At 46.8% G+C, this 115,343-nt stretch carries 92 protein-coding genes and 2 tRNA genes (2 of these 94 cut by a window edge); 52 read left to right on the plus strand and 42 right to left on the minus strand.

Features of this window, described 5'->3' with window-relative positions:
• Together B5Z18_RS27805 and B5Z18_RS27810 are read left to right on the plus strand one after the other, a co-directional pair.
• Window positions 1-2,746, plus strand: partial view of an efflux RND transporter permease subunit gene (locus B5Z18_RS27805; RefSeq protein WP_079472823.1) — the 3' portion only. It extends 428 nt beyond the left edge of the window; only the last 2,746 of its 3,174 coding nucleotides appear in the window; the start codon falls outside the window, past its left edge; it ends in the stop codon at window positions 2,744-2,746.
• A 16-nt stretch (window positions 2,747-2,762) separates the two neighbouring features.
• On the plus strand, window positions 2,763-3,515 hold the full coding sequence (locus B5Z18_RS27810; RefSeq protein WP_079472824.1) for a class I SAM-dependent methyltransferase: 753 nt from the start codon (window positions 2,763-2,765) through the stop codon (window positions 3,513-3,515).
• 5 nt (window positions 3,516-3,520) lie between these two features.
• Here the strand turns inward: B5Z18_RS27810 and B5Z18_RS27815 are convergent, their stop codons facing one another.
• Window positions 3,521-6,445, minus strand: a complete 2,925-nt coding sequence (locus tag B5Z18_RS27815) for an FAD-binding and (Fe-S)-binding domain-containing protein (RefSeq protein WP_079473117.1) — start codon at window positions 6,443-6,445, stop codon at window positions 3,521-3,523.
• An 86-nt stretch (window positions 6,446-6,531) separates the two neighbouring features.
• Window positions 6,532-7,425: a DUF72 domain-containing protein gene (locus B5Z18_RS27820; RefSeq protein ID WP_079472825.1), complete on the minus strand. Its 894-nt coding sequence runs from the start codon at window positions 7,423-7,425 to the stop codon at window positions 6,532-6,534.
• A 177-nt stretch (window positions 7,426-7,602) separates the two neighbouring features.
• Between B5Z18_RS27820 and B5Z18_RS27825 the strand changes: the two genes are divergently transcribed.
• Genes B5Z18_RS27825 through B5Z18_RS27835 form a run of 3 tightly spaced genes read left to right on the plus strand, consistent with a single transcriptional unit; the run spans window position 7,603 to window position 11,817 of the window.
• Window positions 7,603-9,018 (plus strand): glycogen synthase, encoded by a 1,416-nt coding sequence (locus tag B5Z18_RS27825; RefSeq protein WP_079472826.1) that lies wholly within the window; start codon window positions 7,603-7,605, stop codon window positions 9,016-9,018.
• Window positions 9,019-9,061: 43 nt separating this feature from the next.
• Window positions 9,062-10,333 carry a glucose-1-phosphate adenylyltransferase gene (locus tag B5Z18_RS27830; protein WP_079472827.1) on the plus strand — a complete coding sequence of 424 codons (1,272 nt, stop codon included), beginning with the start codon at window positions 9,062-9,064 and terminating at the stop codon, window positions 10,331-10,333.
• A gap of 14 nt (window positions 10,334-10,347) precedes the next feature.
• The gene (locus B5Z18_RS27835; RefSeq protein ID WP_079472828.1) at window positions 10,348-11,817 is read left to right on the plus strand and encodes a glycoside hydrolase family 130 protein; all 1,470 of its coding nucleotides are present in this window, start codon (window positions 10,348-10,350) and stop codon (window positions 11,815-11,817) included.
• 9 nt (window positions 11,818-11,826) lie between these two features.
• Here B5Z18_RS27835 and B5Z18_RS27840 read toward each other — a convergent pair whose 3' ends face one another.
• Window positions 11,827-12,828 carry a glycosyltransferase family 4 protein gene (locus B5Z18_RS27840; protein ID WP_079473118.1) on the minus strand — a complete coding sequence of 334 codons (1,002 nt, stop codon included), beginning with the start codon at window positions 12,826-12,828 and terminating at the stop codon, window positions 11,827-11,829.
• A gap of 219 nt (window positions 12,829-13,047) precedes the next feature.
• On the opposite strand from B5Z18_RS27840, the gene bshC reads away from it, so the two are divergent.
• Window positions 13,048-14,631, plus strand: a complete 1,584-nt coding sequence (gene bshC, locus B5Z18_RS27845) for a bacillithiol biosynthesis cysteine-adding enzyme BshC (RefSeq protein ID WP_079472829.1) — start codon at window positions 13,048-13,050, stop codon at window positions 14,629-14,631.
• 227 nt (window positions 14,632-14,858) lie between these two features.
• On the opposite strand, the gene B5Z18_RS27850 is transcribed toward bshC, so the two are convergent.
• Window positions 14,859-17,090 carry an FUSC family protein gene (locus B5Z18_RS27850; RefSeq protein WP_079472830.1) on the minus strand — a complete coding sequence of 744 codons (2,232 nt, stop codon included), beginning with the start codon at window positions 17,088-17,090 and terminating at the stop codon, window positions 14,859-14,861.
• Between the two features lie 396 nt (window positions 17,091-17,486).
• Here B5Z18_RS27850 and smc point away from each other — a divergent pair, with 396 nt between their 5' ends.
• Both smc and B5Z18_RS27865 read left to right on the plus strand, forming a co-directional pair.
• Window positions 17,487-21,017 carry a chromosome segregation protein SMC gene (gene smc, locus B5Z18_RS27860; RefSeq protein ID WP_079472832.1) on the plus strand — a complete coding sequence of 1,177 codons (3,531 nt, stop codon included), beginning with the start codon at window positions 17,487-17,489 and terminating at the stop codon, window positions 21,015-21,017.
• A gap of 77 nt (window positions 21,018-21,094) precedes the next feature.
• Window positions 21,095-21,490, plus strand: a complete 396-nt coding sequence (locus B5Z18_RS27865; protein WP_079472833.1) for a DUF4259 domain-containing protein — start codon at window positions 21,095-21,097, stop codon at window positions 21,488-21,490.
• A gap of 269 nt (window positions 21,491-21,759) precedes the next feature.
• Here the strand turns inward: B5Z18_RS27865 and B5Z18_RS27870 are convergent, their stop codons facing one another.
• On the minus strand, window positions 21,760-23,025 hold the full coding sequence (locus B5Z18_RS27870; protein WP_079473119.1) for a NupC/NupG family nucleoside CNT transporter: 1,266 nt from the start codon (window positions 23,023-23,025) through the stop codon (window positions 21,760-21,762).
• Between the two features lie 153 nt (window positions 23,026-23,178).
• On the opposite strand from B5Z18_RS27870, the gene B5Z18_RS27875 reads away from it, so the two are divergent.
• The 3 genes from B5Z18_RS27875 (at window position 23,179) to B5Z18_RS27885 (ending at window position 27,699) form a co-directional block, all read left to right on the plus strand.
• Window positions 23,179-25,473, plus strand: coding sequence for a DUF7133 domain-containing protein (locus B5Z18_RS27875; protein ID WP_143313726.1), 2,295 nt, complete (start codon window positions 23,179-23,181; stop codon window positions 25,471-25,473).
• A gap of 268 nt (window positions 25,474-25,741) precedes the next feature.
• On the plus strand, window positions 25,742-27,307 hold the full coding sequence (locus B5Z18_RS27880; RefSeq protein ID WP_079472834.1) for an FMN-binding glutamate synthase family protein: 1,566 nt from the start codon (window positions 25,742-25,744) through the stop codon (window positions 27,305-27,307).
• Between the two features lie 17 nt (window positions 27,308-27,324).
• On the plus strand, window positions 27,325-27,699 hold the full coding sequence (locus B5Z18_RS27885; protein WP_079472835.1) for a GreA/GreB family elongation factor: 375 nt from the start codon (window positions 27,325-27,327) through the stop codon (window positions 27,697-27,699).
• Window positions 27,700-27,775: 76 nt separating this feature from the next.
• Here the strand turns inward: B5Z18_RS27885 and B5Z18_RS27890 are convergent, their stop codons facing one another.
• The 5 genes from B5Z18_RS27890 to dnaE all read right to left on the minus strand — a co-directional run bounded on the left by B5Z18_RS27890 (window position 27,776) and on the right by dnaE (window position 36,325).
• Window positions 27,776-28,306 (minus strand): DUF192 domain-containing protein, encoded by a 531-nt coding sequence (locus B5Z18_RS27890; protein WP_079472836.1) that lies wholly within the window; start codon window positions 28,304-28,306, stop codon window positions 27,776-27,778.
• A gap of 12 nt (window positions 28,307-28,318) precedes the next feature.
• Window positions 28,319-29,500 (minus strand): aminofutalosine synthase MqnE, encoded by a 1,182-nt coding sequence (mqnE, locus tag B5Z18_RS27895; RefSeq protein ID WP_079472837.1) that lies wholly within the window; start codon window positions 29,498-29,500, stop codon window positions 28,319-28,321.
• The gene (locus B5Z18_RS27900; protein WP_079472838.1) at window positions 29,497-31,638 is read right to left on the minus strand and encodes a M43 family zinc metalloprotease; all 2,142 of its coding nucleotides are present in this window, start codon (window positions 31,636-31,638) and stop codon (window positions 29,497-29,499) included. The genes mqnE and B5Z18_RS27900 overlap by 4 nt, the downstream gene beginning before the upstream one ends.
• Window positions 31,639-32,249: 611 nt before the next feature.
• Complete coding sequence (gene trxA / locus B5Z18_RS27905; protein WP_079472839.1) at window positions 32,250-32,567, minus strand: thioredoxin; 318 nt, start codon at window positions 32,565-32,567, stop codon at window positions 32,250-32,252.
• A 110-nt stretch (window positions 32,568-32,677) separates the two neighbouring features.
• Entirely contained in the window at window positions 32,678-36,325 is a 3,648-nt protein-coding gene (gene dnaE / locus B5Z18_RS27910) for a DNA polymerase III subunit alpha (protein ID WP_079472840.1), read from the minus strand.
• A gap of 157 nt (window positions 36,326-36,482) precedes the next feature.
• Between dnaE and B5Z18_RS27915 the strand changes: the two genes are divergently transcribed.
• From B5Z18_RS27915 to B5Z18_RS27950, 8 genes are all read left to right on the plus strand, one after another.
• Window positions 36,483-37,157, plus strand: a complete 675-nt coding sequence (locus tag B5Z18_RS27915; protein ID WP_079472841.1) for a C40 family peptidase — start codon at window positions 36,483-36,485, stop codon at window positions 37,155-37,157.
• Window positions 37,158-37,246: 89 nt separating this feature from the next.
• Window positions 37,247-38,185, plus strand: a complete 939-nt coding sequence (locus B5Z18_RS27920; RefSeq protein ID WP_079472842.1) for a glycosyltransferase — start codon at window positions 37,247-37,249, stop codon at window positions 38,183-38,185.
• Complete coding sequence (locus B5Z18_RS27925) at window positions 38,178-38,870, plus strand: methyltransferase domain-containing protein (RefSeq protein WP_079472843.1); 693 nt, start codon at window positions 38,178-38,180, stop codon at window positions 38,868-38,870. Before B5Z18_RS27920 ends, B5Z18_RS27925 begins: the two co-directional genes overlap by 8 nt.
• Before the next feature lie 25 nt (window positions 38,871-38,895).
• On the plus strand, window positions 38,896-39,894 hold the full coding sequence (locus B5Z18_RS27930; RefSeq protein ID WP_079472844.1) for a polysaccharide deacetylase family protein: 999 nt from the start codon (window positions 38,896-38,898) through the stop codon (window positions 39,892-39,894).
• A 3-nt stretch (window positions 39,895-39,897) separates the two neighbouring features.
• The gene (locus tag B5Z18_RS27935; protein WP_079472845.1) at window positions 39,898-41,139 is read left to right on the plus strand and encodes a glycosyltransferase; all 1,242 of its coding nucleotides are present in this window, start codon (window positions 39,898-39,900) and stop codon (window positions 41,137-41,139) included.
• Window positions 41,140-41,147: 8 nt separating this feature from the next.
• Complete coding sequence (locus B5Z18_RS27940; protein WP_079472846.1) at window positions 41,148-41,903, plus strand: glycosyltransferase family 2 protein; 756 nt, start codon at window positions 41,148-41,150, stop codon at window positions 41,901-41,903.
• Between the two features lie 110 nt (window positions 41,904-42,013).
• Entirely contained in the window at window positions 42,014-42,730 is a 717-nt protein-coding gene (locus tag B5Z18_RS27945; protein ID WP_079472847.1) for a class I SAM-dependent methyltransferase, read from the plus strand.
• A 5-nt stretch (window positions 42,731-42,735) separates the two neighbouring features.
• Window positions 42,736-43,608: a glycosyltransferase family 2 protein gene (locus B5Z18_RS27950; protein WP_079472848.1), complete on the plus strand. Its 873-nt coding sequence runs from the start codon at window positions 42,736-42,738 to the stop codon at window positions 43,606-43,608.
• A gap of 67 nt (window positions 43,609-43,675) precedes the next feature.
• On the opposite strand, the gene B5Z18_RS27955 is transcribed toward B5Z18_RS27950, so the two are convergent.
• Entirely contained in the window at window positions 43,676-46,207 is a 2,532-nt protein-coding gene (locus B5Z18_RS27955) for a YfhO family protein (protein ID WP_079472849.1), read from the minus strand.
• 343 nt (window positions 46,208-46,550) lie between these two features.
• On the opposite strand from B5Z18_RS27955, the gene B5Z18_RS27965 reads away from it, so the two are divergent.
• A complete protein-coding gene (locus B5Z18_RS27965; RefSeq protein ID WP_079472851.1) occupies window positions 46,551-47,357 on the plus strand; it encodes a queuosine precursor transporter in 807 nt (268 codons plus the stop codon).
• Between the two features lie 42 nt (window positions 47,358-47,399).
• Here B5Z18_RS27965 and B5Z18_RS27970 read toward each other — a convergent pair whose 3' ends face one another.
• Together B5Z18_RS27970 and B5Z18_RS27975 are read right to left on the minus strand one after the other, a co-directional pair.
• The gene (locus tag B5Z18_RS27970) at window positions 47,400-47,852 is read right to left on the minus strand and encodes an NUDIX domain-containing protein (RefSeq protein WP_079472852.1); all 453 of its coding nucleotides are present in this window, start codon (window positions 47,850-47,852) and stop codon (window positions 47,400-47,402) included.
• Between the two features lie 18 nt (window positions 47,853-47,870).
• A complete protein-coding gene (locus B5Z18_RS27975) occupies window positions 47,871-48,809 on the minus strand; it encodes a magnesium transporter CorA family protein (RefSeq protein ID WP_079472853.1) in 939 nt (312 codons plus the stop codon).
• Between the two features lie 89 nt (window positions 48,810-48,898).
• Between B5Z18_RS27975 and B5Z18_RS27980 the strand changes: the two genes are divergently transcribed.
• Window positions 48,899-50,398 (plus strand): polysaccharide biosynthesis C-terminal domain-containing protein, encoded by a 1,500-nt coding sequence (locus B5Z18_RS27980; protein WP_079472854.1) that lies wholly within the window; start codon window positions 48,899-48,901, stop codon window positions 50,396-50,398.
• Window positions 50,399-50,462: 64 nt separating this feature from the next.
• Here the strand turns inward: B5Z18_RS27980 and dapF are convergent, their stop codons facing one another.
• Both dapF and B5Z18_RS27990 read right to left on the minus strand, forming a co-directional pair.
• The gene (gene dapF / locus B5Z18_RS27985) at window positions 50,463-51,245 is read right to left on the minus strand and encodes a diaminopimelate epimerase (protein WP_079472855.1); all 783 of its coding nucleotides are present in this window, start codon (window positions 51,243-51,245) and stop codon (window positions 50,463-50,465) included.
• 30 nt (window positions 51,246-51,275) lie between these two features.
• Window positions 51,276-52,154 carry a nucleoside phosphorylase gene (locus B5Z18_RS27990; RefSeq protein WP_079472856.1) on the minus strand — a complete coding sequence of 293 codons (879 nt, stop codon included), beginning with the start codon at window positions 52,152-52,154 and terminating at the stop codon, window positions 51,276-51,278.
• Between the two features lie 205 nt (window positions 52,155-52,359).
• Between B5Z18_RS27990 and B5Z18_RS27995 the strand changes: the two genes are divergently transcribed.
• A tRNA-Cys gene (locus B5Z18_RS27995) sits at window positions 52,360-52,430 on the plus strand.
• A gap of 472 nt (window positions 52,431-52,902) precedes the next feature.
• Window positions 52,903-53,397 (plus strand): GNAT family N-acetyltransferase, encoded by a 495-nt coding sequence (locus B5Z18_RS28000; RefSeq protein ID WP_079472857.1) that lies wholly within the window; start codon window positions 52,903-52,905, stop codon window positions 53,395-53,397.
• 54 nt (window positions 53,398-53,451) lie between these two features.
• Here the strand turns inward: B5Z18_RS28000 and B5Z18_RS28005 are convergent, their stop codons facing one another.
• From B5Z18_RS28005 to B5Z18_RS28020, 4 genes are all read right to left on the minus strand, one after another.
• The gene (locus B5Z18_RS28005; RefSeq protein ID WP_079472858.1) at window positions 53,452-54,189 is read right to left on the minus strand and encodes a 3-keto-disaccharide hydrolase; all 738 of its coding nucleotides are present in this window, start codon (window positions 54,187-54,189) and stop codon (window positions 53,452-53,454) included.
• Window positions 54,190-54,238: 49 nt separating this feature from the next.
• On the minus strand, window positions 54,239-55,561 hold the full coding sequence (locus tag B5Z18_RS28010) for a Gfo/Idh/MocA family protein (protein WP_079472859.1): 1,323 nt from the start codon (window positions 55,559-55,561) through the stop codon (window positions 54,239-54,241).
• A gap of 305 nt (window positions 55,562-55,866) precedes the next feature.
• Complete coding sequence (locus B5Z18_RS28015; protein ID WP_079473121.1) at window positions 55,867-57,372, minus strand: sigma 54-interacting transcriptional regulator; 1,506 nt, start codon at window positions 57,370-57,372, stop codon at window positions 55,867-55,869.
• An 81-nt stretch (window positions 57,373-57,453) separates the two neighbouring features.
• A complete protein-coding gene (locus B5Z18_RS28020) occupies window positions 57,454-58,548 on the minus strand; it encodes a vWA domain-containing protein (RefSeq protein WP_079472860.1) in 1,095 nt (364 codons plus the stop codon).
• Window positions 58,549-58,713: 165 nt separating this feature from the next.
• Here B5Z18_RS28020 and B5Z18_RS28025 point away from each other — a divergent pair, with 165 nt between their 5' ends.
• Complete coding sequence (locus B5Z18_RS28025) at window positions 58,714-59,559, plus strand: sugar phosphate isomerase/epimerase family protein (RefSeq protein ID WP_079472861.1); 846 nt, start codon at window positions 58,714-58,716, stop codon at window positions 59,557-59,559.
• 213 nt (window positions 59,560-59,772) lie between these two features.
• Here B5Z18_RS28025 and B5Z18_RS28030 read toward each other — a convergent pair whose 3' ends face one another.
• From B5Z18_RS28030 to B5Z18_RS28045, 4 genes are all read right to left on the minus strand, one after another.
• A complete protein-coding gene (locus tag B5Z18_RS28030; protein WP_079472862.1) occupies window positions 59,773-63,009 on the minus strand; it encodes a glycosyltransferase family 117 protein in 3,237 nt (1,078 codons plus the stop codon).
• A 184-nt stretch (window positions 63,010-63,193) separates the two neighbouring features.
• Window positions 63,194-63,487 carry a putative quinol monooxygenase gene (locus B5Z18_RS28035; protein WP_079472863.1) on the minus strand — a complete coding sequence of 98 codons (294 nt, stop codon included), beginning with the start codon at window positions 63,485-63,487 and terminating at the stop codon, window positions 63,194-63,196.
• The gene (locus tag B5Z18_RS28040) at window positions 63,484-64,311 is read right to left on the minus strand and encodes an SAM hydrolase/SAM-dependent halogenase family protein (RefSeq protein ID WP_079472864.1); all 828 of its coding nucleotides are present in this window, start codon (window positions 64,309-64,311) and stop codon (window positions 63,484-63,486) included. The genes B5Z18_RS28035 and B5Z18_RS28040 overlap by 4 nt, the downstream gene beginning before the upstream one ends.
• A gap of 247 nt (window positions 64,312-64,558) precedes the next feature.
• A complete protein-coding gene (locus B5Z18_RS28045; protein ID WP_079472865.1) occupies window positions 64,559-65,371 on the minus strand; it encodes an SDR family oxidoreductase in 813 nt (270 codons plus the stop codon).
• A 191-nt stretch (window positions 65,372-65,562) separates the two neighbouring features.
• Between B5Z18_RS28045 and B5Z18_RS28050 the strand changes: the two genes are divergently transcribed.
• Window positions 65,563-65,635, plus strand: a tRNA-Lys gene (locus B5Z18_RS28050).
• Between the two features lie 142 nt (window positions 65,636-65,777).
• Here B5Z18_RS28050 and B5Z18_RS32965 read toward each other — a convergent pair.
• The gene (locus B5Z18_RS32965) at window positions 65,778-65,927 is read right to left on the minus strand and encodes a LuxR C-terminal-related transcriptional regulator (RefSeq protein WP_143313740.1); all 150 of its coding nucleotides are present in this window, start codon (window positions 65,925-65,927) and stop codon (window positions 65,778-65,780) included.
• A 61-nt stretch (window positions 65,928-65,988) separates the two neighbouring features.
• On the opposite strand from B5Z18_RS32965, the gene B5Z18_RS28055 reads away from it, so the two are divergent.
• The 4 genes from B5Z18_RS28055 (at window position 65,989) to B5Z18_RS28070 (ending at window position 69,419) form a co-directional block, all read left to right on the plus strand.
• On the plus strand, window positions 65,989-66,231 hold the full coding sequence (locus tag B5Z18_RS28055; protein ID WP_143313727.1) for a hypothetical protein: 243 nt from the start codon (window positions 65,989-65,991) through the stop codon (window positions 66,229-66,231).
• Between the two features lie 9 nt (window positions 66,232-66,240).
• A complete protein-coding gene (locus B5Z18_RS28060) occupies window positions 66,241-66,954 on the plus strand; it encodes a DUF3667 domain-containing protein (protein WP_079472867.1) in 714 nt (237 codons plus the stop codon).
• Window positions 66,955-67,312: 358 nt separating this feature from the next.
• Window positions 67,313-68,245: a GlxA family transcriptional regulator gene (locus B5Z18_RS28065; RefSeq protein WP_079472868.1), complete on the plus strand. Its 933-nt coding sequence runs from the start codon at window positions 67,313-67,315 to the stop codon at window positions 68,243-68,245.
• Complete coding sequence (locus B5Z18_RS28070) at window positions 68,235-69,419, plus strand: DJ-1/PfpI family protein (RefSeq protein ID WP_235016044.1); 1,185 nt, start codon at window positions 68,235-68,237, stop codon at window positions 69,417-69,419. Before B5Z18_RS28065 ends, B5Z18_RS28070 begins: the two co-directional genes overlap by 11 nt.
• Before the next feature lie 312 nt (window positions 69,420-69,731).
• Here the strand turns inward: B5Z18_RS28070 and B5Z18_RS28075 are convergent, their stop codons facing one another.
• Both B5Z18_RS28075 and B5Z18_RS28080 read right to left on the minus strand, forming a co-directional pair.
• On the minus strand, window positions 69,732-70,748 hold the full coding sequence (locus tag B5Z18_RS28075) for a terpene synthase family protein (RefSeq protein WP_079472870.1): 1,017 nt from the start codon (window positions 70,746-70,748) through the stop codon (window positions 69,732-69,734).
• Window positions 70,749-70,855: 107 nt separating this feature from the next.
• Window positions 70,856-71,854, minus strand: coding sequence for a terpene synthase family protein (locus B5Z18_RS28080; protein WP_079472871.1), 999 nt, complete (start codon window positions 71,852-71,854; stop codon window positions 70,856-70,858).
• 499 nt (window positions 71,855-72,353) lie between these two features.
• Between B5Z18_RS28080 and B5Z18_RS28085 the strand changes: the two genes are divergently transcribed.
• Entirely contained in the window at window positions 72,354-72,614 is a 261-nt protein-coding gene (locus B5Z18_RS28085) for a hypothetical protein (RefSeq protein WP_079472872.1), read from the plus strand.
• A gap of 13 nt (window positions 72,615-72,627) precedes the next feature.
• Here B5Z18_RS28085 and B5Z18_RS28090 read toward each other — a convergent pair whose 3' ends face one another.
• The 4 genes from B5Z18_RS28090 to B5Z18_RS28105 all read right to left on the minus strand — a co-directional run bounded on the left by B5Z18_RS28090 (window position 72,628) and on the right by B5Z18_RS28105 (window position 76,048).
• Window positions 72,628-73,686 (minus strand): alpha/beta hydrolase, encoded by a 1,059-nt coding sequence (locus B5Z18_RS28090; RefSeq protein ID WP_079472873.1) that lies wholly within the window; start codon window positions 73,684-73,686, stop codon window positions 72,628-72,630.
• An 18-nt stretch (window positions 73,687-73,704) separates the two neighbouring features.
• Window positions 73,705-74,262: a DapH/DapD/GlmU-related protein gene (locus B5Z18_RS28095; RefSeq protein WP_079472874.1), complete on the minus strand. Its 558-nt coding sequence runs from the start codon at window positions 74,260-74,262 to the stop codon at window positions 73,705-73,707.
• 64 nt (window positions 74,263-74,326) lie between these two features.
• Window positions 74,327-75,205, minus strand: coding sequence for a helix-turn-helix domain-containing protein (locus B5Z18_RS28100; RefSeq protein WP_079472875.1), 879 nt, complete (start codon window positions 75,203-75,205; stop codon window positions 74,327-74,329).
• Window positions 75,206-75,265: 60 nt separating this feature from the next.
• The gene (locus B5Z18_RS28105; protein ID WP_079472876.1) at window positions 75,266-76,048 is read right to left on the minus strand and encodes an NIPSNAP family protein; all 783 of its coding nucleotides are present in this window, start codon (window positions 76,046-76,048) and stop codon (window positions 75,266-75,268) included.
• A gap of 270 nt (window positions 76,049-76,318) precedes the next feature.
• Here B5Z18_RS28105 and B5Z18_RS28110 point away from each other — a divergent pair, with 270 nt between their 5' ends.
• Window positions 76,319-77,623 carry a DUF3108 domain-containing protein gene (locus B5Z18_RS28110; protein WP_143313728.1) on the plus strand — a complete coding sequence of 435 codons (1,305 nt, stop codon included), beginning with the start codon at window positions 76,319-76,321 and terminating at the stop codon, window positions 77,621-77,623.
• A gap of 52 nt (window positions 77,624-77,675) precedes the next feature.
• Here B5Z18_RS28110 and B5Z18_RS28115 read toward each other — a convergent pair whose 3' ends face one another.
• A complete protein-coding gene (locus tag B5Z18_RS28115; protein ID WP_079472878.1) occupies window positions 77,676-78,119 on the minus strand; it encodes a YciI family protein in 444 nt (147 codons plus the stop codon).
• A gap of 219 nt (window positions 78,120-78,338) precedes the next feature.
• Here B5Z18_RS28115 and B5Z18_RS28120 point away from each other — a divergent pair, with 219 nt between their 5' ends.
• The gene (locus B5Z18_RS28120; RefSeq protein WP_079472879.1) at window positions 78,339-78,860 is read left to right on the plus strand and encodes a dihydrofolate reductase family protein; all 522 of its coding nucleotides are present in this window, start codon (window positions 78,339-78,341) and stop codon (window positions 78,858-78,860) included.
• Window positions 78,861-78,923: 63 nt separating this feature from the next.
• On the opposite strand, the gene B5Z18_RS28125 is transcribed toward B5Z18_RS28120, so the two are convergent.
• Window positions 78,924-79,934, minus strand: a complete 1,011-nt coding sequence (locus B5Z18_RS28125; protein WP_143313729.1) for an OmpA family protein — start codon at window positions 79,932-79,934, stop codon at window positions 78,924-78,926.
• Window positions 79,935-80,201: 267 nt separating this feature from the next.
• On the minus strand, window positions 80,202-81,824 hold the full coding sequence (locus B5Z18_RS28130; protein WP_079472880.1) for an NADP-dependent glyceraldehyde-3-phosphate dehydrogenase: 1,623 nt from the start codon (window positions 81,822-81,824) through the stop codon (window positions 80,202-80,204).
• A gap of 327 nt (window positions 81,825-82,151) precedes the next feature.
• Here B5Z18_RS28130 and B5Z18_RS28140 point away from each other — a divergent pair, with 327 nt between their 5' ends.
• The gene (locus tag B5Z18_RS28140; protein WP_079472882.1) at window positions 82,152-82,988 is read left to right on the plus strand and encodes a hypothetical protein; all 837 of its coding nucleotides are present in this window, start codon (window positions 82,152-82,154) and stop codon (window positions 82,986-82,988) included.
• Between the two features lie 83 nt (window positions 82,989-83,071).
• Window positions 83,072-85,357, plus strand: coding sequence for a glycoside hydrolase (locus B5Z18_RS28145; protein ID WP_079472883.1), 2,286 nt, complete (start codon window positions 83,072-83,074; stop codon window positions 85,355-85,357).
• 143 nt (window positions 85,358-85,500) lie between these two features.
• On the opposite strand, the gene katG is transcribed toward B5Z18_RS28145, so the two are convergent.
• The 5 genes from katG to B5Z18_RS28170 form a co-directional block, all read right to left on the minus strand.
• Window positions 85,501-87,777, minus strand: a complete 2,277-nt coding sequence (katG, locus tag B5Z18_RS28150; RefSeq protein ID WP_079472884.1) for a catalase/peroxidase HPI — start codon at window positions 87,775-87,777, stop codon at window positions 85,501-85,503.
• A gap of 328 nt (window positions 87,778-88,105) precedes the next feature.
• Window positions 88,106-88,840 carry an NADPH-dependent F420 reductase gene (locus B5Z18_RS28155; RefSeq protein ID WP_079472885.1) on the minus strand — a complete coding sequence of 245 codons (735 nt, stop codon included), beginning with the start codon at window positions 88,838-88,840 and terminating at the stop codon, window positions 88,106-88,108.
• Between the two features lie 11 nt (window positions 88,841-88,851).
• Entirely contained in the window at window positions 88,852-89,310 is a 459-nt protein-coding gene (locus B5Z18_RS28160; RefSeq protein WP_079472886.1) for an SRPBCC family protein, read from the minus strand.
• Window positions 89,311-89,321: 11 nt separating this feature from the next.
• Window positions 89,322-89,645, minus strand: a complete 324-nt coding sequence (locus B5Z18_RS28165; RefSeq protein ID WP_079472887.1) for an ArsR/SmtB family transcription factor — start codon at window positions 89,643-89,645, stop codon at window positions 89,322-89,324.
• Window positions 89,626-90,078, minus strand: a complete 453-nt coding sequence (locus B5Z18_RS28170) for an SRPBCC family protein (RefSeq protein ID WP_079472888.1) — start codon at window positions 90,076-90,078, stop codon at window positions 89,626-89,628. Before B5Z18_RS28170 ends, B5Z18_RS28165 begins: the two co-directional genes overlap by 20 nt.
• A gap of 231 nt (window positions 90,079-90,309) precedes the next feature.
• Here B5Z18_RS28170 and B5Z18_RS28175 point away from each other — a divergent pair, with 231 nt between their 5' ends.
• The 15 genes from B5Z18_RS28175 (at window position 90,310) to B5Z18_RS28245 (ending at window position 110,758) form a co-directional block, all read left to right on the plus strand.
• On the plus strand, window positions 90,310-91,131 hold the full coding sequence (locus tag B5Z18_RS28175; RefSeq protein ID WP_079472889.1) for an alpha/beta fold hydrolase: 822 nt from the start codon (window positions 90,310-90,312) through the stop codon (window positions 91,129-91,131).
• 157 nt (window positions 91,132-91,288) lie between these two features.
• Window positions 91,289-91,891 (plus strand): RNA polymerase sigma factor, encoded by a 603-nt coding sequence (locus tag B5Z18_RS28180; RefSeq protein WP_159454456.1) that lies wholly within the window; start codon window positions 91,289-91,291, stop codon window positions 91,889-91,891.
• A gap of 120 nt (window positions 91,892-92,011) precedes the next feature.
• Window positions 92,012-93,208, plus strand: a complete 1,197-nt coding sequence (locus B5Z18_RS28185) for a FecR family protein (protein ID WP_079472891.1) — start codon at window positions 92,012-92,014, stop codon at window positions 93,206-93,208.
• A gap of 210 nt (window positions 93,209-93,418) precedes the next feature.
• On the plus strand, window positions 93,419-97,645 hold the full coding sequence (locus tag B5Z18_RS28190; protein WP_159454457.1) for a SusC/RagA family TonB-linked outer membrane protein: 4,227 nt from the start codon (window positions 93,419-93,421) through the stop codon (window positions 97,643-97,645).
• Window positions 97,646-97,661: 16 nt separating this feature from the next.
• Window positions 97,662-99,080, plus strand: a complete 1,419-nt coding sequence (locus B5Z18_RS28195; RefSeq protein WP_079472893.1) for a RagB/SusD family nutrient uptake outer membrane protein — start codon at window positions 97,662-97,664, stop codon at window positions 99,078-99,080.
• 10 nt (window positions 99,081-99,090) lie between these two features.
• Entirely contained in the window at window positions 99,091-99,822 is a 732-nt protein-coding gene (locus B5Z18_RS28200) for an RNA polymerase sigma factor (RefSeq protein ID WP_079472894.1), read from the plus strand.
• Window positions 99,823-99,928: 106 nt separating this feature from the next.
• Window positions 99,929-100,396, plus strand: coding sequence for a DUF2059 domain-containing protein (locus B5Z18_RS28205; protein ID WP_079472895.1), 468 nt, complete (start codon window positions 99,929-99,931; stop codon window positions 100,394-100,396).
• A gap of 65 nt (window positions 100,397-100,461) precedes the next feature.
• The gene (locus B5Z18_RS28210) at window positions 100,462-101,391 is read left to right on the plus strand and encodes an ABC transporter ATP-binding protein (RefSeq protein WP_079472896.1); all 930 of its coding nucleotides are present in this window, start codon (window positions 100,462-100,464) and stop codon (window positions 101,389-101,391) included.
• 10 nt (window positions 101,392-101,401) lie between these two features.
• A complete protein-coding gene (locus B5Z18_RS28215; RefSeq protein WP_159454458.1) occupies window positions 101,402-103,744 on the plus strand; it encodes an ABC transporter permease subunit in 2,343 nt (780 codons plus the stop codon).
• 12 nt (window positions 103,745-103,756) lie between these two features.
• Entirely contained in the window at window positions 103,757-106,105 is a 2,349-nt protein-coding gene (locus B5Z18_RS28220; protein WP_079472898.1) for a Gldg family protein, read from the plus strand.
• Between the two features lie 26 nt (window positions 106,106-106,131).
• The gene (locus tag B5Z18_RS28225) at window positions 106,132-107,463 is read left to right on the plus strand and encodes a MutS-related protein (RefSeq protein ID WP_079472899.1); all 1,332 of its coding nucleotides are present in this window, start codon (window positions 106,132-106,134) and stop codon (window positions 107,461-107,463) included.
• 95 nt (window positions 107,464-107,558) lie between these two features.
• Window positions 107,559-108,896, plus strand: coding sequence for a MutS-related protein (locus B5Z18_RS28230; protein WP_079472900.1), 1,338 nt, complete (start codon window positions 107,559-107,561; stop codon window positions 108,894-108,896).
• On the plus strand, window positions 108,893-109,834 hold the full coding sequence (locus tag B5Z18_RS28235; RefSeq protein WP_079472901.1) for a S1 family peptidase: 942 nt from the start codon (window positions 108,893-108,895) through the stop codon (window positions 109,832-109,834). Before B5Z18_RS28230 ends, B5Z18_RS28235 begins: the two co-directional genes overlap by 4 nt.
• A 128-nt stretch (window positions 109,835-109,962) precedes the next feature.
• Window positions 109,963-110,313, plus strand: coding sequence for a VOC family protein (locus B5Z18_RS28240; RefSeq protein WP_079472902.1), 351 nt, complete (start codon window positions 109,963-109,965; stop codon window positions 110,311-110,313).
• A gap of 55 nt (window positions 110,314-110,368) precedes the next feature.
• Window positions 110,369-110,758, plus strand: coding sequence for a DUF1801 domain-containing protein (locus B5Z18_RS28245; RefSeq protein WP_079472903.1), 390 nt, complete (start codon window positions 110,369-110,371; stop codon window positions 110,756-110,758).
• A 6-nt stretch (window positions 110,759-110,764) separates the two neighbouring features.
• Here B5Z18_RS28245 and B5Z18_RS28250 read toward each other — a convergent pair whose 3' ends face one another.
• The 3 genes from B5Z18_RS28250 to B5Z18_RS28260 all read right to left on the minus strand — a co-directional run bounded on the left by B5Z18_RS28250 (window position 110,765) and on the right by B5Z18_RS28260 (window position 113,116).
• Window positions 110,765-111,094: a hypothetical protein gene (locus B5Z18_RS28250; RefSeq protein ID WP_200817378.1), complete on the minus strand. Its 330-nt coding sequence runs from the start codon at window positions 111,092-111,094 to the stop codon at window positions 110,765-110,767.
• Window positions 111,095-111,212: 118 nt separating this feature from the next.
• Complete coding sequence (locus B5Z18_RS28255) at window positions 111,213-112,022, minus strand: AraC family transcriptional regulator (RefSeq protein WP_079472904.1); 810 nt, start codon at window positions 112,020-112,022, stop codon at window positions 111,213-111,215.
• Window positions 112,023-112,093: 71 nt separating this feature from the next.
• A complete protein-coding gene (locus tag B5Z18_RS28260) occupies window positions 112,094-113,116 on the minus strand; it encodes an SDR family NAD(P)-dependent oxidoreductase (protein WP_079472905.1) in 1,023 nt (340 codons plus the stop codon).
• 280 nt (window positions 113,117-113,396) lie between these two features.
• Between B5Z18_RS28260 and B5Z18_RS28265 the strand changes: the two genes are divergently transcribed.
• Genes B5Z18_RS28265 through B5Z18_RS28275 form a run of 3 tightly spaced genes read left to right on the plus strand, consistent with a single transcriptional unit; the run spans window position 113,397 to window position 115,044 of the window.
• Complete coding sequence (locus B5Z18_RS28265) at window positions 113,397-113,588, plus strand: hypothetical protein (RefSeq protein ID WP_079472906.1); 192 nt, start codon at window positions 113,397-113,399, stop codon at window positions 113,586-113,588.
• 49 nt (window positions 113,589-113,637) lie between these two features.
• Window positions 113,638-114,393, plus strand: a complete 756-nt coding sequence (locus B5Z18_RS28270) for a DUF2314 domain-containing protein (RefSeq protein WP_079472907.1) — start codon at window positions 113,638-113,640, stop codon at window positions 114,391-114,393.
• Between the two features lie 18 nt (window positions 114,394-114,411).
• Complete coding sequence (locus tag B5Z18_RS28275) at window positions 114,412-115,044, plus strand: ankyrin repeat domain-containing protein (protein WP_079472908.1); 633 nt, start codon at window positions 114,412-114,414, stop codon at window positions 115,042-115,044.
• A 7-nt stretch (window positions 115,045-115,051) separates the two neighbouring features.
• Here the strand turns inward: B5Z18_RS28275 and B5Z18_RS28280 are convergent, their stop codons facing one another.
• Window positions 115,052-115,343, minus strand: the end of a protein-coding gene (locus B5Z18_RS28280) for a class I SAM-dependent methyltransferase (protein WP_079472909.1). Its footprint extends 518 nt past the window's final position; the window shows 292 of its 810 coding nt (coding positions 519-810); the start codon falls outside the window, past its right edge; the stop codon is at window positions 115,052-115,054.

Raw genomic sequence — 115,343 nt, forward strand, 5'->3', positions numbered from 1 at the left:
GAACTCTCCCAAAGGAAAACACTCGCGCGAATTCCTCGATAACTACATGAACATTTACCTGAAACCGGAGCTGGCCCGTGTGTCCGGCGTGGGCGACGTAAATGCGTTTTCACAGGATTATAGTATGCGTATCTGGCTGAACCCGGATAAAATGGCCGCCCTCGGATTAACCGCCGGCGACATTGCCCGGGCCATCACGGAACAGAACCAGCAGGTACCGGCCGGTAGTGTGGGCGCGGCGCCTATGCGCAGTACACAGGCTTTTGAATATACCGTAAGCGTAAAAGGCCGTTTGGCTACCACCGAAGAATTTGGTAACGTAGTAGTGGCCACCAGCCAGAATGGAAGCCTCGTTCGCCTCCGCGATGTGGCCCGGATAGACCTCGGCTCCTTTACCTACGCCATCGAAGCAAAAGCAGATGGTAAAACCGGTAGCGGTATGGCCATTTACCTGGCGCCCGGCGCCAACGCACTGGATGTAAACGACCTGGTAATAGCCAAACTGGAGGAGATGTCGAAACGCTTCCCGGAAGATGTGAAATGGCTGGTGCCGTTTGAATCTACCTCTTTCGTAAAAATATCTATCGAAGAAGTAATAGAAACCTTTGTGGAAGCCCTGATACTGGTGGTGATCGTGGTATTTGTATTCCTTCAGAACTGGCGGGCAACCATTATCCCCATCCTGGTAATCCCGATTTCACTGATAGGAACCTTTATATTTTTCCAGCTGCTGGGATTTTCCATCAATACCCTCACCCTGTTTGGCTTCGTACTGGCCATCGGTATTGTGGTGGATGATGCCATTGTGGTGGTGGAAGCCGTGCAGCATCACATTGATGCGAACCTGATGACGCCGCGGGAAGCCACTTTCAAAGCCATGTCGGAAGTACAGGGGCCGGTAATTGCCATCGCCCTCATCCTGGCAGCGGTGTTTGTACCAGTAGCCTTTATTCCCGGTGTAAGCGGACGGTTGTACCAGCAGTTTGCCTTAACCATTGCCTTTTCAGTATTGTTGTCGGCGTTCCTGGCACTAACGTTAACGCCTGCACTCACTGCGATCCTTTTAAGGCCCGCGCACCTTACCCAGAAATCAACAGGGCTGAATAAGATCTTCTTCAAATTCAATGAATGGTTTGCAAGAGTTACCAACCGCTATGGTAAAGGCGTGATGTTCAGTATCCGTAAAACGCCGGCAGTACTGGTGATTATGGCGGTACTGTTTGTGGCCGCATTCTATCTCTTTAAGAAAACACCCACCACCTTTGTCCCCCAGGAAGATATGGGCGCCATGTTCATAGCACTGGAACTACCGGAAGCATCTTCTTCCCAGCGGACAAAGGAAGTAGTGGCGCAGATCAGTGATATTCTGCTGAAAGACAGTGCAGTACTGCACTTCTTTGGTATAACAGGGATCAACTTCGTGGCAAATGCCACCAAGCCCAACTCCGGCACCTTTTTCGTGAGCCTCCGGCCCTGGGATGAGCGGTATAAACACGGAGATAATATGGGGACTGTTTTAGGAAGAATTCAAATGGCGACCAGTCGTATCGTTGGCGCCAATATCATCTGTATTCCTTCACCCACGCTCCGTGGATTAGGTAATACCGGTGGGTTCTCCTTTATGCTGGAGCAACGGAGTAATCCTGATATCAACCAGTTCCTCCAGGTAATGGGTCAGTTCCTGATGGCCGCCAACCAGCGGCCGGAAATAGCGCGGGCATACGCTTTCTTCAGCGCCAATACCCCGCAATTCAACGTGGAGGTAGACCGCGATAAATGTAAGCAACTCGGTGTAGCCGTCAGCGATGTATTCAACGCATTGCAAACTTTCCTCGGAGGGTTGTATGTAAACGATTTCACCAAATTCAGCCGGAGCTTCCGCGTGGTACTGCAGGCAGATTCTACTTACCGTACCAGCATCAATAATCTGAACACTTATTATGTCCGCAATGCTACCGGGCAGATGGTGCCGCTCAGCGCACTGATCACCACCAAAAAAGCCTCCGGCGCCCCGGTAATCAACCACTTTAACCTGTACCGCTCTGTTGAAATCAACGGCGACAGTAAACCCGGCTACAGTAGTGGAGACGCCATCAATGCACTGAAAGAAGTGGCCGCACAGGTGCTGCCGGAGAACTTCTCCTTCGAATGGGCCAACGTATCCCTGCAGGAAATTGAAGCCGGTAATAGTAGTACACTCATCTTTGGATTATCGATCCTGTTTGTATTCCTGCTGCTCACAGCCCTGTATGAGAGCTGGTCTGTTCCGTTCTCTGTATTGCTGGCCGTACCCATCGCATTGTTCGGGTCCATCCTGGCGCTGTCGTTAACGAAACAATCCAATAGCGTTTATTCCCAGATTGGTTTGATCACCCTGATCGGTTTGGCGGCGAAAAATGCCATCCTGATCGTGGAGTTCTGTAAAGAGCGTGTAGACAGGGGGATGCCGTTGCTGGATGCCACACTGGAGGCCGTAAAACTACGTTTGCGTCCTATCCTCATGACTTCCTTCGCCTTCATATTAGGGGTGATGCCATTGTGCCTGGCAAAGGGCGCCGGCGCCGCTTCCCGCGTTAATATAGGCTTTACCGTAGTGGGAGGGATGCTTGCCGCTACTTTATTGGGAATCTTTACCGTACCGGTTTTGTATGTACTCATCACTAAACTGTCTTACGGTAAAAAGAAACTGGCCGACCTCGAAGCACACGGTAATGAAGAGAAAAAGCCAAAAGGATTAGGAGAATAACCCTAACTTCATTACGATGAAAAATACAGAACGCTTCAGCACCCGCGTAGATAACTATATCAAGTACCGGCCACATTATCCTGTGGCCGTTATTCCTTATCTCGAAGCCGAAACCGGCCTGACACGCCACACCATTGTGGCAGATATAGGAGCAGGCACCGGTATTTCCGCCCAGCCATTCCTTGACAACGGCAACAAAGTATATGCAGTGGAACCCAATAAGGATATGAGAGAGGCCGCCGAAAAGCTGCTGAACCGGTATCCGAACTTCATTGCGGTTAACGGCAGCGCTGAACATACCACCCTCCCGGATGCCTCCGTGGACCTGATAGTGGCCGGCACCGCCTTTCACTGGTTTGATCAGCAGGCTACTGCCGCAGAGTTCCGCCGCATAGGCCGCGAAAACGCAAAAGTAGTGCTGATGTGGAATGTACGCCAGTCGGAACTGCCATTTGAAAAAGGCTACGAAAAACTTCTGCACCAATACGGCACGGATTATAAAGATATGCAGCACAGAAACGTTGGGGCGTCACAGTTAGCTGGCTTTTTCCAGCCCGGTACTATGCAGGAAAAGGTATTTCAGAATGCGCAGCTATTCGATTTTGCTGCGCTTAAAGGAAGATTGCTCTCCTCTTCCTATGTCCCCGAACAGGGCCACCCGTCGTATACACCCATGATGCGCGCGCTGGAAGACCTGTTCGGGAAATACAAGGAGCAGGGCATGGTGAAGTTTCATTATGAAACAAAGCTCTACCTGGGAACGGTATAGATTCCCTATGCTAAACTGTTATACAATATCTCCACCGGGTGCAACGCTTTCACGCCGGTACCATCCTTCACCTGGTGGCGGCAACTGGTGCCCGGCGCGGCTATAATTGTTCCCTGCGCCGCATTACGCACTGCGGGGAATAATACCATTTCACCAATTTGCATACTCAGGTCGTAGTGTTCTTTTTCGTAACCAAAGGAACCGGCCATACCGCAGCAACCGGAAGGAATTACTTCTACGGAATAATTCTGCGGCAGGGAAAGCATTTTTTTGCTGTGCAGGGCAGATGATAATGCCTTCTGCTGGCAATGTCCATGGAGTTTGATATGTTGTTTGTCGGCAGTAAACTGTTGAGCGGTGATATGTCCTTTGTCTGCTTCCGCGGCAATAAATTCATCTATCAGGAATACATTTTTTGCCAGCGCTTTTGCCTGTGTGCGAAGCCCTTCACTCACAAGGTCGGGGTATTCATCGCGAAAACTCAATATGGCAGAAGGTTCTACGCCGAGTAAAGGCACATTCTCGTTAATAACGTTGCTGAATATACGAACATTGCGGTCGGCATATTCGCGTGCTTTGCGCAATAATCCTTTCGACATATAGGCGCGGGCACTTTCCGGGTGTTCAATCATTTGTACGTCGTAACCCAGTCGGTGCAGGAGTTGTACTGCTTTGATACCGATAGTGGTGTCGTTATAGTTGGTGAACTCGTCACAGAAAAGATATACTTTTTTATTACCGGCAGCGCCCTGTTTTTCCTTCGGCCATTTTTCGTAGAACCATTTCCGTAAGGTAATGTTATGCAGGCCGGGTAGGGAGCGTTTGGCGGCAAAGCCGGCGAATTGACGGATGATCCCACCGGTGAAGGAGTTATTGATCATCGCATTATAAATGCCGGGCGCAATAGCTGCCAGTCTGGATAGTTTGGAGAAGTTGCCGATCATATTGGCACGCAGCGGCACGCCGTTGGCATCATGGTAATGCTGCAGGAACTCCATTTTCAGCTTGGCCATATCCACGTTGGAAGGGCATTCGGACTTGCAGCCTTTACAGGCCAGGCAAAGATCCAGCACGTCATAAATTTCTTTATGGTCGAAGCGGTTTTCTTTGGTGCTGTTGGTGAGGAACTCGCGGAGGATGTTGGCCCTGGCGCGGGTAGTATCCTTTTCATTGCGGGTAGCCATGTAGCTGGGGCACATGGTGCCGCCGCTGAGTTGCGTTTTGCGGCAGTCGCCGGAGCCATTGCATTGCTCTGCGTGTTGCAGCATGGTTTGATCCGGGAAATGAAAAATGGTTTTCAGTTCCGGTGCTTTTTGTCCGGGTTCGTAGCGCAGCATCGTGTTCATGGATGGTGTGTCTACGATCTTGTTGGGGTTGAAAATATTTTCAGGGTCCCAGGTATATTTGATCTGGCGGAGCAGTTCATAGTTTTTGTCGCCCACCATCTGTTTAATAAACTCGCCTCTGAGCCTGCCGTCGCCATGTTCCCCACTGAGGGAGCCGTGGTATTTTTTTACGAGGGTGGCAATTTCTTCTGCGATTTTACGGAACAGTAAATTTCCTTCTTCCGTTTTCAGGTTGATGATAGGACGGAGGTGGATTTCACCACTACCGGCATGTGCATAGTGCACGGCGTATAATTTGTATTTCGCCAGTATATCGTTGAAGTCCCGGATAAAGTCGGGGAGGTCTTCCACGGCAACAGCGGTATCTTCAATCACAGGTACAGCCTTTTCATCGCCGGGGAGGTTGCTGAGCAAACCCAGACCTGCTTTACGCAGCGCCCAGATCTTTTTACTGTCGTCGCCGAATAACAGGGGGAAATGGTATCCCAGTCCAGCCGCCCGCAGCGTGGCTTCCAGCCGCCCGGTAATTTCAATGATCTCTTCCCGTGTATTGCGGCAAAACTCCACCACCAGGATAGCGCCGGGATCGCCTTGCACAAAGAAGCGGTTCTTGCTTTGTTCGATGTTATCCTTTGTACATTCCAGGATGTAGTGGTCGATGAGTTCACTGGCGCTGGGTTTGTATTCCATCACGAGGATGTTGGCCCGCAGGGATTCATCTATATTATTAAAATGTATGCAGAGCAAACCTGTTTCCTTTGGAGGAAGCGGGTCTACATGCAGTTTTATTTCTGTGAGAAAAGCCAGGGTACCTTCAGAACCGGCAATGAGTTTACAGAAGTTAAAGTCTTCCGTACCGGCCGTGAAGGGATTTGTTTCCAGCAGCATATCTACCGCGTAGCCGGTATTGCGGCGGGGGATGCTTTTTTTGGGGAATTCCTTCCGGATTTCTTCCTGGTAGCTGTAGTTACTAAGGCTGGTACGGATTTGTTTATAGATCCGGGTTTCCAGTGTATCAGGGCCTTCGCATTTCTGGTGGAAGCTTTCTGCGTCCATGCTGCCAAAGGTTACTTCTTCTCCGTTGCTCAGGAGGGCTTTTACTTCCAGCAGGTGTTCGCGGGTGCTGCCGTATACTACGGAATTGGAGCCGCAGGAGTTATTGCCCACCATACCGCCTATCATGGCGCGGTTGGCGGTGGAGGTTTCCGGGCCAAAATAAAACCCATGCGGTTTGAGGAACATGTTCAGCTCATCGCGGATAACGCCCGGCTGTACGCGTACCCATCCTTCTTCTTTATTAAATTCCAGTATGTTGGTGAAAGTGCGGGAAACATCGGTAATGATCCCGTTGCCCACAACCTGGCCTGCCAGCGAAGTGCCGGCTGTACGTGGTATGAGGGATGTTTTATTTTCACGCGCAAAACTGATCAGTGTCTTAAGATCGTCGATATGCTGCGGAATAGCTACTGCCAGCGGCATTTCACGGTATGCCGACGCATCGGTGGCATAAAGTGTCCGCATGGTATCATCTGTATAAAGCGTGCCTTCCAGTTTCCCGGCTAATTGCTCTAGCTTGTCGCGCATCATGGTAAAAACCTGTTTTGAGAGGGCGAAATTAATATTTCAGTCCGTCTTTTTCATCCCTTGTAATGTATTCGTAAAAAAAACCGCTATTCTTTTACAAATTGGGGCTTTTTTACGTCTATCCCGCAAACGGCTTCCAGCTTGTCTACCAGGTATACGGCCAGCTCCGGGGAGGTGGCTTCATCGTGCATATGCATAAAAAAATAAACCTCTTTCAAACCGTTGTCCAGCCAGTATTTGATGCGGTTGGCCCAGTCGTCGATCCGGGTATAATCTGTTGGATGCAGGCTGTTGCCCACAAACCGGATAAACACTTTTGGGATGGTGAGGTGCATATGCGCTACATCCCTTCTGCCGGCAGTGTCGGTAATAATGAGGCCCACATTGAGTTTGTTGAGCTTTTCGTACAATTCCAGCCGCACGGCTTCATCTTCAAACCATTCTTTATGGCGTAGTTCCACAAAAAACTGCAGGTCGGTGGGCAGGGAGGCGAGGTATTCGTATAGGTATTCCCGTTTGGCGGGACCATATTTATCACTCAATTGTAAAAAGATGGGACCCAGGTGTTTGCCAAAGGCCAGCACTCCTTCCAGGAAGGCGGTGGTTTTAGGCCCGGAGCTTACCAGGTTGCTGAAATGACTGATCGCCTGTGGTACTTTGGGGCAGAACTTAAAGTCCATTCCCTGTGCGTTGGCGTCCCATTTGGAAATGGTTTCGGGGCCATAGATCTGGTAGTGGGTGGCATTCAGCTCAATGCTGTTGAAGTGTTTTACATATTCGCCGAGGAAATTGGCCTCTTTCGTGCCTTTGGGATATATTTTCCCGATCCATTCCTTTCGTCCCCATTTGGCGCATCCCAGCCAGGCCTGCGGCTTTTTCACGGGTTTGCCTTTCAATACCTTCTTATTAAAAACAGGTTCTGCGGGCAACTTAAAATCAATGTCCATCAGCATATCAGTAGGAACGCGACCAAAATCCATGAGCATTCAGCATTTAGAGGTGAGACACATAACAATTTGCTGTTACAAATATAAACTATCGTAACGGCTCCTATCCCCGCCGGCGGGGATATTCATAATAATCATAAAAAATCGTGGGGAAGTCTTTGTTTTCTTATTTTTCCAGTTTAACTTAATAAGGATTATCAACTAACCAGCATGGAGATTTTACACATCAGCGCGGAATGTTACCCGGTAGCCAAAGTAGGTGGACTAGGTGATGTGGTGGGGGCATTGCCCAAATACCAGCACCAGCTTGGCAACTTTGCCAAAGTAGTGATACCCGCCTACAGGAATAAATATTACCACACCCACGAATTCGACGTGGTACACCAGGCCGGCATGTGGCTGGGACACAACTGGTACCACTTTAACGTTATAAAGGAACGCAGCAATGAGCTGGGTTTCGACCTGTACCTGGTAGATATCCCCGGTTTGCTCGATACCCCCGGCGTTTATGGCTATCCTAACGATACAGAACGGTTCCTGGCCTTCCAGGTGGCCGTGCTGGACTGGATCAACGAATGGCAGCATCAGCCGGACGTGATTCATTGTCATGATCATCATACCGGGTTAATCCCTTTCCTGCTGAACTACGGGTATAAATATGAGCGGCTGAAAAGTATTCCCACAGCGCTCACCATTCATAATGCACAGTACCAGGGCCAGTTTGGCTGGGACAAACTATACCTCATCCCGTCTTTCGATTTGTGGAAGTCCGGTATGCTGGACTGGGGCGGGGCTATTAACCCACTGGCTTCTGCTATCAAGTGCGCCTGGCGGGTAACTACGGTTTCGCCGGGTTACCTGGAGGAGTTATATTATAATGCCAATGGCCTGGAAGCGCTCATCAACCAGGAGAGAGCGAAAATGGTGGGTATCCTGAATGGGATCGACAATGTAGTATGGGACCCGGCCACCGACCGGATGTTGCCGCTTAATTATGATGAGGATACCATCACAGCAGGCAAACAAACCAACAAGCAGCACCTGTGCGAACGCTTTGGACTGGATGCCTCCCTGCCGCTGATATCCTTCATTGGCCGCCTGGTGGGCGATAAAGGCGCCGACCTGCTGCCGGAAATAATAGGCAGATCCCTGCATGAATTAGCCGGAGAGGTGAATTTCCTCGTACTGGGGAGCGGCGACCCACATATTGAATGGTCATTGCAGCAAACCCGTGCAGTAGTGAGTTACGGCTTCAATGTACACATTGGCTACGACGAATCATTATCACATCAGATATATGCCGGCAGCGATTTTCTGCTGATGCCGTCCCGGGTGGAACCCTGCGGCCTCAACCAGATGTACGCATTACGTTATGGAACAGTTCCCGTGGTACGCAGTACCGGCGGACTGAAAGACACGGTCATTGACTTCGGAGACAAGGATGGCGTAGGCATCCGCTTTAACCAGGCCAGCGTTTGGGATGTTTGTTACTCCGTAAAACGGGCCATCGAATTGTACCGCGATTCCAAACACCTGGACGAAGTACGATTAAGAGGCATGAACATTGATAATTCCTGGGACAGTTCGGCGCAACGGTACCTGGAAATGTACAAGAGTATGAAATAGTAAAGAATAATTGAGTGATGACCTTCTAAAACCAATTCCCATTATGACTAACGATGTAATATCCATTATTCTCGGAGGAGGGGCCGGCACCCGCCTGTATCCGCTTACCCGTCGCCGCTCAAAACCAGCGGTGCCCCTGGCAGGTAAATACAGACTGGTGGATATTCCTATCTCCAATTGTTTGAATGCAGAACTGAACCGCATCTTTGTATTAACGCAGTTCAATTCCGCCTCCCTGAACAAGCATATTAAAAACACTTATCACTTCAGCAATTTTGATAAGGGTTTCGTAGATATCCTGGCAGCGGAGCAAACCCCCGATAATCCCACCTGGTACCAGGGAACGGCCGATGCCGTGAGGCAATGCCTTCATCACATGGAGAATTTTGAGTTTGAGTATATTCTCATCTTATCCGGTGACCAGTTGTACCAGATGGATTTTAAAAAGATGATCAAACATCATATCGACACGGGTGCGGAAATATCTATTGCAACTATTCCCGTAAGCGCCAGGGATGCTTCTGATTTTGGTATTTTAAAGGAAGATGAAAACGGCGCTATTGTGTCTTTTACAGAAAAGCCATCCCAGGCCGTTCTTCCACCATGGGCGTCGGAAGTAAGCGAGGAAATGCAGCGGGAAGGCCGCATATACCTCGCCAGCATGGGCATTTATATTTTCAGCCGTCAGGTACTGTTCGATATGCTCAATGCACAACCGGAAGCCGCTGATTTTGGTAAGCAGCTCATCCCGCAGGCCATCGAAAACAAACGCAGGATCTTCAGTTATCAATATGAAGGCTACTGGACTGATATCGGAAATATCCAGTCTTTCTTTGAAGCCAATATCGGTCTCACCGATGAAATCCCATTATTTAATCTCTTTGATGAATCCCAAACCATCTTCTCCCGCGCCCGCATGTTGCCGCCTACAAAAATTTCCGGCCACATGGAGAAAACAATGATAGCCGACGGTTGTATTATTATGGCAGACAAGCTGGAAAGGGTAGTGGTAGGCATCCGTACCCGCATCGGTAAAGGCAGCGAAATCAGCAATGCCTATATCATGGGGAGCGACTACTACCAGACGCTGGATGAAATAGAAAAATCACGCGCAGAAGGACGGCCGTTAATGGGAATCGGGGAGAACTGTGTGATCAGTAATGCTATCATCGATAAGAACTGCCGCATCGGAAACGGCGTACATATAAATGGCGGAAAACACTTAGCTGATGGGGACTTTGAGAAATATACGGTAAAAGACGGCATTGTTGTTGTTAAAAAGGGAGTGGTCCTGGAAGACGGATTCAGTATTTAACAAACAAGATAACCATGCGATTGTCCATAGAGCGGAAGAGTACAAAAATTTATCCTGACCTGAAGAGGGTAGTAGCCAGGTTTTTTTTCAACGGAGAGGCCCGGGCCAAGTCTATCATTCAACTGGTAGCAGCAATGAACGACGCTGAGGTGGAACTAACGGTCATGCCTATACTAAGAGAGTTTTCCCGGCGTCACCGGAACATCACAAGGATATTTGAACGACATGCAGACCGGCTGAGACATTTGTTTCCCGGTTTGCAGATCGACTACGAAGGACTCTCGCTCAAACGTAAATTGCTCACCGGTTCTTATTTCACCAACGAATACTCCATCGAATCAGCCGCGTTCTTCAATCCTTCCCTCGTGGAAGATGTGGACCAGAGCGGGCTGGAAGAAGGACAAAAGCGCGTGATCATGAGCTTCCGCGCAGTAGGGGAGGGACACGTATCTTCTATTGCCTTCAGATCCGGTATCATTGATAAGAACAATGAAATTTCCCTGATAGCACCCGGTAATTATGTAGATGAAGCGGAGATTATCCGCAATTCTATGTACCATAAACAAACGTTTTTTCAGAATGCGGCATCCATCCGGCTGCCGGATTCTGTAATGCGCGAAATACAAAACTCCCTGCCGGACCAGTTTGAATACCTCGTGCTTAAAAAGGTGATCCGGGAAATGCAACAACGGTTCCAGGTGGATCATCTCCTTAAAAAAGGATTGGAAAGGGTACTATGGCTGGCAGACTCGTACTATGAGCTGAACTTCTCACTGGATACCGACCTGTCCGACCGGGTAGTTTTTCCTTATTCAGATGCAGAAAGCAGGGGCATTGAAGATGCCCGTTTTGTAAAATATACCAGCGAAAACGGGAATGTTACCTATTATGCCACTTACACGGCCTATGATGGGATTACGATCCAGCCCAAGCTGCTGCAAACAAAAGACTTCTATAATTTCAAGATCATGCCGCTCTACGGAGAAGGCGCACAGAATAAAAACCTGGCGCTTTTCCCCCGTAAGATCAACGGCAAATATGCGATGATCTCCCGCATTGATGGCATCAACGGGTATATTATGTACTCCGATAAAATCAATATATGGGAAAACCCGCAGATCCTTCATGTGCCCAAGTATGCCTGGGAATTTGTACAGGTGGGCAACTGCGGCTCGCCCATTGAAACGCCGGACGGTTGGCTGGTGATCACCCATGGCGTAGGTCCTATGCGTACCTATTGCATCGGCGCCAGCCTGCTGGACCTGGAAAATCCTGAAAAGGAAATAGGCCGCTTACGCGAGCCCCTGCTCATGCCCAACAAGGACGAAAGGGAAGGATATGTGCCTAATGTATTGTACTCCTGCGGATCTATTATCCATAACGATGAACTGATTATTCCTTATGGCCTGTCGGATTATGCCTCCGGCTTCGCCACCGTCAACCTGGAAAAACTGCTGACGCAGATCAAGGAAGACGGCGTATAGCCCGGCCTATTACAATTGGTTATATACTGCGATATACTTCTCCGTCATTGTTTCCGCGCTGAAATTATTTTTTGCGTGCAGGTGGCAATCCTGCCGGTTAATCAGCGAAAGATCTTCCACACAGGCTGCGGCTTCGTGTAAATTATTTACAAGGAAACCCGTTTTACGGTCATTGATCAGCTCCGGCATGGAGCCGCGGTTGTAAGCGATAACGGGCGTGCCGCAAAGCATGGCCTCCGCCACACTCAGGCCAAAAGGTTCTTCAAAATAGATAGGATGCAGCAGTGCGCTGGCTTCGCCCAGCAGCATGCTACGTTCCTCTCCGCCTACCGCGCCAATGTAAATGATTTGTTCATCATCTATATAAGGCTTTACTTTCTCATTAAAATAGGCTTCATCCTGTATGATCCCGGCTATAATCAGCTTGCGGCGGGAGTGCAGGGCTATCTGCACCGCATCATGGGTACCTTTGTCAGGATGGATCCGGCCATAATATAAGAGGTAGTTTTCAGGCGTGGGCTCAAAGGCAAAATCTTCCGTGCGGATACCATTATACACAGTAGCCGCGTAATTCAGCGACGCATGGCGGTCGGAATTACTGATAGACACATATCTCCCTATATCATTATACCGCTGGTACACCGGTATTATTTTGTGAGAAGAAAACCCGTGAATAGTTGTTACCACAGGCGTTTTGATCAGCCGGGAGTAGGTGAGGGGAAGGAAATCGAAGTGGTTATGGATGATATCAAAATCCCTGGCCTGCTCCATCAGGTAACTAATATGCATACACTCGTTTACTTTGGCGTCTGCCTCCCGGTCTTCTTCATACCCTTTGGCGCAAATGGCCGCCAGGATACCTGAAGTGAGCGAATCGGCCGTAGCAAAAAGGGTTACGTCCATTCCTTTGGCTACCAGTCCTTCTGCCAGATTGGAAGCCATCTGTTCCCAGGGGCCATAGTGCCTTGGAGGTGTACGCCAGGCTATTGGTGCCAGTATTGCAATCTTCATAATGGTATATTTTTCCAACAGCACCGCTGTAAGGCGTCTGTTGTTTGCAACATAGCTGTCAAAACAAGCGCCAAAGAAACCGGTGTACCGGAATGATTGCCGGTCAACCAATAATCTGATCAACCAATTGACTAATTACCTAACTTCGTACATTCAAAAATTTCGATGTGTTGGCACTGCATCGTTTTGTAATTGGTAATTTGTAATTCGAAACTCAATATGCCCGAATATATTCCTTATGGGAAAACTGGTTATTTTAACCAGCTGGTAACAGATTTTTTAGCAGAACGTCCGCAGATCAGACCATTTTACACCTATTCTCCTGTACATCCGGATTTTGCCGCCGCGATAGCCGCCCGTCAACATTTTGATACACCAAGAACCGCACTGGTAGCCGCACTGGAACAGCAATACACTACCCTGGAACCCGTAAAGGCAGTACAGGACAATATTACGGCCCTGTTGCAGCCCAATACCTTTACGGTGTGCACCGCGCATCAGCCGAACATTTTCACCGGCTACCTCTACTTCGCTTATAAGATCCTGCAAACCATTAAGCTTTGTCATGAACTGAAACAGCAATACCCGCAACATAATTTTGTACCGGTTTATTATATGGGCAGTGAAGATGCCGACCTCGAAGAACTGGGCAGCATCTACCTGGAAGGGAAAACCCTCACCTGGAACACGGATCAGCAGGGCGCTGTAGGACGTATGAAGCCGGAAGGACTGGAAGCGCTGATCGGTGAAGTGAAGAAAGGACTGGGTTATGCGCCTCACAGCGACGAACTGATAGATCTACTGCAAAAGGCTTACCTGGAACACGCGAATATCCAGGAAGCCACGCTGTACCTGGTACATGCGTTATTCGGCCGTTTCGGACTGGTAGTACTGGTACCGGACAACGCCGCATTAAAACGTTTATACCTTCCCGTTATAAAGGATGAATTGTTTAACCAGGCGTCGCATACTATTGTAAGTGATACATTGGAGCAGCTGGGCGAACATTATAAAGTACAGGCCAATCCACGGGAAATAAATCTTTTTTATTTACAGGATGGCTCGCGCGAGCGTATTGTTCAGGACGGCGATCAGTGGAAAGTATTACACACGTCGTTGACTTTCAACGCCGCTTCCCTGGAAGCAGCATTGGAAGCACATCCTGAAAATTTCAGTCCCAATGTTATTTTACGGGGAATGTTCCAGGAAACCATCCTGCCGAATATCGCATTTATTGGCGGTGGCGGTGAAATTGCCTACTGGCTGGAATTGAAAGGACTTTTCGCACATTACAAAGTGCCTTTCCCTGTTTTGCTGCTGCGTAATTCCCTGTTGCTGACTGATGAACTTTCGCAACAGCGGATCCATAAGCTGGGACTCACTACCACTGATCTTTTCAAAGGAACAGAAGATATTGTAAACGATTATGTGAAGCGGCATACCAATGCGTCACTGGTATTGAAAGATGAATATGCTGCCATTGAGCAGTTGTTTGATGCGCTGGAAGAAAAAGCCCGCAGCATTGATGTAACATTGATTGCTACCACAGCCTCTGAAAGAAAGAAAGCGCTGAAGTCGATTGGTAAGCTGGAACATAAGTTCCTGCGTGCCGAGAAGAAAAAATTCGCGTGGCAAACAGATCAGATCCGTCAGATTAAAAATAAATTATTCCCTGCGGGTTCTTTACAGGAACGTAAGGAGAACTTCATGCCCTGGTATGCCCAGGAAGGTCCTGCCTTCTTTGACAGGGTGCTGGCTGCGCTCACGCCGGTTACCGACCAGTTTACCATTTTAGGGGAGTGATCACCTTCGGCGATGGGGAAATTGTCTTGGAGCAGGATTACGCTGATTATACTGATTAGCTGGATTTTAACTTTTTGATTTTAAATAATAATTAAGGGAGATAAAAGCAGATATCTGCTTTTATCTCCCTTAATCCTTTATAAAAAACCTAAAAAAACAAAATCAAATTAATCAGTATAATCAGCGTAATCCTGCTCCAAGACAATTTCATCGCCGAAGGCGATCTCCTACGCGCTCTGCGCTAACGCTTTACTCATATCTTTTACGAGCGACAGGATCGCCACGAGCTGATCGTGCACCTGCTTGGTTTCCAGCATTTCATCGCGGGTAGCCGTAGGTCCTTTGCCTTCATTGATTTCCTGCTGACGCAGATGCACCAGGCTTTCCAGGTGGGCATCCAGCCGTTCAAAGGCGTGTACCTGCGGAGAAGGCTGGGCGTTGCCGCTGGTGGCCGTATCTGTGAGCAGGGTGAGCTGGTCCATATAATGGAGGAGATAATCCGTGATTTCGCGGTATTCCGGGCGTGGAAACTGCACCCCGTGATGCATGTTGTAAGCCGCCAGGGTGGCGGTGTGCGAGGTGAGCGTATGATTCAGCACCACGAAATGATACACTTCGGATGCGTTTTTCTGTTTGCTTTTTGGCTCCGACAACATGCGCTGGAAGGCCGACATCATATTAGCGGCGGCCACATAAGTATCTTTCCTGGCCAGTTTGAAATCCGTAACGGATACCTTTTCATTGGAATAGGGGCGCATTACCAGTTCAAAATATTTCCGGTTGGCTTCCATCATCTTTTTCATGTAATCCGGGAGGAAGTTATGCTCCCAGGTAGGCCACAGCAGCATGTTGGCAAAGAAGGCGATGCCTCCGCCGATAAAGGTATCCAGCACCCGCTGCGCTACATTGTAGAGGTCTGAAGGATGAAGGAAGTGCAGCAGGAAGATGATAAACGGCGTTACAAAAAATACGCTGACGGTATACTGGAAGCTCATAAAGCTATAGGCGCCCAGGATGCAGATCAGCATCACAATAAAGATCACTGTATCGTTATGCGTAAGGTACAGCAGGCCGGCGGCAAATAAGGCGCCGGTAACGGTACCGATTAAACGTTGTATGCTGCGCGATTTTGTGAGCCCGAAGCCCGGTTTCAGGATCACTACTATGGTTAAGAGGATCCAGTATACCCGGTCGAGGTGAAGTGCGATGCCCAGCCCGTAACCCAATACGGTAGCCAGGCTCACGCGGATGGCGTGCCGGAAGATATGTGATTTGAAAGTGAGGTTGTCCCGGAACGTTTCAAAGTCATATTTCTGGCGGGTAGTGAACTTCGACAGCTCCAGTTTTGGATCTATGGATTCGTCTTTCAGTCTTTCCAGGCGGGTGAGCCGGTGCAGGTTATAAATGCGCTGGGCCATGTCCTGCAGGTTTTGCAGGATGTTGCTCAGTGGGATGGTGCGGGTTCTTTCTTTGAGGGTAGGCAGTTTCATGGTAATGTCGGCAATGGCCTGTTTTACCTTTTCCATCTCAAACTTCAGGTTTGTTTTTGGCAGGGAGCGCTGACCCGCTGCCACGGCCATTCCTATGTTCTTCAGCTCCTGGGTGAATTCAAGGATGAGGGCATGGAATTTCTCCAGGATCGCCAGGTCTTTAAAATCGGCCTGCAGGGCGTTGTAGTCGGTTTGAGAGGCCATGATCTGTTCCTGGAGGTCTACCATATCCAGGAAAATGAGTACCATGCTTTTATTGAGACTGGTGGTGCCCTGTTGAGCCGACCGTCTTTTCAGCAGCAGTTCGCGTACATTTTCCTGTTTTTCGTTGACGATCACCTGCTGGTCCAGCACGGCTTTATAGTTCTCGCTTACATTTACGCCGGGCGTATAGAAGTTGGCCCTTACTTCGAGGTAGCGGGCGGTTTGCAGGATACAGTCGCCCAGTGCCTGCTGTACGTTGAGGTAGGGGCGGATCTGCCAGAGGATGAGCGCCAGCACGGCGTACCAGATGCTGCCCAGCAGCACCATAGAGGAGTGCAGGAGCGTGAGCTTCGGGGTAAGCTGGGTTTCCCCGAGGATAGACACCACTACCAGCAGGCAGCCGGTACCAATGTTACCGCCGCGGTTACCATATACCAGCAGCATGGCAAACATAAAACAGCATACCGCTATCCAGATCGCCATCGGGATTACGTAAGGGATCAGCAAACCCGTGCCCAGTGCAGAAAAAAAGATCAGGATGGTGCTGATGATCAGGCCGTTCCGCTTATGTACAATGGTGCCGGGTACGTCGCTGAGGGCGGTACACAGGGCGCCCATCGACATGGCGATGCCCAGGTCCAGCATACCAAAGTATGCGCACACCAGTGAAGGTACTACCACACTGATGGTGGTACGCATACCGTTGCTGAAATGATAACTGTAAAGGAAATTTTTTATGTTATTGATCTGCTGTTCTGTACGCAAGCGTAAATGGGTTTTTGATGGCGCAAAGATAAGCGGATTTTGTCTTATTCAGGATTACGCGGATGATACTGATTACCCGATTTTCTATTTTTCTGAAGATGAATATATTACTTTTGACTTTAATTTAATGCCTGGCCCGGAAAATATCATCACCATCCGTATAATCGGGGGAAAGACAAAATCCGGGTAATTTTCTAACAGCGAATTAAATTCTAATTGTTCTTTTTACTATATTTATAACCAGTCTTTTAGACTTTAGTTGCGTGCTGCGGACAGAGGCAAATGACCGGTAATTGTGTATAAATAATTACTGTATATTATTGCATCTCACTTAAATTACTTTTTGATTCGGGTAAAATTATATCTTTGACGCCTTAAAAAACCTCGGAGTACGACGTGCGCTTAAAAACACTAGAAATTAAAGGCTTTAAAAGTTTTGCAGATAAAACCGTTTTGCAGTTTGATGAGGGCATCACTGGTGTGATTGGGCCAAACGGTTGCGGCAAAAGTAATATCATCGACTCCATCCGCTGGGTAATCGGCGAGCACAAGATCAGTAACCTCCGGTCTGATAACCAGGCTGGACTTGTGTTTAACGGTTCTAAAAGCCGCTCTGCAAGCGGTATGGCGGAGGTTAGTCTCACTTTTGAAAACACCAAGAACGTACTACCCACCGAGTTCACTACGGTGACGATTACACGCAAATTTTATAAAAACGGCGACAGCGAGTACCGCCTTAACGATGTGGCCTGCCGCCTGAAAGATATCCATAACCTGTTCATGGACACGGGCGTAAGTACCGATTCCTATGCCATCATCGAACTGGGAATGGTGGACGATATCATCAAAGACAAGGAAAACAGCCGTCGCCGTATGCTGGAACAGGCGGCAGGCATCTCCATATATAAAACCCGCAAAAAAGAAGCTAAGTCCAAACTGGACGCCACAGAAGGAGACCTGAACCGTATTGAGGACCTGTTGTTTGAAATCAATAACAACCTCAAAACACTGGAAAGCCAGGCCCGTAAGGCAGAACGCTTCTACGAAGTAAAAAAAGAATACCGCGAAATCAGTATAGAACTCGCTAAAGCCGCACTGGAAGGCTTTAACGTGACCTTTAAGGAACTGTCGGACACCCAGCAAAATGAAAGCGACCGCAAACTGGCGCTGGAAACGGAGATCCTCACCGCAGAAGCGGCCGTGGAACAGGATAAGCTACATTTTGTAGCAAAAGAAAGGGAACTGCAAACCATGCAGAAATCCTTTAATGAGCTGGTATCCACTATCCGCACCAAAGAAAATGATAAGAACCTCGCCACGCAGCAACTGACGTATCTGCGCGAGCGGGAAAAAAATATCAGCGACTTCCTCAACAATGCGGAAGGACAACTGCAGGGACTTACCACTTCTATTGAATTTACCGAGAAACAAGTGGAAGAAGAAGGGGAAGTGTTTGAAACAATGGCAGACGAACTGGATACCCTCCGCGATATGGTAGAGGAAAAGAAAGAACGCTTCCATCAGAAGAAACAAGCCCTCGAAACCCTGCGTAACGACCAGCAACGCTGGCAACGTCAGCAATTTGAGGCCGAAAAGAAAGTAGCCGTTGCCGATACTTCCGTCATGAACCTGCAACGCAGCATGCAGCAGCTCCAGGAAGAAAAGACCAGCCGTCAGCAGCAGATCGCCCAACTGGAAACAGAAAAGGAAGCGCTGCAGCAAACACTGACCGGCAGCAAAACAGAACTGGAAAACATGGTTCGTTTCCAGGAAGAAACCAAAAGTAAAATACTCGCCACCCAGTCTGATATAGAAGGACTGCGTGATAAACTGGTAGATGAGAATCGTACCCTCGATTCCAAAAAGAACGAATTCGACCTGCTCAAATCACTGGTCGACAGCCTGGAAGGTTACCCGGAGAGTATCAAATTCCTCAAAAAGAATCCCGACTGGAACAATAACGCCCCCATCCTGAGTGATATTTTTTTCTGTAAAGAAGAATACCGCACCTGCGTGGAAAACCTGCTGGAGCCTTACCTGAGCTACTATGTAGTGAACAACGTACAGGAAGCGGTACAGGCCATCCAGCTGCTCGATAACAACAAAAAAGGGAAAGCCAATTTCTTTATCCTCGATCAGTTCCGCACTGATTACAGTTCGCTGCTGGCGCCGGCAGGCACCATTCCTGCGCTGGAAGTAGTGGAAATTGAGGAGAAGTACAGGGGCCTGGGACAACACCTGTTGGGTAAAGTATTTATCGGGGAAGACCTTACCCGCCTGGAATTCAGCCAGGTGGCCGATGAAAGGATGCTGCTGGTAGAAAAATCCGGCCGCATGCATCGCGGTAAATACAATATCAGCGGAGGTTCTGTAGGATTGTTTGAAGGTAAGAAGCTGGGAAGGGCCAAGAACCTGGAAAAGCTGGAAACCGAGATCAAAGACCTCGAAGGAGTAGTGGGCCGCCTGAAAGTAGCGCTGCAAAGCAAACACGACGAAGTATTAGGCTACAACAGCCAGTTAAATGAAAATAATATCAATGCTGCGCGGGAAAGGGTAAACCAGTTGAGCAATCAGCTGTTTGGCTTACAGAACAGGATTGAAAACTTCCACCACCTCATTGAAGCCGGCGATAAACGCCTCGAGGAAATGCAGCAATCCCTGGAAACCAACCAGGAAAGCATTTCCGGCGTGAAAGACGAACTGGAAAGCCTGAACGAAAGGGTCACCGAATTGCAGGACAGCATCGCGGACGCCGACAGGATGGCCCAGGAAGCAGAGCAGCAGTTCAATATGGCTACGGTGCAGTTCAATAACCAAAACCTGCAACATACCCGTCAGCAAAGTAAAGTACAGGCCCTCAAACAGGAACTGGAATTTAAACGCAAACAACTGGCAGACCTGCATGTGCAGATCACCAGCAACAAATCGCAACTGGAAGACGCCGTGGCCAACATTGCCGGCGCCGTGGATAAACTGAGCCACGCGGACGACGGACTCGTGGAACTGTTCCGCCAGCGCGAAGAAGAAGAAAAAGCACTCAACGAAAAAGACCAGGAATACTATAACTTCCGTAACCACCTCCAGGAACTGGAAACCACGCTGAGAACAAAACAGCGCGCCAAACAGGAACTGGAACAGCAACTGAATACCATCAAGGATAAAGTAAATGAACTGCGACTGCAACTGGCTTCCATGAAGGAAAGGCTCAGCGTGGAGTTTAAAGTGAACCTCGATGAAATTATAGATGAGCAACGCAGCTCAGAGTTGTCGGTGGATGAATTAACAGGTAGTGCAGAGCGACTGAAAAAGCGCATGGAGAACATGGGGGAAATTAACCCTACCGCCATTGAAGCCTACCAGGAAATGAAGAAACGGTACGAGTTTATCCTGGAACAGAAAACGGACCTGGTAAATGCGAAAGATTCCCTGCTGGCTACTATCCAGGAGGTGGAGTCTACCGCCAACCAGAAATTCCTGGATACCTTTAACCAGGTGAAGGAAAACTTTATCCGCGTATTTAAGGCTTTGTTTACGGAAGAAGATCAGTGCGATATGATCCTGAGCGACCCCGAAAACCTGGCGGACACCGGTATTGAAATCATTGCAAAGCCAAAAGGGAAGCGCCCGGCAGCGATTACGCAGTTATCCGGTGGTGAGAAAACACTGACGGCTACCGCATTGCTGTTTGCCATTTACCTGATTAAGCCGGCGCCATTCTGTATCCTGGATGAGGTGGATGCGCCATTGGATGATGCCAATGTGGGTAAGTTTACCAACATGATCCGCAAATTTTCGGATAATTCACAATTTATTATTGTAACACATAACAAGCAAACGATGGCTGCTGTAGACGTGATCTACGGCGTAACCATGCAGGAACCGGGTGTAAGCAAGCTAGTTCCGGTTGATTTCAGGAGTTTGAACTAGCCGGTTGGTTTGGTTGTTGTAAAGAGAGTTCATTACTTTTATTCTTGATTCTAAAAAAATAAAAAAACGTAAACACTATGGGCGCATGGGGCACCAGGAATTTTGAAAATGATGGATCACAGGATTGGATTTTTGACCTGATTGATAATAAAGACGGTGGTTTGGTGGCTGACACGTTAGCGCGTGTTATCAACAACATCGAAACACTGGAAATTTCGGATTGCGAAGAGGCGTTGGCCGCTGCGGAACTGGTGGCAGCATTGGTGGCACGCCCAAGCGAAGATTTCCCGGAAGATCCGTTGGATCAGCTGGATGTGCTGAACCTTATTGGTACACGCGCACTCAGAAACCAGGCAATCGCTGCTGTAAATAAAATTGTAGCAGCTTCCGAAATGAAGAATTATTGGGAAGATGCAGGTCAGGGCGAAGCGTGGGCCGCTGTACAGGCAGGTCTCATCAAACGTTTGGAATAACTAACAGCAGGCATACCGGAACCTTTGTTTTCCGGGAGAACTGTTTTCCACTATATTATTGAAGCAGCGGATTGCAAAGCAGGTGTTACCCCTGATTGCTGTCCGCTGTTTTGTTATGGGCGTAAACTAACAGGTTCGCGGCAATTATTTATTGTTGCAGGCCCCTGCCCGTTGTAGCGAAGGGCCTGCGTAAAAATGTAAAGAGGCTGCGCAAAAAAAAGGCCGATCCGCAGATCAGCCCTTTGAAATATCTTTCGTTATTTATCTCCCTAAATTAAAATACCCGCAATAGAGGCCGACATGTAAGACGCCAGCGTTCCACACAACAGCGCTTTCAGGCCCAATTTAGCCAGATCCGCCCTTCTGTCGGGTGCCAGTTCACCGATACCGCCGATCTGCATGCCTACGCTGCTGAAATTGGCAAAACCCGCAATGGCAATCGTAACAATGGCAATCCCTTTGGCACTTAGCACTGGAACTGTTTTATCAGTAAGACTTTTGAACGCCACAAATTCGTTGATGGTAAGTTTTTGGCCGAGCAGGGTAGCTACGTTCTGTACGTCTCCCTGTGGCACGCCCATTGCCCAGGCCATTGGCATAAACACCTTTCCAAAGATCCAGTCGAGGCTGAGATCAAACTTAGGGTTGAAGATATGACCGATATGAATGAGGCCCCAGTCGATCAGCGCAATGAAAGCAATAAACCCAATCAGCATGGCTATCACGTTCATGGCTATCTTAAAACCATCGCCGGCGCCATGTGAAATGGCGTCGATCACGTTGGTATAATTACTCTTTACTTCCATTTTAACGCGGCCCATCGTTACGCTTTCCTCTGTTTCCGGGAAAACGATCTTGGATATTACGAGTGCGCCGGGTGCGGCCATCAGGCTGGCGGTGATCAGGAAGGGCGCAATATGCAAACCTGCCTGTAATCCCATGTTCACATACACCACCAGGATACCGCCGGCAATACAAGCCAGGCTTCCACTCATAGAGGCGAGGATTTCACTTTTGGTCATGCTTGATAAGTAAGGACGGATCATCACCTGCGCTTCTACCTGTCCTACGAAGGCGCTGGCCACATTGCTCAATGCTTCTGCGCCGCTTACACGCATCACATAATTCATGGCGCGGGCAATCACCGCTACCACACGCTGCATGATGCCATAATGATATAAAACCGCTACCAGCACACACACCAGGATGATGGTGGCCGTAACGTTAAAAGCAAATACAAAACCACCGGCAGCATAATCCTTGATCCCGGTGCCATCGGGCTGCGATACGCCAATACCGCCATACACAAAGGCTGCACCTTTGCGGGCAAAGGCTTCCAGCTTTCCCATTGCATCACCTACCCGCTGGAAGAACCAGGTAATAGGGGGCACCTTAAATACCAGAAAGCCGATTAGTACCTGTAAGCCAATACCACTGAACACCAGCCTGTAGTTGATCTTACTTCTGTTGTTGGAGAATAGAAAGGCGATACCCAAAATAAGTACAATGCCTATGATGCCCTGAAAGCGTTCCATAAATGCAAATAAATCGTAAAATGTATGCAATGAAGCGACGAAGATAAGTTTTTTTGCCGTCGCTCACATAGTAAACTGTTATCTCATATAATTTTTCAGAAAAAATATATTTAGAAATGTATTTTTATCGCTTTCGCAATCGAATAATAACAAATGCAGCGTATTCATTATCGTTTAATCACCACGTTATCCCTGGCTTTATTTGCCTGTGGACAAGGGAACCAGCAGAAAAACGGGAACAAGCACGAAAAAGATTCTATTGCCATGCGGGAGCAGTTTGCTACTTCACCCGTACTGGATGGCAAAACCGCCATCGGGCACATGCAGGTTGATGAAGGACTGGAAGTACAGCTGGTGGCCGCAGAACCAATGGTAGTGGCGCCTGTAGCCATGACCTTTGACGAACGCGGACGCATGTGGGTAGTGGAAATGACCGGCTTCATGCCCGATACTGCCGGTACCGGGGAAGATAAACCCGATGGTAAAATTGTGATCCTGGAAGACACCAACCGCGATGGCGTAATGGATAAACGCACCGTATTCCTCGACTCACTGGTACTGCCACGGGCCATATGCCTGATAGAAAACGGGGTACTGGTAGCCACACCGCCGCAATTGTGGTTTATTGAAAACAACAGCGACAAACCCGGTAAGAGAACACTGGTGGATGACCAATACGCTGCCGGCGGAAATGTGGAACACCAGCCAAACGGATTGTTGCGCGCAATGGATAACTGGATCTATAACGCAAAATCGGATAGGCGTTACCGTAAGGTGGGAGATAAGTGGCTGAAGGAACCCACGCATTTCCGCGGACAATGGGGCATTACGCAGGATGATCACGGTCGTCTTTACTATAATAACAACTCCGAAAACCTGCTGGGTGATTATTTTTCCCCGGGACTTGGTGGCACCAATCCGCAACAGAACAATGCCGCTGGTTTCGACCAGAAAATAGTACCCGATAACCGCACGTATCCCGCGCGTCCTACGCCCGGCGTAAACCGCGGTTACCAGAAAGGTTCGCTGGACGATAGTCTCCGCCTGGTGAAATTCACCGCCGCCTGTGGTCCGGTGATTTACCGCGCTAACCTGCTGCCGGCTACCTATGCCGGAAATGCCTTTGTAGCCGAGCCTTCGGCCAACCTGATCAAAAGAAATATTTTATCAGACAGCAGCTACATCGTAAAAGGTGTACAGGCGTATCAGCGGAAAGAATTCCTCGCCAGCACCGATGAACGTTTCAGACCGGTGGACCTGCGTACCGGCCCGGATGGCGCTTTGTATATCGCCGATATGTATCGCGGTATCCTGCAACACAAAACCTACCTCACCGAATACCTGAAGAACGAAATAAAGATGCGTAACCTTACGCAGCCACTGAACTGCGGACGTATTTACCGCGTTATTCCTGCCGGCAGTAAACCACAACCGGTAACGTTTGAACTTACGCCCGCCTTCCTCGGTAAAATGCTTGGTAATGAAAATGGTATTTTGAGAGATAAAGCGCAACAGCTCATCATTGATCAGCACTTAACCACGATGGCGCCGGAACTAAGGACCATGCTGAAAGACGCGGCGCATCCGCTGACGCAGATCCACGCCCTCTGGACGCTGGAAGGGCTGCACAGTCTTACCGCAGAAGATATCAGCGGTATCTGGCAACAGCAGGATCCTGTGTTGAAGATGCAGGCGCTGGCAGCATTGCCGGCTGTATTAAACAGCAGCAGTATCAAAGCAACAATAGCGGCACTGGACTCCCTGTCGGATAACCCATACCTGGCGCCGGTTGTAGCCTATGTATTGCCTGTGGTAGGAAAACTGGATAAAGCCGCCTCCACCCGCCTGGAAGATAAAATGATAAAAACGTATGCCCCTGACCGTTATGTGGCAGCAGCACTGGTAAATAACGCCGCAAACCGCGAAGCGGCGTTGCTGAAACAGGTAATTGCCTGGAACCCTGATACCACGCTGGTGTTGCGCCGGCAGCTGGAAACAGTGCTGAAGAACATGGACAGCAAAGCCAATGCGAAAAAAATGGAGGCATTGCGGAAAGAACTGCCACGGGGATATAAGATTTTCAATACCGTATGTCAAACCTGTCATGGTAAAAGCGGGGAAGGCATTGCTTCTATGGCGCCGCCGCTGAATGAAAGCAATTGGGTAAACGGCAACAAGAAAGCATTTATATCTATTGTATTATACGGCCTTACCGGCCCGGTGGAAGTACACGGCAAAGTGTACAAAGCACCGGAAATAAATGGCGATATGCCGGGCATCGGCGCCAGTGATGAATTCAGTGATGCAGATATTGCACAACTACTGACGTTCCTGCGCAGTGCCTGGAATAATAAAGCCGATAAAGTTTCTGCTGCAGATATCCAGCAGGTGCGGAAGCTGAACAATGGCCGCCAGAAGCCTTTCACAGCGGGAGAATTAACGAATTGACCGTTTGTTGTAAATAAAAGCCTTATCTTTGCCGGATACAATTATTTATTAATTGAATCCGGCAACTAACATATTAGTCTTACTCAATACACCCCGTGCATCCAAATGCACGTGCGGGTTCCTGTTGCCGTTCTTATCCTGCCCCAAAGACTTCAACAATTAAGCCCGGGCAACTTTTAGTACATAAAGTGTTGTACCCGGGGGGATAACTACCTGCGTAGTTTTATTCCGCTAGTATTTTCCAAAACAATCTTATAAAATCAGTTTTATGAATCATCGGATAGCACGATGGGCAGTTTATTTTTTATGCCTGTTGCTGGATGTGAGCGTGGCTGCCAGCCTTTATCGCGGTTATTTAAGCGGATGGATCCTGTTACCGGTAGCGGTAGGACTTACCCTGCTGACGATCTACGACCGGCTGCAGGGTAAGCATGCGTTGTTGCGTAACTACCCGTTACTTGGCCGGTTGCGTTACCTGTTGGAGCAGATCAGACCCGAAATGCGCCAGTACTTTTTTGAATCGGATACAGACGGGCGGCCTTTCAGCCGCCGTCAGCGTGCAGTAGTGTACCAGCGCGCAAAAGACGTAAAACAAACCGTTGCTTTCGGCGCACTGGATAACATGTATGAACCCGGCTATGAATGGGCCGCCCATACTGCCTTTCCAACGAAGGTAAAACCGGAGTCGTTAAGGGTAAATATCGGAAATGAACAATGCGATAAGCCATATAATGCCAGCCTGCTGAACATCAGCGCCATGAGTTATGGCGCATTGAGTAAAACGGCCATCGCTTCCCTGAACGGAGGCGCGCAGATAGGAGGGTTTGCCCATAACACAGGAGAAGGCGGGATTAGTCCTTATCACCTGCAGCATGGCGGCCACCTGATCTGGCAGATCGGCACCGGCTATTTCGGTTGCCGCGATGAAAAGGGAGATTTCTCTCCCGAAGTATTTACCGCTGCGGCAGCAGCACCAGCTGTAAAAATGATTGAAGTGAAACTGAGCCAGGGCGCCAAACCCGGCAAGGGCGGGGTATTACCGGCAGCGAAGAACACACCGGAAATTGCAGGTATCCGTAAAGTAAAGCCGGGTGTGAGCGTGTTATCGCCCGCCGGTCATACGGCCTTTAGCAATGAGTATGAGATGCTGGCCTTTTTACAGCAGCTACGTAAACTTTCCGGCGGTAAGCCTGTGGGGTTTAAGCTGTGCGTAGGCCGTGCGGAAGAGTTTGAGCGTATTTGTATTGCGATGATCAACACGGGTGTTTACCCCGACTTTATCACCGTAGATGGTGCAGAAGGTGGCACCGGCGCGGCTCCGCTGGAATTTACCGATTCCATCGGGATGCCTTTGTATGATGCACTGGCTGTAGTGGTAAACCTGCTGAGGCATCACCAGCTGAAGCAACATGTGCGCATCATTGCCAGCGGTAAGATCATTACCGGCTTTGATATTATGAAAGTACTGGCAATGGGAGCGGATGCGTGTTACAGTGCGCGGGGAATGATGCTGGCGCTGGGATGTATCCAGGCGTTGCAGTGCGACAGCGGCAGCTGTCCCGTAGGCGTGGCTACGCAGGATCCGCATTTGTACCATGGCGTAAATGTGGCCGACAAAAAGGTGCGTGTGGCTAATTATCACCGCAATACTATTGCCGCATTGGCAGAGCTGATGGGCGCCTGCGGATTTGCTGATGCAGAGAAGGTAGACCCTGCAGCCATGTACAGGCGTGTAACAAGAACGGATATACGATCTTATGAAGAAATATATGCGCCGGATCACAACAGCAAAGCGGGAGCATCGCTGTATCCGGGGCCATCTGTAAACAACTGACATAAAACCCGGTTATCATGAAAAAGAAACAGATTATTGTGTCCCTACATGATTACGAAATCCTTAAAACCCTGTGCTATCATGCACCGGGCACCGATAAGCTGAGAGAAGAGCTCGACAGGGCCACTGTCAGGAAAGGTAAGGTGCCAGCCGATGTGGTACAGGTAAACTCCACCCTTAAATTCAGGGATGAGCGTAGTGGGGCTATCAGAAGTGTACAGCTGGTATTGCCGGCTGCCAGCAATTTACAGCTGGGTAAGTTATCGATCCTTTCTCCCATAGGCACGGCCTTACTGGGATATAGCACGGGGGATGTTATTGACTGGGAAGTACCTGCGGGAAAAACGCAGCTGCATATCCTGGATGTAACAAATCCGGAGGGGAGCGTATAAAAGAGGCTATTAGTGTTAGCGATCAAATATGTATCATAGGAGCGAAAAAAGCCCTGGCGTCTGCCAGGGCTTCTTTTTATTGATAAGTTATTTTGTCGCCGTATTTGATGTGATACTTGTCGCAGAATCCACCGTTTACTTCCAGCACGTATTTAGCCTTTTTGAAAGAAGGAAGACTTTCTTCCGACAGGGGTGTCGCGTATTTCTGAATGGACACAATTTCCAGTTTATCATCTATGTAGATAATATCAAGGGAGATGTAGGTGTTTTTCATCCAGAAGGCGCGTTCTTCCATGTCAGGGAAAATGAAAAGCATGCCCTGATCATCTGTTATGGATTTGCGGTACATCAGCCCATCGGCGCGCTGTTCATCTGTTTGGGCCAGCTGGATATCTATTTTCCGCAGGGTATCTGCGCCTGATTTGGAAACGAATGCCAGGGCGCCTTGTTTTTTGAACGCGATGCCGTTGGAAGTTTCACCGGCAGTTTCCGTAGTGGCGGCCGTGTTGGTGCCGGCAGCTGCGGAACTGTTGGTGTTACTGTTGTTCTGATGACAGCCAGCGATATATAAACTGGCTATCAGGATACATTTCAGGTGTAATTGCATAAAACAGCGATACTATTTGGTCAGTAGTTCTTCGTCTGAAAAAACTACATCTGTGTAATCTCTTATTTCGTTGTACACGGTATCTCTTTCCACGGGTCTTCTGCCGGCCTGTTTGATGAGCATGGTGAGCTGGGCGGTATTCATGGAAGGGTTTTGCTCCTCCGAACCGGCCATAGAGTAAATTTTGGTGGTATCATCTATGGTGCCGTCCAGGTCATTCACACCGAAAGACAGGGTAAGCTGTGCGGTGTTTCTTCCCAGCATAGGCCAGTAGGCTTTCAGGTGGGGGAAGTTATCCATGTATAAACGTGCGATGGCGTACAGCCTGAGATCTTCCACGATGGAGGATTCCGGGATATGCGACATATCGTTGCCTTTATTACGGAACTTCAGCGGAATGAAGGTATTGAAGCCACCGGTTTCGTCCTGCAGGGAACGTAAGCGTTCCATGTGGTCGATGCGGTCGGCAAAAGATTCAACATGACCGTACAGCATGGTGGCGTTGGTGTGCATGCCGCGGTTGTGGGCAGCTTTATGAATGGCGAGCCATCCGTCGGCATCAACTTTATCGTGACATATTTTAGCGCGCACTTCGGGTGCAAATATTTCAGCGCCGCCGCCTGGCATGGATTGCAGGCCGGCCTCGTTGAGAATACGCATACCTTCCTCTATGCTTACTTTGGCTTTGCGGAACATGTAATCCAGTTCCACAGCAGTAAATCCTTTGATGTGCAGGTCCGGACGGTGTGCCCTGATCTTCTGGATCAGTTCCACGAAGAAGTTGAGCTGCATTTTTGGATGTACACCGCCAACAATATGTACTTCTGTAACGGGTTGGTTATCGTATTTTTTAACGATGTCCATCATCTGGTCGATACTCAGTTCCCATCCATCTTCCCTGTTTTTATACAACCGGGAATAGGAGCAGAAGTGGCAGGTGAATACACAAACGTTGGTAGGTTCGATATGGAAGTTACGGTTGAAGTAAGTCTTGTCACCGTGCATTCGCTCGCGTACCAGGTTGGCTAACGCACCCAAAAAGCCGATATCGCCTTTTTCAAATAAGATCAGCCCTTCTGCGGGTGTAATTCTTTCCTGTTGGAGGATCTTTTCTGCAATGCCCTTCAATGCTGCGTCCAGGTTGGGTTGCTGAAGGAGCGTTTGAACAGCCGGATAATCTTGTCTCATCGTCATCTTACTTTCATTAATTTGATGGTGTTGGCCCTGTTCCTGTAAATTAATTTTACAAAATAAACACCATTTGGCTCATTTACCAAATTAAAGGTCAGCCGGTTGCCGGCGCCGATAGCTGCGGCCGGGCGGCTCATAATAAACTGTCCCTGTACATTGTAAATGGATACCTGCAGCAGGTCTTCCGGTATTTCCAGGAATGTTACCCAAACAATACCGTCTGTAGGGTTGGGATTCACCAATACTCCTTTTTCACGGAGGGTTTGATTCACTGATTTGGTGACAATATTAATATTATCAATATAAATGTTATTCTCTGAGTTTGAGATGTTTCTGAAGGCTACCTGGAACTTTCCTTTATGACTTACAGCGGTCAGATCCACAGAATCCCGGCGCCATTCGGTGGCGGTAGGGATGTATTCTGTTTGAACAGCTGTGGGGCGTGTAATAAGATTCGGCCCCCATTTGGAATACAGGACCTGGCCGGTTTCGCGGCAGTCGTTGGTAACCAGCACCTGCAGGGTATCCCATGCGTTTCCGGTGGCAGCGGGGTCGGTAAATACGGCTGCGGCTACATCGAAAAAGAGGAATACGGAGTCAGCGCCCTTTGGATCAATGACCGGTGTAATGAGGTCATCAGTCTGGTCGTTGGTATTGTATCCGAGGTTGCGTATGAGGGCGGAAGCGCTGCTGCCTTTGCCCACATTCCGCACGCGTTCCCAGGTAAAGCTGTGGTCAGGATTATAGAGGTCCCAGCCCGGGGGCGGGAAGCTGTCGTTTTCAAAGCCCTGTTCAAAAGGCAGGGTGGCTTCCGCATCATAACGGAAACGGATATCCGCTGTATCGTTGGTAACGTTTCCATCCGGCTGGCCGTTGGGCGATTGCGTATATGCTTTCAGGTTATAGCTGCCGATTGCCACATTGGAAGAAGGAAGTGTTACGGTGGTTTGCTGCAAACTGGCCAGGTTGCCTGCCCACTGGTAAGAAGTAAGGGCGCCGTTGTTTACCTGGTACCAGATCCTCACGGCAGTGAGGGCATTGGCGCCGCGGTTACGCAGGGTTACTACCGGTGTAATATTGTTGTTGCATATCTTGCCATCCGGGGCGTTGATGCTTACCAGCGAGGCGTCGTTATTCACCATAACAGGAGGTACGCAACCGTTGGACGTTATCAGGCTGGCGGTTGTATTTTCCAGTACAAAGCGCATGCGATCCACCTGTCCGGCGGTAAAGAGGTGCATACAGGCGTCATCGGTATAGTCCATGTAGTTCATGAACATTATGCCCGGCGAGGTGGTAGTGCAGTTGTCGAGCCGCGGAAAGGAGGGGCATCCATACGTGTTGTCGCCTTGCACAGGTGTATCGGTGATACCATCATCAACGGTACATCCTCCGTTATCATCTCCCCAAATATGTTTTAACCCGAAATAATGCCCTATTTCATGCGTGGCGGTTCTGCCGAGGTTGTAGGTACTGCCTACGCTGCCGGTAGTGCCAAAAGCGGTGTATTGCACCACTATGCCTTCCTGTTCAACAGGGTAGCCGGTACCCGGAGGGGCGGCCACGCCGAGGTAATTGCCGGAAAGGCGGGCAACCCAGATATTGAGGTATTTGCTGTGATCCCAGGCGTCGGAGCCGCCGGTATTGTTGTACTTGGCGTCTGCCGCTGCATTGCTGATAGAAAAGCTTTGGCCGGCAGCTGTTTGTACCCTTACAATGCCATTGGTAGGTTCATCGTCGGGGGTTCTTTGGGCGAGGCAGAAATTGATGCGGCTGTTGCCGATCCGCGCCTGCCATACTGCGGGCACCTGGCTGATATCGGGATTGGCGGCGTTGTAATCCCGGTTCAGGGCATCGATCTGTGAGGCGATCTGCGCATCGGTTACCAGCGCAGGATTATCCAGCACTACGTGGACCACCACGGGAACAGATACTGTTTGCGGAATGGCTTCCACCATTGCCCGCAGCTGTTGCCGTTGCTGGCCCAGCATCATTTTATTTTCGTTATTCTGTATAATATTTTGAAGAGAAGGAATTTCTTTTACCCGCTGTTGCAGTGCTTCGGCGGTGCCGCATTTACGTTGACCGTTGGCCGTAGCGCAATAAAAAAAGGTAACCAGGGCGAGGATATAGTGACGCAAAAAAATAGATTTTGGCTTTGAAGATACGCGAAAAATCGCCTTCGGCGATGAAATTGTCCTGGAGCAGGATTAAATTGATTATACTGATTTAGCTGATTTGATTATGTGTTGATTTTTATGGATTTTATAAAAGATAGAAGTGGATTTTGTCTTTCCCGCTGATTACGCTGATCAGGAGGATTTTTTTCTTTGGGAGATGGGGTATTTATGGATGATATGAACAGTAGATAGCACATACTTTGCATATACTTTTGAGATGCTTTACACATGCCTTTGACGTGCTTTATACCTGCCTTTGATGTGGAGATGACGTGGACTTGATCGGTAATGTGTTGTGTATCAATACGCTATAAGGGGTTTCAAGACATTCGTTAGATAGGTTTCATCAGAGAAAGAAACTGGATATCAATGCTTTAGACACATTATAAAGATAAACAAAATCCGCTTCTATCTTTTATAAAATCCATAAAAATCAACACATAATCAAATCAGCTAAATCAGTGTAATCAATTTAATCCTGCTCCAGGACAATTTCAGGTGATAGATACCTGCAAAAAAAAAAGCGCTCCGGATCAAACCGGAACGCTTTCAAAACTCAGTTTTTATAAAAATTACATATTGGCCTGTATTTTTTTATCCAGTACGGATTTAGGCACAGCACCTACCTGTTTGTCTACAACCTGACCACCTTTTACGAAAAGGATAGCAGGGATACTGGTGATACCGTAGTTTACAGACAACTGAGGATTCTGATCCACGTTAACCTTTCCGATATTTACTTTACCTGCGTAATCTTTAGACAGTTCTTCGATTACCGGACCGATAGCGCGACAAGGGCCACACCATTCTGCCCAGAAGTCAATAACAGTTAATTTATCGGAATTCAGAACTTCCGTTTCAAAGTTCGCATCAGTGATTTCTAAAGCCATATTCTTTGATTTTAAAATGTTTTTATTTTAACGATTGTTTTGATTTTTATGATTATGTTATACTATGATCAAATCTTGATCCGAGTGCAAATTACTGCATTTTTGACATCTTACTTATTGATTATCTCTATATACACATCGATATCCGGCTGTTTGTGAAGGAAACCCGCCAACTCGTCATTCATCTCTATATTCCGGTTAAAAGTATGCAGTTTTGCCTGGGTTTGATCGTCGCGGTCGGTCAGGTGTACATGCAGTACGCTGTTGCCCGGGAAGCGGTTTACATTGTCTACCAGGAAGTCTACCATCTCCTTTTTGATGAACTTGGGCATCGTGTTCAGGTATACCTGCTTGGTGTGGGTTTTCTTTACTTCCTGTAACAGCTGGATGCTGCTTACTTTGAACTCATATTCATTGTCATTAAACCGTTTGGATTTGAAGCCGCCGTTGATAAACAGGCAAAGGCCCGGTTTCAGGTAGGGGGCAAAGCGGATGAAATCTTCACTCCACAGGGCAAATTCAAACTTACCGGTGTAATCTTCTATGGTCATCACGCCAAACTGGCGGTTATTGCGGGAAATCCTCTCCTGGGCGTTGGTGATATATACCGCCAGGCGGAAATTGCGTTCCCGGGAGCGGCCACCGTTGCCGCCCGGCTGGGCTATTTCGGTCTGATATTCCACCAGTTCCTGCACGGAATTCATGTGGTAATGCTTCATTTCAAAGCGGTAGTCATCCAGGGGATGGCCGGAAATGTAGATACCGGTGATATCCCTTTCGTTGTTGAGCTTCATGATCAGCGGCCAGGCGTCGCAGGCCGGGATCTTTGGCGGCTCCACATCGGGGAGGTCGTCGGCGCCGAAGAGGCTGCCCATGTTGGAAGAGCCTGCTGTTACCTGCTGCCCGAATTTCACAATCTTATCCAGGCCGGTGAGCTGTTCGCCTTCCGGTTTGTGGAAATACTGCGCACGGTGCAGTTCAGGGAAGCTGTCGAAAGCGCCCGACATTACCAGGGCTTCCAGTGATTTTTTATTTACAGCGCGTTGATTAACGCGTTTGATAAAGTCGAAGATATTTTTGAAAGGACCATCCTTTTTACGTTCTTCCAGCAGGTTTTCGATGGCGGCTTCACCTACGCCTTTCAGGCCACCAAGACCGAAGCGTACCTGGCCCTGTTTATTTACAGCGAAACCTTTGAAAGATTCATTCACATCGGGCGGCAATACGTCGATGCCCATGCGTTTGGATTCTTCCATGAAGAAGGTGATCTTTTCAATATTGCTGGCGCAGTTCAGTACGGCGGCCATGTATTCGGAAGGGTAGTGGGCTTTCAGGTAGGCCGTTTGATAGGCCACGAAAGCATAGCAGGTGGAGTGGGATTTGTTGAACGCGTAGGAGGCAAACGCTTCCCAGTCGGTCCATACTTTTTCGCAAACCTTTGGATCGTGGCCATTTTTGGCGCAACCTTCCATAAACTGCGCCTTCATTTTATTCAGTACCGCGATCTGCTTTTTACCCATTGCTTTACGCAGTACGTCCGCGTCACCTTTGGAGAAGCCTGCCAGTTTCTGGCTCAGCAACATCACCTGTTCCTGGTATACCGTGATACCGTAGGTATCGTTGAGGTATTCCTCCATTTCGGCGATATCGTATTGCACCGGTTCCAGTCCGTGTTTACGGCGGATAAAGGAAGGAATGTACTCCAGTGGTCCCGGGCGGTACAGGGCGTTCATGGCGATGAGGTCATCGAACCTATCGGGTTTCAGCTCGCGCAGGTATTTCTGCATACCGGGCGACTCGAACTGGAACGTAGCGTTGGTTTCACCTTTCTGGTAGAGGTCATATGTTTTGGCGTCGTCCAGCGGGATATTATCTATTTCGATGGAGATGCCGTGGTTCTGGCGGATCAGTTCCAGCGCACCTTTGATGATGGTAAGGGTTTTCAGCCCCAGGAAGTCCATCTTGATTACGCCGGCAGATTCAATGATGCTTCCTTCAAACTGGGTTACCAGCAGGTCGGAATCTTTTGCAGTAGATACGGGGATCAGGTCGTACAGGTCCTGCGGGGCAATGATGATACCTGCCGCATGGATACCGGTGTTACGCACGGAGCCTTCGAGTACACAGGCTTCGCGGAGTACTTCTGCCTGGAGGTCGGTGCCTTTGATGAGTTCCCGCAGCTTTTTCACGTTCTCAATGTCTTCACCGGCAAGACCTTCCTTATCGGCGAGGCTCTTTTCACCTTCGAGGGGAGCGTTGAAGATACGATCCAGCTGGATACCGGGTTTATCCGGAACCATTTTAGCGAGGATATTGGATTCTATCAGGGGGAGGTCCATTACGCGGGCCACGTCCTTGATACTCATTTTGGCGGCCATTGTACCGTAGGTAATGATCTGTGCTACCTGGTTGCGGCCATATTTCTGTACAACGTAATCAATTACTTTCTGACGGCCTTCATCATCGAAGTCCGTATCAATATCGGGCATGCTCTTACGTTCCGGGTTAAGGAAACGCTCAAACAGGAGGTTGTACTTGATGGGGTCTATATTGGTGATACCAATACAGTAGGCTACGGCCGATCCGGCGGCCGATCCACGACCCGGACCAATAAATACGCCCAGTTCACGGCCCGCCTTGATGAAGTCGGCCACAATGAGGAAGTAACCGGCAAAACCCATGTTTTCGATTACCTGCAGTTCAAAGTTGATACGTTCTTCAATATCGGCGGTCATTTCCATATACCGGGTACGGGCGCCTTCATAGGTGATATGGCGCAGGTACTGGTCCTGGGTAATAAATTCTTTCGGAATAGGGAAGTTGGGCAGCAGGATATCTCTTTTAAGATCCAGCAGCTGTACTTTATCTACAATTTCGTTGGTATTATCGATGGCCTGCGGAAGATCATGAAACAGTTTGCTCATTTCTTCCGTTGTCTTGAAATAGAACTGGTCGTTATAAAAAGCGAAACGCCTGTTCTTTCCGCCACCACCACTATCGTCGTCAGAAAAATCTTTATTGGTAGGGGTGCTTTTCTTTTCACCGGTGTTAATACAAAGAAGGATGTCGTGCGCGTTGGCATCGGCCTGGTCTACATAGTGGGAGTCGTTGGATGCGATCACCTTTACATTATACTTCTCTGCAAAGCGGAGCAGTACTGCGTTTACCTGTTCCTGTTCCGGAATACCGTGGCGTTGTAATTCTACATAAAAATCTTCTCCGAAAATATCCAGCCACCAGCGGAATTCTTTTTCACCTTCTTCTTCGCCTTTGCGCAGGATGATCCTGGGTACAGAGGCGCCGAGGCAGCAGGTGGTGGCGATGAGCCCTTTGTGATATTGTAATACGAGTTCTTTATCGATACGGGGATACTTACCGTACAGTCCTTCCATATAGCCCAGGGAGCAAAGTTTGATGAGGTTGCGGTAACCTTCATCATCTTTTGCCAGTAACACCTGGTGATAACGTACATCTTTTTCTTCCCTTGTAAAAGCTCTCTTGTGGCGGTTTTCCACTACATAGAATTCGCATCCTACGATGGGCTTTACTTTTAGTCTTTTATCTTTCGGATCGCCCGGATTTAATTTATTGTTGTATGCTTCTGCCACAAACTGAAATGCGCCAAACATATTACCATGATCTGTAATCGCCAGTGCGGGCTGATTGGAAGCCATCGCCTTTTTATACAGCGATTTAATGTCGGCTGCCCCATCCAGTAAAGAGTATTGGGTGTGAACGTGTAAGTGGGAAAAATTCATCTGCTAATCTGTTTCGTCAAGCGACAAAAGTAGGGATAAAAAATCAACTGTGATTAATGATTTAGTTGATTGTATTTCTGTCTGTCATATAAATCATATTAATCGCAGTTGTAAATCCCTATATATTTGTATTTTAGCGAAAATTTAGCCAGAGCTTATGATCAGAGTAAAGGGACATCTACTTGTGAAGTTATCGATATGTGCATTATCGCTCAGTTCCTGCGCTTCATTAAAGAAAGGTACCGCTAATAAGAAACCTGCCACCACACCAGCCACTGCCAACAACAACCGTATTGAATTTATAGATGGTATCGCTACCAGCCGTACCTCCCGTAATAGTACTTCTCACTATAACAGCAAAGATGTAAGCATCAGTAAAAACATTACCAGGGGCAGTGCCAATCTGGAAAATGCACAGAGCTGGCAATTTAAATATGCACAGTTACTGGATGTGGCTGTGGAAGAAGTACTGAACCAGAAGCTCTACAGTTTTATTGACGACTGGTACGGCACACCTTACCGGCTTGGCGGCAAAACGAGAGACGGCATCGATTGTTCGGGGTTTGTGAATACCCTGATGAACACGGTGTTTCAGCTGGGCCTTTCCGGGAACTCCACCGACCTGTATTCACAGGTGAAAAGATTAAAGCCGCATGACCTCCATGAAGGCGACCTGGTATTTTTCAGGATCCATCATAAACGTATTTCCCATGTAGGTATCTACCTGGAGAATGATAAATTCGTACATGCATCTACCAGTGCCGGCGTCATGATCAGTGATCTGAAAGAGCCTTACTGGAAGCGTTATTTTGCCGGCGGAGGAAGACTATAGCCACTTCTACACATTTGTTTTATTGTTAATTTTATACGATTTTTACCGTTTTAACCTAACAACTGCGCTGCGCAGTACTTTTTCATATCATGGAATTTGCTCCCATCGTATTATTTGTATACAACCGGCCAGAGCTGACCCTGAGCACTTTACAGCATCTGAGTGAAAACAGGGAAGCAGGGGAGAGCACCTTGTATGTTTATTGCGATGGCGCAAAAGAAGGCGCTTCCGAAGAACAACGGCAGCTGATCAAACAGGTGCGCGACATCGTGCATAGCCGGCAGTGGTGTAAGGAAGTGATTATTTTAGAAGCGACAAAGAACAAAGGACTGGCTACCTCCGTGATCGACGGGGTAACAGAGGTGATTGGCAGGCATGGGAAAATAATTGTATTGGAAGATGATCTTACGGTATCTCCCTTCTTCCTGAAATATATGAACGATGGGCTCACAAAATATGAGCACAACGAAAAGGTAATGTCGGTGCATGGATATCTGTATCCGTTTAAGATGCCGGCAGATTACAACGCCTCTACTTTCCTGGTGCATGATCCGGGTAGTTTGGGTTGGGGTACCTGGCAGCGGGCATGGAATAAGTTTGAGCGGGACACCGATGTGGTAATTGCCAAAATAAAAGAACAGGGTTTGAAAGCAGCGTTTGATTTCTGGGGAGCTTATCCTTTCTTCCGGATGCTGCACCAGCATAAGCACGGGAAAGTAAGCTCGTGGGCTATCCGATGGAGAGCCACCGCCTACCTGCACGACATGCTTACGTTATACCCGGTAAAATCACTGGTAAGGCATGATGGCAACGTGGCCTCGGCTACGCATCACTACAAGGAAGAGGATTGGCTGTATACAGACATTTATCAGCATCCCATCGCGGTAGATGACATTCCCGTAAAGAATAATTTGCCGATGGAAAAAGTGTTTGCAAAATTCCTGCGGGCGAATGCCGGTATGACGATACCTGCGAAAATTAAAAACAGGCTTAAAAAATACTGGAGAAAAATAACCGGCCATGCTTAAAGTAATCAGGAAGATATTCAAAAAGATGAAACGGGAAGTAATATCTCCTGTTTCCTGGGATAATTTAAGAAGATTGCAACCGCTTGCCACCGGCTTTGGCTACAATCGTGGTACCCCGGTAGACCGGCACTACATTACCTCTTTTCTCAGCGCCCACCGTGCCGATATTCACGGGCAGGTACTGGAAATAGCCGAAAGCAGTTATTCAAAGCAGTTTGGTACCAATGTGAGCAGCTATGAAGTACTGCATGTGCAGCCAGGTAAAGACGTGACCATCATCGGCGACCTGACCAACAAAGCATCGCTGCCGGCCAACTATATCGACTGCTTCATTTGTACGCAAACATTTAATTTCATCTACGATTTTAAAACCGCTATTGAAGGAGCGCATCACCTGCTGAAGCCGGGAGGCGTATTACTGGCCACACTGGCGGGCGCTACACAGATCTCCGTATACGACGAACAACGCTGGGGCGACTACTGGCGGTTCACCATACAATCGGCCGCGAAAGTTTTCGGCGAAATTTTTGGTAAAGACAATATCGAAATCATTTCTTACGGCAATGTACTCACCTGTACGGCTATCCTCCAGGGAATTACCGCAGAAGAATTATTACCGGAAGAACTGGACTACCGCGATCCGGTATATCCTATTATCATTGCGGTGAGGGCAAAGAAAGCGTAACGATTAAAAACTGTACTATTATCTGATGGGAGACCTGAGTAAAAAAATATTTTCAGTGATGCACTATGTGGCCAACAAAGTGCAACAGCCGGCGGTTATTTTATTGTACCACCGGGTCACCACCCTGCAGCAGGACCCACAGGACCTCTCTGTTACGCCGGAACACTTCAGCTCACACCTGGCGCACCTGGCCACCGATTACAATATGCTGGATGCCGAACGGTTCCTCTATCATGTTAAAAACAAAAAAGCCTTCCCGGAACGTTCCGTATTTGTGACGTTCGACGATGGCTATGCAGACAACTACCTGGAGGCATTGCCTTTACTGACGAAGCACCAGGTGCCTGCCCTGTTTTATATCACTACCTCTAAAATCAATACTGCCTACGAATTGTGGTGGGACGATCTCGAAAGAGTGCTGCTCACACCCGGTAACCTGCCGCCTGTTTTACAGATCACCATCAACGGGCAGCCGGCGCAATACACCACAGATACGCTTGCGGCTATACGCGAAACATACTACGCGCTGCAACAGGTGCTACGTTTCTGTAAGCCTGCGGAAATTGAATTGGCCATGCAGCAGTTGTATGAATGGTCCGGCAAAACCGCTACCGGTCGCCCTTCCCACAGGCTAATGACCTGGGAAGAAGTAAAAGCGATGGGCGATGCCTCCTATGCTGCCATTGGCTGCCATACCCACCGTCACCCGGCAGTGGGCATGCTGAGCTATGAAGAACAGTATACCGAAATAGGGATGTCCAAAGAAATCCTGGAAGGCGTACTGGGCACTCCACAGGTACATTTTTCCTATCCTTTTGGCGGCAGGAAGTTCCTGGGCACCAAACGCTATTACAACGCAGACAGTATCAAAGCCTGTAAGGCTTTGGGTTTGCAGATGGTATGCGCCAACTATCACGGACAGGTACACAGCTGGAGCAATCCGTATGCACTGCCCCGCATCCTGGTGCGCAACTGGCCACCGGATGTATTCCGTAAACAAATGCAACAGTTCTTTAAATACTAGCCGGTGAAAGTACTTTTTATCAATAAATATGAGAACAGCGGCGGCGCTGCCATAGCGGCGCAAAGGATCGCAGCCGGGCTGGCGGAGTATTATCATACCGTCAATGATTTCCTGGTAGGCACCCACACCGCTTCTTCCCGTGCTACTGCTACCCGTCCGGGTGCGGTGCGGAATGTTATTGAAAGAGGGCTCAATGTACTGAGTAACCGGGCAGGACTACAATATTTATATTTTCCTTTTTCCACTTCTGCCATCATGCGGCATGCACAGGCTTATCAGCCTGATGTGATCAGCCTGCATAATATTCACGGCGGATATTTTGACGCCACCCTGTTACCGCGCTTATCCGCTATAGCGCCTATTGTGTGGACCCTGCATGATATGTGGGCCATCACGGGCAACGCGGCGCATACCTTCGGCGACACTTCCTGGAAAAGCGGCCTGGCCGGCAAAGGGGAACACAAACGTGCCCCTGCTATGGGATTGCCTACCGGCAATTATCTCATAAAGAGAAAACAAAAGCTGTATGCAGGCAGTGATCTGCATATTGTTTCGCCTTCGCGGTGGTTGTACGATATGACCGCTGAAAGTCCGCTTACCAGGAACAAACCGTTGTATCATATTCCCAATCCTATCGATACTGATTATTTCCGGCCGCAGGATAGAGCTGCTTCCCGCCAGGCACTGGGCCTTCCGGCAGATGCATCTGTGATCACTTTTGTGTCCGAGCGGTTGTTTAACAGCGAGTTTAAAGGCGGCGCAGAACTGCTGCATATTTTACACCTGCTGGATGCACAGCTGGACCGGAAAGTATACCTGCTGATGATAGGTAAAGATCAGTTGCCCGGAACATTTAAACACCTGGAATGTGTGTATACCGGTTATGTGAAGGAAACCGGGAAAATGATGCAATGCTACAGTGCCAGCGATATTTTTTTCTATCCCACCAAGGCGGATAACCTGCCCAATGTGCTGATAGAAGCCGGTAGTTGCGAAACGGCCTGTATTACCTTTGATGTAGGCGGATGCCGGGAAATAGTGCAGGACGGCGTAACGGGGTATGTGGTTGCACCCGGCAACCAGCAGGAGTTTGCCGCAAAAACGCTGCACTTGCTGAATCATCCGGATACCTGCCGGCAGTTTGGCAAAGCGGCCAGAACATTTACAGAACAGCATTTTGGAATGAAAGTAGTAGCCGGACAGTACTATCACCTGTTTCAATCAGTGGTCAGGAACCCGCAATAATCAGATACATGAACAAAGCATCTTCGCCGGTATTAAGCATTATTACGGTATGTTTTAATGCCGAGAAATTTATTGAGAATACCATCCAGAGTGTGCTGGCGCAAACTTACCCGCACATTGAATACATCATTGTGGACGGCGCTTCACGCGATAATACAATGGGAGTGATCGAAAAATACCGCTCCCGTATTGCCACGGTGATCTCTGAAAAAGACAATGGTTTGTACGATGCCATGAATAAAGGCATGCAACTTGCTACAGGCGGATACCTGTTGTTTCTCAATGCAGATGATGTACTGGCATCGCCCGATGTGGTCAGCAACATGTTCGCCACCTGTGAAGATGCCGATGTGTATTACGGAGAAGCCATGTTTATGGATGAGAACGGGCAGGACATTGGGTTGAGATCTGAACAAACACCGCACCAGGTACCGGAGCAGCTGACCTGGAAAAGCCTGAAACACGGCATGGTGGTATCGCACCAGGCATATGTGATCCGCCGCAGTTTGAGTCCGTTATACGATTTGCAGTACCGGGTTTGCGCAGATATTGACTGGATGATCCGTACATTGAAGGCATCGCGGAAGATATGTAACACGCACCTGGTAGTGGCGAGGTTCAGGGTGGGAGGCACGTCCAAGCAGCACCAGCAGCTGGCGTGGAAGGAGCGTTACCGGATATTGAACCACTATTACGGTAAGCTGGCCAACCTGGTAAATCACCTGTTTATTGCAGGCAGGTACCTGGTTCGCAAAAAGTACTGATTGTTCCGTAAAATGAACCGCAACGGATATCGTATATTGAAAATGATGTCTATCTTGTGACGGTCGTCTTTCTGCGGAAAGTGAATGATTTAAAAAATTAAACCATTATAATGAATCGCATTGCTGTCATTAAATCTTTGTTGCAGAGAACAAAGGCCAAAGTTTACGTTGAAATAGGAGTAGATACCGGGTATGTGTTCTTTTCACTGAATGCGCCGGTAAAAGCAAAAATTGCTGTAGATCCTGAATTCAGGTTTTCCTTCAGGGCCTGGTTACGCACAAAGCTGAGACCGGGCAACGCCAAATACTTCCAGGTAACCAGCGACCAGTTTTTTGCAGATCAGAAAGAGATGCTTCGCCGGGATGGTATTGATGTAGCATTTGTAGATGGTTTACATACTTACAAGCAATGTTACCAGGATATCGTTAACTGCCTGGAATACCTGAACGACGGTGGTTTTATTGTGGTACATGATGTGAATCCTCCCAATGCAGCCTGCGAATCGCCGGTAGGCGCTTCACAACAGGAAGTGCTGGCAAAGGCTGAAAGAGGGGAAATTCCCGACTGGACCGGCGCCTGGACCGGAGATGTGTGGAAGTCGATTGCCATGCTGCGCACCCGTAAGGATTTGCAGGTGTTTACCATCGACAGCGACTGGGGCATCGGCGTTATTACCAAAGGCACTCCGGAAAGTGTACTGGATGTAAGCATACCGGCCATTGAAGCCATGAGTTATGCCGATCTTGAAAAGAACCGGTATGAACTGATTAACTTAAAACCTTCCCATTACTTCTTTGAATTCCTGCAGGAGAAATACAGAAAATAGCCGGAATGAAAAAGGTATTTGTTGTTATTGTCACCTATAACGGAGCGAAGTGGATACATCAATGCTTTGGCAGTTTACGGTCGGGCAGTTATCCGGTGCAAACGATCGTAGTGGATAATGGCTCAACGGATGCCACCATTCCTATGCTGGAAGCGGATTACCCGGAAGTAACATTGATCCGTTCAGGCAGGAACCTGGGATTTGGACAGGCCAATAATATGGCTATTAAACAGGCGTTGCAGCAGGGGGCGGATTATGTTTTCCTGCTGAACCAGGATGCCTGGACAGAAGAGAACACCATTGCCGTGTTGATCAATGTAATGGAGCAACACCCCGAGTATGGGATTGTAAGCCCGGTGCATCTGAGTGGCGACTATAGTGGTATGGATGCAGGGTTTGCACAGTACTACAGTGCAAGTCAACCTGCACCCGGAGAACCGGTAAAGGACATATACCCCGTGGAATTTGTAAATGCCGCCGCCTGGATGATGAGTAAAGCCTGTCTGGAAAAAGCAGGATTGTTTCACCCGGTATTTTTTCATTATGGAGAAGATAATAATTTGGCGCAGCGGGTACTTTACTACGGGTTCAGGATAGGTGTTTGCCCGGCAGTAACCATTTGCCACGACCGCCACGCCCGTAAGGAAACTGAGGAGATGATCATTAAACATTACAAGGTGTACGGCTTGGTTACCTTAATGGATATACGAAGAAGAAACCTCTTTATCGCTTATCTGAAAGCGCTGAAAGACCTGGGAAAGCCGTTCCTGCTGGCATTGGCGAAGCTGAAATGGGGCAATGCGTGGAAAATCATCCGCACTTATACCGGTTTGATATCCCTTTACCCGGTAGTAAAAAAAGGCAGAAGCGAACAATAACAAAATATTATATAAAAGAAGAAGGGCGGAGATGATTCTCCGCCCTTCTTCTTTTATATTATAATGCTTATTTTTTAGCGGCAGGTTTTTGCGGAGCCGCCGGTTCCGGAGCAACACCTGTTTTGCTTTGCCTGATCACCTCGAACACGAGGGAAGCTGCTACCAGCAAGAGCAGGAGTACAGAAGTGATATTGGCTATTTTCAGTCCTTTCAGGAATGTTTGCGGCTCAAATTTCATTTCTATCTTATGTTCTCCGGCGGGTATTTTCAGTCCGCGCAGTGCATAGTCGGTACGGATAATATCAGTGGGTTTGCCATCGATAAATGCGTTCCAGCCGGCAGGGTAATATATTTCAGAGAATACGCCGAAACCTTCCTGGCTGTTGCGGGAAGTGTATTCCAGTTTATTCAGGCCGTATTTGGTGAGTTTGATGGCGGCGGTACTATCGGCGCCTGGCTTGAAGCTGCCCAGTTGTTTTTCAAACCGTTTGTCGATCACGGCGGAGTCGCGGGTATTCAGCGCATCCAGTGTTTTCATCTCTGTATTGGCATCGGGCGCCCATACGATGTCACGTACAAACCATGCATTACCATAGGCATCCGGGTTGCGTTGCGCCACCGGCTGCCCTGTTTTCTGATCGGGTACGATAAAGTATTTCGTGTTGAGCATGTTCAGCACATGCATATTGTTTTTGGCGATCTGATGGGAGATGAGATCCTGGTAGATCCACAATTTAGCGGGGCTGTAACCACCGATATTTTTGTGGAAGTAAGAAGGAGAGGCATCATCAAACGGAGAGGTGGTAAGATTGAATACACGATAGTATGGGTCCGGGTCCTGTTTGATCTGTTGATCAGCGGCAGAGGGCTGCAGGTCTTGCATGTAGCTCATATCATCTACGAAGCTTTCGCTGCCGAGGTAGTTCTTATCTACCTGCCACAGATCGATGGTAACGGCTGCGGTGATGATGATAGCCGATACCTGCCATTTCATTTTGTTTACCAGGAAAGCCCAGATAGCGCCGGCAGCCACGAGGACGAAGAATGCAGAGCGGAAAGCATCTGTCAGCAACAGGCTGGCGCGGTCTTTCTCGAGGGCGCGGATAAGCAGTTTTCCGTTTTCCTCGCCACCCATCATTTGGGCGAAATATTGCAGCATGTTATCGTCGCTGGCGGATTTAAAGCCTACAAAGAAGTAGCTGATGAGGATAAAGCCGAGAAGGCATGCGCCGGTGATCAGCGCCGATTCTTTCAGTTTTTTCAGCAGTTCTTTGGTGGTATGTTTGCCATTGGCAATTTCCTGTAAGCCCCAGCAGGCCAGCACCACAAAGGTGAGTGACGGCAATACCAGCGCCTGCGCCGGTGCGCGGAATTTATTATACAGTGGCAAATAGTAGAATAGCGGATCATTGATGAACGCCAGGTTTTTACCCCATGCGAGGATAAAGCCGATCACCGTTATGGCGATCAGCCACCACTTATGCCAGCTCTTCACTAACAGTAACGACAATACGAAAAGGAAGCAGATGATAGCGCCTACATATACAGGGCCGGAAGTACCTTTCGACTGGGCGCCGTAATAGAGTGGTAATTTCTGCTGGCTCAGGAACTGTTCTACCTGTGGTTCAGCCGCACCAAGACTGATCATTTGCTGACCAAAGTTGGAACTTACCTTCAACTTCTGGCCGGAGGAGTTCCCCACGTAGCCAGGGATGAGGAGCGTACCCGATTCTGCTTTACCATAGCTCCAGTCGTATGCGTAATCGATATCCAGGCCGGTAGACTTCTTCTGGTTTACGTCGTCTTTATCCAGGGTGAGCTCCGATTTGCTGCCACGCATGGTGTAATCAGTGTATTCACGCAGGATCATGAGACTGTCCATAGAAGTGAGTACGGCCAAAACGCCGGCCACGGCCAGTAAGGCCGAAGCTTTGAAAAACTGGAGCAGTTGTTTCTCCCGGAAAAAATGTATAAATGCACACACGGCCAGGCAAAGCACCATGATCAGTGTGTAGTAGATAATTTGCAGGTGGTTATTGTAGATCAGCATGGCAGTGGCCAGGGCTGTTAACGCCGCGCCGGTGATCAGGCGGCCGCGGTAGGTGAGCACAATACCTGCGAGTACAGCGGGCATCAGGGCGATGTCGTACATCTTGGTAACGTGCCCCACATCGATGAGGATCACATTATAGGAGCAGAAAGCAAAAGCGATGGCTCCCATTACCCTGATCCAGTATTTAAAATCCAGTATACAGAGGAGCAGGTACATGGATATCATGGCCAGGAACAGCATATTAACAGGATCCGGCGTATACAGCGTCACAATTCTATTCATGTACGCTATTTTATTGGCACCCGGACCTGTATATATCACGTAGGAGGGCATCCCTGCAAACATACTGTTGGTCCATAACGGACGTTCGCCGGTTGCTTCATAAAAGTCCTTTGCCTCTTTCGCCATTCCTTTTACATTCTTCATGTCGCTCTGATTCACCACCTTGCCTTCAAGGACAGGAGCGCAATACACAAATGCCAGCAGGAGGAAAAGCCCTATTGCTGCAACATGTGGAAGAATGGCTTTTAGCCAGTTTTGCTTCATCGGATATTTTGGATTTAGTTTTAAAGAAACAAAAATAACTGTAATTTATCCGAAATTTCAATATGCGCTGGATCCGGTTTCTCTTAAAATTTGCATTTATATGCAATCTGTGCTTTATAATCAGTGAAATCCTGCGCATTACAGCTTATGACCATTCTTTTGATAACGTGGTGAATCATATACTGGTATTGGGTGTAGGCATTGCTTTTCCGTTGAATGCCCTTTTATGTGTGCTGACGGGTGTGTTATTATTGTTAAAAAAAATACAATGGAAAACATTACCGCCCTGGTTATATTTGTTCAATATTGCTATCCTTATATTTCAACTTATAGTTAATTACTAATGCTCAGAAATCTGTTAAACGATAAGCCCACCAAACTGTTCGTGATATTTACCAGCTTCTTTGTGGCGAATGCGCTGATTGCAGAATGTATTGGCGGTAAACTATTTTCCCTGGAGAAGTTACTGGGATTGCCTGTGCACACCTTCACCCTGTTCGGCGAAAGTGGATTGGCGTATACCTTAACGGCAGGGGTGTTGCTATGGCCGCTGGAATTTGTGATGACGGATATTGTGAATGAATACTTTGGCCCGAAGGCGGTGCGCCGTATTTCTTATATCGCCGTGGGGTTGATCTCCTATGCGTTTATTATGTTTTGGGTAGCCATGAGCGTGCCCGCCGACGGCTGGTGGAAGGGCAGCCGTGCCGATGCCGGTATCCCCGATATGCAGAATGCCTTTACCAGCATTTTTGGTCAGGGTATGTGGATCATCCTGGGTAGCTTAACCGCTTTCCTGGTGAGCCAGATCGTGGATGTGACCGTGTTCCATAAAATTAAAAAGCGTACCGGCGAAAAGCATGTATGGCTGAGGGCAACCGGTTCCACCATTGTATCGCAGCTGGTAGACAGCTTTATTGTATTGTACATTGCCTTTAAGCTGGGGAACGACTGGAGTTGGCAGCGGGTACTGGCTATATGCCTGGTGAACTACAGCTATAAGTTTGTGGTGGCGGTGGCGCTTACACCGCTGATCTATTTTATAGAGCACCGGATAGAGCGTTACCTGGGGCATGACACCGCCAGGCAGATGAAGGCGGCGGCAATGGGGAAGGAGCAACCGTTTGAAGAACCTGTTACCAACAACTGATAAAAAGAAAGGGGCTGTTTGATTAAACAGCCCCTTTCTTTTTTAATATTTTGCTTTTACCATGTCTGCCACTACTTTATCGATGGGCAGGGTTACGGCGCTTGATGAAAACTCGTCCCAGCTGATCCAGCGGGCGCGTTCCACTTCTTCCACGCCTTCCGGTATGGTAAAGTCGAATGGTGTAGTGCTTACCGATGCCGTGAACGGCGACAGCGGCGTTACGAGGTAATAAATAGAAATGATCTGTGTAACGTTATCGAAAGCCGAGATCTGGAAGAAGTCGGTGGTATAGATATGTTCTACCACTTTTACATCCTGGCCCAGTTCTTCCTGCCATTCGCGGACGATGCACTCCAGGGTGCCTTCCCCGAACTCCAGGCCGCCGCCGGGGAATTTGGTATAATAACCCCCACGGATATACTCATCGCTTACCAGCACCTGCTTCTGATCGTTGATCATGATGCCGTATACTCTTACGTTAAATCCTGTTTGCATATGCTTATTTAAAAAGGGCTAAAACCACTTCTTCTTCATAAAATACCAGCTGATGACTACCGAAATAGCGATCGACAAAATAACCGGTATATAGAAGGCGTGAAGGGTATGCTGGTAGGGGATATCCACGTTCATGCCATAGATACTGGCCACCAGCATGGGAAATGTAAGGATAATGGTAATGGAGGTAAGCCGCTTCATCACCACGTTGAGGTTGTTGGAGATGATGCTGGCAAAGGCATCCATTGTACTGCTGAGGATGTTCGTATATACGTTGGCCATTTCCAGCGCCTGGGAAGTATCTACAATCAGATCCTGCAGGAATTCTTTTTCATCTTCATTCAGTCCCAGGAAATTGGTCCGTTCCAGCTTCATGAGCAGCAGCTCATTACTGCGCAGGGCGGTTACAAAATACACCAGGCTTTTCTGGATACGCATAATACCCAGCAGTTCCTCGTTCCGGTTGGAATCGTATAATTTAGCCTCCAGCATGTTCCTGCGCTGGTTAATTTCCTTCAGGTAATCGAGGAAATTGATGACCACTTTCTCAAATATTTTCAGGACCATCATGTTCCTTTTTTCGGGAGACCGGTTATGAAAAGTATTCAGGAACTTTTTGATGGCGGTATTGTCGAAGGAGTTCACCGTAATGATCTGGTGGTGGGTCAGGATAATTACGATGGGGATGGTGATGTAATAGGCTTCGCTTTCGTTGATCGAATTATTTTCGGTCGGCGTTTTCAGAACAATGAGCTTTACATTGTCTTCCAGCTCAAACCTGGCTTTTTCGTCAATATCGAGGGAATCCGTGAGGAAGTCCAGGGGAATATCGAGTTCCTCGGATAACTGTTCAAATTCGGCCTGTTTAAGCGGGGGGGTAATATTTACCCAGGCACCGTTTTCCGGCTGGTGTATTTCTACAGTTTTGGAATCTATATTTGTAAAATACTGGATCATCGGGCGCAAAGGTAGTTAAAATGTTGAATCCTGTTTTCATTTGATGTAATATTGTGCAACAGGAAACAGTTAAAATATTTTATATATAAATGGGAGTTGTAAAACATCAGAGTCTGCGGTCGTCGGTGTTGATTTATTTGGGCTTTGCGATAGGCGGGATCAATACGTTATTACTGTTTCCGGTATTTTTCAGCGGGGATCAATTCGGGTTAACCCGGATCATAGGGGATATAGGGGTGATTGTAGTACCGTTTTGCACGTTCAGCACGGGTTTGATGATCAACCGGTTTTATCCTTACTATGCCTATCATTTGCCGGAGAAGAAAAATGACCTGATGGGTTGGGTGGTAATTGCCACCCTGATAGGGCTGGCGTTGTTTTTTGTGGGGACGGTGGTGTTTAAGGATCTGATTGTCAGGAAATATGTAACGAAATCGCCCCTGCTTATAGAATACTTCTATTTCCTGTATCCTTTTGTGACGGGGATTGTATTGTTTTCGGTATTTGAAAGCTATAGCTGGTCGCGGCATGAAACGGTGGCGCCCAACTTTCTGAAGGAGCTGCTGATCAGGATTATGACTTCGGCTATTATTGGCCTGTATGTATTCAAGCTGATCAGTTTCATTGTTTTCATGTGGCTTTTCAGCCTCCTGTATATCATTGCGCTGGTGCTGTTGCTCTTTTATCTCTGGCGCAAGGACCTGTTGTATTTCTCCATAAGGGTGAGCAGTGTTACATCCCGGCTGTATAAGCGGATGATGATCTATGCGTTTTCCCTTACGTCGGCTACTATTTTTAACCTCCTGTCGCAGAACATAGGGGCGTTGATTATTGCGAGCATCAGCGGATTGGATGAGGCGGCGTATATGACCATTGCCACTTACATGGCCCAGCTGATACAGGTGCCGCAAAGGAGTATTTCTTCTATTGCCACACCTATTATTGCCCAGTCGTGGAAGGATAAGAACATGGCTAAGATTGATGAAATTTATAAGAAGTCGTCGATTTTACAGCTGGTAGCTGCGCTTTTTATTTTCTGGGAGATATGGCTCAACATTGATGATATATACCGGATCATGCCGCATGCGTATTCTTCGGCTAAGTACCTGGTATTTTTTATGGGTGTTGCCAAGATCATTGACATGGGCACCGGGGTGAATCAGCAGTTACTGGCTACTTCCCGTTTCTGGCGGTTTGATCTTACTTCGGCCACGGTGCTGGTGATATTGTCTATTCCACTGAATTATTTCCTGATAAAGAAGTATGGTATGGTGGGATCGGGTTATTCCATGATGATCTCGCAGTTTGTGTTTAACGGTATCCGCTTATTGTTTATCCGGAAGCGTTTCGGACTGCAGCCGTTTTCTATTAATACGCTGAAGGCAGTAGTGGCCAGTGTGGCGATTTACTATATCAGCAGCCTGCTTCCGCCCCTGGGTAATCCTTTTATCAGTATTGTAGTACACGGACTGTTGTTCCTCGTGTTGTTTGGTGGCGCCATATTGCTGATGCAGGTATCGGAAGATATTAATCATACTGTTGCGGCTACGTTACGTAAGGCGGGCAACAAGGTGTTCAGAAGAAAATAAGGTTACGGATATAAATAAGAAAGCCGCCCAAGTAATTGAGCGGCTTTCTTATTTATAGTTTTAATTATTTAGCAATCTCGCCTTCAAACACCAGCGTAGCCGGACCACAGAGCCAGATATTTTCAAAGGTCCGTTCACCGGTTTTGGTGAAGCGTACTTCCAGTTGTCCGCCTAAAGTTTGTACCGGCACTATGTATTCCTTTTCTTCGGCGCCTGCGAAAGTGAGTGCAGCGGCGGTTACGCCGGTGCCACAGGAGTAGGTTTCATCTTCCACACCTCTTTCGTAGGTCCGTACAAATATGCCGCTTTCAAATTTCTGTACAAAGTTCACGTTGGTGCCTTCCGCTGCGAAGCGGTCGTTGTAGCGGATGCCACGGCCTTCGTTAAACACATCTACTGCCTGTACATCTTCCACAAATTTTACAAAATGCGGGGAGCCGGTATTGAGGTAGTAGTAGAGGGGGCCATGTTCCACATCATCCACATTCTGCATTTTCAGGTTTACCCAGTTGCTGCCATCAATGGTAGCTTCATGTTCTCCGTCGACAGCAATGAAGTAGAGGTTGCCGTCGCCAACGCCCATTTTATTGGCAAAGGCCACGAGGCATCTGCCGCCGTTACCGCACATGGTGCCTTCGCGGCCATCTGCGTTGTAATATTTCATGGCAAAGTCGTAGTCTTCACTTTTGTTGAGCAGCATTAAGCCATCGGCGCCGATGCCGAAGCGGCGGTCGCAGAGTTCATTCACCTGTTCGTCTGTAAGCCAGTCGTATTGCCCTTCCCGGTTGTCCATGATGATAAAATCATTGCCGGTTCCCTGATATTTATAGAAATGAATATTATGCATGGGTACAAAGATAAAAAATTAATGCCGTTGTTAAATAGCGGCGATGATCCCCAGTCCTTTTTCAATCATTGCTGCCACTGCTGCGCCGCCGTCTTTGCTGAATTCCTGGCGGATACGGTTGGCAACGATGGCGCTTATGGAAAGGCATTCGTGCCCCAGTACGCGGCCCATGCCGTAGATGCCGGAAGTTTCCATTTCAAAGTTGGTGATGCGGTGGTGTTCGTAGTTGAAGCTGGTGAGCTTATCGATCAGGTCTGGATTAGACAGGGCTCCCCGGAGTACGCGGCCCTGCGGTGCATAAAAACCCGGGCAGGTAACGGTGATGCCTGTATGAAAACCATCCGTGAAATGTTCCTGTAGTTTTGCGGATGCTTCAAAGAGACAAGGATTGGCGCCGCCGGGCTGGAGGAATACCTGTCCGCGGAACGACTCTAACAATTGCTTCTCTGCGCTGGTATTTTCAAACACATAATAGTTCATGAGGTTGTCGAGGCCAAGCCCGTGCGACGATACCACGAAACTATCCACCGGTATGTTTTCCTGCAGCGCGCCGGAAGTGCCGAGGCGGATGATTTGCAGGGAAGTGAGTGTTGGTTTTACCTGGCGTGTTTCAAAATCTATATTTACGAGTGCATCCAGTTCATTGAGTACGATATCGATATTATCGGTGCCGATGCCGGTAGAAACTACGGAGAGTCGTTTGTTGCCGATATAGCCGGTATGCGTTACAAATTCACGGTGCTGATATTTACCTTCTATTTTATCAAAGTGTTTGCTTACTTCACCGACACGGTCAGGATCGCCTACGGTGATGATGGTATGAGCCAGTTCATCCGGTCTTACGTCGAGATGATATATGGCTCCGCGGTTGTTGATGATCAGTTCTGATGCTGCAATACGATTATCCATTGTACTAATTTTTATTTTTCACAAATCAACATTTCCTGTTTTCCTGCCTCAATATTCCTTTGTTCTGCTATATTATCAAAATATTTTTTCAGATATTTTTTAAATAATATTTGGTGGTTGTTAGAAATTCACTACTTTTGCAATCCCACAAAACGAATGAGATGTACGCCAGTGGGGGACTTACGGCGAACATTTTGAAACTGATGGTTCCGTGGCCGAGTGGCTAGGCAGAGGTCTGCAAAACCTCGTACAGCGGTTCGAATCCGCTCGGAACCTCTACATATCTTCTTCTTAAAGCCGCGTAAACCGCGGCTTTTTCATTTCCGGTAAGACTTTAATGGATTTTAGCAATAACAGAGAGGCATATTTATGTGCTATTGCTGGGATATGGTATACCCGGCGTATTCCCGGGGTATCTATGAAGCATCCACGGCGTATAGGTGGACTTGATGCGGAGATGCCCGCTGCTGGCTGGCTTCAGGGGTAAAAAAGAAATAATGCAAAGTATGCTGAAATATCAACTCAAAAGATTATATTGCATACCCCGCAAGAGGCAGGTGAGGTTATCAGAAGGCAAGAGATTTATCAATAATTTACTATAGCTATCTAAACACAGCGTGTGTAATTGATAATAAAGATATCGGCGGCATTTTCTATTAAAATATGGAGCTGCCATCATTTTCCGGTCAACAAGCCTTCTGCATGCAGAAGGCTTGTTGCGTTTTATATACATTAAAAAGAAGTGGTTATGACAGAGATTATTAAAGTAACCGCCGAAGATTCCAAGCACCTGAACCAGGTGAAGCTGCTTTTTCGCGAATATGCCAATTGGCTAAATGTAGATCTTAGTTTTCAGCAATTTGAAGATGAGCTGGCAAACCTGCCGGGTGTGTATGTGCCTCCAACAGGTGCATTGTTCCTGGCATTGGTAGATGGACAGCTGGCCGGATGTGTAGCTATCCGGTCGTTTGACGACAGTACAGCTACTGCAGAAATGAAGCGTCTTTTTGTAAAGGATGCCTTTAAAGGACATGGTGTTGGGAAAGCCCTTGCCAGTGCAGCTATTGCAGAGAGCCGCGAGCTTGGATACAAGCGGATCCTGCTGGATACATTAGCGCATATGCGTCCTGCAATTGATTTGTACACTTCACTCGGATTTCAGCCGATAGCTGCGTATTATGATAATCCGATCAGCGACGCGGTGTATTTGTCGTTGAATATTGAAGAAGACAGTTTAACTTAAAAAAAATGCAGCGGAGGATTTCCTCCGCTGCATAACATATAAAAGGATGATGGCTTACAGGGGTCTTATCCAGATGTTCCTGAAGCTTACCGGATTTCCGTGGTCCTGCAGTGCGATGGATTTAGCACCGTGTTTTACATAGGTTGGTTTGCCGATATATTCTGTTTTACCTTCCAACTCCACATTATTCTGCACCAGTACGCCATTTTGCAGTACAGTGGCTCTTGCAGGAGATTTCAGGGAACCGTCGCTATTAAAGCGGGGAGCGGTCCAGATCACATCATAGGTTTGCCATTCGCCTGGTTTTTTGCAGGCATTTACCAATGGAATTTTTTGTTTGTAGAAGCTGCCGGCCTGCCCGTTGGAGTAGGTACGGTTATTATAGTTGTCCAATACCTGCAGTTCGTATTGTTCCTGCATAAAGATACCGCTGTTGCCGCGGCCCTGGCTTTCGCCTTTTACTTCAGCAGGAGTGCGCCATTCGATGTGCAGCTGGAAGTCTTCAAACTGTTCCTTTGTTTTGATAACGCCACCTCCTTTTACAACGGTCATAGCATCGTCTTTCACTTCCCATTTGGCCGGGCCTCCTTTTTCTGATTCCCAGCTGTCGAGGTTCTTTCCATTAAACAGTACGATGGCATCTGACGGCGCCGTAAGGGTTTCTGTGCCGGGTGTAATTACTTTTGGTACCGGCTCCCATACTTCCGTGGCTTCAGGCTTCATCTGCTCTTTGTTTTGTGCTGCTGCGCTAACGGCGAGCAGGGTACAGGCAGATAACAGTAACGTACGCATGTGTCTTTTATTTTTTTTCGGGTAGATGATATTTAAATTATGTTTTCGTTCAGGCGGTAACGTTAGGCAGATGGTACCCGTTATGGTATTCTGCTGCTAACAGTTTGTTGGCATCGCTGTCGGTGAACTTACCTGTTTGCTGATCCCAGTACACTTTTTTACCGGTGCGATAGGCGATATTACCCATTTGTGCGGTAGTGGCCACGAGAGAGCCCACCTGTACGGAAGCATGGAGGTCGTCCAGTTTCCTGGATTTTATTACTTCCACAAAGTTGGTAGTATGGAGGTCGAGGCCGTTATCAACGGATTTTTGGCGTGGTACGGCTTCCATTTTTCCTTTTTCGGGGATTACTTCCCAACCGCCGCGGTCCAGCACCAGCGTACCGTTGTTGCCAATGAAGGCAATACCGTGATCGCGTCCGTAAGGGCCACCATCAATACCTATGGCCTGTTCCCACTGAATGTTATAGTCTTCAAATTCATAAACGGTAGTGAGTGTATCCGGTGTTTCGGCTGCATCATCGGGGTAGGCGAATTTACCGCCTGCGGCCATGATGGATTTGGGTGCACCGGATTTCATGCCCAGCAGGGCGTAGTCGAGGAGATGCACGCCCCAGTCGGTCATTAAGCCGCCTGCATAATCCCAATACCAGCGGAAGTTGAAGTGGAAGCGGTTGGGGTTAAAAGGCCGTGTGGTGGCGGGCCCCAGCCAGGCTTTGTAATCCACGCCTGCAGGTGGAGTGCCGTCTGGTTTTACGGGAATGGATTTCATCCAGCCCATATAGGCCCAGGCTTTTACCAGGCGAACCTTACCCAGTTTGCCGGAATGCACAAATTCGATGGCATCTTTGAAGTGTTTTTGGCTGCGTTGCCATTGACCTACCTGTACGGCGCGGTTATATTTCTGTTGTGCGCCTACCATTGAGCGGCATTCTATGATAGAGTTGCCCATTGGTTTTTCTACGTATACATCTTTACCGGCGGCGCAGGCATCTGTCATTTGCAGACAATGCCAGTGGTCGGGTGTACCGATAACAACGGCATCGATGTTTTTATCTTCCAGGAGCTTGCGGTAGTCGCTGTAGGCTTTTACTTTGATGCCTTTCTGCGCGAGTTCGGCCACCCGTTTGTCCAGCACGTTTTTGTCCACGTCGCAGAGGGCAACGCATTGTGCAGCGGGGTTTTTCAGCATGGAGGTGAGGTCTGCCCATCCCATGCCGTTAATGCCGATGGCGGCTACATTGAGCCGGTCGCTGGCGGCTACTGTTCGCAATGGAAATGCCTGCAGCCCGGCGGGCAGTGCAGACACCAGACCTGCTCCGGCCATCAACGTGGAGGCAGATTTGATAAAGTTTCTTCGGGAATTATTCATGTAATAAAACGTTTTGTGGAATTGTTAAAATGACAATTAAAAATACAAAATAGGGAAAAAAGCGGATTTATTTGTGCGGATTTTATGAGCGGTGGGGATCGCCTCCGGCGATGAAAATTGTCTTGGAGCAGGATTGAACTGATTACATGGATTACGCTGATTTTATTTTTTTCTTTGGGAACTGGAATATTTTAGATGGGAGCTTTTGGGAGCAAGGTATCCATCTTGCTATTTAAATATTATTTTAAAATAGTATCGGCGTAATCACTGAATGATTACGCCGATATTAAACAAGAGCATTGATGCTATTCCTCCTCCGGTTCTTCGCTTTCCCCACCAAGACTGAAGTTCATCATAGTGCCCAGCAGATCGCTGAAGCGTGTTTCGTTTTCCACTACTTTTTTGCTGATGAGCGAGTAGGACGAGAGGCCATGCAGCACGAACTCCATGAGCAGCAGGGCTTCTTTGCTGTTGGCTTTCGGGAAGCGGGCTTTGATGAGATCTTTCAGACCTTCTACTTTACTGAGGGTAGCATCGTATTGTTTGTCGCTGATATCCTGCAGGAGTTGAACGGAGTTACCTTTATCGAACCACTGAATCACGCTACGGTAGGGGTTTTCAGCGGGTGCGCCGGCTTTCTTTTTCTTAAAGGAGTCCGGGTTGGGGAAGTAGATGGCAAAGAGCGTGCGGATGGCTTTGTCGAGCAGGTTATGGGCTACCTGGAGCGGGCCTTCCTGTTCGCCTTCGTATACCAGTTCTATTTTCCCGGTGATGGCAGGAATGATGGCCTGCAGATCGGCGATGCGTACCTGTGTTTCCTTTTCCTTGTTGATGATGGCGCGTCGTTCGCCGGCGCTCACCGCGTTTTCGTAGGCGGCGATGGTTAAGCGGGCAGATACACCGCTTTTCTTATCAACGTATTCACTGGAGCGGGCTTCAAAGGACACCTGTTCGATAAGGCGTTTCACCATATCGGCGATTTGTACTTTGGCCTGTTGCTCTTCGTGGATATCGGCTTCCTGTTCTGTGATGAGCAGGGAGTTTTCTATTGTTTTCGGGTAGTGGGTAATGATCTGGCTTTCGATCCTGTCTTTCAGCGGTGTTACAATAGAACCGCGGTTCGTATAGTCTTCCGGGTTAGCCGTGAAGATAAACAGTATATCCAGCGGCATTCTCACTTTGAAGCCCCTGATCTGTATATCGCCTTCCTGGAGGATGTTAAACAGGGATACCTGTATGCGTGCCTGGAGGTCGGGGAGTTCGTTGATCACAAAGATGCCGCGGTTTGACCGTGGAATGATACCGAAGTGGATCACTCTTTCATCTGCGTAGCTGAGTTTCAGGTTGGCGGCTTTGATAGGATCGATATCGCCCACGAGGTCGGCTACGGAAACGTCCGGAGTGGCGAGTTTTTCGCCATACCGTGCGCTGCTGTGGAGCCACGTGATGGGTGTCTGGTCGCCTTTTTCGGCGATCAGGTCTTTCGCGTAGCGGGAGAGCGGGTGAAAGGGATCATCATTTACTTCAGATCCTTCCACTACGGGAATATATTCATCCAGCAGGTCGGTCATCTGGCGGGCCATGCGTGTTTTCGCCTGACCACGTAACCCGAGGAAGAGGATATTATGTCTTGAGAGCAGGGCTCTTTCTGTATCGGGGATCACGGTATCTTCATAGCCGATGATGCCAGGGAAAGTGCTTTCTTTTTCTTTTAGTTTTTTGATCAGGTTACGCCTGATCTCTTCTTTTACGGAAACTGGTTTATAGCCGCTTTTTTTGAGTTCGCCTAGTGTTTTTATGTTTGTGTTCATCATTGATAATTACGCATTACAAATTGGCAGTAGTTTCTGGCGGATGCGGAGATCCGTTTTTCACTATGCTGCTGTTTACTATTAATAAAACTTTCTTTTACCGCTTTCGAAATCGCGGAAAAGAAACTGTCCCAGTTTATCGGTGCCGGAAAAGAAGGCTTTACCGCTGTTGGTTTCGGTAAATTCTGTTACGAACTTCTGGAGCCACGGATCTGTAGCCACCATGAAAGTGGTGATAGGTATTTTCAGTTTTTTGCATTGGGCGGCCAGGTTGAGGGTACGGTTGAGTATTTTCCTGTCGAGGCCAAAGCTGTTTTTATAATACTGTGATCCAATTTTCAGGCAGGTGGGCTTTCCATCTGTGATCATAAAGATCTGTTTGTTCGGATTGCGCCTGCGGCGGAGCAGATCCATCGCCAGTTCCAGTCCTGCTACGGTATTGGTATGGAAGGGGCCAACCTGCAGATAGGGAAGGTCTTTGATTTCTATCTGCCAGGCGTCATTTCCAAACACAATGATGTCGAGGGTATCCTTCGGATACCGCGTGGTGATCAGTTCTGCCAGCGCCATTGCCACTTTTTTTGCAGGCGTGATCCTGTCTTCCCCGTAAAGGATCATGGAATGGGAGATATCGATCATCAGGGCGGTAGACGTTTGTGTTTTGAAGTCGGTTTCTTTTACTTCCAGGTCGTCCTGGCTGATGGAGAAACTGTCTATACCGTGATTGATCTGCGCGTTACGGATGGAGGCGGTAATGTCCAGCTGATCTACGCCATCGCCAAATTCAAAGGGGCGGGTTTCGGCATTGAGTTCATCGCCCATGCCGGATTTGCGGACATTATGATTGCCGGTAGCTGATTTTTTCAGTTTACCGAAGATTTCTTCCAATGCGTTTTTACGGATGGTTTGTTCTCCTTTGGAAGTAATTTCTATGGCGCCGCTTTCCTCGTTTTCACGGATGTATCCTTTATCTTTCAACTCCTGAATAAAATCGCCGATACCGTATTCCTGGCTGGTGAGATTATATTCGTTGTCCAGCTCGGTGAGCCATTGCAGGGCTTCTGACACGTCTCCGCTGGTGTAGGTGAGGAGTTGGGTGAAAAGGTCCAGTAGTTTCTGGAAAGGTGGTTTTTTGTTTTCGTCCGGGTTGAACCTGGTAAATTGTATTCCTCTCATAGCTTAGCTCATCTTCTGAATTAAATTTACCACTTTTCGCGGAGAAAGTGCAACCTCCGGGGAGGGGATCGCCTCCGGCGGAAGTAATCTACCGTGATTTTCTTCTCCTAAAACTTGCATTTTAGATTGAAAGCAACTACTTTCAATCATCAAAAAAATAGCTATATGAAAAAACTGAGAAATGCATTGATGCTGGCAGGTGGCCTGGCGGTTGCATTATTTGCAAAATCGGCAGCTGCCCAGAGCAGGGCAGATGCATTGGGATGGAAGCTGGGAGCGCAGGCGTGGACATTCAATCATTTTACCTTGGCGGAAGCGCTGGATAAAATGGACAGCTGCGGTATCCAGTACGTGGAAGCATATCCCGGCCAGGTGATTGGTGGTGGTATTGAAGGTAAATTTGATTACCATATGCCGCCTTCCAAACAGGAAGAGGTAAAAGCGCTGTTTAAGAAGAAGCACAAAGTGCTGCAGGCTTTTGGCGTGGTAGTACCTGAATCGGCTGCTGAATGGCGTATGTTGTTTGATTTTGCCAACAGGATGGGCATCCAGAGCATTACTTCTGAGCCTAAGCCGGAAGACCTGGACCTGATTTCTTCCCTGTGTGATCAATACCAGATTAAGCTGGCGATACATGATCACCCGAAACCAAGCCGTTACTGGAGCCCTGAAACGGTGCTGGAAGCGATCAAAGGCAGAAGCAAATTAATGGGCGCCTGTGCGGATATTGGTCACTGGGTACGCTCAGGACTGGATCCGGTAGAATGTATCAAAAAACTGGATGGTCATATTGTAAGCCTGCATTTCAAGGATCTGAACGACAAATCTCGTGATTCCCACGACGTAGTTTGGGGTAATGGTGTTTGCCAGATGCCGAAAGTGCTGGAAACACTGAAAAATCAGAAGTTCAAAGGTTTGTTTTCTGCAGAATACGAATACCACTGGGATTACAATGTTCCTGAAGTGAAGGCCAGCGCTGCTTTCTGGAGAACTATTGTAAGTAACCTGTAATAGCATATCATCCTTGTTGGATGAGGGATCCGAAGATAACGGCCTGGCCGGGATCTTCGGATTTTTTTGTGGATGTCCCATACCGGACATGACCCAGGCAGCGCTGGTTAACCCGGTTAAGAGTTTAAGCGCAGCATAATTCCCTTTATTATAAAAAGGAAAGCCCATACCAACCGGTATGGGCTTTCCTTTTTATATCGGGTATGTTGACGGTTACTTTGCGGAATCCGCAGCGCCTTGCGGTACTGCATTGGAATCGCCGGTATTCACCTGTACAGCGCCGTCTTTATTTTTTCTTGTGCCGTTAGGACCAAATTCACCTTTCATCTGGTTTAACCAGGTAATGAACTGTTGTGCATTCTGACCATCGCGTTGTAAGTCGTTGGTCATCCTGTTTGGCGGCAGGGAGCTGTAGTAGCGCAGCTGCTGTTCACAGTCCTTGATCACCTGGTTCGACAGTTCTTCTGCCCTTTTCGCATCGCCGGCCATGTAATAGGCATAGATGGTTTGGATAGAAGTATAGTTGTGCATGTTACCAGGTGTGGTGAGTGCATACGGGAAGTTGGTTTCCATGATGTTTTTGTCCATGTAGCGGAGCACGTTGAGGGCGCTGTCTTTAGAGGCGCCTTCCTGTGTCATGGCTACCGACAGTTTGGTAAATGCCTGACGGAGGTACATGATCATTTTCCTGTTTGGCTCATCGAAGTAGGTACCGCGTGTTTGAGCGCCACCGAATTCAAATTTGTGCATCAGGTTATCGTACATCACACCTACGTTCGCATTGATGTCCATGCCCAGCGGATCAGTAGATGTAGCTTTTGGCAAAGGCACCAGGTGGTAGGTAAGACCATCGGTTTGCATGTATTCATTCAGGCCAAGATCGGTAGGGCTGGTAAAATAGATAGGCCGTTTCCAGTCGTTGGCAGCGATGATATCATATACTGCGAGGTCATTTTTCAGCAGGTAGTTTTTGGTGATTTTGAAAGGCATGGAAGCTAAGATCTTCGCACTGTCTTTCGCCGCTACCACTCCATTGGCGAGGATCGCCTGCTTGTCTACCGGGATAAACAGCTGACGGGTAGGCAGGAAGTTTTCTGCGCCGCCATCCTGCGTGGTTACTTTACTGTTTACATCATCGCTTCCCATGAAGTTCATGATTTCTTTCAGGTTAAAGTATTTGTCGGCAGGAATATTTCCCGGATCGAAGAAGCGGATATAGTTGCGGTTTTCACCTTTATATTTATCGGCAGACCAGGTCATTGGAATAGCAGGGCTTTCGTTTACGGCTCTGCGCATCTGATCGATGTACCAGTCCACCCCGAGGAGGCTGAGGTTGATCACCCTGATATCCGGGCGGATGCCTTCCACTTCCTGTGCGTACCAGAGAGGGTAAGTATCGTTATCTCCAACGGTGAACAGGATAGCATTTTTCTGGCAGGACTCCAGATAATCTTTGGCCACGTCCCTGGCTACGTATTTGGTAGAGCGGTCGTGGTCGTCCCATTCCTGGAAGGCCATCAGTACCGGTACGGCGAGCAGGCAGATAGCAGTAGCCAGTACGGGGGTAACAGCGCTTTTGATCCTCTTTTTCAGGAAGCTGTATACCGACAGTACGCCCAAACCGATCCAGATAGCAAATGCGTAGAAGGAGCCTACGTAGGCGTAGTCACGTTCACGCGGCTGGTTACCTGCCTGGTTGAGGTAGATGACGATCGCGAAACCTGTAAAGAAGAACAGGAGGGATACGATGAGGGTATCTTTACGGTGATTATTATATTGGTAGAAGAACCCGATGACACCGAGAATGAATGGCAGGAAGAACAGGGTGTTGTGTGCCTTGTTATCTTTCAGACTGTCTGGTATCATGGACTGGTCGCCATATAAGAAGTTATCGATGAACGGAATACCTGAGATCCAGTTACCGTCACGTACGTTACCGTAGCCTTGTGTATCGTTTTGTTTACCGGCGAAGTTCCAGAGGAAATAGCGGGCATACATGAAGTTCACCTGGTATTGGAAGAAGAATTTCATGTTATCGATAAAGCCTGGTTTTTCGCCTTGCTGGAGGCCCAGCCAGGTGCGGTAGTAATCGGCGTGGCCCTGATCGTTGCTGGCGTCCCAAACGCGTGGGAAGAGCATCATATCAGCCGGATCGTATTCCGGTTCCATTTTCTTGCCGGCGATTTCATATTTTTTCGCGCCGCGTGCGTAGATGTTGCCGCCTTCTTTATACCCGGTTGGGCGGGCAGTGAACACCTGGCCGTATACCAGCGGGAAGTCGCCGTATTGTTCACGACCGAGGTAACCTACCAGGGAGATGGGGTTATCTACGTTGTACATATCTACTGAAGGATTGGCAGTAGAGCGTACCATTGTGGTAATATAAGTAGAGTAGCCTACCAGCATGAACAGGACGAAGGAGATCGTCAGCCGGCTGAAGTGTGCTGTTTTGGATACATCCATTTTCACGCCTACGGTTTTCAGCAGGTATGGGATGGCTATAAAGAAACCAGCCAGTAAGAATTTGAAGGCGATGGTGGCGCCGCTTGCCTCGTTAAATGCAGGTACCAGGATGATGGTAGCGATAACGATGAAGGGAGCGTAGATACCGAATTTTGGTTTACGGTAGCCGATAACCAGCAGGGCTATGATGAGTACGAAATAGAAGATAAATCCGGAGAAGTATCCCATTCCGAGGCTATTTACGAAGAATACGTCCATATATCCGGATGCCTTAACGGTATCCTGGATGAGATATTTCTGTACGAGGCCGGTGATGCCGCAACCGATAACGAAGGCCCAGAAGGTTCCCCAGCCGGTTACCTTAAAGCGTCTGAAGTAGTACACCATTACCATAGCGGGGATGGTGAGGAGGTTGAGCAGATGGACGCCGATAGAGAGGCCGAGGAGGTATCCGATGAGGACGATCCAGCGGTCTGCATAGGGTTCATCGGCTTCATGTTCCCATTTCAGGATGGCCCAGAAAACGATGGCGGTAAAGAAAGAGGACATACCATATACTTCACCTTCCACGGCGGAAAACCAGAATGAGTCGGAGAAGGTGTAGGCCAGGGCACCTACGGCGCCTGCGCCCATGATAGCGATCATTTTTTCACGGGAGATCTCTTCACCGGCTTTCACCATGAGTCTGCGTGCGAAGTGGGTAATGGTCCAGAACAGGAACAGGATGGTGAAACCACTGGCCAGGGCTGTCATGGTATTTACGCCCAGGGCGGCCTGAGATGGTTTCAGGAACATACTAAACAATCTTCCAAGCAACACGAACAATGGCGCTCCGGGCGGATGGGGAATCTGTACTTTGTAAGCACTTGAAATAAACTCGCCGCAGTCCCACAAGCTGCCTGTAGCTTCCATCGTTTTAATGTAAACAAAGCAGGCAATGATGCAGATGACCCAGCCGACCATGTTGTTGGTCCTTTTAAAATTCATAAGGTTGTTTTAAGGTCCGACAAAAATATAAAAAACAGCAAATTATGCTAATCTGGCGAACAGTTTTAACTTTTTGTAAATATCTTTTTAGCTGTTAGCCTTTGGCTAGCAGCATCCGGGCGCCGGATGGGAGTTTTCCGGGAGATTAAAAAAGCATTATAATTCAATGATTAAGTGCTGAAGGTTACAGGCTCGCGGCTGTTTGGACGGTCCATGCGGCGGGTTTCGCATTGAAAAGCGCTTTGGTGGCGGCCCATGTTTCCCGGAAGAGGGGGGACTGGCGGTACTTTTCGAGTGCGGTTTCAGATTCCCATTGGCTGAAGGTGAACCAGGTGTTTCCGGAGGCGGCATGTTCCCATAGTTCCAGGTGGAGGCATCCGGGGAAATTCCGGATGAGTTCCTGTTGTTTGGCAAAGAGTTCCCGGAAGGTGTTTACTTTTTCCGGGTCAAATTCCATTTTAACGATACGGTTAATCATTGAAAAATTATTCTGACAGTTTGGTAGTATGACAGTTGCTGGTATCCGGCCGGCTGTGTGAGCTGGTCGCGGCGGAAGCCCTGCAGGCCGAACAGGCCGGCTGCATTTCCTTTATTGATGGCTATTTCCAGGTAACCGGCGGCGTTGAAGAGGGCGAGTTTGGTGCCTTCCGGAACGTCTGCATAGGTTTCGCTGATCTGGCTGATGACTTCATCGCGGCGGAAGAAGATGCGGAACTTCCGGTTTTTACATTGCATATCGAACTGTTGGCGGGTAATATTTACTACTACGTTTTCGAAGCTGTCGATATGAATGATCTGTCCTTCTATAAAGTCGTCGCCTACAAGTGGCTGCAGGTTGTGTTTTACGTGGATCTGCTGGGTGAGCGGGCCCAGTTCACCGAGGGCTTTGCCGCGGCTTAGTTCCCGGGCGGCAGAGGCCATGAGCTGGATAATGGTAAATGTGTTCCTGGGTGCATCCGGCGGAAGGGGCAGTTTAATGACCTTCTCCGGCATACCTCCGGCAATCATGGTGAGCAGGCCATTGTCGGCGCAGCCAATGTATTGCCCGTTGTGTTCAGCTACCAGTACGTGATCCGGTCGTTTATCGAATAAATTGATCAGTACAAAGTGGAAGGTTCCCAGCGGGAAATAGGCAAAGGCGCTTTTGCAGATATAAGTAGCCTGTGGTAAATTAAAAGGGCTGATATGGTGTGTGACGTCCGTAACATGACATTCCGGGCAGTATTGCCAGAGCTGCCCTTTAATGGCACCTACCAGGTAATCCTGCATTCCTATGTCTGATGTTAAAGTTATAATGGACATGCCCGAAAATCTAAATCCAAATCCCAGTGTTCAAAACCCACAAATCAATTCCCGTCCTCACTCGTCTATCCGTTTTTCATTTATCCGGAATGGCAAATTAAAAGTGCGCTTTCCTTCCAAAAAAGATGCCATTGGGGGTTAAGTGAAATAAACTTAGTGCAAATAAAGACAAAAAAGCCGAGGCGATCGTATTTTCAGCGGAATTTTTTGCACTAACGTTAACGGCTACAGTGAAAAGATTGGTTACTTACTGAAGAGGAGAACCGGGTTCTTTTTTAAAGTGATTGTAAACCATTTTGTCGAGGAAGCCGGGGAGGAGTTTACTTAACAGCACGGTAAGCTTGCCCTGGCCGGTGAGTACCAGCGTACGTTTTCGTTTGGCGATGGCGGTGGCAATAGCTGCTGCCACTGCTTCTGCGCTCATCAGCTTACCTTCATCCAGCGGAGTTTCGCTCTGTGCCTGTCCCTGTGGATTGAGAGCGGTATTACGTATATTCGACGCCGTGAATCCGGGACATACCCACATCACGTTAACGCCTGTATGTAAATTTTCGGTGCGCAGCGCTTCCAGGAAACCCTGCATGGCGAACTTGGAGGCAGAGTAGCCGGTACGCGCCGGTAAGCCCCTGTACCCGGCAATGGAAGATACCCCTACAATGGTTCCTTTGTTAGCCTGAATAGAAGGATATGCAAATTTGGTACAGTATACAGTTCCCCAGAAATTGATATCCATCAGCGATTTCAATACGCTTACATCCAGGTCACGGAACAGGGCGCGCATGGAAATGCCCGCATTATTGATCAGGATATCTATTTTTCCGAACTTACTGATGGTACTTTCAATAAAGGCTTTGCATTCGGCCTCTATACTGACATCCGCAACGAAAGTAAACAGCCGGGTGTTATTGACTTCCTGTTGCAGGTCAGTGAGGGCAGCCTGCTTTCTGCCGCAAACAGCCACATTAGCGCCATGTGCCAGTAATTCTGTTACAAGGGCTTTACCAATTCCTGACGATCCGCCGGTGATGACAACCGTTTTATTCTGAAAGTACGTTTTCATGGGTATAATTTAGCCCCACAAAAATAGGTGAGTAACATCAAATTATTACAAGGCATTTACAGAAATGTAATGAACTATTTTTGGGCATGAGGTGTTATAATACTTTGTGGGAGTGGGTTTGGGAATATTTTTGAATAAAAGTTTGGCGGAAATAAAAATATTCCTATTTTTGCAACCGCTTAACAGCAAAGGATCTCCTAGCTCAGTTGGTAGAGCAATACACTTTTAATGTATGGGTCTTGGGTTCGAGTCCCAAGGGGATCACAGAAGTTTTAGAAACCTCGCGCTATGCGCGGGGTTTTGTTTTTTAGTTGAGCGTTTAGTCGAGTTTCTTTTGTATAACCCCGATCTCTTTCCCGTACTTTATACAGGTTAATCAGCTTTTACTAATGTATGAAAAACCCCATTACATCATCCTATTATTCACCGCCTGCGCCAACGCATCCGCAATACTCCCCACTTCTAACCGCTCAAATATCTTCCGTCGATAATATTTCACCGTATCCGGCACTACAAATATCTTTTCCGCAACATAAGCATTAAAATCGTCATGAATTTACACTCAAGTGTAGGGTTTTACAAGAAAAAAGTCGGGATTTTTGGCGGAAATCCAGATTATGAACCTATCAAGTACTGACACTAATGATCTACTGAAAAGAAAAAGCCGTATTCAGGGAATGCTGGCAGGATTCCTGGTACTGTGTATGATAATGATCGTATGTGTTCTGATGATTAAAGAAAAGAAGGTGGTGTATATCGCCCCGATGTTTTCATTGTCGCTGGTCTTTTTCCCTTTATTTCAACAGCTGAAAGCTATTAAAAAAGAGCTGCAATCCCGTGCAGCTGCTTCCGCTAAATAGTTTTTTACTATGAATTGCAAGTCATGTAATGCGGCTGTTGCTGATAAGTTTTGCGGACACTGCGGCAATCCGATAGCATTGAAGCGAGTGGATAGCCATTATATCATTCATGAGGTGCAGCACGTGCTGCATTTTGAGAAGGGAATATTGTATACGATCAAAGAGCTGTTGATACGCCCCGGAGTAAATATCAGGAGGTTCCTTACAGAAGACAGGAGCCGACTGGTGAAACCGGTAATTTTCCTTGTCATATGTTCGCTGCTGTATACGCTGATTACCCATTTTTTTCATATCGAGAATGACCATTACGTAAGCGAGTCCATACGGTACGAAACCTTTGCAGCCCTCACCACATGGATAGAAGGGCATTACGGCTATGCCAATATCATCATGGGCCTTTTTATCGGCGCCTGGTTGAAATTGTTTATGCGCAAAAGTGCGTACAATTATTATGAGGTACTAATCATGTTATGTTTCGTGATTGGTACGGGGATGTTGATATATACGTTGTTTGCACTGGTGCAGGGAATCAGCGGGAAAAATATGAAGCTGACATCGGAAGTGGTATCGCTGTTATACAGTATGTGGGCCATTGGTCAGATATTGGGTGGGAAGAAGATAAAGGGATATGTTTTGTCACTGGTGGGTTATATATTAGGCATGGGATCGTTCTGGATGGCAGTAGAATTGTTGGCCTGGATAATAGATCGGTTCAATGATTAAGTATTGCGCAGTCATCCCGGCCAGGATCGCGGGCTTTGTTGTTTTGGTCTATTTGTTAGTCTACCAAAGTGTGATTGCGCTGTTCTTGTTTACTTAGTTTTATAAATGGTTGGGGTTTGTACCGAAAGGTTCACCACCAAGTGTAAAAAGAGATACTCTTATGTAATTAAAGCCTTGTAGAATCTGATTCTATAAGGCTTTTTTGTTTTTAGTGGTGAAGTTGTGAAAAGATAAATAAAGATAGGCCCGCTTCTAACATTGTTTTTGTTTCACTCATGATAAAGCTTTGTTTGAAGTGGCTGGATATGACGCGTCTTTGTCCTTTCTGAAAAATGTAATAAGGACTACTTTTGCCAAGATGCCAAGAAAAATTGCCTTTATCATACCTCCCCTTGTGGAGCTGCTGGACCTGGCGGGGCCTACTCAAGTGTTTTGGGAAGCAATCCAACAGGGAATTGACGTTGATATAAAATTCTATGCTATTGATCAGCAAGCTACCAGCGCTGTGGGGTTGCCTTTAGGGAAAATCAGAAGTTACCGGAAAGCGGTATTGCACGAAAACGATTTCCTTTTTATTCCTGGATTCTATTTTGAAGGCCTGAAAGGACGCCCCGGTATTGCAATCAACTTCTTAAGTTGGTTGAGTGATTGTGCAGCCAGGAAAGTCAATATCTGTTCAGTATGTAATGCCGCCTTCATCTTGGGTAGCGCGGGACTGCTGGACAACCGGGAATGTACTACCCACTGGAGAAGTACGGACCTCCTGCAAAGCATGTTCCCCACTGCCCGTGTACTTGCCAATGTACTGTTTGTAAAGAGCGGGAATATTTATACCAGCGCAGGTATCAGCTCCGGGATCGATATGGCATTATCTATTCTGGAAGAATGGCAAGGTCCATTATTTGCGAACCAGGTTGCCAGGGGGCTGGTAATATATTATCGCAGGGGAGGCAAACATAGTCAACAAAACATCTACCTGGATTACAGGAACCACATCAATCCTAAAATTCACGAGTTACAGGACTATGTAATTACTCATCTGGATCAGTCTGTGACGATAGAGACGCTGTCAGATCTTTTTAATAGCAGTACAAGAAATCTGACAAGGATTTTTAAAGAAGCTACGGGCATAACGATCAATGAATACATTACCCGTCTTAGGGTAGAAAAAGCAGGATTACTGCGTAATAATCCCGAATATACGATCACTAAAATAGCTTCAGAATGCGGATTCAAATCCGCCCGGCAATTACAAAGAATACTAAAAAGGTATAACAAGAATGAGAAATAACAAACTGACCTACAGCGTCCTCCTGGTTATAGGTATTACAATGATCTGGCTTTTTTATGCTTGCGCTCCTGTCCGGGAGTTTACGCGATGGAAAACATTTAATGGCACAGCCACCTTCCCCAACCAACGTCCGTACTTTGATTCTGCTAAAAAGACAGTGATGATTATCGCAGATAATGACGGTACTGAGATTTTTGACCTGATGGCACCGTATTATTTGTTCAGCGCTACCGAAAAGACAAATGTGTATGTGGTCGCCGGGAAAAAAGCGCCTGTTATCATGCGAAAGGGGCTTTTCCTGTTGCCACATTTTTCCTTCGAAGAATTCGACTCTGCTGGCATCAATGCCGACGTGATCGTTATTCCTAACTTGTCTGCGATGGATGCCCGCCACCAAAATCCAATGATTGTCGATTGGATTAAAAAACATTATCATGATTCCACGGTTATACTTTCTGTTTGTGACGGTGCATTGACGGCAGCCGCAACTGGTATTTACGACGGCAAGTTGCTTACTGCCCATGCATCTGATTATGCCGATATGCGGAAACAATACAGCAAACCATTATGGGTTAACAATCTTCGTGTAACCTGTAGCGGTAACCTGTACAGCACAGCGGGCGTTTCCAATGCCACAGACGGGGCGCTTGCCGTCATTGATACACTTTTTGGGCGCCAAACGATGTTGCGGGTGAGTAAGTTGATTCATTATAAATCTTCTCCGGAACAAACTGCACATAAAAGTATTCCAGTTGGTTTCAGTGATAAAATGTCCATCGGCAAAAAAGTGCTGTTTGGAAAAAACAGGCAGATCGGTGTGTTATTGGAGAATGGTGCAAATGAGCTGGAGTTAGCTGCAGTGCTTGACACGTATAACCGGACCTTCCCCAAATCGCTGGAAAGCGTAACGTTGACAGATAGCAGCATTATCACAGGATACGGACTCACCTTGTTACCTACCTCCAAACTGCATGAATTTTATCCGGACGAACTTCACGTTTTGCAACCAGACAAGCTTCCGTCAAGAATTAAATCCTTAGTCGATTCTTCAGTAATAGTTAGATATGATCGACAACTGCCCCAGTATATAATTGACGCTTGCCTGAACCGGATCCAGCTACAATATGGCCCAAAATACACCGAGGTGGTAAAGCTGCTACTCGATTACCACTAAATATGCTGTCCCTAAAAAGGTAGACACTGTTGGGAAACTGGTTTTGTTGTAAGTCAGCATATTTCAGCTAATTTTCGCAAATCAAACATAAAAAGGTTCGAGTTTTGTACCATAAGGTTCACTGGATGGGACAAGTCTAAAGTTGATAGACTTGTCCCATTTTATTTTCCTCGAAAAGCCTTGTCCATAGCGTATATTACACAGGCTGTTTCATTCAGTCTTGCAGTTCCACCCCTTAAGACTGGACATGTTTAATTTCCGTTCCATAATTTTTTGATTTTAAGATAGTAGCATTGTAAGCTTCTGCCAGCTCTAGAAATACTTAATTTCTACTCTGTCTATTGTCTCACCCTTTCCATTGGGTGGCACCGCAAATCCACCAGGTTCATACCGTTTCGTTCCGCTTTTATAATACCAATTATTTAAGCCACTGATCATTTGTTTTATGTAATAAATAAATTCCTCTGTCTCTTTTTGGTATGGACTGAAATCCGGCAGATGATTTGATAATGTTACAAATTCATTTACAAGCTCATCATGAATCCTCATTCCTTCCTTGCAGGCTTCATCAAAAGGTATTTTATTATGATGCTGTAGTAATTTGATGATATTGAAAATTTCTGATTCTATTGCAAGCTCTTTGCCGATAGTTGCAAAATCGTTCTGAAGCGCAACAATGATTGATTGCAGCATAATAATACGCTGGATAACGGTATGTTTATAGATTTCATCAGGTAAAGCAAAACCAGTTGAGGGACAAATCAAATCAACAAATGGAATCATTCCTATGGAATTGGCGCGGATTAAATGAAAGAGAGGAATAGGAGGAATGCCTTTACTGATTTTGTATGGCGATTCTTCCATAATTCCATCAGTAACAAAACGATATTTATAATTCTTAGCTATCCGCTCAAGCCAGAAGTCTGGCATGCCAAGCGCAATCCACTCTTTTCTGTTTATTTGCATTTGACGAAATATTCCCTTTTCCTCCGGTCGGGGATCGTCCCCCATCATTACATCAAAAATCCGGTCTCTGAAAGCGGCTATTTCCTTTATTGGTAAAAGTTCTGCATAATCATCAGTTACAGTCATATAAATGGCAAAACGTGTTGCATGGAGAACCCTGTCCTTTTCGGTAGCAGCAGGTACCATATAGGGACCTACATCGACTAACCGCATCTTTCTGTACCTTGCCATCGCCTCTTTTGATAAGAATTGATAGTCCTGGTCATACCAATTGTTTTCTTCTTCATAGAAGGCCCCAGCAAAGGGGCTTTGAAGGGTTTCCCAGGGATATATTGGCTTGGGCACACTAAATTGCTTGTTCATAATATGACTTTTAGTTTAAAATGATGAGAAGTTCGTGTTCATGTTCAATAAGTCGTTTACCAAGTCACTGCGATAAGTAAATTGGAAAAGCCTGTTCATTGATAATATTATGTTGGATTTAGTTTTTCTTTTAGTTCTTTCGCCCCTGGAAATTCCATAGCATTGTAACGGTCGAGCTTAGTGGATATATTTTTCCAGCCGCTCAGTACCATGCTCATATAATGTACCCAGTTGACCACAGCTTCGTGCCAGATTCCGAAATCGGGGAGTGAAGCTTGCAATGTTATAAATTCCCTGAGATCCTCATTATGAAGCCGCAGGTCTTCCAGGTAAGCCTCTTCCAATGAGATCTGGCGTTCGTTCTGGATTACCTTCACGATATTATAATAAATACTTCCTGTAGCTTCGTCTTTCATGACGGATTGCACTTCATTGAAAAAAGTCACCAGATGACACGCTAATGCCTGCAGGCGGCGAATTACAGGATGCTCATGGATTTCAGGAGGCAGAATAATTCCGGTTTCTATTTCTGTGAGCTGAAGGAAAGGGTACAGGCAGATGGAATCTTCTCTTAAGGTAATACATTCCGCTATTGTTGGGAACATTTTATTTTGTTTATACCTTAGTTCGGCTTCCAGTCCGAGAAAATACCTGCTGATCATCTTAGTAAAACGGGAAATCGATTCCTGTGGGATGAACTGTAACAGTTCCTGCCTTAATGAGGTAAGCATAGCTCCCAAAGGTATTGTTGCCTCTGCATTGCTTATTTCCCCATTCAGTATGGCAATAGATTGGGTACGTACATTTTCAATGTCATTGGGTTCACTTTCCTCATAAAGATCATCATTATATAATGTCCAGAGCATTAGTCTGCAGATGGGTTTGAAACGTTCTACCGGTGCCGTGGGAAACCATTGGGCAGCAATATGTGCAGTTTTAGTTTTTTTGTACTTTTTCCGCAGATCAGGATTATTTTCATAAAGCCATAGGTATTCTCCGTCAATCCATTGATTTTCTGTAATTTCCTGCAGCTGATCTGCATTAGGATTCTTTAATGTTGGGAAGGGATACTTAAATTGGGTATTAAGTAGTTCAAGTGGGTTCATGGATTATTGTTTTTTAATTTTACATAAGCGTAATATTGATCCTGTAAAATAGGGGCGAGGCTGGACACAGAGAAGCGATGCCAGTTATGACCTATAAAAGATGTATTAGAAATTTAAGCACACATTCTTTAATAGAGCATATATCTCTACGAATGCAGCTCAATCTTTAATTTTATCCCCTTAAAGTATCCTATAGGGGCGTAGTAATGGTTGTTGGAACTAAAGGGGTTTTACTTTCCGATTCCGGAGGGGAACAAAATTTTCATAAGTTGTAATTTTGAGGGTTTATGTATTTAGCGTTGCTATACTAATTTAAATAATTTATTTAAAATAAGCTGTTTTTATTTAACACAAAACAGATGTCTAATGTAAAAATTTTTCAATGTGATTATGAGAAAGGTTGCATCTGTTGACTCCGGAATATCCTGCTAAGCCTGCGCGCATACGCATTCCTCTTCTATCCATAATCTAACAATGGCTGCTTATTGCCAATTGAGAGATGATGGAGTTGGTTGGCCTGATCTGGCTGGTGTTTGAGGTGATGCTGAGTTTTGATAATGTTTCGAATTTTAGGATCGATTTTGCTGCCAATGGATTGCAACAAATTTTAGGCTTTGATATTCTTGATGCTTCAGAGGATGGCATGGAGAGTATAAATTTTCAAATTGAAGATTATGAGGATGGCATAATTGGCTTTAATTGTGAAACAATAGAGATAGTGGAGGTTGGCGCGCCGGGTAGGATTTTTGTAAAACTATAGAAGTTGTTAATTCTTATTTCAAATACTCTTTAAAAAATCCCTCCAGCTTATCGAAAGGTATTAACTCCGTCTTATCGTATAGATCAACGTGTCCTGCGCCTTTAACGTAATACAATTCTTTGGGTTCGGCTGCACGTTTATAAGCATCTTCGCTGAATTCTTTTGAATGGGCCTGATCGCCTGTAATAAAAAGCATGGGCCGGGGAGAAATTGTTTCAATATCATTGAACGGATAGAAATTCATGAATTTAACATTGCTGCTCAATGTCGGGTGTGTAGTAAGCAGGGGTGAGCTGCCTTTGGGGGTATATTCGCCACGTGGTGTACGGTAAAATTCATAGAACTCCCGTTGTACAGGATCGGTGTTTTGATCCAGTTTATGAACGCTCCCACTTGTGTATTTAGTTTCACCACCAGTAAATTCCACATAACGCTGCCGGGCGGCTTCGGCTATAATTTGTTTCCGTTGTTCAGGCGTCAGCGAGTGATGCAGTGCATTGCGGTTGGCAGCTCCCATATCGTACATACTTACCGTTGCAATGGCTTTCATGCGTGGGTCAATTTTCGCAGCGCTGATTACAAAGCTTCCGCTGCCACAAACGCCGATTACACCGATCCTGCTGCTGTCAACAAATGGACGGGTGCCCAGGAAGTCAACTGCTGCACTGAAATCTTCTGCATAGATATCAGGAGAAACAGCGTTGCGGGGTTGGCCTTCACTTTCGCCCCAGAAAGAGAGGTCAATAGCCAATGTGATGAAGCCCCTGCCGGCCATATTGGCGGCGTAAACATCCGCGCTTTGTTCTTTTACGGCGCCCATCGGGTGTCCGATAATAATTGCAGGATTTTTCTTATACTGATCCAGGTTTTTAGGAATAAAAAGATGACCTGCGACATCCATTTTGTATTGGTTTTTGAAAGTAACCGCGTACAGCGTAATGTTATCGCTCACCTTGAAGGTGGTATACGTCTCCGGGGATATTTGTTTCATATCGTTAGTTTGTGATTGTTGGGCATATGCCTGTCCCAGCGCCAGCAGGAACCAGGCTGCAATACTTGCTATCTTTTTCATGTTTATGGTATCTTCTTATTAAAAAATTGTCCGGATGACCTTTGCCGGAATCCCGCCAACCACCGTATTGTCCGGAACATTTCTGCTGACGACTGCACCAGCCGCCACCACTGCATTTTCGCCGATGGTCACACCGGGTAGAATGGTGGCACCCGCACCAATCCAGGCATTCCGTTTTACCAGAATAGGTTTGCACAGCATTCCCCGCCGGTCTACCGGGTTAAGCGGATGATTCTCTGTAATGAGATTCACTTTAGGACCAATCAGTACATGATCTTCCAGGGTAATGCCGCCCATATCCAGGAAGGAACAGGCATGATTGATAAATACATGTTTGCCGATTTTAATAAAACGGCCAAAATTGGTGTAAAAGGGCGCAAACACCGTAGTACTCTCGTCGAGTATAGTGCCAATAATCCCGCTGAGCTTTGCTCTTATCTCATCTACGCTGGTTGCCGCATTGAGTGCTGGTGATAGGGCCAGCGTGCGGCTGACTACTTCATCCACCTTGAAAAATTCGGCGTCATCCAGCCCAACGGGTTCTCCAGCCTTCAGTCTTTCGAAAATATCTTTCATAATGCAAAGGTAGGATAGCCCACCCCTTTGCTGTTTATGACAATCAAACCAATGATTAAGGATTTCAAACTTCCAGGGTCCGAAGTGACGATGGGTTGGTGCCGGTCATCCGCTTGAAGTAATTGTTGAAGTAACTGGGGTACTCGAAGCCGAGGGCATAGGCAATATCCGCAATATTCCAGTCTGTATGCTGTAACAGAGCTTTGGCTTCGCCGATAATCCGCTCGGCAATATGGGCGGTGGTGGGCTTGCCAGTCACCGCTTTTACCATACGATTGAGGTAGTTGGTATGGAGGGACAGACTTCGTGCATAATCCTGTGCCGTTTTCAATTGTAGTGGTTTGTCCGGGTTTTCGATGGGAAATTGTCTTTCCAGTAATTCAAGGAAAACCGCGGCGATCCGGTTAGCTGCATTCTTCTGTTGATCAAAGTTCTCAGAAGGCTGCAACTTCATGGCTTCGTGCAGGATAAGGTTAATATAATTACGAATCAGGTCATCCTTAAAGGTATAACTGCTTTGCTGTTCCTCGATCATCTTCTGAAAAATACTATTCAGAAAAATCCTTTGCTGGTCGGTGATCTTTAAAATAGGTGTACCACCTATTTTGAAGAAAGGCGACTGCTGTAAGATATCTGCACGTTCAGAAACATTGAGAAATTCCTCCGAAAAAAGGCAAGTGTAGCCGACGTAGGTGGTCGATAGTGTTTCCCAGGAGTACGGGATATGAGGGTTGCCAAAGAACAATACCGTACCCTCGGCCTCAAAGCTCCGGTTTGCATAATGGATAATACTTTTGCCCGTGGTCAGGCATATCTTGTAAAAATCTTTCCGGCTATAAAAGCGCGTGGCCTGGCCGTCCTCTTCAATCTTAAAGACGTTAAAGCCTTTTAGTTTAAGCTCATTGTTGAATTCGGAAACGGAACGGGCCTGGCTCTTTTTCATGATTTAAAGTTAAGAAAATCAACTCAACTTTACAGGGAAAATGCCACTATGTCCCCGCCGCTATACCTGCGAATATGATGTCGGAACCAGGAAGGTGTTACTGATTTTCGAAATGGTATTTGCATACTGGGGATCCGCTAATAATTTTTTCCATTCAGGATCAGCTACAAAAGCCGACCATCCTTTGTCGCGTTCTTCCATGTTGTTGCACGTGAGCATATAAGTGAGACGAGGCAGCTTGTCGCCGGCAATTACTTCACCAAAGAATACGGGGTTCAGTTTCGCCCTGGTAAAAATGGGGAATTCGCCGTCATTGAACATTTTAATTTTTCTTCTTACAGCATCTTCACTATAGCCCTCATAGGTTCTTAATTCAAATATCCGGGATTCACCTGAGGGTACAGCCATTGCAGGGAAACCATCAAAAGCAATCATCAAAGAAGAGGTAAAGCGGTTGTATATGGATTTATCAACGGGAATGCTGTTATATAAGGCACTGTTTTTAATATACTCAGCATCTGCTTTTACTTTTATATTTACCGACAGGTAGTTATCCAGGGAAGCATAAGGTGTTAATAAATAAAACTTAGCCGGTTCCGATGGCCTCCACTCCTTGAAAACGCCAACTGTTTTTACGCCGTACTTATTCAATGCAGGAATAAGCGCTGTCCTGAAATAATTTTCCAGTTGCTCCTTGTCGGCACCAAAGCGCATTTCATACTCACGCCATTCGTATACTTCTTTTTGTATTGCATATTTATCACCCGCTATGGCAGGACTGAGATTTGCTGCTATACCTGCGGTAACCGCAAGCGAAGATTGGAGGAATTTCCTGCGTTGCATATTGGTTGTTTTAAAGTATAAATTAGTTTGTGTGATAATCCTTCTGTCATCGCCGGTATTCCCTCAATCACGGAATTCAAGTTAAGGAAAGTTAGCAACAGAAGTTACTGAAAAGAATAATATTTTTCAAACCGGGCATTATCTTATTTGGAAAAGAGGGAAGCAATAGTATCTACCCGGAAACAGGTATATCGGCATCCTATTATTCAGGTATATTCTGAGCCTGCCGGATTATCTATTTTTGTATCGTCAGATAAATCTATCAGAACCATGCTTTCTCAATTTCGTAAATCGATCCTGATCTCCTCTGCTTCGTTTCTGCTGACAGTCATTGTTGGCAAGAGCCAGGCGCAGGATAAATTCGACAGTAAACTGCTGAAGAACGGTAAGTATACCCTCGCCTGTTATACTGTAAATAGCGGCAGCGAATCAGCAATCGGCACTTTTACCGTCGGTATCAATGCCTCCGGCGATAAGCTGGCCCTAACTACCACCACTGCTCTTGCCGGATTGGAAGAGTGGAGAGATACCGCCGTATCTAACCTGAACAACTTCAAACCTATTTACGTCGCGTCGCATAGCACCCTGAAAGATATGGTGCTGCACTTCGGGAATAATGTTACCGGCTATTATGTTGATAAGAAAACCGGGAAGAAGACCCAGATCCAGGAAGCAGGCAACCAGTATTTCGTAGATAGTTATACCTATCCGTTTATCCTGTCGTTGCTGCCACTGACTTCCGGCTACAGCACTGATTTATCTGTGTATGAATACAAGCCCACAAATAACGGTAACCTGAAAAAAGCGGTGGTGGATGAAGTAAAGAACAGCACCTGGGTCAGTAAATACACCGGCAAACACGATGTATGGGAAGTAACCGTGGTGGAACCTACTACCGATGAAAGATCTGTTTCCTATATCGATAAGAAAACCCGCCGGTTGTGGCAGATAGACATGTGGAGCAATGGCCAGCAGATCAGGATGGTGGATATGGAAACAGATTTCAACTCCATCAAGGCTCCTTTTGATAAAGCAGCAACCATGAAGATGGTGAAAGGCGGTAACTCCATCATCAACGGACAAGTGTTTGCCCGCGATTTTGACGACAACGGTACTATCTGGGCCAAAATGAAGGTGGTGAACATCCAGGCCAAGCAGGTAGCGCCCCGTGGTACACAGGTAATCCTGATCCCTTACAATGATTACTTCAAAGAATGGATCAAGGTAAACGAATCGCAACGTAAAAAGGGCCGGGAAGGTATTGGCCTGTTGGACGAAGCGGCCCAGTGTATCAAAACTACGAGCGTTTACGATGATGAAGGGCATTTTGAATTTGTAAACCTCATGCCCGGCGAATACCTGTTATATACCGAGTTTGGATACGACCATTCGTATAGCCAGTCGGAAGTGGTGGGTTATACCGACCACTACATCAACGGTATGTTCCAGAGTACAACTGCCAATACGGTCAGCAGGAACTATAGTACCAACGCCGGCGCCGTAGTGAAAAAGGTGGTAACGGTAAGCAAACCCGGTGAAAAAGTGGAAGTGAAACTGAAGAAAACACGTGCCTGAGTGCAGGCAAAGATTATAAGCAAGAAAGGCCGGGTTCCCGGCCTTTCTTGCTTTATTGTATTGGCTTAACTGGCTTAGGAATTTCCCGTACTTCCACTGTGCCGTCATATAAAAGAATAGGGCAGGATTTCGCCAGTTCTAACGCCTGTTCCATCGTTTCCGCCTGAAGAACAATATTACTTACAACTTTAAGCTTACCGGAAAGAACGGTTTCTTTTTTTACCGATTTCCCGCTTCCTGACACCGTGTAGCTCTCTCCCGGAAAAGCGAAACTCAAAACATACACGCTGTCGGCTTTCCATTGTGCGAGCAGCAGCTCCCATTTGGGGCCTGCTATTTTTGCCTGTTCTGAACCATAAGTTTCGGGGACTCTTACCAATAAACTGTACTGTTTCATTGCATTATTTTTTGATGGTGACGCAGTAGTATTTGCCTGTGCATAAGTTTTACTTATGAATGCGAAGCAAATAATAACTGCTAATAAACCTGGTTTCATTTGTTTTATATTTTGATACAAATGTCGGTCGGGAGGGGTCCCCATCATTGTAAAAAATCATTGATTTACTCATGGCGTGAGTGCCGGCGTTTTGGGTGTAAATGGAATCGCCTGTCGCAAATACACCCTCAAAATGTCGCGTCTACGGGCTGTGTGATCTATTTAGCCAGCGTATTTTTGTAATGATAAAACAACAATCATTATTATAAAATTTAAGAGATGAAAATCATTATTTACCTCGCTGCATCTGCGAATGGATTGATCAGTAATAACAGGAATGTACCGGATTGGTTGTCGCCGGAATACGGAGCGGGTTTTATGGCCATAAGCCAGCGCACGCAAGCCGTGATCATGGGTAAAACAACTTATAATATTCTATCGCCGGATTACCTGCCGCTAAAAGAAGGTTCGCTGGTGGTATTAACGCATGATACAAACGCAACGCCATCGCAATCCAATGTGTTGTTTACCAGCGATAGCCCGGAGAAAATCGTGGCGGCACTCGCCTCTAAAGGGCACACCGAAGCGGTAATCATCGGCGGCACGCAAACAGTAAGCGCATTTATGAAGGCAGGATTGGTAAATGAAATAATCCTGGTGGTGGAACCGGTGTTATTTGGGAGCGGATTGCTGTTTGTTGACGATGCGGACTTTGAATATCAGTTGGCATTACTGGATGTTAAAAAATTAAACAACAACACCATTCAATTGCATTACGAGGTAAAGGGTAAGCGGATTTAATTTAGCTACCACCCGGTGGCAAACAGCTTTCTTGCCGCTTTGTTATTTGAGGTAGTTAACTGCCTACTTCTTTACAAGCTCCACCCGTCTGTTCTTCGCTTTGCCTTCCTCTGAGCTATTGTCTGCAATTGGCTGCAGGGAACCAAATCCTTCAGAACTAAGGCGGGACTTATCAATACCGGATGAAACCAATGCATCCAATACTGCTTTCGCCCTGTCTTTGGACAACTGGAGATTATGTGCATCGTTGCCGGTGTTGTCTGTATAACCGTTAACCGCAACCTTTAAACCGGGGCTTGCTTTCAACGCCTTTGTAATTTCTGCCACAGCATCTTTGCCGTCCGGCTTCAGCGTGGATTTGTCTGTGTCGAAGTTGATATATAGTATTGCTTTGCCTTTCTGATTGAGTTCTTTACTTATTTCATCGGCTTTCAGCATAGTAATGGTTTGTTTAAATCCTTCCTGCTGTAAGATATCGAGCTTGCCTTGTGCGGAATTGCCCGTCAGCTGGATATAGATATCACCTCCATTGGCCCGGCGGATGATATAAGTTTTGATATTCTCTTCTGTATAGCCGATAGAACCATCTTCTCCCAGGTAAGAAGCTCCCTGGCTGTAACGGTCGTATTCTTCCTGGGTAATTGACCCGTCAAATATCTTTACTCCACCGGCAGCTTTGATTGCTTCATCATAACTTTTCTCAAAGAATGGAAGAGACCAATCATTCTGTTTTATTTCGACAACATTACTTTTCCATATACGACCCTCTAACGGAGTCATTTTACCATCTATGGCGAAGAAAAGACGGTCAAACTTGCGTTCAACCGGTTTATTCATTGTGGTTAGTCCTTCCGGTAAAGTAAAAAAGGGGAAAGGGCCCAGTTCTTTCTCTGATACCGGAACGTCATTAATGTTAAAAGCGGTTGTTCCTTTTTCTTGCTTTTCTTCAGTGGGAGTAACAACATCCGTCTTCGGTGTAGAATCTGCAGTGGCCGCCTGTTGCTTTCCTTCATTATTGCAGGCGTATGCAAAGATCAAAGCGGAAATGCCGAAGAGTAATGATCGAATATTCATAATAGATACTTTTTAAAGATTGTATATGATGCAGGTTAATGATTCATTTTTAACGAAGCCCATCATCATTTTTTGACACCGGTAAATTTTTCATCATGGAGGTCGTTGCCTATCGGATTATCCGCAAAGCTATTGGATGTATCCCCGAAAATATATACCCTTATCTGGTGTTTTTTTTCTCCCGGTTTCCAGGTATTTTTTGTGTGCATTTTTGCGATATGCCTTGTAGCGGGCGGCCGCAAGGCATATCGCAAAAATACAGGTGTTTTAGAAAATGAAATTGGTGCTGAGGAAGTCGGAGCTGTGTTCATTCACAATATCTTCCAGCAGTTTTTTATTGGTGTCGTTCATCTTTGTAGCTACCAGTGAGCGGATGGAGAATGAACGAAGGGCATCATGCACAGAGAGCGTACCTTCTGCGCTGTCTTTCCGGCCGGTGAAAGGGAACACATCTGGTCCGCGCTGGCACTGGCTGTTGATATTCACCCTGCTTACCTGGTTTACCAACGGATCAATCAACATAGCCACTTCATCAGGATTGTTGCTGAAGATGCTTACCTGCTGTCCATGTGGCGACTCGATCAGGTAGTTGATCGTTTCTTCTATATCATCATAAGGCACTACAGGAATTACCGGTCCGAATTGTTCCTCGCGGTAGAGTGTCATCTTATCATTCACCGGGTATACCACTGCCGGGAATACAAAGGATTCGTTGGTAGCGCCACCGTTTTCATTAACAACGGCCGCACCGTGGGCGATGGCGTCGTCCAGTACTTCACGGATATAGGCAGGTTTGCCGGGTTCCGCTACCGGTGTAAGTTGTACGCCTTTCTCCCAGGGCATACCGAATTTCATTTTGCTGATGGACTCACCGAGGCGGGCATTGAATTCGTCAGCAATAGAACGGTGTACAAATAATATTTTGATGGCGGTACAACGTTGACCATTATACGATAACGCACCGAGGATACATTCATTCACGGCTACCTGTATATCCGCGTGTGGTGTAATGATGGCGGCATTTTTGGCATCCAGGCTCAGCACGGCGCGCAGCCGGTTCAGCTTGGGATGGTGCTTGCGCAGATCGTTGGCTACTTTACTGGAACCGATAAAGGCCAGTACATTGATTTTACCGGTAGCCATGATACCGGGTATCACGGCGGCGCCGCGGCCATATATGGTGTTTACCACTCCTTTCGGGAAAGACTCCATGAATGCGCGTAACAATGGGTAGTGCACCAGCGTACCGTGTTTTGGCGGTTTGAAAAGGATGGTGTTGCCCATGAGCAACGCAGGAATCAGCGTGGTAAAGGTTTCATTCAGCGGGTAGTTGAACGGGCCCATGCAGAGTACGACCCCTAATGGTGAACGGCGGATCTGTGCGATGGTGCCTTCCTTGATTTCGAAACGGGAAGAGCTGCGGTCTATTTCTTTGAGCGCATCTATAGTGGCGTTGATGTATTCTATGGTGCGGTCAAATTCCTTGATGGAGTCAGCAAAAGATTTCCCGATTTCCCACATGATCAGTTTTACGATCAGGGTGCGTTGCTCCGTCATTTTGCGGGCAAATACAGAAAGACAGTTGATGCGCTCATCCAGCCGCATCGTAGGCCATTCGCCGCGACCGTTATCATACGCCGAGAGAGCGGCATTCAGCGCTTCAAACGCCTCCTTTTCGGTGGTTAACGGGTAAGTGCCTATCAGTTTGCGTTTCAGGCCATCTGCCGTTGGAATGTTGATAGGGGAGTACACTTCACTCACCGGCCCATCCCATTGTTTCATTTCCCCGTTTACCAGGTATTCTCTCTGATGAATTTCAGAAATACGGAACTCTTCGGGTATTTCATTTTCTTCAACAAAAAGTTTCTTCAGCTCATCTTGAAAACTCATGTGTTAAAATTTTATGCGTACAAATTACACAAAACAGACCAGATAATAAACATAGAATGTTTCGATCGGGGTGTGGGGAAAATCTATAAGATAGATTTTTGGGAGATGAAAAATATTGACTGTACCGGTGCTAACTTTTTTATTTTCAACGATTCACCTAATTTCGCCGGATGTTTTACAGGAGAAAATTAATACAGCGCATCATGGAAACAGGTCACCGCAAATCGTTTTATTATCCATTATTCACAGGAAAAGAAAAACATTTATAGTAGCTCCATCACCAGCTACCGGCGAAACCATTTGCATATTTTATAAAACATCTTGCGCATGCCCTTGACAAAAGTTTTGATCACCGTTAAAAGTTACCCCACCGTATCTTCCCATTATGATGAACAGGTTAGCATCGCCGGTTTCAGGGAAGATGGTGTTTTTATCAGGATATATCCCATCCCTTTTTCAAAGAAAACCTATGAAGAACAATATCAGCTCTACGACTGGGTGGAGCTGGGCCTGGTGCGGAACACCAGGGATTTCCGCCTGGAAAGTTTCAGACCGGTAACAATGGATGCACCGGTAAAAAAGATGGGGCATCTGGGCACGGAAGAGCATTGGCAGGAACGGAAGGCCATTGTGCTGAAGAATGTATACCGCGACTTTTCCACGGTGATCATGGAAGCGAAACACGAAGCGTTTTATACTTCGCTGGCTGTATTCAAACCTACGCGGATACTGGATTTTGTGGTAGAAGAAACGGAACGGGAATGGAACAGCGACCGGTTGAAGATTCTACAGGAAGAGATGTACCGGGGCCAGGTATTTGAACAACCGGAAGATCCTTTTACCTTGATGGAAAAGCTACCCTACAAATTTTCCTTCCGTTTTACCGACAACAGAAATGAAGAAATTACCCTGCCGGTGGAAGACTGGGAGCTGGCATCACTGTATTGGAAAAGCCTGAAAAAGCAGCGTGGTGCTGATAAGGAGCAGAAAGCCATTCATGAGGTCAGGAAGAAATACCTGCAGGAATACGCCAGGAATACCGATTTGTATTTCTTCCTGGGTACTACGCAAAATGCACACGCCGGTTCCAGGCAGCCGTTTACCATTGTTGGGTTGTTTCATCCTACTATGCCACCGGCGGTGATACAGGGGAGTTTGTTTTAGCGGTTGCTCATCTTATCAGCCCGTAATTCTCCGCCGGAATTAGCCCGATAATAATTTATATTTGAGCAAATAGCTTAAATATCATGAAACAAGTACGGGGATTGCTTTTACCTGCAAGGATCATAATCAGTGTTCACCTGCTTGTTTGCATGTTATCCTGCGGACAACTATTTGCATCCCCCCAGGTAAAGCCCGGGGATTTTACATTCGACGTAATCCCTGAAACTTTTGAGCTGAATCTCTATTACGGGGGAATACCTGAGAAGGCAGGCAATCCGCTGGCGCCAATGCGGGTGGCCAATTTAAAAAAGACCACCGACTTGGTATCATGGCTGTATCCTGATCTTCTTGTTTCAGTAAGCATTGTAAAGAAAGAAAACTACCTGGATATTAATATCCGGTCAGAAGGAGCCGGTAAATTTGTATGGCCGCGTGTGCATGCGGAAAGCTATATGCTGCCTTTATGGGAAGGGAAATATATTCCCGCAAAGGACAACTATTGGAAGTCTTTTTTGAAGAATCAGTCATTGGATTATCCCGGAAGCTTTTCAATGGGATTTTTTGCTTTGAACAAAGCTAAGTATTCGATCGTGTATGTGTTGAAAAATGTTTTCAACAGTGATTTACATTTCGATGTGAGCCCGGACATCAGTTTTTCGTTCTCCCATCAATTCCCTTCTATTAACCCGGACAAAACCTATGGCTTCAGGATTTATGTTACCCCAACTGATCCGTTAGCAGTAAGTACTGTGTATAAAAATTATATCCGGGAAAAAAACAGGTTTGAAACATTGGAAGAAAAAGCTGCTAAAAATCCTAATGTCCGGAAATTATACGGTGCGCCACATATCTATTTCTGGCCACACGGACTCATTTCTGAGAAAAATATTCACTGGAAGCAGCTACAGGCGTCCTCGCCTGCAAAAGAAAAGTTCTTTTCCTGGCTGATTCAATCGCTAAAAGATAATGAAGAAAACGATGCCGCAAATGCCTTTAGCCAGGTATGGGTGGAATGCAAAAAACAAACTCCCATTAATGATTATCAGAAAAGGATCATCCTGGAGGCCTTAAATAAGGCACTCCGTACGAAAGAGTTATATAATCCTGATGTATTTGGTCCCCTGCCAGGAACTGCGCCGGCAAACCATTTGAGCGAACAGCAACTGTACGTCCGTAATAAACTATTACTAAAGAAGGGGCTGGGAGAAATCATCGATAATCCTGTCGATTGGGGAAAAGAAAGTGTGAGCCTGATGCACGATATGTACCAGTCGGGAATAAAGAAAGCCTGGATAGGTTTATCTGATTGGGCAGATGGATTAAAGAATCCACTCCTGGTGGAAGAAGCTAATAAACTGGGCTATCTTATTGGTCCTTATGACAGCTATCATTCTATTCATCAAAAAGAAGACAGGGAATGGCGCACCTGCTGGTTTCCTGATTCGTCGCTGTACGATAATGCTTCTGTGACCAACGCTTCCGGGAAGAAAACCGGTGGTTTTATAGGGGTAGGGAGGCAGTTGAATCCCACGTTGGCTTTCCCATCTGTAAAACAGCGGGTAGCAGCCATCCTGAGCGATAGTATTCCATATAACTCGTGGTTTGTGGATTGCGATGCTACCGGTGAGGTATTTGATGATTACTCGCCGGATCATATCACCACAAAAGAGGAGGACTTTAAAGCCCGTCTTCAGCGGATGGAATACATCGGCAATGAGGTAGCGATGGTAGTAGGATCTGAAGGTGGAAATGATTTTGCGGGTAAATCATTGGCGTTTGCGCAGGGGTTGGAAATGCCGGTACTATTCTGGGGAGATCCCGACCTGAGGCAAAATAAAAATAGCCCCTACTATGTTGGCAGCTACTGGGGACAAGCCGGTAAAATTCCATCTATCTATACGAAAGTAATACCCATAAAAGAACTTTATGAAAAGATATATGTTGATCCAGCTTATTCACTGCCGTTGTTCCGTCTTGTTTATAATGATGCCGTTATAACAACAGCGCACTGGGAAAATGGCTCCCTTAAATTAAAGGATGAAGTGGGAACACGGATGCTGTCGGAAATTTTATACAATACGCCACCTTTATACCATATTGACCAGGCGGAATGGAAGCTCAACAAAACACAGATCATTCGTCATATAAAAGTATGGAGCCCGTTGCATGAAAAAGCAGTAACCCTGCCAATGAGCGCCTTTAATATTCTTTCAGATGACCGTCAGGTACAGCAAACAGTATTCGGTAACAAGATAAAAGTGACGGTAAATTTTTCCCACCAGGATGCGCTGTCCGGTACGGACCTGATCCGGGCGCGGTCTGCGGTTATTGATGATGGATTTAAAAAAGTAAATTACACAGTGAAGTAAAAACAGCAATTATAATAACATGAACCCGCCCAACAACATTCAACTTATTGAGGGAGAAATAGCTGCAGCAGTATCTTTAGAAAATATGTTTGCATAAAAAAAGAGCCCCCGGTGACGGAGGCTCCTGTTATTCTTCTGATTAATTAAGCAAGATCAAACCTGTCGAGGTTCATTACTTTATTCCAGGCTGCTACAAAGTCTTTCACAAACTTTTCCTGACCATCTGCACTTCCGTATACTTCTGCATTAGCTCTGAGTTCTGCGTTAGCGCCCAACACGAGATCTGCACGGGTACCGGTCCATTTTACTTCGCCGGTGGCGCGGTTGCTGCCTTCATAAAGTTCCCTGTCTTCAGAAACTGCTTTCCATGCAATGCCCATGTCGAGCAGGTTTACAAAGAAGTCGTTGGTAAGCTGGCCCGGGCGTGTTGTGAAAACGCCATGTTTAGAACCATCAAAGTTAGTGTTCAGCACGCGCATGCCACCCAGCAATACGGTTAATTCCGGCGCAGTAAGCGTGAGCAGTTGCGCCTTATCTATCAGCAATTCTTCTGTAGATACGGGGAATTTTGATTTGCGGTAGTTGCGGAAGCCGTCTGCAACAGGTTCCAGGAAGCCTACGGATTCAACATCGGTTTGTTCCTGGGAAGCATCCATACGACCGGGGGTGAAAGGAACTGTGATGGTATGTCCAGCATCTTTCGCTGCTTTTTCAACCGCAGCGGCGCCGGCCAGTACGATGAGGTCTGCCAGTGAAACCTTTTTACCGCCGGACTGGGCACTATTAAATTCTTTCTGAATGCTTTCCAGTGTATCCAGTACTTTTTGCAGCTGTGTTGGATTGTTCACTTTCCAGTATTTCTGGGGAGCCAGGCGAATGCGGGCGCCATTGGCGCCACCGCGTTTGTCGGAGCCACGGAAGGTAGAGGCAGACGCCCACGCTGTAGAAACCAGTTCTGATACGCTCAATCCTGATGCCAGTACTTTTGCTTTTAAGGCTGCAATATCTTTTTCATCTATCAATGCATGGTCAACTGCGGGAATAGGATCCTGCCAGATCAGTTCTTCCTGTGGCACATCGGGGCCCAGGTAACGGGCGCGGGGGCCCATATCGCGGTGCGTTAATTTAAACCATGCACGGGCAAAAGCATCTGCAAATTCATCGGGATTTTCCAGGAAGCGCCTGGATATTTTTTCATAAACCGGATCAAATCTTAAAGATAGATCGGTGGTGAGCATGGTGGGTAAATGTTTTTTAGCGCTGTCGTATGCATCAGGAATAATGCTGTCTGCATCTTTAGCTACCCATTGGTGCGCGCCGGCGGGGCTTTTAGAAAGCTGCCATTCAAAACCAAAGAGGTTTTCGAAGAAGTTATTGCTCCATTTAGTGGGTGTTTTCGTCCATATTACTTCAAGTCCGCTGGTAATTGTATCGGCGCCTTTACCGGAGCCATAGCTGTTTTTCCAGCCGAGGCCCTGCATTTCGAGGTCGGCGGCTTCCGGTTCCTTGCCTACATGGGTAGCAGGTGCAGCGCCGTGGGTTTTACCAAAGCTGTGGCCGCCTGCGATGAGGGCAACGGTTTCTTCGTCGTTCATGGCCATGCGGCCAAAAGTATCACGGATGTCTTTAGCAGCCGCAATTGGGTCGGGGTTGCCATCGGGGCCTTCCGGGTTTACATAGATCAGTCCCATTTGTACGGCCGCGAGTGGTTTTTCCAGGTTGCGGGAGTGGATATTGCCATCTGCATTATCATCTGATGCTACCACGCCGTGATGTTCTTCCACACCGGCGGAGCCATGTGCATAGCGTATGTCGCCACCGAGCCAGGTGGTTTCGGAGCCCCAGTATACATCTTCATCCGGCTCCCATACGTCTTTACGTCCGCCGGCGAAACCAAATGTTTTGAAGCCCATTGATTCCAGCGCTATATTGCCGGTGAGGATCATTAAATCCGCCCATGAAATTTTGTTGCCATATTTTTGTTTGATGGGCCAAAGCAGCCTGCGGGCTTTGTCGAGGCTCACGTTATCGGGCCAGCTGTTAAGCGGGGCGAAACGTTGCTGTCCTGAGCCTGCGCCGCCACGGCCATCACCTACACGGTAGGTGCCTGCACTGTGCCATGCCATGCGGATGAACAGGGGGCCATAATGCCCGAAGTCGGCCGGCCACCAATCCTGTGAGTCGGTCATAAGTGCATGAAGGTCTTTCTTCACTGCTTCCAGGTCGAGGCTTTTAAAGGCTTCGGCATAGTTAAAATCTTCACCCAACGGGTTTGATTTGGAGGAATGCTGGCGCAGGATACTCAGCTTTAACTGGTTAGGCCACCAGTCCCGGTTCCTGGTGCCACCACCGCCAACATTGTGCTTCATACTGCCATTATGAAACGGACATTTACTGATGTCGTTTGATTCTGTTCCCATTTTTAGAAGTTTTTATGGTATTGAAAGAACACTTACCTGCACCTTTTAGTTGTGCATAATGATAAAGTTATGATATAGAAAGAATAATCACAATCAATTAATTTCTATATTTCAATAGTTAAAATCTATTTGTGGGTGGGTGACTTATTAACGGGGTGGGGGGCTATCTATTACTTCTCGGATACTTCTCCGGTGCGTCGGACATGGGTAGCGCATGGACTATCCATGCACTATCTATACTGTTCGCATGCACTCCTCATGCACTCCTCATGCACTGTTAATGCACTATCAATGCACTCAGGCAGGCAGAGGTCGCTAAAAATTACGTTTAATCCTGCAGGCTTTTCAGGTAAGCCGGATAGTCTGTTTTCATCAGTAGTTCGTCGGTGTTCCGTTTGGTGATGATCACATTACGCATATCGGACCATGCGGTTCCCAGAGCGTCCACTCTTTTCTTTAATTCTTCAAACGTGATGTCCCTGCAATAAATAGTTGAACCGGGCTGCTGCTTCCATGATTGGGCAATAGTACCGATGTCGAAAGAATCGAAGCCTATTTCGTTGACCAGTTTAAATACTACTTCCTTTGCAGCGGTATCGTCGCCTGAAACCGCCAGTGCGATGCGGTTTTTAGCGCCTTTGGGCTGGCCTTTGCTTTCCAGGCTTTCTATCACGATGGAATTAAATATTTTAACAATGGGAATGCCCAGTTGCTCCTGTACCCACAGGCTATCGATGCCGCCTTGAATAAGCGCCGGTATGATTCCGTCGCGCAGGGTGGGATAATAATTTCCCGTGTCAATAACCACCACGTCATCGGGTAGATTTTTAAAAATGTTTTTGGGGAGATCGGGGATACTTTTTTGAGGGATGGCAACGATGATCACCTTTTTATTTTGGGTGACTTCTTCTACCGTAGCTGGGGTTGCCCCAATGTTTTCAGCCAGTTGTTTTAACGATGCGGGGCCGCGGGAGTTGGCGATGGAAACGGTATGTCCCAATGCAACGAGTTTGGACGCCAGCCAGCTTCCGATAGCGCCCGCGCCGATAATTCCTATATTCATAAGGTTGTATTTTATGCGGGGATATTTTCTTTGGGATTCGGCTGACCTTTGCCCGTAGTGATCAGGTTGCGCAAACTATCGTTGATATAGTGGGTCCATGCATCAAAGCAAATATTATAACATTCATAGGCCGGTACCAGTCCCCGGTGCGTGAAATGAAGTTGTGTTTTGTTTTCTTTTTCAGAGATCTCAAATTCAATTTTTGTACCGGTCCATTCTGTTTTATCTTCCGTGAAATTGAAGTAGTTGTCCAGTACCAGCCAAACGACTTTTTTATCCGGGATCACTTCTATTAACTTCATGGTACACTTGTGAACGTCTTTGAACTGATAAGTAAATTCATCATTGAGCCGGGTGGTACCGTCTTCAATATTTTCGGACCACCATCCGCGAACATTGTTGATGGCATTGAATACTTCTGCCGGCGTCTCATCTACCAGAAGTATCGTGTTAAAATCTGATGCAGTCATTTTGTTGATTTTTAATTGGATAACTTGTTATTTAATAAAGTCTCTAATTTTTTCAGTTTCGTAGTCCAGAACTTATCGAAGTAGGAGATCCAGTGCTGCAACTCCTTAAACCCATCCTGTTTCAGCGTGCAATACCGTTCCCGGCCAATATCCTGGATAGAGATAAAGCCTGCGTTGTACAATATTTTAATGTGCTTTGAAACGGCGGGACGGCTCATGTCAAAATTGTCTGCCAGGCTGTTGATGGTCAGACTATCTTCCGAGAGCAGCATCAGCATCTTCCGCCTGCTCGGATCGCCGATTACCTGGAATACGTCAAGCGTTGGTGTTGTCATGTTGTGCCTTGTTTATACGTTCCGCGATTTTGTGAATATTCTTAAGCCAGCCATCAGTCAGTGCGTTGAGCATACTCAGGTTTTCTTCTTTCGTGAAACCGCTGTGCTCCAGGAAAAGCTCCGTGCCGTTGTCCTTTGCTTCCAGTTTCCATAGTACTACGGAATCCAGTGTGATTTTGCCATCGCCGGGGCCGCACTTCCACGAATAGGAGAGCCTTTTAAAAGGAACAACCTCTAATACCTTACAGTAAAAGATTCCGTCGAAATCGAGGCTGGGTACCGGGTTTGTTCTGAACTGAAAGTCGAGTCCCACGATGGGCTGAAAATCATTCTTCATCAACCATTGCTCCATCAGCTCCGGTTGGGTAAGGTAGTTCCAAACCGTTTCAGCCGGATGCGGGAAGAAGAACTGGTGTTTAATTGTCTTCATCATAATAAGTAACTTTAAGGTTACATAAAAGTATGTGTAACTTTTGAGTTACGCAAATATATTTTTAGAGATGGCAGAAGAGCGTGATAAACACCAGCTGTATGGCTGATATTTTTTTGGGTGTCGCACGAACAACATTTATTAAATCTTTGTTAGCAGGTAAGAATTCCAGCTAAACTGGCTTAAATTGATAACAGCTGAAAATTTATCACCAAATAAATAAAGCCAAACAAAATGAGTAAGATCACAGTAAAAGACGGTACCGAAATTTATTACAAAGACTGGGGAACAGGCCAGCCTATTGTTTTTCATCATGGCTGGCCTTTGTCCGGTGACGACTGGGACGGGCAAATGATGTTTTTCCTGGAGCAAGGCTACCGGGTTATTGCTCATGACCGGAGAGGTCATGGAAGATCCAGTCAAACCGCCAATGGCCATGATATGGATACCTATGCGGCCGATGTAGCGGAGCTTACAAAGGCGCTTGATTTAAAAGACGCCATTCACGTTGGGCATTCTACAGGCGGCGGGGAAGTAATCCGTTATGCTGCAAAATATGGTAAAGGCCGTGTGGCTAAAGCGGTGCTCATCAGCGCAGTTACTCCGCTGATGGTGCAAACAGCCAGCAACCCCGACGGCGTACCATTATCGGTATTTGATGAAATCAGAAAAAATACCGCCACACAACGTACCCAATACTTCCAGGATTTTACGCTGCCATTTTATGGGTACAATCGTGAAGGAGCAAAGATATCGCAGGGTGTGAGAGACAATTGGTGGCGCCAGGGCATGATGGGAGGCATCAAAGCACATTACGACTGTATTAAGGCATTCTCTGAAACAGATTTTACGGAAGATCTTAAAAGTGTGGATATTCCCGTGCTGGTACTGCATGGTGAAGATGACCAGATCGTTCCGTTCCCGATTTCCGGAGCAAAAGCGGTGGGCCTGTTAAAAAATGGCAAACTCATTTCCTATCCGGGATTCCCGCACGGTATGCCCACTACTGAAGCTGCCACGATCAACAAGGATCTCCTGGCATTTATCAAATCATAACATAGTAAGATATCAGCACCATACAGGTCAAAAAGCGTGATACATTCTTTCGGATTGTATCACGCTTTTTTGTTTGCAGGTTTGCCGGAGCCGGTAAAATTAGTTTGATATTTTTCCCGCAAAGGATTATCTTGTTATCTTAACATCTAAAGCCACTTTGCTGCCGGGTACTTTTTCATATGATGAGGAGAAGCTAGTTATAGAGATCTCGGAGGGAGATGAAGAAGCCTTTACCCGTCTGTTTTACCATTACGGTGCTATTATTCATCCCATTGTACTTAAAATAGTAAAAGATGAAGCCGCTGCTGAAGATGTGGTAGCCGAAGTATTTCTAAAGCTCTGGATAAATAGAAAAGGGCTGACCGCTGTTACCAACCTTTCCGGCTACATCTACCGCATGGCAACTAATTTCTCTATCAATCACCTGAAACGTAATAAAACGGAGGCGCATGTATTACAGGATATGTACCTGGATGTACCGAGCCATGAAGCCACCGCTGAAGAACAGTTTACTGTACAGGAACTGAGAAAGTCGATCCACAAAGCGGTAGACGGGCTACCCGAACAACGCCGCAGGATCTACGAGTTAAGCAGGGAAAAGGGGTTGTCGCGAAAAGAGATTGCCGACCTGCTCCAGATTTCAGAGAATACCGTAAAAAACCAGCTGCGTATTGCATTGCGGCATATACAGGAGTCTATACTAAAAGATCAGGGAACTTTAATAGCAGGCATCTTCTTTATGGAGATCATCATGCATTAACGCCATATTCCCAACGCCTATCTATCTGCCTGTTTTTAGCACGGCGCCTGCAACAAACACTTCCTATGTATTATTCTTAAAAAAAAATGTAACCCGGAGGAGTACCGGTATTCATTTTTTGTGTCTATTACTAAGAACGACCTGGCCCGCCGGGATAAAACGTACACTGTGATACAGGACGACCATATAAAACAGTTGTTAGAACGATATATAAATGATCTGTCCACGGAAGAGGAGAGGCTACAGCTATTGGATATCATCGACTCCCGCCCTGAGGTGGACTGGTATGCCCTGCTGGCGCCTGCGTTTACAGAAGCCGGTGCTGATAAAGGGTTTACACCTGAAAAGTGGCAGCCGGTACTGGATACTATTCTGAAATATCCGCCAGTGGAGAAAACGACGCGGGTGGTACCCCTTTTCAGAAGATGGTGGTCTGTGGCAGCTATGCTTGCCATACTGCTGGGGGCAGGGTGGTGGTTTTATCGCTCCGGCAATACCAAAGTTGCTCCCCCGGTGCTAGCCATGGCTGATATACCTCCGGGCAGCAATCGCGCCGTACTGACGCTGGCCAACGGGCAGGAGATCACCCTGGATAGTGCCCACGGTAATATTGTTCAGCATGGGAATTTTAAAGTGAACAACGACAGTGGTATGCTGAATTACGAGGGAAAAGCGAATGTGGCGGAATATCATACGTTGTCAACACCACGGGGAGGGCAATACAAGCTGCAGCTTCCGGATGGCACCAATGTGTGGCTGAACGCGGCTTCTTCCATTAGCTACCCCACTGCTTTCACAGGCAGGAAGCGGGATGTTGCCATTACGGGTGAAGTATATTTTGAAGTAGCAAAAGATCCCGGCAAACCTTTTAATGTACAAGTGAACCAAATGAATATAACAGTATTGGGTACGCATTTTAACATCAATGCTTACAGCGATGAACCCGATGCTAAAACAACATTACTGGAAGGCGCAGTAAAAGTAAGCGCCGGCAACCAAATGAAAATACTTGCGCCGGGCCAACAGGCGCAGTTAGAAAAAAATAATACGCTCAGCGTCATTGAAAATGTAAACGTAGAGGATATAATTGCCTGGAAAAACGGGTATACTGTTTTTGAAAATGCCGATATCCGGACTATCATGCGGCAGGTATCCCGCTGGTATAATGTAGATGTTGTTTTTGAAGGGAATATTCCTCAAAGGCAGTTCGCAGGGGGCATCTCCCGGAAATCCAGCCTGGCAGAACTTTTAAAGGTACTGGAATTTGCCAACGTAAACTTTGTAGTGGAAGGGAAAAAGATTGTCGTAAAACCGTAGCATATATTTCGCTGCCGTTCCCTTCTCCGGTAACACGAATATTTTAAGGAAGTATTTTTTAAGTCATGTGAATAACTAATATCAACCAAAAGGCTTGCAAAAAAAAGCCGGAAGCGTTCGCGGCGCATCCGGCAAGGCTTTGGGCAACCCTTTTTCCAACAAGGCGTTTGAAAAAGTAAATTAATTATGAACCCAAAACAGTTCAAAACTATGAATTTTTATTCATTACAGGTCCCTGTATTTTTTAAACATAACAAAAAGCTGACTAAGATTTTTCTCTTAAAGACAATTACGGTATCAGTATTGTTATTTGCGGGCATTTTCGCAGGTACTGCAGCAACGGCGCAACAAATTACGCTGAATGAGAAGAACGCGCCCTTGAAAAAGATATTCAATCTTATCAAAAAACAAGGCGACTATATCTTTTTTTATGAGAAAGGTGTGTTGGATAAAACAGCTCCGGTAACCATCAATGTGAGCAATGCCGGTATCCGTGACGTACTTGAAATTTGCCTGAAAAACCAACCATTATCTTACATTATCTCCGGTAATAACATCGGCATTAAAAGAAAAACTGCCGGAGCAGAGGGCGCCAGTGGTGAAACTGCGGCGCCGGCAGCATTGCCCGACGAAGACATCCTTATATGGGGGGTGGTGGTTGATTCAGTTAGCAATCCTAAACAAGGTGTAACTGTTACCAGCATATCCGGCGGGTCGCACCAGAAAACATTTGCGGTTACCAATGCAGACGGAACTTTTGAAGTATATGGGCAAAAGGGCGATAAGCTGGTATTCAGCGCCATTGGGCACAGGAATGTGGAAGTAAAATACAATGGGGAAGTGAGCCTGAAAGTAACGATGAAAGTGGCGCCCATAGAGATGAATGCCGTAGTGATCGATGACATTGACATGAGCCGGAAAAGAATACCCTTTACAGACACCATCGACATGACGCACCGGACGCACCTGAACCTGGGGCAGTTATTACAGGGCAGCATCCCCGGTCTCACTTTGCAAAATTCTTCTCAAAGCCAGCAGACATTGCAATCCATCGATTTTACCGGGAGGGGGGTGCCTGTAACAGGTACCTACAAGCCAACCATAGCCGCTTTGCGGGCACACTATAACCAATATCAAAGTGTCTATTCGTCAACCGGTTATCCAACCTTTGATTCGTGGATCAATTCTATGAAAGGTATAGATGGCGTTCGTTTTAATTACAGCACTTCCGTTGGTAATAACGGCCTGATTCCTCAATTAAGAGGAGTAAGCGGATTTAGTGGTAATACGTCGGGTATGCTGATCATCATTGATGGTTTTGCGCAGGATGGATTTCCCGCGAACTACCCGATGACCAATATAGAATCTGTTAAAGTGATCAAAGATCCGGAAGAACTGACCAAATGGGGACCCAGGGCCACAGGAGGCATTATTATGATCACCAGCAAGCGCGCTGTGAAGGGAAAATTACAGCTCAGCTATAGTTCCAACTTAAATTATGCAGCGGCGCCCCGGTTTAACCGCAGTAAGCTACGTCTTGCTTCTTCCGCCGATATCGTGGACTATTTAAGGTCCGCATCCGATTCGGGTTTTATGATGCTGGCAAATAAAAACGATCCGCGTGTGCCTTTTAGTCTCAATCCTGCTGAGCGTATATTTTATGACTGGCAGGCAGGCATCCTGTCGGCGCACGACTATAATACCCAACTGGATTCGCTGGGCAGGCTATCCAATGAAAGCCAGTTAAGGCAGCTGCAACAAAACTCCTTTAATCAAAACCAGATGCTCACCCTTTCAGGAGGCAGTAATGCATGGCGCTTCAGGGCGGCCGGCATCTACAATACCACCCGTTCTACCGCCCTGGGCAACTACAGCCGGATGTTCAGCCTGAATATGAACAATGACTTCTTATTATTTAAAAACAAACTGCGCGCGCAATGGTATATAAATGTTTCCCAAAACACAGCCAGGACCGGTGCTAACTCCGACTTTCGCAGTTTGCAACCTTACCAGTTGCTCGTTGATCCGGTAAGCGGAAAGTATGTATACGATTATTCCACCTTTAACCCGGATGCCAATACCGCCCTTAAGAAATACGGGTATGAAGACTATGGCGCCAATGTGCTGGAGGATGCACGGATAAACAGCCAGATCAGCAAAAACCTCCAGGTGCAGTCAAGGCTGAATACCGACTGGGATATCCTGCCATCTCTCCGGTGGTCCACTTCACTGCAATATGATCTGCTGAATGGCAGAACAGAAAACCTGCTGGATGCTGTTTCCAGCCCGGCCCGGCAGCTGGTAAATGAATACGGAAGCCCTGTATTCGACGACTATGGCGCCGTTACGGGCATAGATTTTTATGTGCCCCGCGGTGGCATTATGAAAAAATCATCTTTAAAAAACAAGGATTGGAACCTGCGATCGGCTTTGCTGTTTAACAAGAATTTCGGGAAGCATTACTTTTCTGCATCAATTGGCGGCGGCGGTTTTGGTAATGCGTCACGTAGTCCTTCTTATGCCACCATCTATGGCTATAATAAACAAACCCGTCAGGGCCAGGCGGTGCTGTTGCCCTCTCCGGACCCCACAGCAGGTGTTCTTAACTTGTTTAGCCTGCCCGACAGGTATTGGGAAGGTACCTATGGCAGGATGGTTTATCCCAATACATTACTGACTCCGGCAGCGGGCGACACCATCATCTCACGGGGGCTCAACTGGAACGGCAGCTTTTCTTATTCCTATAACGATACCTATATACTAAATGGCAAGTACAATACAACGTTAAGTCCTAACTATGGCAATCCCCGTCCCTATACCAACCTTACCAACTACTCCGCGGATGCCACCTGGCGTTTAAGCAGGCAGCCTTTTTTCCAGGTTCCTTCCTGGATCACCAATGTGGCCCTGACTGCCGGCGTGGATGGAATCAGCCTTCCCGGTTTACCCACGCAAATTACTGCCCAACGGGATCTTCAAAGCAACTGGAATAACTACGGGGTTTGGGTTGTCAATTTCACACAAGCCCAGCAAAGCGGGCAAAGTTCATACAACGTGTATGAGAAACTGGGGATAGGCCTGTTGGAGGATCGTTATACTTTTGATATCAGCTATAATAGTTTACGCATCAATAATAACAATAGCGGAGACAAAACGACCAGCGGCTACGAAATAAAAAATTATGTGGGCGCAAACGCACGGGTGAGGCTAAGGCAGGGGCTCCTGCATTTATACGCAGGTTATGGCTATTCGCTGGACGGGAATCCCCAAACAAATATGAGGGTTGCTTATGACATTGCCAGGGAATCCTATTTTCATGCCGGCGCCATCAGCAAATTGCTGGTGGATTTTACCCTGCAAAATATCAGTGCCTACCAGGGTATGGAAATAATGGCAGGTACCAACGCTCCTTTATCTGGTGGCGGATTCACCATGGCGGTAAATAACAGCTTCGGGCAGCTTCCGCCAACGGTAAAAAACATGGAAGTGCATTCAACGTTGGGATTAGCCAATGACCGTTATCTTTTCGATATCCGTTATTACCAGACAAACACGGCCGGGCTCAATAATTTTATTCCTGTTCCTACCGATCCTTCTACAGGGTTGGGAACAAAAATCAGTTATAGTGAGATCGTCAAAAAAGGAGTGGAGATGTACCTGCAAATAAAAGTACTGCAGCAGAAAGATTTTAAGTATGTGATTACCCTTAATGGCGCCTATAATAAGAATATTGCGAAAGATGTACCCCTGGTAAATTTCTCACAAACCTCACGCTACCTCACAGGCTATCGTAATGGTTACAGCACAGAGAATCTCTGGAGCTATCGCTGGGCCGGACTGGATGCTACCGGGAGTCCTAGGATATATGACGCCAAAGGGCAAAGTACTGCCAGTCCTGACAGCGCCACACTGGCTTCTTCACTGGTCTACAGCGGTGTTACCCGTCCGCCTTTTACAGGTGGCCTCATACAGGAATGGGACTATAAAGGTTTTTTTCTGAGGGCAACACTGCTGCTCAATTTTGGTCATGTGATGCGGGAATACCTGCCGTCTCCGTCGAGAACGCAGGATAACAGCCTCCTGATCCGGGATCGCTGGCGGAAGCCGGGAGACGAGGCATTTACAGATATCGCAGCGATGTCGGGTAATGGAGATGAAGGCAGTACCCGGAAATTCATCATTCAAAATTCTACCAACAGTATTATGTCTGCAGATAACATCCGTTTGCAGGAAGTGCAGATAGGCTGGCAGGCGCTATCCGGTAAAATGCTGCAGCGTTATTTTATCAAGGATCTCACCGTATCCCTGCAAATGTTGAATGCTGCTTTATGGACCAGCAACAGGCTGCATGTAGATCCTGAAACCGTGGCCAATACAGGGGAGATAGAACTACCTAATACCCGGCAATATATGTTCACTGTTAATATGAAATTTTAAACAAGCGACAACAAATATGAAAAGAAAATTTCTCCGGCATAGTAACCTGTCAGATTTCCTGCTGCGAAGCATGGATGTAAGAGGAGTGATGATGGCTGCGCTTTGCGTACTCCTGTTCCTGTTGCCTGGTTGCAAAAAATTCTTTGATGTGCGTCCCAACACCACCAGCATCAATCCTACCACCATCAGGGATTTTGAAGAGATGCTGAACAGTGATTCCCTGGCGCTATGCAATTATCTGTTGGCGGACTTTATGAGTGATGATGTGCGGCTGGAAGATGTACACCTGTCTGCCGACGCCGTTTCATCCTATACCCGGTCTTATTTATGGGAACAAACCATCTGGAAACCAGGTGAGTCCGACTTTATGTACAACGCTTCATATACCCGTATTCTGCAAATGAATATTGTATTGGAGCGGATCGGCCGGGCAACGGGGAGTGAAGAACAGAAAAGTGTGATCCGCGCGCAGGCGCAAATTAACCGCGCATGGTATTATCTGCAATTAGCCAGTTTGTATGGATCAGATTACCAGGCGGCAACAGCCGCCACTGATCTGGCTGTTCCTTTGGTATTGCTTCCTGATGCCAGTGACCAGCCGGTAAGGGCCACTGTACAACAGGTATACGACCAGATCATCGCGGATCTGACAGCTGCAGTAGCTACACCCGGTTTACCCGGTATGGGGCAGAATGTGGTGCATCCCGGTAAAGCAGCAGGGTATGCATTACTGGCAAGAATTTATCTGAATATGGCTAAATACCCCGACGCACTCAACGCCGCGCAATCAGCATTAACGATTAACAGCCAGCTGCTGAAATACAACCGGGATTATGTAGCGCCTTCCAGTTTGCTGGATCTGTCGAAGAATCCTGAAATATTACTTGCCAGGCTATGTGTGGATTATGATTTCTACAATATCCGGCATACTGCTTTTCATATTAGCCCTACACTTCGTGCCGTACTGGATAGCAATGATATAAGGTTACTCGGCAATTTCGCAGATGGCGGTCTTTATATCAACGGCGGCAACTTTAGTGCAGTGGCATTTAATTATAGCCTCGGCGTGCCGGAGGTAATGCTGATAAAAGCCGAATGCCTCGCCAGGCAGGAAGATGCAGCAGGGGCACTGGCGTTAGTCAATGAGCTCAGAAAAAACCGCCTGATCACCTATGATCCGCTGGGCAGCACCACAGATGTACTGACCACGGTATTACAGGAAAGAAGAAGAGAACTCTTCTGTTATGGTGGACTACGGCTTTTTGACCTGAAACGGCTGAACAGGGATAGCCGCTTTGCACAAACCCTGCAAAGGTTCGCCGATAACGGTACTACGTTGAAGGCCACATTAGCCGCCAATTCACCGCGTTACCTGATGCCTTTTTCTCCTCTCATTATTGCTAATAACCCCGCTATTATACAGAACCCACGGTAAAATAAGCGTCATGATAACGATGAACCAGTCGATAGAGAATCAGTTATTTTCCATCAAAGAAACGGGAACAGGTCGTATGTGTTTTGAAGACGAGGCAGGATTTAGTGCAATCGTACAGCATCATTCTGCCAAGCTGCTCACCATTGTTACTTATATCACCAGGAACCGGCAAACAGCGGAAGATATTGTACAGGAAACTTTTCTGAGGTTGTGGGAAAAGCGTGTGACAATAACGCCTGATAACCTGGGTGGCTGGTTGTACAGAGTAGCCACTAACTTAGCTATGGGGCATTTGAAACGAGAATCCTTCAAAACCAGGGTGTATGCTTCTTTGCGCACATCACAACAGGAATTTGCCACTGAAGTGGAAGAACGTTTGGTACAAAAAGAAAACAGGATTGTTTTTAATAAAATATACACCCGCTTGCCTGAACAACAACAGGCCGTATACCATCTGAGCAAAGTGGACGGGCTCACCAGGGATGAAATTGCGCATCATTTAAAGATCTCTCCACATACGGTTAAAAACCATCTGAGCAGAGCCGTTCAGTTTATAAAAGAACACATCGGCGGTGTTACCCTCTTCTTTTTATTTTTTGTTTTTAACAATATATTTTTTAATCGCACTAGTACAAAAGCAGCGTCTGATAGTTTATATACTATACAGCAACAGGCAAACGGCAAACCAATATTCCCTTTAAAATCAGGTGCGTCTGAATTAATGAAACTGAAGCTGAAATAAGGCAGGTCATTAATCCGGACGGGTGAATGAATTCATGGAGCATTTCATGAAAAGGAACTTGCTATGTCTGTTGACAAAGAAATTATTCAACAATTAAATAAAAAACATGAAAACAAGAACACTCTTACTGGCCGCTATGATGATTTGCGGAACATTTGCTGCAAAAGCACAACAGGATAGCACAAAACAATATCAGAAAATAGAGCAGTTGTTTGCTGCGATGAACCTGGAACAAGCCTATATGCAATCAGCTATTGTAGCGGCAGATCAAACTGCTGCGGGTTCAGCGCAGCTGGCTGGCAAGAAGGAAGATGTACGTGCTTTTTTTATCAGGTATGCATCGTATCCTGCCTGCAAAAATGACTTGCTGAAGTTGTATGCAAAATATTATACCACGGAAGAAATAGAGGTGCTGACAGCATTTTACAAAACATCGGCCGGAAAGAAACAGCTGACCACTGCCGCCCAGTTACAGATGGAATCCGCGCAAATGATGAGTGCCAATCTGCAGGCACACGCAGAAGAATTGAATAAACTGAATGCTCCTGCTGCCGGCGGTTCTCAGAGCCGTTAGTTTACCGTATAAGCCGCCGCCGTTGCGCGGAGTATTTAACAAGCAAATTGTCAAACGAATATTTTATGACTTCCATTTTAAGAACGGAGAATCTTTCTCACCGGTATAACAGCACCTGGGCCATACGCGACATCAATATTGAGGTGGAACAATCAGGTATTGTAGGATTGCTGGGCTCAAATGGCGCGGGCAAATCCACCACCATGAATATTATTTGCGGTGTGTTGAATCAAACGGAAGGAAGCGTGTATATCAATGGTATTGATCTCAGAAAATATCCGGAAGCAGCGAAGAAAGAAATAGGATTTCTGCCACAGAATCCTCCGTTGTATACAGATCTTACGATCGACGAATACCTGACCTACTGCGCGCAACTCAGGCTGATGGATACAGGTAAGATCAAACCGGCCGTGGAAGAAGCGAAGGAGCGTTGTGGTATCACGCACTTCAGCTCCCGGCTTATCAAAAACCTGTCAGGTGGTTACCGTCAGCGGGTAGGCATTGCGCAGGCTATTATTCATAAGCCAAAACTTGTGGTGATGGATGAACCCACCAACGGACTTGATCCCAACCAGCTGATTGAAGCGAGAAAACTCATCAGGGAAATAGCCATTGACCATTCCGTGCTTTTATCCTCGCATATCCTGTCCGAAATCAATTTGCTCTGCAAAGAGATTATCATGATAGAGGCGGGCCGGATGGTGTTTTCAGATAGTATGGACGCATTCAATAATTACGTGCAGTCAAAAATTATGCTTTTACGCATGGAAAACCCGCCACCGAAAAGTGACTTGTTAAGAATACAGGGCGTTACCCAGGTGGAATTTCTGACGAACAAACAAGCGAGGGTTTATTTCGATGGCAGTCATGAAGATATTTCGGAGCGACTGATCACAGCGAGCGTGGAACAGGGATGGAAATTAAAAGAGATAGCACTTGATAAGGGGCTGCTCGATGATGTTTTCAAACAACTATCCTCCCAGTCTCCACAATAAAGCGCAACTAATGAAGACGATATTTCAAATAGCAAAGAATGAGCTTCGTAACCTGTTCTATTCACCAATAGCCTGGTTTCTACTGATTGTTTTCCTGGTGATGTGCGCGTATTTTTATACAGGCACCACCTATTCCTGGGCGAAACTCGCCCACCTGGCGTATTCCAATGATCCTAACTGGGTTTACCGTGCCACGGACTCTGTAACTTCGAGTATTTTCCTGGACAACGACGGTATCCTGATTAATGTATTGCAAAGTATCTATTTGTTTGTACCCCTTCTTACGATGGGCATCATTAGCCGGGAAATCAACAGTGGTACCATTAAACTGCTGTACTCTTCACCGGTTAAACTAAGCCGGATTATCCTGGGGAAATATCTTGCCCTTATGATCTATAACCTGCTGCTGGTGCTTATCCTCAGCATTTTTATTATCTCCGGGTTTTTTGATATCAAATCGCTGGACTATGGCCCCCTCTTATCAACACTGCTGGGGTTTTACCTGTTGTTGTGCACTTTTACGGCCATAGGCTTTTACATGTCCAGTTTAACGGCTTATCCCATTGTGTCCGCGATTGCCAGTTTTACGGTGTTTTTTGCATTGATGAATATCGGGCGCTTATGGCAGCAGTATGATTTTGTAAGAGACTTTACCTGGTTTCTTTCTATTGCGGGACGCACCGAAAAAATGGTGACCGGTCTGATTACTACCAAAGATGTGATCTACTACATCATTATCATCTACCTGTTTGTCAGTTTTACATTATTAAAATTGCAGGGCGAACGGGAATCCAAACCCTGGTTTGTAAAAGCCGGCAGGTACGTGGCTGTGGTTTTGTCCGGCCTGTTGATTGGTTACATTAGTTCGCGTTCCCGCTTTACCGGGTATTGGGACACCACCGCCGGGAAAACGAACACACTCCTTCCGCACTCACAAAAAATTATTAAATCATTCGACGACGGCCCGCTGGAGGTAACGCTTTACACCAACTTACTTGGCGCAGGCGCACAGGCCGGCCTTCCGGAATGGCGCAATGTTTACCTGGAACGCTGCTGGGAAAATTACCTTCGTTTTAACTGGAACATCCACTTTAAGTATGAATATTATTACGACGCTGACAGCACCGGTGTGGGCGGCACTATTTTTAAAGAGTTTCCGGGAAAGAGCCTGGAACAAATAGCCGTTGAGGTAGCAAAAGTGTTAAAGGTGGATGTATCCAACTTTAAACCCCCGGCAGAAATGCGCAGGCTCATTGATCTTAAACCGGAAGGCTACCGCCTTGTGATGCAATTGAAATATAAAGGACGCGCTGTTTTCCTGCGGACATACGGCAATGGCGACTGGCCCCGGTCCCCGAACATGGATGCCACACTGGAACGGCTGCTGGGTACTAAAATGCCGAAAATAGCCTTCATCAGCGGAGAACTGGAACGTAGCATTTATAAAAACGGAGAACGGGAGTTTTTCCAACAGACAATAAGCAAAGATAATTCCGGTGCATTGGTGAATATCGGTTTTGATGTGGACACCGTTAACCTGGCTACACAGGACATTGCGCCTGATGTGACCACCGTAGTGCTGGCCGATCCTAAAATGGATTTAGGCGCCCCAGTATTGAACAAACTTAAAAGTTATATAGATAAGGGAGGCAATATGCTGATAATGGGCGAACCTGGTAAACAGCATATTCTGAACCCCCTGCTTCAAAAGACAGGCTTTCAGTACGTGAACGGCAAGCTGGCGCAACCCGGCTATAATAACGCGCCGGATATGGTGATGCCTTATATGACGGCGACAGGGCTCAGTATGGCGAAGGAAAACCCTGCCTTGCCGATGAATCGTTTATGGACCAACGGGGTGTATGATGATTCGCTGAAATTAGAGATGCCTTCCGCTATGGGAATTGTTAATTCCGGAGACAGTGGTTTTGCCGCAAAGCCGTTGTTTGCAACGGTTCCCGGAGCCGTATGGTCAAAAGCCGGAAAATTTGTGACGGACTCGGTGGCCCCGGTATTCAGTCCGCAGGAAGGCGACATTCAGATAAACTCTTTCCCTACCTGTATTCAGCTAACGCGGCAGATCAATAACAGGGAACAACGGATGATTGTGTGTGGAGATGCCGACTTCCTCAGCGACCAAAAATCATACTCCAGTTGGGTGAGCAGGACATTCTACTGCTGGCTGAATGATGGCCGGATGCCGATTTACTCAAACTATCCGTATGCCAGCGACAATATGCTTAGTCTTAGCCCGGCCAGGGCAACGGTACAGAGAATAGCATACCTGTGGGTATTGCCTGGTATATTATTATTCCTGAGCACCGTATTGCTGATCAGGAGAAAAAGGAAATAAATAAGCGCACCAATGAAGTTATTATTTAGAATTGCAAAGAATGAATTCCGGTACCTGTTTTACTCACCCATTGCATGGTTTCTGATCATCGTGTTTTTGGTGCAATGCGCGCTCGTTTATACGAGCCCTGTTTATGACCTGGCACTTTACCAGGACATGGTGCTGAAAAACAATCCCAGGCCAACAATATCGATGGCGGCGGGTTCATTAACCCTGAAGGTTTTCCTGGCGGGTGGCATATTTCTCCGTGCAATAGGAAATCTGTATCTCTTTATTCCTTTGCTCACGATGGGGTTGATCAGCCGGGAAATCAATAATGGAACTATTAAGTTATTGTATTCCTCGCCGGTTCAGTTGAGGCAGATTGTGCTGGGAAAGTATCTGGGCATCATGCTTTACAGCCTGCTGCTGATAGCGATCATCGGAATTTTTATGATCACCGGCTTTTTCAATATTAAAAATGCTGATTACGGCGTGTTGTTTTCTGCCGCCCTGGGATTTTATCTGATTGTATGTGCTTATTCGGCTATTGGATTGTTTATGTCCAGTCTTTCCACTTACCAGATCGTATCAGCGCTCGCCAGTTTTACCGTGATCTTTATTCTCAGCCGGATTGGTGGCCTGTGGCAGAAATATGATTTTGTAAGGGACCTTACCTATTTCCTGTCTCTTCAGAACCGCACCGGAAAAATGTTGCAGGGGCTGATTACTACGAAAGATGTTATCTATTTTATAGTGGTTTCGTGGATGTTCGTTGGCTTTACGCTGATAAAACTGCGGAATGCACGGGAAGTTAAGCCCTGGTACATAAAAGCGGGCCGGTTTGCAGGCGTTTTTGCGGTAACCCTTATGACCGGCTACATCACTTCCCGCCCTGCAATCACCGGTTACTGGGACACCTCCGCCACCAAAATGAATACCATACATCCCCGCACACAACAGCTGCTGAAAGAAATGGGTGATACCACGCTGGAAGTTACGCTGTATACCAACCTGGTAGACCGCCTGGTAGCCCACGGACTTCCCGAGGTGCGGAACGTAAGTTATCTGGGCAATTTCTGGGAAGCCTATTTACGTTTTAAACCAAACATCTCATTTAAGTATGAATATTATTACGATACGGATGCGAAAGGAACAGACAGTGCATTGTATAAAATGCTTCCGGGTAAAAACCTGAAACAGATTGCAGCGGAATATGCGGATGCGATGGACCTGGATCTGTCGATGTTTAAAACGCCGGAAGAAATGCGCAAGCTGATCGACCTCAAACCGGAGGGCTATCGCCTGATCATGCAATTAAAATACAAGGGACGCACCGAATACCTCCGCACTTTTGAGGATGATTTTGTATGGGCCGACGAGCAGAACATGAATGCAGCCCTCAAACACTTATTGTATGGAGATATACCAAAGTTATTATTTGTGAGCGGTGAACTCGAACGCAATATTTATAAAATGGGGGAGCGGGAATATGCTTATCATACCACTTCAAAACCAGCCCGCCGTGCTTTGATAAATGTGGGCTTTGATGTGGATACCATCAACCTTACCACGCAGAACATTCCGGCCGGGATTACGGCGCTTGTACTGGCCGACCCTAAAATGGACCTGAGCCCGGCTGTGTATGAAAAGCTTAAAAAATATATCGATGCAGGTGGTAATATGCTGATCACCGGTGAACCCGGCAAACAATATGTACTCAACCCACTGCTTCAGCAAATCGGCGTGCAGCTGATGAATGGACAGCTGGTACAGCCAACTTATAATGAAACCCCGGATAAGGTAAAACCCTATCTGACAGCAACGAGTGCCGGTCTTGCTGAAGAACCCGCGATGCTGGTATTACGGGAGAGACTACAGGCGCACTTGACGGGCGATTCAATAAAAATACTCATGCCGGGCGTTGCGGGAATTTCCTACACCAGGGATAGTGCCTTTACGGTGGCGCCATTGGCTATGACCAGTCCGGATCGCGTATGGCTGAAAGCGGGCAACCTGGTGACGGATTCCACGCTTCCTCCGTTTAATCCGCTGGCGGGAGATATCAAACAGGCTTCCTTTCCCACCGTTGTGCAATTAACAAGGTCCGTTCGCGGGAAAGAACAACGGATCATTGTGTGTGGCGATGCTGATTTTTTGAGTAACCGCCGGTTGGCGGAGAGCTTTTTCGGCAATGCGCTTCATAGCTGGTTAAACTATAACCAGTTCCCTGTTTATACACCGCGTCCGCAACCGGAGGATACCCGTCTGCAGGTTAATGCAGAAGTGGCCGGTTTGCAGAAAATCATCTACATATGGGTGCTGCCGGGTGTGATACTGTTAATAGGCATCATACTATTGATTCGCAGAAAACGGAAATAACGATTCGCTTACTAAATACAAATAAGATGTTACGAACCGACGAACAAACCATAGAAGACCTGGGGATATTTGGAAAAAAAAGCGGCAGCGGGATTTATGATATCTACAACCGCTCACATACCAGGGGAGGCGAAGCCTTACTGGAAGAGATGTTCCGCAGCCCCTTGTCCGATAAGGACGCCATCAACAGGCGCAGCAGTATCATCGAAGATTTTGCACGACTGGGCATGTCCTTTCCTTACAATGCCTCGCTGTTTGACATGGCGGAAAAGTATCTTATCAGCGGTGAAAAGAATTCAAAAAGCAAGAACGATCCAACCTTACTCGGTGAAAAAGAGATACAAAACGGCGTGGGAGCGGTAATAGAACTTATTCGTCTTACAAAAAAATTCGTGGAGCAGCACGATGTGAAAAACATAGCTGCTTACGCAGCCGAGTGTGAAGCGATTACCCGGCTGCTGGCCGATCCTGTTTTTGAACCTGTACTCAAAGAACAGCCCAAAGGAAAATTATCCTATGGTGCGGTAACGGCGTATGACGCCTTGTTCAGGGTAAGCGACCGGGCTAAAGTAGAAAAACTGTTAGGTCATATCTACTACCTGGATGTATATATGTCCGTTGCCGGAACAGCTACAGAAAGGAATTTTATCTTCCCAAAAGCATTAGATAAAGGACTGTGTGAACTTAAACTTGAAAGTGTATACCATCCCGCGTTAAAGAACCCGGTAGGCAATGATATTACGATGAACGCCGCACAGAATGTTATTTTTCTGACCGGGGCCAATATGGCCGGTAAATCCACCTTTCTTCGTTCACTGAGTACCGCCCTGTACCTGGCCCATATGGGGTTTCCGGTGGCTGCAAAGGGCATGACGTTCTCTGTGATGGATGGTATTTATACCACGGTGAATCTGCCCGACAACCTGGGTATTGGCGCCAGCCATTTTTATGCGGAAGTGCTGAGGGTTAAAAAAATGGCGACCGAGTTAAGCACCGGCCAGTCATTTTTTATTTTGTTCGATGAGCTGTTCCGCGGTACCAACGTAAAAGATGCTCATGAAGCCACCGTTGCTGTTACAAATGGCTTTGCAACAAAACAAAACAGCATGTTCATTATTTCCTCGCATATAGTGGAAGCAGGAGAGGAGCTAAAGAAAAAAAGCAATATCGACTTTCTCTACCTGCCCACACGAATGAACAACCATGTGCCGGAATATACCTACACATTGGAAAAAGGCATTACAGACGACCGGCACGGCATGGTGATTATTCGTAATGAAGATATCCTGAACATACTGGAGAAAGGAAAGAAAAAAAGAGCGCAGGAATCAGCATCCCGCCAGGTGAAACCAGTATGAAATGCTTTCACCCCATCTGCGTAATGGTAAGCAGGAGAAACAACTGGCAACTACCATAGAAGCGCTTCGTAGTACTGGTAAAAAATAATAGTCGTATGAGTTTTGGAATTGACAAACAAACCCTTGATGAACTGAATCTGCTGGGCAAGTACCGTCAGGGATCAGTGTATCATTTATTTAACCGGGTAAAAACACGCGGCGGAGAGCAATTGCTTGATAACATGTTCCGCTTTCCTTTAGATAATGAAGCCACGATCAATGAGCGTAGCAGCATCTTTCAATATTTCCAGCAGGCAAAGCTCTCTTTCCCCTTCGATGTGCAGCAGGTAAGCCTGATGCGGGAGTACCTCGACATGGGCGCGAATAAAAATGCTGCGCTGGTATTGGCCGGCACGCTTATTAAAAAATGGCTTTCTACGCTCACAAGGGACGAGCAGTATAAAAAAAATGTACAGGGATTACAGGCTACTATTATCACCCTCAACAAGTGCTATGCTTTTGTAACAGCCATGCCTGCGGAGGGAAACCCCTATTACCCCCGCATACAGGCAATTAAGAACATCTTATCTGATAAGCGGATAGCGCTCCTTCGCAATATCGACATCTACCAGGCATTGCCAATAAAAACCTTAGCCAGTTACGACCATTTATTAAAGGGAAGGTTGTACCGGCAAATGGAAGACATCTTACAATTTATTTACGAAACAGATGTATACATTTCAGTAAGTGCGGTGGCGGCGGAAAAATCATTCAGCTATGCCCGGGCGCTGCCGCCGGAAACAAATGTGCTGTCGGCTTCAGGGCTTGCCCATCCATGTATCGACGGAGCCGTGGGCAACCGGATTTTTATGCATGCAGACAGTAATGTACTATTCCTCACAGGAGCCAACATGGCGGGCAAATCCACGCTGATGAAATCGGTGGGTATCGGATGCTACCTGGCGCATATGGGATTCCCGGTGGCGGCTGCGAAAATGGAATTTTCCGTCAGGGAAGGATTGTATACTTCCATCAATGTGGCAGACAATATAGGTCTTGGCTACAGTCATTTTTACGCCGAGGTAGTGAGAGTGAAACAGGCCGCAGAAGCGGCAGCAAGCGGGAAAAGATTACTGCTCATGTTTGACGAGCTGTTCAAAGGCACGAATGTAAAAGATGCTTACGACGGTACGCTCGCTGTAACAGAGGGTTTTTCCGATTACCAGGAATGCCTGTTCATTGTTTCCACGCATATTATTGAAGTAGGCGAAGCGCTGAAGTCCCGCCACAATGTTCACTTCGTGTATATGCCCACGGTAATGGATGGAGCGTATCCCCGTTATACTTACCAACTGCAGGAAGGTATTACGGAAGACCGGCAGGGGATGATGATCATCCGCAACGAAGGCATCCTTGAACTACTGTACAACAAAACTCCGGACAAATCATCATGAAAAAAAGTACGTTCTTACTAACAGGTATCATTATACTGGGCGGACTGCTACCTGCCGTGGCGCAAACTTCCGCTGCTTCCGATATATATACCGATTACCAGCATTACTTCAGCGACATAAAATTTGGGTTTCCCGGCAAACGCGCTATGATGCAGGATTTGAAGGACAGCGCGGCCCTGCTCACAGACGAAACACCTCCGGCCGGTAATAAAATCAAACTTCTTTCCGCCACCACCAAAGTACTGGCCGATGAAGAGATTTATGCCAGGAGAAAAAACAGCGTATTCATTGTAGGAAAACTGCAGAAGGCAAAAGACAGTACAGACGCACTATCATTCGGTTTAACAGGTACCGCTTTTGCGCTGAACCCGGATGGAATATGCGTAACCAACTATCACGTGTTGAAAAGCATAATTGTAAATGATAACCCGGAAGCTGCGAAAGACAGTGTCTACTTTATTATTGCCCATGATAAACAGGTTTATTTCATAGAAAAGATACTTGCCTATTCTCAAAATAATGACCTGGCTATTTTTAAGGTGAACACCAATGGTACACCGCTCCAACCAATACCAGTTGGGAAGCCTGCAGAAGTGGGAACTGCCGTTTATTGCATTTCCCATCCTACCGGTTATTTCTACTACTTCAGTAAGGGTATTGTAGCAAGAAATGTGACCATCGGTGCCCGGCAGGCTGCGGCGGGTTATAATCCCCTGGGTAAACCACCCATCCGGATGGAGATTACAGCAGACTATGGCGTGGGTTCAAGCGGAGGACCGGTACTGGATAAACGGGGTAATCTTATCGGGATAGTTTCCTCCACACTGCCGCTGGGAGCCGTTGTGAAAGATGATGCCGGCAATGTTACGGGGCATCAGCAAATGGTGATAAAGGATACTCTGCCTGTGAGTGCATTACAGGAGTTGCTGGGCAATTAAATCTTCCAAAGAGAAGCTGGTAATTTCCAGATAATCTTATATTTAGATGTGAGAATGGAAGATAGTTACCTGAAAGCGCTTTTAGGGTAATTTTCTGTAACAACGGATAGCACTATAAAAAGCAACATATGAAATTTCTTTCCCTGCAACCATTTGTTCCTTCGGGAAGTGATTTTGAAAGATCAAAGCAGCTATTTTCAGCGTTAGGGTTTAACATCAGTTTTGAAGCACCCGGTTATGCCGGTTTTGAAAAAGATGGTTGCCGGTTTATTTTACAGCACTATGATGTTCCCGATTTTGCGCAGAATTTTATGATCACTGTAGGGGTTGAAAATGCAAGTGAATTCAGAAGTGAGATGATTGAAAAAAAACTGCCGGAACGGTTTGGAATACGGATCGGGGAAGTAACACAGCAGCCTTATGGCAAAGAAGTGAATATTATTGATATAGCCGGTGTATGCTGGCATTTTGTTGAATAATTTATTTGTATTTTTAGTTTGATCCTATTGTTTTTTAGTTTGCAAAACCTACAATATGAACAAGGAAATACAAGCCTACAACGATTCAATGTCAGCTGCAGATAAGGCTATATGCGAAAAGCTGGCCCGGGAAATTGACAAACACCTGGCTGAAGCAGAAAATAAAATCTGGCACCGGCACCCGGTGTGGTTCCTGAACGGAAACCCGGTTGTTGGCTACAGCAAATTAAAAGACAGCATACGCCTGTTGTTTTGGAGCGGCCAGTCGTTTGATGAAGAAGGGCTGCAACCGGAAGGTTCCTTCAAGGCTGCTGAGGCCCGCTACACAGATGTGAAACAGGTAAACACAGATTTGCTGAAACGCTGGCTTGAGAAAGCCGCAAAGATCCAGTGGGATTATAAAAACATCGTTAAACGCAAAGGCGTATTGGAACGATTGCTTTAGCTTCCTTTACACATTCACCCGCTGCAATAACTTCCTGCTTTCCTTACTCACAAAGGTGATCGGCACAAACTTGTCTGTAGGCGCGCCGATATAATATACGGTCCACTCCGGATCGTGGTGCGACAACATTTCACTGATACAATCTGCCCGGTGCCCCATCGGGTTGGAGCAATCGTCCCAGTAAAACAACTCCACCCGGTAATGCAGTTGTTGCTTCTGGTTGTTAATGGTTACTTCAACTTCTATCTCCTGCTTACCCGGGAGTGGTGGAATTGGAATGACAATGTGGCTCATGGTATTGATGTTATACAAGCGCTTCCACAAGAAGGTTGCCATATCCGGGCAGTATGCAGCATATATCACTTATGTATAACTGTTTTCTGTAATTGTTCATGCGCGGGCGCTGCGTGTCCGGAAACGGACAATCTGAAAAACAGCAGGTCAATGAAGTGTTCTATTTATTGAATAAAGAGTTGGGCGGATACCCGAAGTAATTTTTAAACGCACTTGAAAAATGGGAGAGGTTTTCAAAGCCCACTTCAAAATAAACATCAATAGGTTTCCGCTTCTTCTCCGACATCTCATAATGCGCCAGTTGCAGCCTTTTTTCTGTGAGCCATTTTTGCGGTGTGGTATGATATGTCTTTTTAAAATCCCTTCTGAAAGTAGCCAGACTGCGGCCGGTAAGGTAGCCAAAGCGGTCCATCGTCATGTTAAACATAAAGTGCCGCTCCATAAAGTCAGAGAGATTTATTTTGCCCGGCTCTTCAAAGTCGGCCAGCAAGCCATCCACGCTTTTGTCAATGGACCTCAGTATACTGATAGCTTCCTCAATTTTAATAGCGGCGATATCCGGCGGTAGGTTTTCACCAAGATCAAAATAGGGGATCAGTGAAGCAAGGCAACTTTCCAGCAGCGGGTGTTTGGAGAAACGATATACTTTTGGCTGAGATACTATTCTGCCCACTGCCTTATGCCTGGCATAAAAGTCCTTCAGCCGTTCTTTGGTTAAATGCATGGCTACCGCTTTGTGTGGCGCGCCGTCTTTCGGGTAATTGATAACAGTGGTCAGCTGGTTACGCGGAATGAGAAAAATATCACCGGAATGGAAAGTATAGGTCGCATCGGCCTGTATAATTTTTGTTTCGCCTGAGATAAACCAAACCAGGATATGGTGCTCAAAGATCACTTCTGTTTTGAACCCCTTGCCTTTAAACTCCGACAGCTTAATATCCGGCGTAATATATTTCGTTTCAAATTCCATTTTTCGAACGATAGATTTATGGAAGAAAATAAGCCGAATATATGAATTCGGCTTGTGATAGAAGATTTTAATCAGTTGACAGGGAACGCAACACCCGTTAGTTTTTCCGTTAGCGCCCACAGCTTCCTGGCATTTTCAGCATCAACCGAGTAAGGTTGTACGCCTCTCAGCGACGATGGTTCATTATAGTTGTGTGCAATATTTCCTTCATCCAGTACGGCTACGTCGGCATCCTCGCAATATACGCCGCCCAAATCATTTAATTGAGGGGTGGTGGCGCACCATACCTGTGTAGCAGCGCCCTGTTCAATACTTTTGAGTTTGGCGGCCACTTCCGGTCGTATATTCCCGGCTTCGTCATGTGTGCCCATTTGCTGAAACAAAGCCATTGGGGCAACGCGACCCAGGTCGGTTCCATTTACCGATCCGGGATGCACGGAAAAAGCGCGTACACCAAAAGCCTTGCCGCGATGGTCCAGTTCTACTGCAAAAAGATTATTGGCAGTTTTGGATTGTCCATAGCCCTGCAATGTTTCATACACCCGGTTTGTAAAATTGGGGTCCTCGAAATCGAATGGCGCCATCTGGTGACCGTAAGAAGATACATTTACCACACGCGCGCCACGGGCCTTTTTCAAAGCAGGCCAGAGTTTTGCCGTTAACTGAAAATGACCTAAGTGATTGGTGGAAAGTTGTGATTCATAGCCCCGTTTATCGCGCTGTAAAGGTACCCACATAATGCCGGCGTTATTAACCAGTATATCGAGGGTATCATTTGTGGTGAGGAATTTTTCTGCAAAAGCATCGATAGATGCCGGGTCCATAAGATCCATTGTTTCGATGGTTACATTATTTATCCCTTTTAAATTATTGGCTGCTTTATGGATATCGCGGGCCGGCACGGTTACTTTTGCCCCGGCGGCAACAAACGTTTTCACAGTTTCAAGCCCTATACCTGCATAGCCGCCGGTAACTATGGCTGTTTTACCGGTAAGATCAATACCTTTTATAACATCATGCACCGTTGAGGTAGCGTTGAATCCGGAGTGGAGGGGTTGCTGAAGAGCGCCACTATAATTGTCTTTTAAATTCATAGTTTTAAATTTTATGAGACAAAGCTAGTGACCGCGTGACGAAACCGTTTTGTTTAAAGCGTCAAAGTACTTTGTTTAAAACGTCATTTCCCGAATATCAGTATAAGTACACAATTGCCCAGATCCCGGTGATAACAGGAGGCGTAAAAAACAGGAAGCTGATGGCCATCCAAACGAATGGGTTTCTATTGTTGCAGCGTATTGATAAGAAAGGATTCCATTGGCAGTAATATAACTTTTTGCGAAATTAGTTCAAATCAATCTTTTCCTATATTGCAGTATGAAAATATTGTTGATAGCCCTAACGTTAACCGGTTTCTGCAGCTGCTACAATAGTACGGAAAGCTATGATGAAAGCCGCGAACTGGTACCCAATCCTGAAGGATATCAGAAAGATACAGTTATTCAGTCACCAGTAGACTCCGTTCAGCTGATGGATACTGTTGGTATGAAGACGCAGGCCGTCCAATAACTATCGGAGAAACGATTTTTTAAGTATTGAATCCATTAATATTTTAAATATGACCGAGAAACCCATTTTTTATTCCGAATCAGATAACCCGGAAATGATTAAAGCCTTTCATAAAGCCCAGGAAACGTTCAGGTATTTCTGGAGAGAGCTTTCCTGGGAGTATCGCAGAATTGTTCCTGCATTGGATCTGGCTTGCGTAAAAATAGCCTTCATGCAAAATGTTGCACATCAAACAACTCCTGCGGTAGAGCATATGTGGATTAATGAAGTGGAATTTGATGGAGATATGATTAGTGGTGTGCTCATAAATGATCCAACAGAGCTGACAAATATTAAGAATGGCGACTTTGTTGAAGTACCACTAAGCCAGGTCAGTGACTGGTTATTTAGCAGCCAGGGAGACACCTATGGAGGATTTACCATACAGCAGTTGAGGTCCACTATGGGGGAGGCGGAACGTAAGGAACATGATGAGGCCTGGGGATTGAATTTTGGGGACTACCATAATATTCAGCTCGTTTATGGACAAAAGGAATACCCGGAGCATCTTATTGATCACCCTATGAGTATTAATATGAAGGATAGCCTGATAAAATTTCTACAAGAACATCCGGATGAAATAACTAATCAGAACGAAGCCGGGTATACGCTTTTACACAGGGAAACAATATCAGGCAACAGGAGTTCCGTTGAAATTTTGTTGCAGCTGGGTGCGGATAAAGCTATTAAAACCGGTAATGGAAAAACAGCATTGGATTTTGCAAAGCAGGTAGGTTGGGAACACCTGGTGCCATTGCTTCAGTAACTTTATTTTTAAACTATCATGAAAGAACTGATCACCAACAAAGATTATGAGGGAATCAAAAGGGCGCTTACTGAAAACCCTTCACTGGCCAATGAAGGGATTCCTTTTGATGAAAAGAACACTACTAAGGCACATCCGCTGCACCGGATCTGTGATGGCGTATTTGCCCATACCTATACTGATAAAGAAGCGGTGGAAATGGCCCGGATATTTTTAGCGCATGGGGCAAATGTTAACGGCTATGAATTAACTGATGGACAGGATACGCCGCTGACTGCAGCTGCCAGTTTGCATGCGGAGGAGACAGGCATTTTGTATATAGAAAACGGCGCCGCTATTGATCATGCAGGCTGTCATGGTGGAACCGCTTTGCATTGGGCTGCCTGGGTGGGAAGTGACAAGCTGGTGGAAAGACTGATCCGGGAAAAAGCAGACATTCATAAACGATGTGTTGCCTTTAAAGGTACCCCGCTTTTATGGGCCGTTCATGGGCTCAAATACGGCGGCGCAGAAAACAGGCGTCACCAGGTTGAGTGCGTGCGGCTGCTGCTGGCCGCTGGCGCCGATAAAACGGTTCCAAATATAGACGGTACCACTCCATTGGAGTTTCTTGATGAAACAGATACGGAGTTAATCGACCTGTTAAAATAGCGGGGGCTTATTTCTGCCCGATTCCTGCAAGCGCGCTTAATTCAAATTCAAAAGCGCCTGGTCCGAATCGTTGAATAAGTTGTTGCTCCAGTTCATTGGCCACGCGATCATAGTCCGCCGGGGCTTTTTCTTTTACCTGTCTGCCCAGGGGATGCTGATGAAAATAACTGGTTACAATATGTTTGGGTGAGTTGGCATGTCCTTTAAACTTCAGGTACACTGCTTTATGATGGGCAAATCCGGCCTGTTTAAGATAGGCGTTTAACAGGTTGGGATCATGTAATGCGAACGGCGTATGG

Origin of the sequence: Chitinophaga ginsengisegetis, assembly GCF_900168065.1 — a bacterium.
Taxonomy (GTDB): domain Bacteria; phylum Bacteroidota; class Bacteroidia; order Chitinophagales; family Chitinophagaceae; genus Chitinophaga; species Chitinophaga ginsengisegetis.

Excerpts from the sequence above, each read along its gene's own strand:
- B5Z18_RS28165 (WP_079472887.1), bottom strand. The coding sequence starts at position 89,645 with ATGACAACACCAACGCTTGACGTATTCCAGGTAATCGGCGATCCGAGC.
- B5Z18_RS28210 (WP_079472896.1), top strand. The coding sequence starts at position 100,462 with ATGACTTCCATTTTAAGAACGGAGAATCTTTCTCACCGGTATAACAGC.
- B5Z18_RS28155 (WP_079472885.1), bottom strand. The coding sequence starts at position 88,840 with ATGAATATAGGAATTATCGGCGCGGGCGCTATCGGAAGCTGGCTGGCG.
- B5Z18_RS28270 (WP_079472907.1), top strand. The coding sequence starts at position 113,638 with ATGACCGAGAAACCCATTTTTTATTCCGAATCAGATAACCCGGAAATG.
- bshC (WP_079472829.1), top strand. The coding sequence starts at position 13,048 with ATGCCCGAATATATTCCTTATGGGAAAACTGGTTATTTTAACCAGCTG.
- B5Z18_RS28105 (WP_079472876.1), bottom strand. The coding sequence starts at position 76,048 with ATGCAACGCAGGAAATTCCTCCAATCTTCGCTTGCGGTTACCGCAGGT.
- B5Z18_RS27840 (WP_079473118.1), bottom strand. The coding sequence starts at position 12,828 with ATGAAGATTGCAATACTGGCACCAATAGCCTGGCGTACACCTCCAAGG.
- B5Z18_RS27940 (WP_079472846.1), top strand. The coding sequence starts at position 41,148 with ATGAACAAAGCATCTTCGCCGGTATTAAGCATTATTACGGTATGTTTT.
- B5Z18_RS28090 (WP_079472873.1), bottom strand. The coding sequence starts at position 73,686 with ATGAAAAAGATAGCAAGTATTGCAGCCTGGTTCCTGCTGGCGCTGGGA.
- B5Z18_RS27920 (WP_079472842.1), top strand. The coding sequence starts at position 37,247 with ATGGAATTTGCTCCCATCGTATTATTTGTATACAACCGGCCAGAGCTG.
- B5Z18_RS28160 (WP_079472886.1), bottom strand. The coding sequence starts at position 89,310 with ATGACTGCATCAGATTTTAACACGATACTTCTGGTAGATGAGACGCCG.
- B5Z18_RS27865 (WP_079472833.1), top strand. The coding sequence starts at position 21,095 with ATGGGCGCATGGGGCACCAGGAATTTTGAAAATGATGGATCACAGGAT.
- B5Z18_RS27880 (WP_079472834.1), top strand. The coding sequence starts at position 25,742 with ATGAATCATCGGATAGCACGATGGGCAGTTTATTTTTTATGCCTGTTG.
- B5Z18_RS28035 (WP_079472863.1), bottom strand. The coding sequence starts at position 63,487 with ATGATTAACCGTATCGTTAAAATGGAATTTGACCCGGAAAAAGTAAAC.
- B5Z18_RS28260 (WP_079472905.1), bottom strand. The coding sequence starts at position 113,116 with ATGAATTTAAAAGACAATTATAGTGGCGCTCTTCAGCAACCCCTCCAC.
- B5Z18_RS27885 (WP_079472835.1), top strand. The coding sequence starts at position 27,325 with ATGAAAAAGAAACAGATTATTGTGTCCCTACATGATTACGAAATCCTT.
- B5Z18_RS28220 (WP_079472898.1), top strand. The coding sequence starts at position 103,757 with ATGAAGTTATTATTTAGAATTGCAAAGAATGAATTCCGGTACCTGTTT.
- B5Z18_RS27980 (WP_079472854.1), top strand. The coding sequence starts at position 48,899 with ATGGGAGTTGTAAAACATCAGAGTCTGCGGTCGTCGGTGTTGATTTAT.
- B5Z18_RS28005 (WP_079472858.1), bottom strand. The coding sequence starts at position 54,189 with ATGCGTACGTTACTGTTATCTGCCTGTACCCTGCTCGCCGTTAGCGCA.
- B5Z18_RS28130 (WP_079472880.1), bottom strand. The coding sequence starts at position 81,824 with ATGAGTTTTCAAGATGAGCTGAAGAAACTTTTTGTTGAAGAAAATGAA.
- B5Z18_RS28100 (WP_079472875.1), bottom strand. The coding sequence starts at position 75,205 with ATGAAAAAGAGCCAGGCCCGTTCCGTTTCCGAATTCAACAATGAGCTT.
- B5Z18_RS28060 (WP_079472867.1), top strand. The coding sequence starts at position 66,241 with ATGAATTGCAAGTCATGTAATGCGGCTGTTGCTGATAAGTTTTGCGGA.
- B5Z18_RS28040 (WP_079472864.1), bottom strand. The coding sequence starts at position 64,311 with ATGTCCATTATAACTTTAACATCAGACATAGGAATGCAGGATTACCTG.
- B5Z18_RS27810 (WP_079472824.1), top strand. The coding sequence starts at position 2,763 with ATGAAAAATACAGAACGCTTCAGCACCCGCGTAGATAACTATATCAAG.
- B5Z18_RS28190 (WP_159454457.1), top strand. The coding sequence starts at position 93,419 with ATGAATTTTTATTCATTACAGGTCCCTGTATTTTTTAAACATAACAAA.
- B5Z18_RS28125 (WP_143313729.1), bottom strand. The coding sequence starts at position 79,934 with ATGAATATTCGATCATTACTCTTCGGCATTTCCGCTTTGATCTTTGCA.
- B5Z18_RS28110 (WP_143313728.1), top strand. The coding sequence starts at position 76,319 with ATGCTTTCTCAATTTCGTAAATCGATCCTGATCTCCTCTGCTTCGTTT.
- B5Z18_RS28075 (WP_079472870.1), bottom strand. The coding sequence starts at position 70,748 with ATGAACAAGCAATTTAGTGTGCCCAAGCCAATATATCCCTGGGAAACC.
- B5Z18_RS28095 (WP_079472874.1), bottom strand. The coding sequence starts at position 74,262 with ATGAAAGATATTTTCGAAAGACTGAAGGCTGGAGAACCCGTTGGGCTG.
- B5Z18_RS27815 (WP_079473117.1), bottom strand. The coding sequence starts at position 6,445 with ATGCGCGACAAGCTAGAGCAATTAGCCGGGAAACTGGAAGGCACGCTT.
- B5Z18_RS27890 (WP_079472836.1), bottom strand. The coding sequence starts at position 28,306 with ATGCAATTACACCTGAAATGTATCCTGATAGCCAGTTTATATATCGCT.
- B5Z18_RS28025 (WP_079472861.1), top strand. The coding sequence starts at position 58,714 with ATGAAAAAACTGAGAAATGCATTGATGCTGGCAGGTGGCCTGGCGGTT.
- B5Z18_RS28015 (WP_079473121.1), bottom strand. The coding sequence starts at position 57,372 with ATGAACACAAACATAAAAACACTAGGCGAACTCAAAAAAAGCGGCTAT.
- B5Z18_RS27955 (WP_079472849.1), bottom strand. The coding sequence starts at position 46,207 with ATGAAGCAAAACTGGCTAAAAGCCATTCTTCCACATGTTGCAGCAATA.
- B5Z18_RS28215 (WP_159454458.1), top strand. The coding sequence starts at position 101,402 with ATGAAGACGATATTTCAAATAGCAAAGAATGAGCTTCGTAACCTGTTC.
- B5Z18_RS28045 (WP_079472865.1), bottom strand. The coding sequence starts at position 65,371 with ATGAAAACGTACTTTCAGAATAAAACGGTTGTCATCACCGGCGGATCG.
- B5Z18_RS28175 (WP_079472889.1), top strand. The coding sequence starts at position 90,310 with ATGAGTAAGATCACAGTAAAAGACGGTACCGAAATTTATTACAAAGAC.
- B5Z18_RS28000 (WP_079472857.1), top strand. The coding sequence starts at position 52,903 with ATGACAGAGATTATTAAAGTAACCGCCGAAGATTCCAAGCACCTGAAC.
- B5Z18_RS27875 (WP_143313726.1), top strand. The coding sequence starts at position 23,179 with ATGCAGCGTATTCATTATCGTTTAATCACCACGTTATCCCTGGCTTTA.
- B5Z18_RS28080 (WP_079472871.1), bottom strand. The coding sequence starts at position 71,854 with ATGAACCCACTTGAACTACTTAATACCCAATTTAAGTATCCCTTCCCA.
- trxA (WP_079472839.1), bottom strand. The coding sequence starts at position 32,567 with ATGGCTTTAGAAATCACTGATGCGAACTTTGAAACGGAAGTTCTGAAT.
- B5Z18_RS27945 (WP_079472847.1), top strand. The coding sequence starts at position 42,014 with ATGAATCGCATTGCTGTCATTAAATCTTTGTTGCAGAGAACAAAGGCC.
- B5Z18_RS28205 (WP_079472895.1), top strand. The coding sequence starts at position 99,929 with ATGAAAACAAGAACACTCTTACTGGCCGCTATGATGATTTGCGGAACA.
- B5Z18_RS28145 (WP_079472883.1), top strand. The coding sequence starts at position 83,072 with ATGAAACAAGTACGGGGATTGCTTTTACCTGCAAGGATCATAATCAGT.
- B5Z18_RS27930 (WP_079472844.1), top strand. The coding sequence starts at position 38,896 with ATGGGAGACCTGAGTAAAAAAATATTTTCAGTGATGCACTATGTGGCC.
- mqnE (WP_079472837.1), bottom strand. The coding sequence starts at position 29,500 with ATGACGATGAGACAAGATTATCCGGCTGTTCAAACGCTCCTTCAGCAA.
- B5Z18_RS28020 (WP_079472860.1), bottom strand. The coding sequence starts at position 58,548 with ATGAGAGGAATACAATTTACCAGGTTCAACCCGGACGAAAACAAAAAA.
- B5Z18_RS27925 (WP_079472843.1), top strand. The coding sequence starts at position 38,178 with ATGCTTAAAGTAATCAGGAAGATATTCAAAAAGATGAAACGGGAAGTA.
- B5Z18_RS28195 (WP_079472893.1), top strand. The coding sequence starts at position 97,662 with ATGAAAAGAAAATTTCTCCGGCATAGTAACCTGTCAGATTTCCTGCTG.
- B5Z18_RS28115 (WP_079472878.1), bottom strand. The coding sequence starts at position 78,119 with ATGAAACCAGGTTTATTAGCAGTTATTATTTGCTTCGCATTCATAAGT.
- B5Z18_RS28055 (WP_143313727.1), top strand. The coding sequence starts at position 65,989 with ATGAACCTATCAAGTACTGACACTAATGATCTACTGAAAAGAAAAAGC.
- B5Z18_RS28200 (WP_079472894.1), top strand. The coding sequence starts at position 99,091 with ATGATAACGATGAACCAGTCGATAGAGAATCAGTTATTTTCCATCAAA.
- B5Z18_RS28250 (WP_200817378.1), bottom strand. The coding sequence starts at position 111,094 with ATGGCAACCTTCTTGTGGAAGCGCTTGTATAACATCAATACCATGAGC.
- B5Z18_RS28275 (WP_079472908.1), top strand. The coding sequence starts at position 114,412 with ATGAAAGAACTGATCACCAACAAAGATTATGAGGGAATCAAAAGGGCG.
- B5Z18_RS28085 (WP_079472872.1), top strand. The coding sequence starts at position 72,354 with ATGATGGAGTTGGTTGGCCTGATCTGGCTGGTGTTTGAGGTGATGCTG.
- B5Z18_RS27970 (WP_079472852.1), bottom strand. The coding sequence starts at position 47,852 with ATGCAAACAGGATTTAACGTAAGAGTATACGGCATCATGATCAACGAT.
- katG (WP_079472884.1), bottom strand. The coding sequence starts at position 87,777 with ATGGGAACAGAATCAAACGACATCAGTAAATGTCCGTTTCATAATGGC.
- B5Z18_RS27835 (WP_079472828.1), top strand. The coding sequence starts at position 10,348 with ATGCGATTGTCCATAGAGCGGAAGAGTACAAAAATTTATCCTGACCTG.
- B5Z18_RS28170 (WP_079472888.1), bottom strand. The coding sequence starts at position 90,078 with ATGATGAAGACAATTAAACACCAGTTCTTCTTCCCGCATCCGGCTGAA.
- B5Z18_RS28225 (WP_079472899.1), top strand. The coding sequence starts at position 106,132 with ATGTTACGAACCGACGAACAAACCATAGAAGACCTGGGGATATTTGGA.
- B5Z18_RS28245 (WP_079472903.1), top strand. The coding sequence starts at position 110,369 with ATGAACAAGGAAATACAAGCCTACAACGATTCAATGTCAGCTGCAGAT.
- B5Z18_RS27990 (WP_079472856.1), bottom strand. The coding sequence starts at position 52,154 with ATGGATAATCGTATTGCAGCATCAGAACTGATCATCAACAACCGCGGA.
- dnaE (WP_079472840.1), bottom strand. The coding sequence starts at position 36,325 with ATGAATTTTTCCCACTTACACGTTCACACCCAATACTCTTTACTGGAT.
- B5Z18_RS27820 (WP_079472825.1), bottom strand. The coding sequence starts at position 7,425 with ATGGATTTTGGTCGCGTTCCTACTGATATGCTGATGGACATTGATTTT.
- B5Z18_RS28140 (WP_079472882.1), top strand. The coding sequence starts at position 82,152 with ATGCCCTTGACAAAAGTTTTGATCACCGTTAAAAGTTACCCCACCGTA.
- B5Z18_RS28265 (WP_079472906.1), top strand. The coding sequence starts at position 113,397 with ATGAAAATATTGTTGATAGCCCTAACGTTAACCGGTTTCTGCAGCTGC.
- B5Z18_RS27965 (WP_079472851.1), top strand. The coding sequence starts at position 46,551 with ATGCTCAGAAATCTGTTAAACGATAAGCCCACCAAACTGTTCGTGATA.
- B5Z18_RS28230 (WP_079472900.1), top strand. The coding sequence starts at position 107,559 with ATGAGTTTTGGAATTGACAAACAAACCCTTGATGAACTGAATCTGCTG.
- B5Z18_RS27825 (WP_079472826.1), top strand. The coding sequence starts at position 7,603 with ATGGAGATTTTACACATCAGCGCGGAATGTTACCCGGTAGCCAAAGTA.
- B5Z18_RS28030 (WP_079472862.1), bottom strand. The coding sequence starts at position 63,009 with ATGAATTTTAAAAGGACCAACAACATGGTCGGCTGGGTCATCTGCATC.
- B5Z18_RS28010 (WP_079472859.1), bottom strand. The coding sequence starts at position 55,561 with ATGAATAATTCCCGAAGAAACTTTATCAAATCTGCCTCCACGTTGATG.
- B5Z18_RS28240 (WP_079472902.1), top strand. The coding sequence starts at position 109,963 with ATGAAATTTCTTTCCCTGCAACCATTTGTTCCTTCGGGAAGTGATTTT.
- B5Z18_RS27950 (WP_079472848.1), top strand. The coding sequence starts at position 42,736 with ATGAAAAAGGTATTTGTTGTTATTGTCACCTATAACGGAGCGAAGTGG.
- B5Z18_RS28065 (WP_079472868.1), top strand. The coding sequence starts at position 67,313 with ATGCCAAGAAAAATTGCCTTTATCATACCTCCCCTTGTGGAGCTGCTG.
- dapF (WP_079472855.1), bottom strand. The coding sequence starts at position 51,245 with ATGCATAATATTCATTTCTATAAATATCAGGGAACCGGCAATGATTTT.
- B5Z18_RS28120 (WP_079472879.1), top strand. The coding sequence starts at position 78,339 with ATGAAAATCATTATTTACCTCGCTGCATCTGCGAATGGATTGATCAGT.
- B5Z18_RS27915 (WP_079472841.1), top strand. The coding sequence starts at position 36,483 with ATGATCAGAGTAAAGGGACATCTACTTGTGAAGTTATCGATATGTGCA.
- B5Z18_RS28255 (WP_079472904.1), bottom strand. The coding sequence starts at position 112,022 with ATGGAATTTGAAACGAAATATATTACGCCGGATATTAAGCTGTCGGAG.
- B5Z18_RS27870 (WP_079473119.1), bottom strand. The coding sequence starts at position 23,025 with ATGGAACGCTTTCAGGGCATCATAGGCATTGTACTTATTTTGGGTATC.
- B5Z18_RS28235 (WP_079472901.1), top strand. The coding sequence starts at position 108,893 with ATGAAAAAAAGTACGTTCTTACTAACAGGTATCATTATACTGGGCGGA.
- B5Z18_RS27830 (WP_079472827.1), top strand. The coding sequence starts at position 9,062 with ATGACTAACGATGTAATATCCATTATTCTCGGAGGAGGGGCCGGCACC.
- B5Z18_RS28070 (WP_235016044.1), top strand. The coding sequence starts at position 68,235 with ATGAGAAATAACAAACTGACCTACAGCGTCCTCCTGGTTATAGGTATT.
- B5Z18_RS27975 (WP_079472853.1), bottom strand. The coding sequence starts at position 48,809 with ATGATCCAGTATTTTACAAATATAGATTCCAAAACTGTAGAAATACAC.